Raw genomic sequence first — 115,343 nt, 5'->3', positions numbered from 1 at the left:
ATGCTACTTTATCCGCTTTTGTTTTTAAGTGACGATCAATACAGTTATAAGAGGCATTAAGGTAGCCATCTTCATACCATTTAATATTGATATGGCCTTTGTCAAATGAAGTGTTTTTTACTTTTGAATATGGAGTAAACCAGTCAAGACGCTTACCGTGCTCAGCCCAAAAACCTTTAGGGTCCTCAATAGACTGTTTATACATCGTATTATATTTTTCATTATCGACGAACGCTGCGTTTTTAATGTGCGCAGGAACTGGATAGATACTTTGTGACATATTAGTCTCCAATTTATATTACTTGCCTTAGGCTTTTCATCAAGGATTACTCAGCAGTGCACTATTAAATATTAGACATTAGTTGTATCTGAGTTCAAACAATGATTATCTTATCTACAACCCTTATGGCTACACTCTATTTACATAAAAAACATACTATTAAATAAAAGTATATGAACACTCAATAATTATTAAACCTTAGTCTAATAGACTAATGGTTGATTGAGTAAATTGTGTACATATACAACAGTAGTTTAAATATTTAAAAACTTTGATTGTTTATTAATAATTCGTATTTACTAACAAATTAGATTAAAGATAATTAAATTCAATCTGTTAGTACTATATAAGTAACACACATTAATACATATCATAAGCAAACAACATACAACAAGTAGCCTATAAAAGGACGCAACAATGAAATTTACTCCAATTAAAACACTGGCAGCCAGTGCTGTATTATGTGCTTTAACAAGCACGGCTTATGCCGCAACAGCTGCAAAAATAGGTGATACCGAATTCACCTACGGTGGATACATTAAACTCGACGCAATGTGGAGTGACTACTCAGCAGGTGCGCCTGCAGGCACCAGTGTTGGTCGTGACTTTTATGTACCAAGTACATTAACCGTTGGCAGCGATAATAACTCAGATGCTGTATTTGATATGCACGCGCGTGAATCTCGCTTTAACTTTGGTACGTCTACACTTTTAGATAATGGCAAAACGGTTAAAACTAAAATAGAACTAGACTTTTTAGCTTCTGCCCCAGGCGGTAACGAGCGTGTGTCCAATTCATATTCTCCGCGTATTCGCCATGCATTTATCTCATATGATGGCTGGTTATTTGGTCAAACATGGTCAAACTTTCAAAACGTCGGTGCATTACCAGAAGCGCTTGATTTTGTTGGCCCAGCTGAGGGCACTGTATTTGTGCGCCAAACTCAAGTTAAATACACTACGGGTGCATGGTCATTCTCGTTAGAGAACCCAGAAAGCACAATTACTACAGCTGGCGGTGGCATGGCCGTGACTGATGATGCCTCATTACCTGACTTTACCGCACGCTACACCCATAATGCTGATTGGGGTAACTTTGTAGTAACAGCCCTTGCTCGTCAACTGACCTACAAAGTAGCCGGTGTTGATGCCGATGAAACATCATTTGGTGTTAGTGCATCGGGTATGGTGAAGTTTGGTCAAGATAATCTAAAATTTATGCTTACCCAAGGTAAAGGACTAGGTCGTTATGTGGGTCTAAACGTAGCTCATGGTGCGGTTCTCAATGGTGATGACCTAGATGCGATTGATTCAACCTCTGGCTTTGTAGCGTATCAGCATAAATGGAATAGCCAATGGCGTTCAACTTTCTTATATTCATTTTTCAGTGCTGATAACAACACTGACTTACTCGCCCTTACAGGCGATCCAACTAAATCAAGCCAAAGCTACAGTGCTAACATTTTATACTCACCAGTTAAACGCTTAACTTTTGGTGCTGAGTTTAAGCATGCCGAGCGCGAGCTTGAAAGTGGCGTAGATGGCGATCTAGATCGTTTACAATTTTCTGTAAAGTATGCGTTTTAATTTCCTAACCAATTAAAATACTGATTTACTTCCTGAGCGGCTTCGGCCGCTTTTTTTGTTTTTAACCAGAGCTCAAGTTAACCAAACCCATGCGCTTTACTTAAAAAATATCAAAGACGTGTAAAACATCCAGCAAACGCAATTGCAAATCACTCTCATTTAGATTAAATTACTTCCACATTTAATCTTATGGGAAACATAATGCTGCACAAACAAAAAGGCTTTGTATTTAAACTGAGTCTACTTACTTCACTGGTTTTATCTGGATATGCTGTTGCAAACGACACGCAAGACGACCTACCTTTAGAAAAAATTGCTGTTTATGGGCAACATCATAAAAACTATATTACTGAAGAAGCGCAGTCTGCGACTAAGCTAGGTTTAACAATTAAAGAAACTCCGCAATCAATTTCTGTTGTTTCACGCGCGTTGATGGATGATTTTTCACTTGATGATATTAATGCGGTATTAGAAAGCACCCCAGGCGTAACAGTAGAGCAAATAGAAACCGATCGTACTTACTTTAAAGCCCGTGGGTTTGACATAACCAACTTTTTGATTGATGGCTTAGGTATTCCACAAAGTTCTGGTTCAATTCAGGGAACATTAGATACCGCAATCTACGATCGCGTTGAAATAGTGCGTGGTGCCAACGGCATGATGACCGGTGCAGGTAACCCATCGGCTACTGTAAATATGGTGCTAAAAAAACCAACCTACACAACGCAAGCTCATGCATCCGCTTCTTATGGTTCGTGGAATAACAAGCGTGTAGATATTGATGTTTCCAGACCGATTAACGATGAACACGCTGTTCGTGCTGTATTTACTAAGCAAGATAAAGAGTCATACCTAGACCGCTACGAAACCGATAAAACCATTGCCTACCTTGCCTATGAGGGTAAGCTAACTGACGATACACTACTAAGTATTAACTACGTGAATCAACAAAAAGATGCCGACAGTCCTTTATGGGGTGCGCTACCACTTTATTACACTGATGGCTCAGCAACTAACTATGATGACTCAACTAGCACAGCTGCAGATTGGTCGTATTGGGATAATAGCGCTGAACGTATCTATGTAACACTTGAGCAAAACTTATCAGCGACTTGGGTTGCTAAAGCCCGTTATGCCCATATAAAAAATGAACAAAATTCTGAGTTATTTTATGTATATGGTACCCCAGATAAAGATACTGGTTTAGGTTTAACCGGCTATGCGAGTCGTTATGATTACAAAGACACCCAAGATTTGTTTGATTTATATGCCAGCGGTAAGTTTGAGCTATTTTCTTTAGAGCACGACTTATCATTCGGCATTAGCCAAGCAAACATGGACTTTAATGACCAATCACTTTATGACTACAGCACAGGAAATGGTTTCCCTGCGATGCCTGATTTAGCGACTTGGGATGGGATAGCACCAGAAGCAACACTGGTTGATAAACCTAACGGCAGTGATGTACAAAATACACAAAGATCGGCCTATGTTTCAACTCGTATAAAACTAGCAGAGCCATTAAGCATTTTGGCTGGCGTACGCTATACCGACTGGGAAACTAAAGGTACTGCTTATAGTGTAGTGCAAACCCGCGATGACTCAGAGGTTATTCCTTACATTGGTACTGTGTACGATTTTACCGAGTCATTATCAGCTTACGCTAGCTACACAGAAACGTTTGTGCCGCAAAAAGAATTAGACATTAACGCTGAACAACTGGCTCCTGTTATTGGTAAAAGTGCTGAAGTTGGTTTAAAAGCACAACTTTTAGATGAGCAAGTATTTGTAACACTGGCCTATTTTGATGCTAAGCAAGATGGACTTGCTGTTGCACTTCCGGGCTCCCTTCCAAGCGATACGCGTTATTACGCTGCAGATGGTATTAACAGTGATGGTTTCGAAATTGAATTAAGCGGTCGCTTAACTGATGATTTAAGTGCCAGCATCAGCTTTAGTAATTTAAGTATTGATGGTGATGAACTCGTTAAAGATTACACCCCAGAAAACCAATTAAAAATGGCAGCCACTTATCAAGTGCCATTTATTGATGGTTTAACCTTAGGTGCTAATTACCGCTGGCAAGATTCTATTAGCCGTGTGCAAGTAAAAGATCCAGCAGGCAACGCATTGGCAACTACAAAACAAGATGCTTATGGCTTATTAGATTTAATGGCCACCTACGAAATTACTCAAAACGTCGGTGTTACCTTTAATGTTAATAACAGTACTGATGAAAAGTACATAAACAGCCTTTATTGGGAGCAAGGTTACTACGGGGCACCGCGTAACTACTCATTGTCAGTTAACTGGCAGCTATAAAGCTAACTAGGCTTTAAGTCACTTTATAGCAAACAATAAAAAAGCGCTAACCTAATGGTTAGCGCTTTTTTTAAGCTCGGGTCAAATCAAGCTTTTAAAACAAATGGGCTTAAAGGTCGCCTTCATCACCTAATACGTCTTCGCCATCTTCTGGCTCAACCGTTGCTTTTAGCAATAGCATTTCACGTAATTTACCTTCTATTTCATCTGCAATTTCAGGGTTTTCTTTAAGGAACTTAATTGAATTAGACTTACCTTGGCCAACTTTGTTGCCATTGTAGCTGTACCAAGCACCTGCTTTTTCAACAATTTTATGCTTAACACCTAAATCAATCAGCTCGCCCTGCTTAGAAATACCTTCACCATACATAATGATAAATTCAGCTTGTTTGAACGGCGGTGCTACTTTGTTCTTCACAACTTTAACACGCGTTTCGTTACCAACAACTTCATCACCTTCTTTTACCGAGCCAATACGACGAATATCAATACGTACAGAGGCGTAAAATTTCAGGGCGTTACCACCAGTTGTTGTTTCAGGATTACCAAACATTACACCAATTTTCATACGGATTTGGTTAATGAAAATACATAGCGTGTTTGAGCGCTTAATGTTACCTGTAAGCTTACGTAATGCTTGTGACATTAAACGTGCTTGTAGGCCCATGTGTGAATCACCCATGTCGCCTTCAATCTCCGCTTTTGGTGTTAATGCAGCAACAGAATCGACAATCACTACATCAACCGCGCTTGAACGCACTAACATGTCACAAATTTCCAGTGCTTGTTCACCGGTATCTGGTTGAGATACAAGTAACTCATCAATATTAACGCCTAGCTTTTGTGCGTAAACTGGATCAAGAGCATGCTCAGCATCAACAAAGGCACACGTTTTACCTTCTTTTTGAGCTTGTGCGATAACTTGTAATGTTAGCGTTGTTTTACCTGATGACTCTGGGCCATATACTTCAACAATACGCCCCATTGGCAAGCCGCCTATACCTAAAGCAATATCAATACCTAGCGAGCCTGTTGATACAGCGTCAATGTTTAACGCCTTGTTGTCACCCAATTTCATAATTGAGCCTTTACCAAATTGACGTTCAATTTGTGATAAAGCAGCGTCCAACGCTTTTTGTTTGTTATCGTTCATTTTCTTCTCCAAATCCAGCTAATGCACACAAGTATACTGTATGAAATCACAGTATCAAGCTAATTTTATTATTTTATCTTCTCTATTATAGTTTTTAAAGAAAATACAATAGCTTGCAGCCTAACTTGCGCCCTATCACCATCAAATACTTGCTTAAACGTCCAGTGTTTACCGTTAATTTGTAGCCCAAACCACACAAGCCCTACCGGTTTGCCTTCAGTGGCACCACCTGGACCTGCAATTCCTGAAATAGCAATGCCAATACCAGCATTAGCCGCCTTACATGCACCTGCTGCCATCTCAATGACTGTTTGTTCGCTCACCGCGCCAAATTCCTCGAGGGTATCACGCTTCACATTGAGTAATTCATGCTTTGCGTTATTGCTATAAGTGACAAATGCGCGGTCAATATATGCAGAGCTTCCGGGGGTATCGGTAAGCGAATAACTCACTCCACCACCAGTACATGATTCAGCGGTAGTGATCCATAAGCGTTTATCCGTTAAAATAGCGCCTAATTGCGCAGCAAGTGTCTTAATCTCTTGATGTAATTCCATATTCAGCCTTTGGGTAAATACATGTCGTTTGATCTTTATGCACCGCACACTATAAAACAACAAACCCCTATGATGCAGCAGTATCTAAAAATAAAATCAGAGCATCGCGATATTTTATTGTTTTATCGGATGGGGGATTTTTACGAACTCTTTTTTGACGACGCAAAACGCGCCGCGCAATTGCTTGATATTTCACAAACACATCGTGGCAAAGCCGGTGGCGATCCTATTCCTATGGCGGGCGTGCCTTATCATGCAGTAGAAAACTATTTAGCCCGCTTAGTACAAATGGGCGAGTCGGTGGCTATTTGTGAGCAAGTGGGCGACCCAGCCACCAGCAAAGGTCCTGTTGAGCGCAAGGTAGTACGTATTGTCACCCCGGGTACTATTTCTGACGAAGCCTTACTGCAAGAACGCCAAGACAACCTTTTAACCAGTGTTTGGCAAAATAAAAAAGGCCAATACGGTATTGCGTATCTTGATATCAACTCAGGACGCTTTAATGTTGTTGAAGTAAACACTGATGAAGCATTTAGCTCAACGCTACAACGCTTAGCGCCTGCTGAATTACTGTATAGCGAACACTTTGAAAATATTCACTTAATTGAACACATTATAGGGGCAAGACGTCGCCCTGATTGGGAGTTTGACCTTGATACCGCGCAGCACTTACTGTGCGAGCAGTTTGGGACCAAAGATTTAGTAGGATTTGGCGTCGACAAAGCACATAGCGCCTTGGTGGCAGCAGGCTGTTTAATGCAGTACGTAAAAGATACCCAACGTATTGCATTACCGCACATCCGCGCAATCACTCTTGAGCATAACGAACACGCGGTTATTTTGGATGCGCCAACCCGTAAAAACCTTGAGTTAACGGTTAATTTATCCGGCGGCTTTGAAAACACCTTAGCCCAAGTGCTTGATAAAACAGCAACGGCGATGGGCTCGCGATTACTTAAACGTCGCATTCATACTCCTATTCGTAATAAAGATGAACTCAACTCACGACTTAATGCTATTACTGCCATTTTAGATGCACAATTATGTGGTGAACTGCATGACGCGCTCAAAGAGATTGGTGATATAGAACGTGTAATTGCTCGCTTGGCATTACATACCGCTCGCCCACGCGATTTAACACGGCTTCGTAGTGCGCTTCAAGCATTGGCGCCACTGCATAGCTTATTAAACGATGCAACTGATACACGTATTTCGCATATAATTACGCATTCTAAAGAGCTTCCTGAGCTACAAGCATTACTTGAACGTGCTGTCATTGATAATCCGCCAGTGTTAATTCGTGATGGCGGTGTTATTGCGCCAGGGTATAACAGCGAACTCGATGAGTGGCGTAATTTAAGCCAAGGTGCCACCGATGTGCTTGAACAGCTAGAGCAGCGCGAACGTGAACGCACCGGTATTAGTACACTTAAAATTGGTTATAACCGAGTGCATGGCTTTTTTATTGAAGTGAGCCGCGCCAACTCACACTTAGTGCCTGCAGATTACATTCGTCGTCAAACATTAAAAAATAACGAACGCTATATAATCCCAGAACTAAAAGAACACGAAGACAAAGTTCTCGGCAGTCAATCAAAAGCGCTGGCCCTTGAAAAACAATTATACGAACAGTTATTTGAATTTATAGCTCCGCATATTGAGCAGCTACAAATAATGGCCTCAGTAATTGCCGACCTAGATGTACTGAACAATTTAGCAGAGCGTGCCCAAACACTTAATTATACCAAGCCTGAGCTTTGCGATAACGATAATATCAGCATTAAACAAGGCCGCCACCCTGTGGTAGAGCAGGTAATGAAAGACCCGTTTATTGCCAATCCTGTGGAGCTCAATAACCAGCGTAAAATGTTGATTATTACCGGCCCTAACATGGGCGGTAAATCAACCTACATGCGCCAAACTGCGCTTATTGTGCTTATGGCACATATTGGCTGTTACGTTCCTGCCGATAGCGCTAAAATTGGTAATATAGATAGAATATTTACCCGTATTGGCGCCAGTGACGACTTAGCATCTGGGCGTTCAACCTTCATGGTTGAAATGACCGAAACCGCGGCAATTTTAAATAATGCCACTGCACAATCATTGGTATTAATGGATGAAATAGGCCGAGGAACCAGTACTTACGATGGTTTATCACTGGCGTACGCCACGGCTGATCACCTCGCTTCAAAAATCGCGGCTAAAACTTTGTTCGCAACCCATTACTTTGAACTCACTGAGCTTGCAGAACAAACGCCTGGGCTGGTTAATGTGCACCTAGATGCCATTGAACACAACGATACCATTGCCTTTATGCACACGGTATTAGATGGTGCCGCAAGTAAAAGTTTTGGTTTGCAAGTAGCGGCACTGGCCGGGGTGCCTAAAGCAGTTATTGCCCAAGCTAAACAAAAGCTAAGCTTGCTTGAAAACCATCAAAGTGTCACCACAGTCACTACAGAGCAACAGGTTTTACCGTTTGATAGTGAACCGCAAATAATTCAGCCTAGTGAGCTTGAGCAACAAATGAGCGCAATAGACCCTGATAACCTATCACCGCGTCAGGCGCATGAACTGCTTTATAAATTAAAAGCACTGCTTTATACGTAAACAGCCCGGCTTAAAAAAGCCGGGCTATATTCATTTTTCTGTGTGTTTAGATTAAGCGAACTGTTCAAATAAGCTTTTGGTACTTAAGCCTTCTTGTTGCAAAATATCTTTTAACCGACGTAGCGCCTCAACCTGTATTTGGCGAACTCGCTCACGGGTTAAGCCTATTTCACGGCCAACATCTTCAAGGGTTGAGGGTTCATAGCCTAGTAAACCAAACCGACGTGCCAGTACTTCGCGTTGCTTAGGGTTTAACTCACCTAACCAGTCAATAATATGCGTATTCATATCGTTGTTTTGTACTTCACCTTCAGGGCCTACATTTTTTTCATCGGCTATCACATCTAATAATGCACTGTCATTCTCGCTACCAATGGGCATATCTACAGAGGCTATTTTTTCATTTAGGCGTAGCATTTTAGTAACGTCTTCGACCGGTCTATCTAAGCTTTCTGCAATTTCTTCTGCGGTAGGCTCATGATCAAGCTTTTGCGTTAGCTCACGTGCTGTACGTAAATAAACGTTAAGCTCTTTAACAACATGAATAGGCAAGCGAATAGTACGCGTTTGATTCATTATCGCCCGCTCAATGGTTTGACGTATCCACCATGTAGCATAAGTAGAAAATCGAAAACCACGTTCAGGATCAAACTTTTCAACCGCTCTAATGAGTCCTAAGTTACCTTCTTCAATTAAATCGAGTAGAGCAAGCCCACGATTGTTATACCTGCGCGCAATTTTCACAACCAAGCGTAAGTTACTTTCAATCATGCGTTTACGGGAAGCTTCACAGCCTTTAAGCGATTTTCGTGCAAAAAAGACTTCTTCTTCGGCACTTAATAGAGGGGAAAAACCAATTTCGCCTAGGTATAACTGAGTGGCGTCGAGGTTTTTAGTGACTTCTTCTTTAACAAATACGTCTTCATCTTCCACGTCATCAAGTAGTTGCGTTGGATCTTCAACTTTTGAATCGTCAAACTTATCATCAGTGGGGGTTTTCTCAGCTTTTGCTACATCAGCCATAAGACTTCTCCTGAGCAAGCTATCAATAACTTTATGATTAAGGTCTGTAGTCGTTTTATTAGCTTTTGCTATATTAGCCATGAGCCTTCTCCAGAACAATCAATCAACACCTTTAGTTCAGGGTAGGTATTTAGCAGGGTTAACAGCTTTTCCTCGATAACGAATTTCAAAACGAAGTGCCGTTACTGAAGACTCTGAATTACCAATTTCTGCTATTTTTTGTCCCGCCTTCACTATTTGCTTTTCTTTAACAAGTAACTTTGAGTTATGTGCATAAGCACTTAGGTAATCATCATTATGTTTCAATATAATTAAATTACCGTAACCTCTTAGTGCACTACCCGCATAGACTACCGTTCCTTGAGCAGCGGCGAATACTGCCGACCCCTTTTTATTAGCAATCTGTAGGCCTTTATAACCATTTTCCTTGTTAGAAAAGCGTTGGATTATTTTACCTTTAGCAGGCCAAAACCAACTCAACTTTCTGTTTGCAGAACCTTGAGACTTGCTAATTTTTTGGTTAGCTTGTTTTTGAACATACCTTCGTTTTTTCGGCTTATCAAGCTCTTTCTTTGATTTTTTGTTACTTTTTTGTAAATTAGATGACTTTTTAGCTGGGTGTTTTTGATTCGTTTTTGCTGTACCCCTTGGCTTGCTTGGTTCTAAAAGAGAAACAACCTGACCAGGAACAATAATGTAAGGTGATGCAATTGAATTGTTTTTTGCAAGCTCCCTGAAATCTTTTCCGGCACTAAAAGCAATCGAGTAAAGTGTATCGCCTTTTTGTACTGTGTATTTTCCGCCGTTAATATTAATCCGTGAGGGATAGTCATTAATATTATTATTTAAACTGCTTACCGGTGCGGGAACATGGCGAGACGAGCATGCACAGAGAAAAACACTAATAAATAAAGCAACATAACAGCGTATTTGTTTATTCAATGCGTTTTGCCCTCTGCGTTAATAACATTAATATATAGTACTTAACGTAATAAAATGTACGCAACAACAATTAAAGCAACCACAGCCCAGCCAAGCACTTCAATATATTGACGTAATTTTTGCTCCATTTTAACTCCGCCCCATTTCATTAAAGCAGATACTAAAAAGAAACGCGCCCCTCGTCCAACCGCCGATGCAACAATAAAGGGTAAAAACGCCATTTGTAATACCCCTGCACCAATAGTAAATACCTTATAAGGAATAGGCGAAAACCCGGCTAAAAATACCACCCATACGCCATACTCTTTAAACCATGCAAGTGCCGTATTAAATTTATCTTGCCATTGCATTTGTGCAATAAAAGGCTCTACAACAGGTTCAAATAACCAAAACCCTAGTAGATAACCTAGCACGCCGCCAAGCACAGAAGCTACGGTAGCAAAGCTTGCAAATCGCCATGCTTTACTCGGTTGTGCCAGCGACATAGGCGCTAACATTACATCGGGTGGCACCGGAAAAAAAACCGATTCGGCAAAGCTCATCCCTGCTAAATAACGTTCTGCATGGCGATGCTTAGCCCACACTAAGGCCATATCATATAACTTGGTAAACAACTTCAAAATGAATTCCTATTCAATATCGCCAGGGACCAAAGGTACAAATCTTACTGGCGCAATTACATGCTCTGTAAAGCTATCGCCTTGGCGAATAACCATGGTTAATTTTTGTTCTACCTCACCAATGGGGGCGAGTAATACGCCTCCATCTGCAAGTTGTGCGAGTAGTTCTGGAGGGATAATCGTTGCCGCAGCGGTCACAATAATGCCATTAAATGGCGCTTGCGATTGCCATCCTTGCCAACCGTCACCGTGTTTCATAGTGACATTATATAAATCGAGCTGATGTAATCGACGCTTTGCTTGCCATTGCAAAGCTTTTATACGCTCAACCGAATACACCTTATCAAAGGTTTTAGCCAGTACCGCGGTTTGATAGCCGGATCCGGTACCAATTTCTAACACTTTACTTTTCACGCCGGCTAAACGCATCAATTCGGTCATACGGGCAACAATGTAAGGCTGAGAAATAGTTTGTCCTTGCCCTATCGGTAGCGCCGTATTTTGATACGCTTTGTGCTTTAGTACATCATCAATAAAAATATGCCGAGGAATTTGCGCAATCGCCTTTAAAACCTCCTTATCTTCTACGCCCTCTCGTTGTAATAGGTCTGAAAGCGCTTGTGCACTGCGGGTATAATTAGCCAGCACGGTTGATCTCCAACTCGGCTAACCACTCTCCCACAGCTTTGATACTGTCTTTAGCGGTCATATCAACGCTCAATGGGGTGACTGATGCATAGCCATTATTTACAGCATAAAAATCGGTGCCTTCACCGGCATCGCTTTCTGTACCCAAAGAACCATACCAAAAAATATCGCGTCCCCAAGGATCGCTTTGCTTGGTCATGGTTTCTGCTTTGTGTCGCGCGCCTAAGCGAGTTACCTGAACCCCTTTTAGCTCACTTAAAGGAATATCTGGCACATTAATATTGATGATCTGATCTTTAGGCAGCGGATGCGAAGCAAGCCCTTTAATAATATTGACCGTAACGGCTGCTGCCGTTTCAAAGTGTTCACCATGGTGAGAGCACAAAGACACCGCAATTGCTGGTAAGCCCAGATGACGACCTTCAGTCGCCGCAGCAACCGTACCAGAGTAAAGTGTATCGTCACCTAAATTGCCGCCGTGGTTAATACCGGCTACCACTAAATCGGGCTTTTCATCCATTAATTGATTCACACCTAAATGCACACAATCCGTTGGCGTGCCATTAACCGACATAAAGCCATTGTCGAGTGTCGTTGCACGCAAAGGATTCATTAACGTCAGTGAATTACTTGCGCCACTGCAATTTCTATCTGGCGCAACCAGCGTTACCTCAGCAATTTGTGTTAATGCTTGGTATAAAACAGCAATACCTTTGGCATTAACACCATCATCATTACTTAATAGAATCTTCATCTGCGTTATCCTTTTCTTTTCGCTCGCGAGGACTGGCGTCAGTATAATCAACCAGTTCACGCAGTAAAGCCGTTGCAAAGCAGCCTTTGGGTAAACCAAAGCTGAGTTTTAATGTGCGTTCATCAAGTGTTTCTACACTTAGATCTTGAGGGATTAAACGCAGCATTCTGCGCTCGTTTTTAAGCCCTAAATCCCCTAAGCCATCACACCATGCTTGATACGGTGCCAACCATGTTTTTTCTTGTTCGGTAAGGCCTTTTTCACTTTTGCCCACCATGGGCGCCGACATCATAATGTCGCCTGAGGCAAGCCGTGCAATATTTTCATCACTGATCGCATCTTCAAAAAATGCATTACTGCCACTGAGCATAAATACTTCGCGGTGCATGGTTTTAGCAAGGCCATGCTCTGCCACGCGTAAACTAACAATTTGATTAAACACATGTGAACGCGCAGCAGAAATAATAATGCCTCGCAGCTTTTTATCGCGTATGCGCTCACCGGCAAACATTTTTTCAGCCATGACTAAGTTATGCCCATCACGGCCAAAACGCTGCTCACCAAAGTAGTTAGGCACACCTGCGCGTACTGCGTTTATACGGCATAAAATATCAAGCGGCTCGGTTACATTGCGCAAGGTAATAGTAAATCTATTTCCTTTATGGCAACCAGTGCGCAATTTTCGCTCATGGCGCTGCTGCGATACCACAAACACGCTTTCGCTGTTGAGCTCAGTAAAATCAATATGCTTTTTAATCGGTACTTTTACGCTAAACCACTGCGAACATACTCCATGGCGGTCTTTCATACCGGCATAGCTTACATCACGTGGCGATACACCCGCTTTTTGTGCAATCAGCTTGGCAACATATTGAGTGTTTTCGCCTTTTTTAACCACTTGCAAACACACGTGTTCACCACTGCCGGTAAACTCTATACCGAGATCTTCATCAACCATAAAGTCTTCTGCGGTGGTTTTAAAGTCGGCTTTTGAAAGCGGCGCACCATATAAATAATTTAATTCGCTCATGCGTTTTGTTTGCTCATAATGACCACGGCATGGCTTGAAATGCCTTCTTTTCGCCCCTCAAACCCGAGCTTTTCAGTGGTTGTGGCTTTAACATTTATCTGTGAAAGCTCAGCATTTAAATCACTGGCAAGATTGGTTCGCATTGCTTGAATGTGCGGCAGCATTTTTGGTGCTTGTGCCACAATGGTGATATCCGCATTGCCCAATACATAACCTTGTTGCTTGGCTAGGTTTACTACATGGCGAAGTAAAATACGGCTATCGATATTTTCATACTCACTGGCTGTATCTGGAAAGTGCTTACCAATATCGCCCAGCGCTAATGAGCCTAAAATCGCGTCACACAACGCATGAATAGCTACATCTCCATCTGAGTGTGCTAAAAAGCCTTGCGGGTAATCAATTTTTTCGCCGCAGATGGTTAAAGGCCCTTGGCCTCCAAATTTATGCACGTCAAAACCATGGCCTATTCGTATCATGTTGCACTCTCATTATTTTGTTTTTGCAGTAAAAAGCCTGCTAAATCTAAATCTTCTGGGGTGGTAATTTTAATATTATCACTGCGCCCCGCCACCAGCTTTACCGGCTTATTTGCCCATTCCATGGCACTGGCTTCATCAGTAATAATTGCCCCATTGGCTAACGCATTTTGCAGTGCTGTTTTGAGCTCGTCGTATTTAAACAGTTGCGGAGTAAGCGCTTGCCATAAATCGTCACGAGGCACAGTTTGTTGCGCATGGCTTTGACCTCGTTTTATGGTGTCTTTTACTTTGCTGGCTAAAATGCCGCCTTCATCAGCCTGCATGCACTGTGCGATTAGGCGCTCTATATCAGCAATATCTACTAAAGGTCTTGCAGCGTCGTGCACCAAAACCCAAGTCGGTGGGTTAGCGGCTAAAAACAATAAACTGTTTAACACTGAATCTGCACGCTCTTTGCCACCAGTGGCACGCACAATGCGAGGGTCAGATAGCGTAAGGTCGTTAAAGTAGGGGTCGGTTTCGCTCAATGCCACCACTATAGAGTTTAACTGCGGTAACTGCGATAACTTAGCGAGCGTGTGCTCTAAAATGGTTTTCCCTGCTAAGGAAATATATTGCTTTGGTGTTGTATGTTGCATTCTGCTGCCAACACCTGCGGCAGGAACAATAGCTGCAATAGTAAATTTATTTGTCATGGTGTTGAGCCGGTAAAACACGAATAAAGGTTTCGTCCGGTTTAATCATTCCTAATTCGTTGCGGGCACGCTCTTCAATACCTTCAAGGCCGAGCTTTAAATCTTCTATATCCGCTTTTAATACTTTATTACGCTTTATTAGCTTTTCGTTTGTTTGTTGATGCGATGCTACCGCATTTTTTAGACGGGTGTAGTCTTGCACACCATTATGGCCAAACCAAAGTCTATACTGAATAAAAAGTGCTAAGCACAACAAGCCAAATTGAAAAAATCGCATTAAACACTCCTTATTTTAATTTTTAATTATCTACTTATGCTAGCGGCCGCTTAACATTGCGCCAATTAATATTGGCAGCTAGTAACATTTCCCGTAATGACAAAACCCGTGGCGTGCTACGCTTTGAAAACTGCCACTGGTGGCCACAACACGCCGCTGTAAGGCTCGTTTTACTAGGTTTAAGCAATTGCGCACTTTGTTGCTCAAGTCCTTGGCCTAAAAAATCAAACCAGCCAAGTTCATTACAATGCAGTTGCGTATCAGCTACTTGATCAATGCTATCTATTCTAACCCGAATTTGACCGTGACTTTGTAATAATACCGGAATTATTAGCCCTACTTTGGCATGCGCTTGATAAAAAAGTTCATTCGCTGAAGGATTAGTCTCTGGCGGTGTTGGTTTTTGTTTTTCAAGCCAGCCTCCATTTTGCGCATCAAGCGTAAAAGGCAATGGTGCATTCGCTACCCGTGTTGCGGCACGTTCAATATAATAAGGCAGGCTTTTTAATTGCCTGCGTAAACGGTCACCATTAGGTTCAGCCACTAAGCGCTGAACTTCACGCTGATAAAAAGCATTGCATAATTGTGCGTAAAGCACTTTTTGTGCATCAGTTTGCCATATTTCAACTTGCTGGCTTGTGTTAAACTGCTTATTTTTAGCAACCAATCGCTGTACTCAAAAAAACATTTTAATACTGTTTTATAACACAGTAATGCACAGTTTTTAAGCACTTGTAGTAATTTAAGCGCTTGGCTTTTCACCTAATTTTGCAATACCTGATTCTAAAAATTGCACCATAGTACTGCGCTTTTTACCTATTAATAAGCTGCCATCAGCCAAAAACATAAAGTTTTGCCAGTTGCGTTTAAACACATCAAACGTCGTTTCGATAATATTGTCGCGTGCCATGCAAAAATACACTGTGGTATTAGCCTGCCAATCTAAGTGGTTCAAAATAGCATCTGGAAATTGGGCTTCTTCGCTTTCCCACGCATCTTCCCAATTAATTTCTTGGCTAAAGTTTTGCTCTTGCGCGCACCAATCGGTTTTATCAAAAAAGTCTGGATGGTCATGTTCACGACTCACCATGGTTGTCCACAGTACGGCCGCACGCTCGCTGGTCATCGGTTTAATATTGGCTGCATCAATATCTGAAACCGGAATATCTTTGTGGCGAAATACCCAGGCTTTTTTGTAATCATCAAGAGAAATATAATTCATAGTATTGCTGTATTCTTTGGCATAATAAAAAGCGAAGGCAAATTATACAAGATAACAGGCTATGACTACAGCACTAAAACTGGGTTTATATCAACACTACAAAGGCCCACAATATAAAGTTATGCATGTGGCGACCCACAGCGAAACCAACGAGCAGTTGGTTATTTACCAAGCCTTATACGGTGAATACGGTATATGGGCACGCCCACTAAGTATGTTTACTGAAACCGTAGAAAAAGACGGTAAAACTATCGCCCGTTTTGCCTACCTTGGTGAAGCCGATTAACTATGGCATTATAACGCATAACAATTACTGCTCAGACCAGATAAAGGATAACCCGTGCAATTTAACTCTACTGATAATTACATCGCAAGCTCAGCATTAAAACAGGCAGTAAACGCCGCTATTATGCTACAAAAACCGCTTTTAATTAAGGGTGAGCCAGGCACAGGTAAAACCATGCTGGCCGAAGAGTTAGCGAAAAGTTTAGATACTGAGCTTATTCAGTGGCATATAAAATCAACCACTAAAGCGCAGCAAGGTTTGTACGAGTACGATGCGGTATCGCGTTTGCGCGACAGCCAGCTAGGTGATGAGCGCGTTCACAATATTAGCAACTACATAGTTAAAGGTAAGCTGTGGCAAGCCTTCATGTACGCTGAATTAAACGGCAAACGCCCAGTACTGCTTATTGACGAAATAGACAAAGCCGATATTGAGTTTCCAAACGATTTACTACTCGAACTCGATAAAATGGAATTTCATGTATACGAAACCGGTGAGCGCATTGTGGCTAAAGAGCGCCCTATTGTGATCATCACATCAAACAATGAAAAAGAGCTGCCTGATGCGTTTTTACGTCGCTGTTTTTTCCATTATATTGATTTTCCAAATAGCGACGAAATGCAGCAAATTATTGATGTGCACTACCCGCATGTTAAACAAGATTTAGTTCGCCAAGCACTAGAAGTATTTTTTAACTTACGCGAAGCCAACGGCCTTAAAAAGAAGCCCTCCACCAGCGAGTTACTGGATTGGTTAAAACTATTAATGGCTGAAGATATAGACGCCAAAACCCTGCACGACAAAGCGCAAAAAGGCGGCTTAATGCCGATGTTCGGCGCACTACTTAAAAACGAGCAAGACATAAGCCTAATCGAAAAGCTCGCGTTTATGAGCCGTCGCTAACATGCTAGTACAGTTTTTTTTCAAGCTGCGTGAATACCGCTTACCGGTAAGCCTGCGTGAGTTACTCGATTTAATTAACGCTTTAAAACAAGGCGTTATATTTGCTGATGTAGACGCGTTTTATCATTTAGCACGCACTATTATGGTAAAGGACGAAACGCATTTTGATCGATTCGATAAAGCCTTTAGCGATTACTTTAGCGGTATTGCCGACTTAGACCTGCTCGAAAGCTTAAAACAGCAACACAACTTACCTGAAGATTGGTTGCGTAAAGAGTTTGAAAAGCACCTAAGCGATGAAGAAAAAGCCCAACTAAAAGCCATGGGCGGGCTAGACGAGCTAATGAAAACCCTAAAAGAGCGTTTAGAAGAACAACAAAAACGCCACGCAGGCGGGAATAAATGGGTAGGTACCGGCGGCACCTCGCCTTTTGGGGCGTATGGTTATAACCCTGAGGGCGTTCGCATTGGTCAAGATGGCAACCGCAATCGCCAAGCGGTAAAAGTGTGGGATAAGCGCGAATACCGTAACCTCGATTCTGACCGCGAAATTGGCTCACGCACTATAAAGCTCGCCCTTAAAAAGCTACGCAAATTTGCCCGCACGGGCGCAAGCGACACCCTTGATTTAAATGAGACTATTCGCGCGACTGCCAAGCAAGGCGGCATGCTCGATGTAAAAATGGCACCCGAGCGCCACAATGCAGTAAAAGTATTGATGCTGTTTGATATTGGCGGTTCAATGGATGACTACATTCATACCTGTGAAGAGCTATTTAGCGCCGCCCACAGCGAATTTAAACACCTTGAGTTTTACTACTTTCATAACTGTTTATACGAACACGTGTGGCAAGATAACCAACGCCGCCATTCAAACGTTATCGACACTATGACGCTGATTAATAAGTTCACCAGCGACTACAAAGTTATATTTGTGGGTGATGCCACTATGGGCCCATATGAAATTGCCTACCCTGGTGGATCGGTAGAGCATTGGAATGAAGAGCCCGGCAGTGCGTGGTTGGCACGAATCACTAACCACTTTGATAAAGTCGCGTGGCTCAACCCACAACCGGTTGAACACTGGCCTTACTACCAATCAATTGATTTTATAAAGCAGCTGATGAATAACAGAATGTACCCGTTGAGTTTAGATGGGATAAGTAAAGCGATAAAAGAGTTGAGTTAGAATATTAATTTAAGACGACTCAGCGCTAGCAGCGGAGCTTTAGGTATGAATCTATAACTTTGTTGGGTGGCGCCTTCGGCTTAACCAACCTACCTTTAACGTAGGTCGGATAAGTGGTGAAGCCACGCCATCCGACGAACAGAGATGAATTCAACAGAAACAATCCGATGCACCGCGTTAATGAACAACCGCATGTAGCCACTTAGTTTAAATGAGATAAGTAAAGCGATAAAAAAAATTAGTTAATGCATTTTAAGTAGCTCATACACCATATTTTGATAGTATTCACTGAGCATGAGCTCTAATTGCTTCTCGAAGACTTCAATGGATGGTGTTTTTCCACTTAGCCGCTGTTGCTTTAGCCATTCAAGTAATTCAATCCTTACTAAATAAACGTTTTCAATACAGTAGCTTGGATCTGAAAGCCAAATTTTTGGAGCTCCTAGTGAAGCTCCTGAATACCAGTGACAAATGGAATAGCCTTCACTTTCAAGCTTATCATTAAGTTGCCAGCTATAAATCCATCAGGTAATCAGAAATAGAGGGAAGCATCCTATAACAACAAATAGCCCCCTTCGCATCGATTTCTCTGATATATCACCATGCATTCTTTGATAAATTCCGTAGATGAGTACAAAAAAAGCGAGCATCATAACTATCAAAGGAATTACTGCAGGTTTAATTTTTAACGAAATTACATTTTCAGCAATAAGACTTAATGCGCTAATTTCTAATTTAAAGCTGTAGGCATAGAGAGTAATGATTAAACATAAAACGCCTATAGACCCCCTTTTTTAGGGTTGGTAGGTGAGAGTTGATTAGCCGGACTTGCCATTTTAGTATCGTCTTCCTGAGTAAGGAATACCAAATAAGCGCTGTATAAACTCAATTGGATTATTATCGTACATTCGCTCAGCCCTATCTAATTCATATTTTAACTAATTTGGATAGATATCATAATTTTTAATCGTCGCCCCTTGTTCGTTGCAGCCTATCGCGGTCTGCAACAGTCGGTATTTATGCAAAGGTCGTTTGATTTGCACCTTTAACCTCGAACCTCGAACCTCGAACCTTTCACCTTTCACCTCGAACCTCGAACCTCGAACCTCGAAAATAAAATCACATCAACTTCCAAACCACAAACGCAACTGCAAAACCTACTAAATACACCAAGCCCAACCAGGTTAAACTACGCAGTAATACGCTGTGTTTAATCGCAGACTCTGAGCGTACTAGGCTAAAATTAAGCCATGCAAAAACAGGGGTAGTAACAAAAGCAAGTGTCATGGCAAAGGTAAGCATGGGGCCAAGGGTTGATTTAAAAAATAAAATAACGGCCATACCGGCCATTGCTTGCAGTATAAGCCAGGTATTTAAGCTGTGTTTAGATTGCTTAAAACCCAGTAATTTATGCGATTCGTTAAGTGTGCGGGCGTAGCCGTCAAGCACGGTGAGTGTGGTGCCAAACATACACAAAAACGCGATGGCTGATACCAAAGGCCTTGCCCACTCGCCAATAGTAAGTGCATACATATCAATCAGCTGTTTAGCAAAGGCTACACCGCCAAGCTCTATATTACTGCTTTGCCCATATTGCACTAACGCACCTAAACTAAAAAATACCAGCGCAAGCCCGGCGGTTAACCAATAACCTACATTAAAGTCGAATAAGCCTTGGGTTTTAGTCACACTTTGCTGAGCTTGTTTTTCTTTAAGCCACAACGAGCTCAGTGCCGATATTTCAATAGGCGCTGGCATCCAGCCCATTAAGGCAACCATAAAGCCTAACATGGCAAGTTCATACGGTGAGGGGCCAACATAGTTTACAGGCGCTACAGGGCCGTTATTTATAGCAATAACTAATGCCGTTATGGTTGCTATAGTAAGTAGCCCCATAATAGCTTTTGCAACGTTATCGAGCGCTTTAAAGTGCCCTAGTAATAATATAATTAAACATACAGCCAATATTAACCAGCACAATAAGGTAACGGGAATACTAATAGGTAATGCGTAGTGTAATAAGCTCGCAGTAAGCAACAATACGCCCGCGGTATTTACCACAGCGGCAATAATATTGAGAGCAATAAAACTGTAAAAATAGCCAGGCCCTTGGTTTTTATACCCTTGCACTAAACTATTTTTAGTAGCGAGTGTGTATTCCATGCCAAAACGAAAAAACGGGTACTTTAAAACGTTAACCACTACAATAAGCCAAAATAGCTGCCAGCCAAATAATGCACCTGCTTGAGTAGAGGCCACTAAGTGTGAGCCACCAATGGCAGCGGTGGCCATTAAAATACCTGGGCCGAGCGCCCCTAACCGAGACTTCCATGTGCTTTGTGTGTACTGCATTAACTTCTCAAATTTGGTGTATTAAGTGCTTTTATTATTAATTTTTATCATTAATAAACTGTGTGAATGCATAACTTACCTAATTTACAGGCAATAAAAAAGAGCCCTTAGGCTCTTTTTAAAAATAACACATTGTTAGTTATTAATTTAAATCCATCTCTTGGATGATTTCGTGTGCTATTTCAGGTGTGGTACTTACAGGCTTTTCATGTAAGTTCGCTTTTATTTGCCCTTTACGATGCTTTAGTGCGGCATCGAGTTTTTTAGCTGCGCTAGAAATAGCAGGATACATAACTTCGTTTTCCCCTTTTACCGATATACGCGCACCTTCATAATTTGTGCTAATTTCCGCTTGGAACTTATGATGCTCTTTTGAAAGAATAATATCTAGAGATATCAATGATGGAAAATGGCTCGCGACTTTTGAGAACTTTTCGTTAATGTGTTCTTTAATAGAATCAGTAACGTCAACATGGTGACCAGAAAGATTAATTTTCATAGGGTATCCTTTTATTTGTTACCTCATAGTTAGTATTGGGGGCTAAACGAATTAACACAAGAGAAAAAATGAAAATTACGCAATTATTTATTACCCCACTGATTTAGATCATTCATTTAGCATTAAGTATGCAAAAAGCCGCTTTGTAGCGGCCTTTAGAGGTGTTGACAATTTAATCAACCTACAAATTAATCGATGTATGAACAACAATAATCTGCAAAATCACTTACTTTTACATGAAAGCTAACATTAGCATCAACGTTAAATGACTCGCCCGCGTTAAATGTTTGCCATTCGCTTTCACCAGGTAGTAATACATCCCACTGCCCTGCTAACAATTCCATGCACTCTTTTTGGTTGGTATTAAACTCAAATTCACCGGGTTGCATAAAACCCAAGGTTTTTGCTTCACCGTTACCTAAAAGCACAGTACGACTTGATACTTTGCCATCGAAATACACATTGGCTTTTTTAACCACACTAACGTTATCGAACTTTGGCATGTTAACTCCTGTTGTTAATTTATAATTTTGTTACCTCCACAGTGCCTGATACATATAAACCTTGCAAGTTAAGTGCTGTGAAAATTACTCACTTAGAAGCCAAAAGGTTAAAAATGAACGACTTTATAGAGAGATATGCTTCGAGCAACGGGCTACGAGTTTCGAACAGTACTTTTAGAGATTTATGCACAAGAGAGCTATGAGACGCTGAGCTTTAAAAGAAGTAATCAAACAGCAGAATTAATTTTGTAATTAAGGTTTTGTATTGCCTCATTTTCTTCTCATTTGCTTATCTTTGTCCAAATAAACCTTTTAGTGATTATGCACAAAGAGGGCTAGAAATACTGCGCTTTAGAGGAAGTGATAAAAGTACAACTCATAAAAAGCCCGCCCTGTTACACACAGCGCGGGCTTTTAAACGTTAAAGCAGTTGCTTAAAACAATGCGTTTGCTTTGTTAACTACATTTTCTACCGTAAAGCCGAAGAACTCAAATAGCTCGTTTGCCGGTGCCGACTCACCAAAGGTGGTCATACCAACTACGGCACCATTTAGGCCTACATACTTGTACCAGTAATCAGCAATACCCGCTTCAATCGCTACGCGACGTGAAACGCTTGCTGGTAATACACTTTCTTTGTACTCAGCCGATTGGTCTTCAAACGCATCAGTACATGGCATAGATACAACACGTACCTTTTTACCCTGCGCACGTAGCTCTTTCGCAGAGTCTTGCGCTAGCTGTACTTCAGAACCCGTTGCAATCAAAATAAGCTCTGGATTGCCGTCACAACTTAGGATGTAACCACCCTTTTTAACGTCGCTTAATTGCTGGGCATCACGAGATTGCTGCTCTAAGCCTTGGCGAGTAAAGATTAATGATGTAGGACCGTCTTTACGTTCAATAGCTTGTTGCCATGCAATTGCTGACTCAACTTGGTCACATGGCCGCCAGTTGTAAAGGTTAGGCGTTAAACGCATGCTGGCAATTTGCTCTACTGGTTGGTGAGTTGGACCATCTTCACCTAAACCAATTGAATCGTGCGTGTATACAAAAATGCTTGGTTGCTTCATTAATGCAGCCATACGTACCGCGTTGCGTGCGTATTCCATAAACATTAAGAACGTTGCGCCGTAAGGAATAAAGCCTTTATGCAGTGCAATACCGTTCATAATGGCCGACATACCAAACTCACGTACACCGTAGTATATGTAGTTACCACTTGCATCATCAGCAGTTAAGCCTTTAGAGCCATCCCAAATTGTTAAGTTTGAACCCGCTAAATCGGCAGAGCCACCCATAAATTCAGGTAGTAACGGGCCAAACGCATTTAATGCATTTTGCGACGCTTTACGTGATGCTGGGTTTGCTGGGTTTGCTTGCAGCTCTTCAATGTACGCTTGTGATTTTTCAGCCCAGTCAGCGGGTAATTCTGAATGTGTACGGCGTTTGTATTCAGCAGCGAGCTCTGGGTATGCTTGCTCGTAGGCGGCAAATTTTTCGTCCCAGCTTGCTTCAAGCTGTTGGCCTTTTTCTTTGTTATCCCACTGTGCATAAATATCTTCAGGGATTTCAAATGCATCGCCCGTCCAACCTAAAAACTCGCGAGACGCTTTAATTTCGTCATCACCAAGCGGTGCACCGTGACAATCGTGGCTACCTGACTTATTAGGTGAGCCGTAACCAATAATAGTTTTACAACAAATAAGAGATGGCTTATCAGTCACGCTTTTAGCTTCTGCAATTGCTGCACTTACTGCATCGCTATCATGGCCATCAACGTCACTAATTACATGCCAGCCGTATGCTTTAAAACGTGCTGGGGTGTCATCACTAAACCAACCTTCAACTTCACCGTCGATTGAAATGCCGTTGTCATCCCAAAATGCCACTAACTTGCCTAGGCCTAATGTACCGGCTAGTGAGCATGCTTCATGAGAAATGCCTTCCATTAAACAGCCATCACCCATAAACGCATACGTGTGGTGATCAACAATGTCGTGGCCTTCACGGTTAAACTGCGCTGCTAATGCTTTTTCAGCAATCGCCATACCTACCGCATTTGTGATCCCTTGACCTAATGGGCCCGTAGTGGTTTCAATTCCTGGCGCGTATCCATATTCTGGATGGCCTGGTGTTTTAGAATGCATTTGGCGGAAGTTTTTAATTTCGTCCAGTGACAAGTCATAACCACTTAAATGCAGTAGAGAATAAATTAGCATTGAACCGTGACCATTTGAGAGTATAAATCGATCTCGGTCAGCCCACTCTGGATTTGTTGGGTTATGTTTTAGATAATCGCGCCATAATACTTCTGCGATATCAGCCATGCCCATAGGGGCTCCAGGGTGACCAGATTTGGCCTTTTGTACTGCGTCCATTGACAAGACGCGAATAGCATTTGCAAGTTCTTTGCGAGATGGCATGAATTCTCCTACCTTTATATGTATTTGCGCGGGTATTTATTTATCCCCATTCTTACTTATTGTGGGGGCTGTGTGCAATTAAAAACCCATAAAAATAGGGCATTATGAATATTTTTTAAGAACCATTTACTATTAGATATTTTATTTAGACGTCTAGGCGTAAAAAAACTATGCAAGTTCATTTGTTTTAGATAAAATACGCGCCTTAATTTTTTAGCGCTAATACCGACGTTTGTGAAGCGCAATATTTGTGAGCATAATTACAATGGCAAAACATTTATTTACTTCTGAATCTGTTTCTGAAGGTCATCCGGATAAAATCGCCGATCAAATTTCTGATGCGGTACTTGATGCTATCCTAGAGCAAGACTCTCATGCCCGTGTAGCGTGTGAAACTTACGTTAAAACCGGTATGGTTATGGTTGGTGGTGAAATAACGACTAGCGCATGGGTTGATATCGAAGAAATTACACGTAAAACAGTACGTGAAATTGGTTACACACACTCTGATATGGGCTTTGATGCCGATTCGTGTGCAATTTTAAACACGATTGGTAAACAGTCTCCTGACATTAACCAAGGTGTTGACCGTACAAGTCCAGAAGAGCAAGGCGCTGGCGACCAAGGCCTAATGTTTGGTTACGCATGTAACGAAACTGAAGTATTAATGCCTGCTCCAATTACTTATTCTCACCGTTTAGTACAACGCCAAGCTGAGGTTCGTAAAAGTGGCGAGCTTAACTGGTTACGTCCAGATGCAAAATCACAAGTTACATTTGCATACGAAAATGGCAAGCCAGTAGGTATTGATGCCGTTGTACTTTCTACTCAGCACAGCGAAGATGTATCGCAAAATGACTTAGTAGAAGCAGTAATGGAAACCATCATTAAGCCAGTACTTCCTGCTGAGCTGATTACTAGTGCAACTAAATTTTTCATTAACCCAACAGGTCGCTTTGTTATTGGTGGCCCAATGGGTGACTGTGGTTTAACTGGTCGTAAAATCATTGTAGATACTTACGGTGGCATGGCTCGTCACGGTGGTGGTGCTTTCTCTGGTAAAGATCCATCAAAAGTTGACCGCTCAGCGGCTTATGCTGCACGTTATGTTGCTAAAAACATTGTTGCTGCTGGCCTTGCTGACAAGTGTGAACTTCAGGTGTCTTATGCTATTGGTGTTGCAGAGCCAACATCTATCAGTGTTGAAACATTTGGCACAGGTAAATTAGAAGAAGCGCGTTTAATCGGACTTATTCGTGAACACTTTGACTTACGCCCTTACGGCCTAATTCAAATGCTTGATCTTGAGCGCCCTATTTATCTTCCAACAGCGGCTTACGGCCACTTTGGCCGTGATGAATTCCCATGGGAACGCACAGATAAAGCAGACGCACTTCGCGCAGCAGCAGGCCTGTAAGCCACCTAGCTAATATTAAAACGGCCCTTTTTAGGGCCGTTTTGCTATGTGTATTAAGTTAGTCATAAAACAGTCTCGAACTGTTTAACATTTTAGGTATATACTCTACTTATACAATAAAGCGTGTTAGGGATAAAAAATGGCCGACAATTTTCGTGTTATATTTGTAGGACTTGCAGAAGGCGCAGACAGCCAAGCAGTGACCAATGCACTGACAGAAAAACTAAAAACCTCACCTGAAAAGGTGGCGGCATTTTTTAATGGCAAGCTGCTGTTTGCTCCTAGCAACAAAGAGAAAGCCCTTAAGCAAGCCAAGTTACTTTCAACGCTGGGGATCAAAAGCAAACTTCAGCAAACAGCCCCTACACAAGCTACTTCTCAAAAAGCGCACGACAGCCAGCGAGATCAGCGCTTATTTGATGCCCTAGATTACATTACTAGTAGCTTAATTCGTCTTGAAGAGAAACTTGAGGATCTTGAGCAACGTCTCCCCGAGGTTGAGTTATCTCTGTCTGATGAAAATGACGAACCATGGCAAGATGACGATTTAATGCTAGATGAGCCACTGTCTACAACACCCAAAAAACGCAGTAACCTTGTTTTATATTCACTGATTACCACTGTTGTAATATTACTTATTGTGCTTGCTGTGTATTTAATGTTTCCGAACTTATTCTCTTTTTAATTATGGTTTAGATATTTAATGAGCAATAATCGCGCACAAATAAGACACGATATTCGTAAAGCACGTAATAACCTATCAAAAAACCAGCAAGAAATAGCGGCCTACTCGCTTAAAGTGAATTTTATTCAATATTTAAAAAGCATGAACTCGGCCAAAAAAAGCCATATCGCTCTTTATTTAAGCAATGATGGTGAATTAGATACCTCATTGTTAATTAATGAATTATGGAGCATTGAACAGCATGTTTACTTACCTGTAATTCACCCTTTCAACGGGGCTAATTTACTATTTCAACGATATGAAAAAAACTCACCCATGAGGGCAAATCGCTATGGTATCTTGGAGCCTAAGCTGAACTGCTCTCAAATATGCCCATTGCCAGCGCTTGATTATCTACTTATGCCACTTGTTGCATTTGATAAATTTGGTAATCGCCTTGGAATGGGGGGTGGGTTTTACGATAGAACCTTGGCACGTTTATACGAACAAGATTGGCAACAACCACAACTTATTGGCCTAGCACACGAATGCCAACAAGTGGATAAGCTCCCAATTGAATCGTGGGATGTGCCTCTTAAAACTATTATTACACCCAATAAAACCTACTGTTGGTAACAATTAATCTTGTAAACTAACAGTCTATTTTTGACATAAATGAGCACATAGCAATGACACAAGATGAATTAAAAAAAGCAGCTGCATGGGCTGCACTCGAGTTTGTAAAAGAAAACACCATAGTGGGTGTTGGTACAGGCTCAACCGTTAATCATTTTATTGATGCTTTAGGCACAGTAAAAGACACCATCGTTGGTGCAGTATCTAGTTCAGAAGCGTCTACAGCACGTTTAAAAGAACTTGGTATAGAAGTATTTGAGCTAAATGATGTTGATGCTCTGGATGTGTACGTTGATGGCGCAGATGAAATTAACGCTCTAAACGAAATGATTAAAGGCGGTGGTGCAGCGCTCACCCGTGAAAAAATAGTAGCGGCAGTGGCTAAACAGTTTGTGTGTATTGTTGATGACACCAAACTAGTCGATACCTTAGGGGATTTCCCTCTTCCGGTTGAAGTTATTCCGATGGCGCGCAGCTATGTTGCCCGCGAATTATTAAAACTTGGTGGCGACCCTGTGTATCGCCAAGGTGTTGTAACCGATAACGGCAACGTTATTTTAGATGTACATAATTTAAAAATTACCCATGCTAAACAGCTTGAAACACAAATAAATCAAATTGTTGGCGTAGTCACCAACGGCCTATTTGCAGAGCGCGGTGCTGATAAAGTGATTATCGGCACAAAAAATGGGCCACAAATTAAATAGGATATGGTTATGAGTAAGGTATCGTTAGCAAAAGACAAAATTAAAATTCTCTTGCTTGAAGGTGTTCATCAAAGCGCTGTTGAAACGCTAAAACGTAACGGTTATAGCAATATCGACTACGTTAAAACATCGCTACCTGAGGACGAGCTTATTGAGCGCATTAAAGATGTGCACTTTGTGGGGCTGCGTTCTCGTACTCATATTAATGAATCGGTATTAAATGCAGCTGAAAAACTGGTTGCTATCGGTTGTTTTTGTATTGGCACCAACCAAGTAGATTTAAACGCAGCACGTGAACGCGGTATTGCCGTATTTAACGCTCCATTTTCTAATACTCGTTCAGTTGCTGAACTTGTACTAGGTGAAATACTGCTTTTATTACGTGGTATTCCACAGCGAAATGCCGCTGCGCACCGTGGTGGCTGGTTAAAAACAGCCAATGGCTCGTTTGAAGCGCGCGGTAAAACCTTAGGTATTATTGGCTACGGTCACATTGGTACTCAGTTGGGTATTATGGCTGAAAATATTGGTATGAACGTGGAGTATTACGACATTGAAGACAAACTGTCTTTAGGTAATGCGACACAAGTACATAACTTAACGCAGCTATTGCAACGCGCTGATATTATTAGCTTACACGTACCTGAAACACCGCAAACTAAAAACCTGATTGGCACGGCTGAATTGGCGGTAATGAAGCAAGGCTCTATTTTAATTAACGCTTCACGTGGTACTGTCGTTGATATTGACGCCCTAGCAGAAGCGCTAACAGAGAAAAAAATCAGCGGCGCAGCAATTGACGTATTCCCAGTTGAACCTAAATCTAACGATGAAGAATTTATCTCGCCACTGCGTGAATTCGACAACGTTATTTTAACGCCGCATATAGGTGGCTCTACTCAAGAAGCACAAGAGAACATTGGTATTGAAGTAGCGGGTAAACTCGCTAAGTACTCAGATAACGGCTCAACTATTACTGCGGTTAACTTCCCTGAAGTATCATTGCCTGAGCTTGCTAATCGCAGCCGCTTGTTACACGTGCATCACAACCGCCCTGGCGTGCTAACGCAAATTAACCAAGCGTTTGCTCAGCACGGTATTAACATTGCCGCACAGTACTTACAAACCGATGAAGCAATTGGTTACGTGGTTATTGATGTAGACACAGATCACTCAGAAGTCGCACTTAAAGAGCTCAGTGCAGTTGAAGGTACAATTAGAGCGCGTATTCTTCACTAACTATCAGCTAAAATAATAAAAGCCGTACTTGAATAATCAAGTACGGCTTTTTTGTTTTAAATTAAATCCTGACGGCTTATAACTTACCGCTGTTATTTGCCTTTAACTTCTAAATTTATAAACTTAACCAGCTCTTCGGGTTGCCCTGCTAACATCATTAGTTGCTGATTCACTTCCATCATAGTTTTACCTTCAGGCAGTTTTGCAGACACACTAAACGAATTTAGTCCTTTAGCAAAATCAGTTAACGCCTTGGCTATTTCTTCGGTCACAGGTGCTTGTTGAAGCTGTTGATCAAGCATTGTTTGCATTTGCTCTAACGTCATACCTTGCTTTGCCAACTCGCTTTCTAATAAGCCTTTAAGATCACCTTGGTTATTAACAACTAAGCTAACATTACGTGGCTCTAGCTTACTCATTGCTTGCATAATCATTGTTTGCTGCTGTAACTCTTGCTCATAAGTAAATGGCGTACTGCCTGCAGCTTGTTGAGCCTTACTGATTTCAAGTGAAGCGTCCATAAGCGCTTTAGAATTAGCAAGCCCCATGTCCATATCAATACTAGCAATATCATTAGCTTGCAGCTTAACAATAATATCACTGTTACCTGATTGCTCATCGTAATCTAATGAAGAGTGTAAATCATAACTGGCTGAGGCAAGTTGTGTATTTGTATCTGCAGGCAGTGTATCGACAAAGCTTTTATCAAATTGAAAGTTTTTTAACGTAAAAGCAGTATGTGGCGATATTTTATCGGTTTCGTAGCCTGTCACTTCAACATGCTCAACCGTGGCAATTTTATCGCCCTCAGAGCTAGTCACTTCAATATTACTAATGGCAACACTGTTTGAAATAACACTCGCCGATAGCTCTGCGTAGTTAAAACTAGCACCTGTTTGTTCGCTGACCAAGGCCAACTGTTTATCAACCTCAGCACGTACCTCTTGTGTTGCAACATAGTTTGCATAGCTCACGCCACCCACACCTGCAGCAATAATCGCGGCTGCAATCACTAATTTTTTCATATCATTTCCTTATTAAACTCTTTATATAAGTGGCTTTAAGCAAGACTAACATTGAGAACATGCATCGTTAAGCACTTTTTGTTTGCTAGTTAATTAAACTCAGTAGCTCGTGCACTGTTTTAACTGGCGTTATTTTAGCACCCAGCCCTTCCATCGATTTATGGTAGTTACGAAATGGGATAAATATTTCAGTAAACCCATGTTGCGCCGCTTCTTTAACACGGGGTACACCACTGTCGATTGGACGCACATCACCGTTTAAACTTAGCTCCCCCATAATACAGGTGGTTCGAGGTACAACAAACTCGTTCAAGCTACTTAAAAGTGCAGTAACAAGCGCTAAATCAATACAGGTTTCTGATTCATCAATTTTTAGGCCGCCCACAATATTAAAAAACGTATCGTGGAATATTTTAGTTTTGGTGTGTTTACGTAAAATACCGGTGAGCATTTTAATCCGGTTCATATTTAAACCAACACATACTCGCTGTGGAAATTCTGCTTCTGTTTCAGTGGTTAAACATTGAATTTCGAGTAGTAAATTACGATTACCTTTACGAATACAGGTAATCGTCGACCCCGGTGATTCAGTGGTTGAACCGGATAAGAAAATTTCGCTGGGGTTATCCACACTGAGCATACCGCGTTCACACATTTTAAAAATGCCCACAGTATCTATATCACCAAAGCGATTTTTATTAGCACGTAGCGTACGCACTTGACCATCGTTGGTATCAATATGTAACAGTGCATCAACAATATGCACTAATGTTTGCGGGCCAGCTATTTCATTATTTTTATTTACGTGAGCAATAATGAACATAGTGACATCGTTTTGCTTACAATATTGGGTTAGCGCTTGAGCGGCACTTTTTACTTGCGAGGGTGAGCCAGGGCTACCATTAGCGGTGTCGGTGACCACGGCTTGAATAGAGTCGATAACGGCAAACTTAATTTTGTTTTTATCCAGCTCTTCAATAATGGTTTCAACACTGGTTTCAGAAAGTAAATAGAGCTCATCTTCGTTATAGTTAAGTTTTAAACGGTTTACTCGGTTTTTAAACTGCGACAAAGACTCCTCAGCAGTACAATAAAGCGATGGCATGCGCTGAGACATTCTTGCCACTAAATCCGATAGTAGCGTGGTTTTACCCGCCCCCGGATCGCCAGAAATAATATTAACCGAGCCGGTGGTTACACCGCCGCTTAAAACACGGTCAAGTTCGCCAATTTCAGTAAGCTGTTTTTCTGCCTCTGAGGTTGCTACTTCATTAATTTTTTTAGAGCCACCGCCAATACCACCGGCGTAGCCACCGACACTTGCACGAGCTGCTACTTTTTTGCTTTGCCCTGCAGAAGGTTTAAACTCTGCTAATGTGTTCCACGCACCGCAGCGACACTGACCTTGCCAGCGTTGATAGTTCATGCCACATTCTGTACAAACAAACTCTACTTTTGCCGCTTTAGCCATTTAAAACCTTACCTACTATTCTTTATTTTGAAATATTGACTGTTAAGCGCTTATTTTGCCATTGCTGGCTTTACCTTAGCAACAACGCCTTGTGGAATAGCGCATTTAGTATCACACTATACTGATGTAGTTTCATTTAACCTGCTTTAGGGCATGCTTCTTGCTTTAAAGTACTAATAAAAACGTGCCAACTAATTGGCTCATAACGAATAACAATAAACAGAAAGTATAGTTACGCATAATATCGTGGTCGCATTTAACTACTTTTCGATATTAGATTCATTTAATTCTCTAATAAATGATTGCAACAGTATACCTACTTTTAAATTAGACGGTGATGATTTATAAATGGCTGAAGACGTATTGCTCAAGCATGAAGCGCTTGTAAATGAATTAAAACAGTATTTGGGAAATGCTAAGTTTGATCTCATTTTCAAGTCAAAAACTGCCGAGTTAAGCAAACCCGAGCAGTTTTTAATAAAAATGGAAATGTCGCGTTTATCTCAGCCGATAGACCGCTTTATTGATCTACGTGGTTTAGTTACCGGTCAAGTAAAACCATATGAGCATAACGGTAAACAACACTTTATGGATGACACCGCCATTGAAGTATTCGAAGCGGCAATAAAACAACATAAAGGCTACACCCTTGCCGTGTACGAAGCGGTGATGAACACCGAAAATAATTTTCGTGTTTTACAGCAAAGATCAACGACCACCCCGCCTAAAATAATTGAACCATCACGCGAACTACCCACCGATGTAATTAAGTTTGCGGCTTATGAAAGTCGTAGCGAAGAGCGAATGAATTACTCAATTAAAATTACTATTGAGTACGATGAGCAAACAAAAATTGAAGCAAGTACTTCTGATATTTCACTCAGTGGCTGTAAAATTAAGTTGGCATCCCGCTATAACTTAAAAAAAGGTCAGCTTATTGTTATGCACTTAGTTGGCCTTGAACAAGATTTTGAGCTTGGGTTAAAAAATGGGATTGAATACGAAGTGGTTGCGATAGAAAATACCTCGGATGAATTTAATCATATTCGCTTAAAACGCACATTTAAAGAAAACAACACCGCGTTTGACCATTTTTTAGAAAACTTTATCCATGGCAATAAACGCCGCTACAAAGTGAACTTAGATAACACCCTCGATGCAGTTATTTCTAAAGGCTACGAGCAATATTATATTCCTAGGGTCAATTCGCTATACGTTTTTATAAGTCAAAAAAACGGTGTTTATTATCCAAGCCTAAGTTTAACTACTGAAAACAGCCTGTTTATTCAACGTTACTTTACCGATGAGCGCAAAATATCCTGCCTATACAGTGTGTTAAACCATGAGCGTATTCGTAACTTGGCACTAAAACCTGTGGCTGTAAAAGAGGAATATTTATATACCTTTACCCATGTCTCTGCAGGAAAAATTTACTACTATTCAGCCACTCGTTCAGAGCTTGAGCAACATGCACAATTAAAAGCGTTATTTTTTGGTTTTGGTAGCCGAAGAGACAGTTGGCGCTGCTTTAAATTACAATTGATGCCAAGCCATACTGAAGATGCTTATATTCCTTTATCTTTACCTAACTCTTTGGGTAAAGATATTGAGAAACTTAATAAACCGCCTTCACCACGTGTTGAAGGCGCCATAAAAGACGTAAAATATTTAATGCTACTTACTCAAGTAGGTAATAAGCATGAACAACAGCATTATCAACAGTATGAATTTGATAAAGCCTTGGCCAATAAATTGAAATTGTTTGGCCACAGTAAGCATGCATCACCGCCGGAGCTAAATACCGTGCCGTTAGAGTACGTGAACCTTCGTTCTAATAAGCGTTACCTTTATAAAACCAGCGTCGTTATTAACACCCGCGACTCAGTGCTGCATGGCCACACTCGGGACTTTTCAGTCTTTGGTTTGCAACTAGAGTGTAATCAAGAAGTAAACTTTAAAAAAGGCGATATCGTGTCGCTGTCATTCCCTGATTTACAAAAAATCACCAAAAGTTATTCATTAAGTCTTATTCAATATGAAGTAATGGCGGTGAGTAAATCGTTAACCACGATTAATTTAAAAGCACATGTAGAGAAAAAGTCGCCTCATACTGGGGTCGATTTTTTTACTCTTTTAATTGACAGCAATAAACAAAAATTAAAAATAGCAGAAGAGTCACCTAAAGTACCAGGGCTTTCTACTGCACTTAGAAATATGGTAACCAAAACACTTTGCCAGTTCCCAATATATTTACATAAATCAATGGCTCACTTTGAAATTGGCGCCATGGGACTTGGTTTATATCCAAGCCCTCTGCATGTTATTTTACAAAATTTTTCACTGCTAAATACTAAAACAGACTTATCAAATATTATAACTAAAGCGCACATTGCTGATGTGATCACCCCGAATATTAAAGAGCGCTCTCGCCAAGACTCGCCATTAGAATTTAGTTTGGTGATTAACTTCGATCCTAAAAAAGAAAATATAGCCGATGCAATTATCAGTCAGTGTATTTTAGGCACCGACTGCAGCGAGTTTAAACAGCAAGTAAGTAAAGGGCTGAAGTCTGAGCTGGTTTTTATAATGCGTTTATATATTTCACGTACTGGTCGACTCGATACTGACTACTTAGCAAGTGAGCTAAAATACGTTAGCCAATACGCAATTCACAAGGCTAAAAACTTAGAGGATGCCTTGTGGTCAGTATCGGGAGTTGGCGATATTATTGATGTAAGTGACGAAGCCCTTGTACATTTATCGCTCAACCAACAACAGGTTGAGCAAATGTCTAGGCGAAAACTAATTTGGTTAAACCGTTTACGTTAACCCTGAGATGGATTTAGCGGAACCGCCAACATATACAGCAATTGTAATAACGAGCCTTGGCAAATAGCCGCTTGGGCTTGTTCAACTACTTTAGGTTTGCCATGCACAGCAACGCCTAATCCTGCTTGAGCCATCATTTTTAAATCATTTGCGCCATCACCAATGGCAACTGTTTGCGTTTTTTCAAGGCCTAGTTTTTGTTGAAGCGATTCTAAAATAACCGCTTTTTGCTCAGCATCAACAATACCACCTAACACTTTACCTGTTAGTTTATCGTCTTTAAATTCTAATACATTGGCATGCACTTCATCTAAATTAATTAACTCTTGTACACGCTCTGCAAACGGCACAAACCCGCCTGATGCAATGGCTAAATACCATTGGTGGCGCTTTAAAATTTGACACAACGCTTTAATACCCGGCATTAAAGGCAGTGCACTTTTAAGATCATCAATTAAGCTCTTTTCAATGCCTTCAAGCTTGGCAACGCGTTGGTTTAAACTCTCACTAAAATCAAGCTGGCCTGCCATTGCCTGCGCAGTCACGCTGGCAACCTCGTCATATACATTAGCTAAACGCGCAATTTCATCAATGCACTCAATAGTAATGGCTGTTGAATCCATATCCATTACCAATAATCCTGGTTTTTTTAAATTAGGGGGATTGGTTACTTGCACTAACTGACACGTCAAGGTATTTGCAAAAGCTTGAAGTTCAAGTGGGTTTATTGCCTGCTCTGTATTCTCTATATAAAAACATAATGCCGCAGATAACCCTAAATCTGGCTGATATTGACAAATAGCCGTTACTTTTTGCTGGTGAGCCGCAAAGAACTCAATCATGCTATTGATATGCGCCATACTAAAATCGCCTGCAAAGGCGATACTAAAAAGCCCTCGCTCTCTGCTTGGATTTGTATTTAAAGGTGCAAATACGCCCTTTTGATAGCTGAACCATTTATTTAGGGTAAGTTGTGATAATGGTTGCTCAGCGCTGTGCTGTGCCATGTTCGCGTTCGACATGGGATCTCCGTTTATATTTCCTGACATTTAGCGCATTGATGAAAAGGATATAAGATACAAAATTCGCCATCAGGGTGGATTTAAGGTTATAGTGTAGTTGTAACATCAAATCAAAATGCTGTCAGCAGCATATACGGTGACTATGAAAAATAACCATCTTAAAAATCCACTTACAGCCTCGCAAAAAAAGCGTTTAGTCCGTTTGCTATTGGCCGCTGGCTGCTTTGTATTATTAAGCTGGGTGGGTATAAATAGTAGCTTTCAAAGTCATCAACTGCTTTACGATAATGCCAATAGCGCAGCTAAATCTCTCACTCAGTTTATGGCACTGAATGCTAAAAATCCGCTGATAGAAAAAAACAAGCAGCAACTGACCACCTTATGCAACAATATCAGTAAAGATGAATTTGTACTCTCGGCCACTATTTATGACAAACAAGGTGTGGTACTTGCGAGCAGCGATAATTGGCAATCGCATCATGTGTATGGCTTATTACCTGACTCATCACCGGGTATTAGTAAGTTAAAAACGCCTTTTGTTGAGCAAGTTATTTCAGACGACAACCGCCCGATTGGCTTTGTATCTATTACCTATTTAACCCGTGCTGCGGTATCGGCTAGCCATAATCACTTTCATGATTTAGGTCGCCAAGTGCTACTTATGTTAGTGATTGTCTGTATTTTTACTTGGCAATTAGGCCGAGGATTAAAGCGCTGGCAAGTAAATCGTTATATACAAAAAACGTCTGAGCATGAATCATAAAGCTGCTCAGCTAATTGAAATTTATCGCTATTTTGTTTTAAACCATAAAGCGCATCAAATACGTTAGGAATATGCAGTGGGGTATTTACCTCCCCTTGATAGCCACTTAGCGGCATTGAAGGTGAGTCAGTTTCAAGCACCAAATGCTGCGGCTCAAGCTTTGCTATAACTGCACGTGTTTTAGCTGCACGCTCGTAAGTTATAACCCCACCGACTCCAAGTTTAAAACCCTGCTTTATATAATAGTGCGCTTGTTGAATTGAGCCTGAAAAAGCATGGATCACACCGCCGTTTTTTGGCCTACAACGCTTAAACGACTGCGCAATTAAATCATGGCTTTGCCTGTGATGAACAATTAGCGGTAAATCAAGCTCATTAGCAAGCGCTGTTTGCTGCTCAAACAAAAAGGTTTGTTTTTCAAGATTTTCGATACTGCGATCGAGACCGCACTCACCAATAGCCACCAGCTGTGCTTTATTTGCTTTAGCAAAATTAAATAATGACTCTAAATGTGATTGTTGGTGTTGCTCTAAAAAGTAAGGATGCAGCCCTGCCGCTATGCTGACTTGTGGGTAGGTTGCTTTAAACCCTAGTAGGTTTTGAGATTGCGCCAAGCTAATACCTGGCACAATAAATTGGCTAACGCCCTTTGCTACACAGGCATTAATAAGTGATTCGCGGTTTGCGTCAAACTCACTAAAATCAAGATGGCAATGCGAGTCTATAAACTTCAAAAAACTAGCCCACTACGGATTTAAGCGCGTTATTTGCCAGCTATTATCGGCCTGACGCTGATACATAAAGCGATCATGTAGACGGTGCGCTCCGCCCTGCCAAAACTCGATTTTTTGCGGCACAACACAATATCCGCCCCAAAAATCAGGAAGTGGTATTTCACCTTTGGCAAACTTGTTTTTCATATTGGCAAAGGTTTCCATTAACACTTTGCGCGACGACACCGGGCGGCTTTGTTGCGACGCCCAAGCGGCTAATTGACTTTCTTTTGGACGTGATAAAAAGTACTTAGCCACGGCTGACGTTGGAAGCGGCTGCGCCTCACCATACACAATCACTTGGCGCTCCATGTGGTGCCATGGAAAGTGCAAGGAAATTTTATTATTGCCTTTAAGCTCTTGTGCTTTTCGTGAACCGGTATTAGTAAAAAACACAAAACCGTTATCATCTAAATGCTTTAGCAGCACAATACGCTGTGAGGGCTGACCAGTGTCATCAACCGTAGCGACCACCATTGCTGTAGGGTCGGGTAAATTACTGGCAACAGCATGCTCAAGCCAGGTCTCAAACTGCTTAAACGGATCATCAAGCAAGTTGTCTTCACTGAGCGCATCTTGCAGGTATTCACGACGGATGTCTTCGAGTTTCATAAACAAATCCTTCTAAAGAGCTATCAGCTACAAAATTAATGCACCTATAGGAGAGGTCAAGTATTAACACCTAACATTATCTGCAAGTGTAGAAGTGCTAGCAAGGAGGTAAAACTATTTATGTCAAGGAGCATACGGTTTGTATGTGACTTAGGCTAAATAGTTTTACCAACGCAGCTAAAGCGAACTACACGCAGCAGACGTTCACCTAAGTAGTTTAGCCTAAGACAAGGCATTCACCCCTACTTATCCCTATGAGCATACGTAGTTGTATGTGATTAGGGTCAACTATTTAGTGCCAAGCTTCGCATCTGCAAGTGTAGAAGTGCTGACAAGGCGAAGTGCTTTTTTACGCCAAAGAGCATACGTTTTTGTATGTGACTTAGGCTAAAAAAGCACGACAACGCAGTCAAAGCGAACTACACGCAGCAGATTACATTTGCTCCATGACTTCGATGCCTAACAGATCTAAACCCGTTTTTAGCGTATCTGCCACTAAATTACACAGCACTAAACGGCTATCACGTACGCTTGGCTCTACCCCTTCTTTAAGTACTGGGCAAGCTTCATAGAATGTCATGTATAAACTAGCTAATTCGTATAAGTAACCACATAATACGTGCGGTGTGGCTTCATTGATCATCAGATCAAGGACTTCTTCTAACTGTAATAATTTAAGCGCGAGGGTTTTCTCTTGCGGCTCAATAATACTTACATCGGCTTTTAAGCTTACAGCATCAACGCCAAATTTACGGAAAATACTGCGAACACGCGTATAAGCATATTGTAAGTAAGGGGCTGTTGCGCCTTCAAAGCTTAGCATGCTGTCCCAGTTGAAGATGTAATCGCTGGTACGGTGCTTAGAAAGGTCAGCATATTTAACTGCGCCAATACCTACTTTACGCGCAATTTCACTGCGCTCATGTTCTGATAAGTCAGATTCACGCTCTGCAAGTTTTGTTGCTGCACGGCTAATCGACTCTTCAAGTAAATCAGCAAGTTTTACTGTACCACCTGTACGAGTTTTAAATGGTTTACCATCAGCGCCCATCATGGTGCCAAATGGACAAAACTCATAGCTTGTTTCATCACGTAATAAACCGGCTTTACGCGCAGTTAGCTCTACTTGATTAAAGTGAAGACTCTGGCGTGCATCAACAAATATTAAAATACGATCTGCGCCTAGTTTGTTGGAACGGTAATCACACGCTGCTAAGTCGGTAGTTGCATATAAAAACCCGCCACCTGATTTTTGCACGATAAACGCCGATGGCTCACCATCTTTATTGGCAAGTTCATCTAAAAATACGACTTGTGCGCCTTGCGACTCTACAGCTATGTTTTTATCTTTTAATAAGCTAATAATATCGTTAAGCTCACTGTTGTAAGCACTTTCTGCCATAATATCGTCTTGCGTAAGTGTTACGTTTAGACGCTTGTAAACTTCTTCAGAGTGCTTTACAGACGTGGCGATGAATAACTTCCACAGTTTTTCACAGTGTGCATCGCCACCTTGTAATTTAACAACGTAATCACGGGCTTTATCAGCAAAGCCTTCTTCATCGTCAAAACGTTTTTTCGCATCACGGTAGAAGGTTTCTAAATCAGCAAGCGCTACCGACTCTAAGTCTACGCCTTGGCTAATTTGATCTTCTAAATGCGCAATTAGCATACCAAACTGTGTGCCCCAATCGCCCATGTGGTTTTGGCGAATGACTTTATCGCCTCTAAATTCAAGCGCACGTACAATGGCATCACCGATAATGGTTGAACGCAAATGGCCTACGTGCATTTCTTTTGCAAGGTTAGGCGATGAATAATCTACCACAACAGTTTGCGGTTCAGCGTGCTCGTTTACAGACAGTTTTGCATCGCTATTTGCTGCTTTTACACTGTTGGCCAAAAACTCAGGCTTTAAATGAATATTAATAAAACCTGGGCCGGCAATTTCTGTTTTTTCTGCAATGTCAGTTACATCTAGATTATCAATAATTTTTTGTGCAAGCTCGCGTGGGTTGCTTTTCATTTTTTTAGCGGCGCCCATTGCACCATTAATTTGATAATCACCAAATTGTGGACGTGTGCTTTGTGTAACTGCTGGGTTTGTGTCTTCAGGCAAGCCTGCTGCAATCATAGCGGCAATGGCTTTTTCTACTAAGATAGTACGAATGTTCATTATATTATTTACCTTTGTAAGCCCGCTAAAGCAGGCTTTCAGTTAACTTTAGTCAGTCAATTCTAGTTTTCGCGCGTATGGCTAAATGTTACGTCTGGGTAACGTTCTACCGATAGATTAAGGTTTACACGGCTCGGCGCTATGTAAGTTAAGTTATCGCCACCATCGAGTGCTAGGTTGCTTTCGCACTTGCGTTTAAACTCTTCAAACTTTTTAACATCATCACAGTGTACCCAACGCGCAGTATTTACGTTTACGCCTTCATAAATTGCATCTACGTTGTACTCTGCTTTTAAACGCGCTACAACCACGTCAAACTGAAGCACACCTACCGCGCCCACAATCAAATCGTTATTAATAAGTGGTCTAAATACCTGAACTGCGCCCTCTTCAGATAGCTGTACTAAGCCCTTTAATAACTGCTTTTGTTTAAGCGGATCTTTTAATCGAATACGACGAAATAGCTCAGGGGCAAAGTTAGGAATGCCACTAAATTTTAGCTTTTCGCCTTGCGTAAAGGTATCACCAATTTGGATTGTGCCGTGGTTGTGTAAACCAATAATGTCGCCCGCGTATGCATCAGCTGCGCGCTCACGATCGCCTGCCATAAAGGTTACCGCATCAGAAATGCTTATTTGTTTACCTATACGCACATGGTTCATTTTCATGCCTTGGCTGTATTTACCCGATACAATACGCATGAAGGCAATGCGGTCGCGGTGTTTAGGGTCCATATTGGCCTGAATTTTAAACACAAAGCCGGTAAAATTTTCTTCTGTTGCAACAACTTGGCGATCATCTGTTTCGCGCGGCAATGGTGTTGGTGCCCACTGCGTTAAACCATCAAGTACATGGTCTACACCAAAGTTACCAAGGGCTGTACCAAAGTACACAGGCGATAACTCACCCGCTAAAAACAGCTCAAGATCAAACTCGTTAGAGGCACCTATTACTAGCTCCAGTTCTTCACGTAATTGTTCAGCGAGCTCTTCACCAATGGCAGTATCAAGCTCTGGGTTGTCAAGGCCTTTAACTGTACGTACTTCTTGAATAGTATGACCTTGGCCTGTTTTGTATAAAATCGCCTCGTCATTATGAATGTGGTAAACACCTTTAAACTCTTTACCACAACCAATTGGCCACGTAATAGGCGCACAAGCAATATTTAGCTCTGTTTCTACTTCATCTAGTAGCTCCATTGGGTCACGAATATCACGGTCACACTTATTCATAAAGGTAACAATAGGCGTGGTTCGTAGACGGGTAACTTCCATTAGTTTACGGGTACGGTCTTCTACACCTTTGGCGGCATCAATAACCATTAAACACGAGTCTACCGCGGTCAATGTACGGTAAGTATCTTCTGAGAAGTCCTCGTGCCCAGGGGTATCAAGTAAATTAACTAGCGCATTGTTATATGGAAACTGCATTACAGAAGTAGTAACCGATATACCACGCTCTTTTTCCATTTCCATCCAGTCAGACTTTGCATGTTGATTAGAGCCACGGCCTTTTACAGTACCGGCTTTTTGAATCGCTTGTCCGAACAAAAGTACTTTTTCGGTGATGGTTGTTTTACCAGCATCCGGATGCGAGATGATAGCAAAGGTCCTTCGCTTATTGATTTCATTAAGAAAATCTTGGTTTGCCATGTATAAATTCTTTTAGTTTGTACACGGATTTGTACACACTTTTGGAAGTACTCTCTTTCAGTTCTTCGCTTGTCAAATCCGTTATGTTAATCGTAATTGGACGCTATTTTCGCTGATCTTGACTTTATAAACAATCAATGGTTATCAAATCGGTTACCATTTACTCTCAGCGTGCGCCAATGCTCAGTTGTAGCTGTTTGCAATCGTTGCTTCTTCAGCTCATGAACAACTGTGGCTAAACCACAAATTCCTTCGCTACCAAAAATCGATGATAGCTTGTCGTACTACACCAATGATAGTGCAGTTGCCGTTGATCGGTATTGCAGGGTATTGGGGGTTCAAAGGTTTTAGGTACTTCTGTTCACCGTCAATGACCAACTGCTTAAAGGTTGCTTCTTTCGAATCATCCAAACGCGCAACAACCAATGAACCTGAAGTGCAAGGTAACTCAGGATCAACAACGATCACTGCCCCCTCAGGTATGGATTTTTTCCCGCTTGGACTTTCCATACTGTCGCCTTTTACGCGAAGTGCGAAACAACCCTCATGTGCTTTTCCAGTGACTTCACGCCACTCTTCAGCATCTTCATGGGCAAATCCCTCCGCTATTTCAGTCCAATCACCGGCCTGAACCCAGTTAATGAGAGGAATTCTTCCCTTAATGTCAGGCCCAACTTCTACATTACCGACCCCCAAGCCAATCTCGCCATCACCTGTGGCGAGCCAATGAGCATTCACGCGAAGCGCCTCCGCGATCTGCATGGTGTAACGAGACCTAGCCGATTTACCAGAGCAAATCTGGCTGATCGACTGCTGTTTGATACCAATGCGACGAGCCAACTCAGACTGAGTCACCCCAGTAAGCTGCAAGGCATGGTTTAGTCGTTCGGATAAAGTTTTCATAAGCCCGTATTCTACAAATAAAACTGTAGCCTTTCAACAATTTTAACTGTTGACCAATCTACAGTTTAAACTGTAACACTCGATCTTGTAACAGTTATTATTGTAACAGGTGACGGTATGGAAGTGTTCAACATGTTCTTAGATTGTGAAACCGCTCGATATAAAAAAATATATCGGCACAATGACCGACAGCACTCATGCTCCCCAAAAGCGCCATAAACTGTCAGGTACTGCATCCAAGCTGCTGCGCCTTCAGCAAAGGTTAGCCCTGCTGGTTTGAGTGCTACATATTCACTTGGTACGACAATCTCTTCTGCGTAGCAGCCATTCTGAGAAAGCCCCATCTGAGGGACAATACAAACCTCTTCCCCAAGGCGTAAATGATTTACCTCTTCCCCGACTTCAATGACTACCCCGGATGCTTCATAGCCGATTCGTAAAGGGAAGTCGGCCTTTTCTATAGTGGCCTCGCCTAAACATGGCATCAGCACGATTGAGCCTAACAACTTTGACCGCAATACGTACATCAGTGGCCTGCAAACTTGGACTCGCCAGCGAGTCAATAGTTAATAGTTAATACCTCGGGACCACCTAATTCATGGAAACGAACAGTTCGAATTAGTTTTCTTGGGCTCTTATGCATTCTCAACAATAATCTTTTAAGCGGAGTCAAGCTTTCAGAGAGTTAATTGTTTTTAATATTCTCACTTCGTTCCGATGTATAGGGCGGTATAGAGTATGTACCCACAACATGTGCTACTAAATCACTCACCCCCTCAGAGTACAGAGAAACCTCCCCAACCACGAGAGTACGGCCGACTTTTATCAGAGAACATTCCGCAATGATTCGCTCATTTGCCGATGGCTTACGTAAGAAGTTGATGTTAAGGCTAGTTGTTACTGCCAATGGCACGATGCCAATTTTACCAAGTATCGCCACATAAAGTGCCACATCAGCCACACTCATTAAAACAGGCCCCGAAACCGTTCCGCCAGGACGTAATTCATCCTGACCTACATGATGAGATACAGTCGCTCCACCGTTGCCCACTGCTTCCACAACGCATTTGCTTTGTGGAAACTCCGATTTCATGAAAGCGATAACTTCTTCTTTTGTAGCTGTCATTGAGACTCCTTAAATATTTATTCACGTTTATAGGCACCTGGTGAAGCGTTGCTCCAAGACTTCTATACCCCTTTGTGAGCCTAGCTTCTCTTCCACCAATGCAAAGCCCTGACTTTCGTAAAGATATCGAGCTGCATTAAGCCCTGAAAAAGTCCATAAGTTGATTTGGACGAAACCCTGAGCATCGGCAAAAGCTAATGCAGAATTGAGAAGCTGTTTACCTAGTCCGAAACTTCTTAAAGAGTCGTCCACAATGAACCATCGTAAATGTGCTCGATTATGCCCAAGATCTTCACCATCAATGGCAACAGAAGCTGGAATTTTATCGTCCCGTTTGATCGTCCAAATCTCATTGCTTGGGTTATCAAGCCTTCCAATAAATTCCGCCATGCTACTCGCCACTGAACATGCAAATTCCCGACCAAACTCAGCCACTGTCGCGTAATAATGGGCATGCATCTGCGTAACACATGCAATCAAAATGAATGTCCCTAATCTGATCGTAAGATTCTGATTTAGTTCATTCGATTTCCGCAACAAAGCCCACGCTAATTATTATCAGGCACTGACTGAGTTGAGAGACCAGCGGAAGCTACGAACTGTTAATCAAGTTCGACCACTATTTTACCAATCTGCTGATTGGACTCCAGATAGTGATGCGCTGCTACTATCTCTTCAAATTTAAAGCTTCGATCAATGACAGGCTTGAGTGTTCCTTCGGATAAACCCGAGAGGATAAATTGCTTAGCTCTGCGAAAACGCTCGATGTCTTTTATAACTTCAGTAAACACATACCCCCTAACTGTCAGACTTTTACGAAGTGCTATTTTTAAGGGAAAAGGAGTCATTTCGGGACTTAATGCTCCGTGTACTATTATTGTTCCTTCAGGGCTCATTGCTTCAGCAATTTCAGCTATCTGCGGCCCACCGACAGCATCAAATGCGACTTTTAAATTGTTTGCTCCCAAGATGCTTCTCAAGCTATCCAGTAGCGGTTCTTCTTGGGTTGCAATCACATGGGCCCGCGCCAGCCTTGAGCACAGCAGCCTTTTTAGCTCCTGTTAGAGTTGTAGCGATAGGGATACCCCCCAGAGAATTCACAATTTGAATCGCAGCCAATCCAACACTGCTCGATGCGGCGGTTATCAGTACTGCATCGCCTTTTTGCACGTTAGCAATTTCGACCAAAGCGCCATAAGCTGTCAGGTACTGCATCCAAGCTGCTGCGCCTTCAGCAAAGGTTAGCCCTGCTGGTTTAAGTGCCACATATTCACTTGGTACGACAATCTCTTCTGCGTAGCAGCCATTCTGAGAAAGCCCCATCTGAGGGACAATACAAACCTCGTCCCCAAGGCGTAAATGATTTACCTCTTCCCCGACTTCAATGACTATCCCGGATGCTTCATAGCCAATTCGCGAAGGGAAGTCAGCCTTTTCTATATAGCTGCCTCGCCTAAACATGGCATCAGCACGATTGAGCCCAACAACTTTGACCGCAATACGTACATCAGTGGCCTGCAAACTTGGACTCGCGATCGAGTCAATAGTTAATACCTCGGGGCCACCTAATTCATGGAAACGAACAGTTCGAATTAGTTTTCTTGGGCTCATATGCATCCTCAACAATGACTTTTTAAGTAATTACAACAAAGACTTTTTAAGCAATTACATCAATAACTACTTTACCCATGGATCCCAACTCTACGGCATTATGTGCATCCATTGCCGTGTCTAGGGAAAAGCGTAACGGATCGAGTAGTGGCTTAATTTGTCCAGCTTCAACAAGAGCCGTAATTTGCCGCAGAATGTCACCATGATGTTCGCGCCCCTCTCCGCTGAGCTGTGGATGTAACACAAAAATCGCTGACAATGTTGCAGAGCGTAATGACGACGGTGCCAGGTTATGTGAGCTGAATGCTGCACAGCTTAAAATATGTCCATAATGTGCAATGATACCTAATGAGGCTTCGAGTACAGAGCCACCGACAGTGTCGTAAATGATATCGAATCCTTTACCTTGGGTGTATGCGTCCACGTACTCAGCAGGGCTTGCAGTGTGATAATCAATTGGCGTGGCACCAAGCGCCTTGAGCAGTTCTTGTTTTCCAGTCGATGCAGTGGCATAAACGTCGGCACCTAAGGCCTTAGCAATTTGCACAGCTACATGTCCAACTCCGCCAGCTCCACCTTGGATAAGGACTTTCTGGCCCGCTTTGACATTCGTCTTGTCAACCAAACCTTCCCAAGCGGTAAGTGCAACCAGAGGTAAAGCCGCAGCTTCACGCATGGACAAATTTTTCGGTTTAAGAGCAAGTAACTCAGCATCTACGTTGGCATATTCAGCCAATGATCCTTGCAATCCTCGCACTCCGCCAGTCAGACCATAAACTGCATCGCCTACTGCAAAGTCGGTGACGCCGTCGCCGATAGCAACAATTTCTCCAGCTAAATCGGTGCCAAGTACTGCGGGTAATTCCGGCATGGCATAAGGAGCGATACCTTGGCGGATCTTGTAATCAATAGGATTGACGCCACTTGCAAATATTTTTACTTGCACCTGACCTGCTGATGGAGAGGGTAAGTTAATCAGGGCATCCCGGAATACTGTACCCTCTTCATAGCTATCTAATACCAAAGCACGCATTTGTCTGTTTAACGCTGTCATCAATAACCTCACAAACTGAATATTCAGCGGGTGGTTAAATCACCCGCTGGTTAATAGGTCTTTTATTAAACGAATTAAAACTCTTGAACAGTTGGGCGCAGAACAATCTCGTTTATATCCACATCCGCAGGCTGCTCAATTGCGTATGCGATAGCACGAGCAACAGAGTCAGATGGAATTTCATTTTGCTGATAAAAATCTTTTACAAAGGCTGCACCCTGAGTATCTGAGCTTCCATGTTTTAAATCAGATTCGACTGCACCTGGTGAAATGATTGTTGAACGAATTTTACCCCCAACTTCATGGCGCAAGCCTTCGGCAATAGCGCGAACAGCGAATTTGGTTCCGCTATAAACCGTGCCGCCGGGACTGAATACTTTGATACCCGCTACGGATGAAATATTGATAAAGTGGCCTGTTCCCTGAGCCTGAAAGATCGGAAGCGCTGCGGCTACTCCATACAGCAGACCTTTAACGTTGATGTCAATCATGCGATCCCATTCGTCAACTCGAGTCTCAGCTAACGGTGCAATCGCCATTAACCCTGCATTATTGATAACCACATCAACTTTACCGAAGCGCTCTTGTGCAAGATTTACAAGGGCTTTCACTTCGTCCTGGCGAGTCACATCTGTCGCTTGAACCGCAACTTTTCCGCCCGCTGCGCGTATGTCAGCAGCAATAGCTTCAAGCTTCTCGATACGGCGGGCACCTAACACTACTGACGCACCAAGACTAGCCAGATATCTTGCTGTTGTTTCGCCTAAACCGCTGCTACCACCGGTGATAACAACGACTTTACTGCTGATGTTGTTTGCTAAAACACTGCTCATAGTTAATATCCTCAAATCAGTTGAATGAATGACTCTGTCTAAATAACAAACAAATTATCACTTACCCTCAGAAATTAATAAATGGAAAAGTTTTAATTTCACAATTCCTAAAAATGGAATAGTATTAATGTATTCATATCAAAACTGAATGTGACTGTGATGCTTAACAGATTAGAAATGCTCCGGATATTTTGTACTGCTGCTGAGTCTAGCAGCTTTAAAGAAGCGGCTAACCGTCTGGGAATTTCTCCTCAGGCAGTGACACGAGCAGTGAAGGAGTTAGAGCGATTGCAAGGGGAGCTTTTATTTCATCGAAATACTCGACACATACAAGTGACCCTAGTTGGAGAAAAATTTGCTGTGATAGCAAAAGAACGCCTGCGCGCTGTAGATGAATTGTTTCAAACAAGCGCCCCTAACTCGGGTAATGAATTACAAGGGCGGGTTCGTATCGCAGCGCCTGTTGGTTTTGGTCATAAATGCTTAATGCCAGTATTACTGGAACTCTCAACAATACATCCTCAACTGGATATAGACCTGACACTCAGTGACGAGCGCGTGGATGTAGTTGACGAAAAAATAGATATTGGGATTCGTATCGGCTTCATGAGAGATAGTCGATTTATTGCCCGCCAGCTCACCAAAATTAATATGTATGTCGTGGCTTCGCGTGAGTTAATAAATAAAGTGGGAAAGCCTGCGTCTATTGAAGATCTAAACCACTTGCCGGCTACAGGGTTAGTAGATCGCAATACGGGAAAGCTTTGGCCATGGATTTTTTCCATGGACAGACAGTGGACCCCATCCATAACACGTTTTCGAAGTGCCGACACCGAAGCTGAATTAATGGCTATACAAAATGGACTGGGGTTTGCTCAAATTCCTGACTTTTTGGTCCAAGACTTATTACGCCAAGAGAAACTGGTGAGAGTGTTAGAAGAGGCCGAGCCTGTGCCTTGGGATTTATATATTTATCGCCCTCAACGTGGTCCAGTACCACCACGTATTCGATTGGTTTTTGATCACTTGGTGTCAAGATTGAGTGGCCGCTAATGGCACATAAGTAATATTCATAAAGTGCGAATACTACATTAGCTCACTTTACTGCAAAAACCGTAACCAATGTCTTCATTGAGTCACCAGGAATCATAACAAAGTGCATTTTGCTACCAACATGCTGCCATGTTCTGAATCGTCGGAACAGGATTCACATCAAATGCGCCTGCCAAGCCCTGAACTTACTTGTTTTTCGCGAACGGACAAGAAGAGCTTGCCACAAACGGCTTTGATACCACTATTGAGCCATCACTTTGTAAGATGTTAGAAAAGGGGTTACCTGGTGCGCTACTGCTGTCATCTGCATTCTCCTGAAAATCAATGTAAAGCTATCATCGCCTGATTCATCACTTGTTGATGGTCAGAAAGATGCATGATTTGTTCAGAAGATCAGCCTTATCAAGACACCGGTATCATTGTGCGGTTTACCAAATTTCCAGTTTACGGCGAAAAGCGCCGTAAAATCGCATAAGGTTAAACCATCTTTATCGATATGTATGCTTTAGCTACTAGTAATTCAACGTAGCGGTATGCTTCGTAAGTGCGTTTCGATGGCTTCAATCACTGTCTTAGTGAGGGGTAAATGCGCTTTTTCTTTCGCCCATATCTCATGGAAGCCTGCTACGGTTTGCTTTGCGGTATCTAACACCAACTTTTCTGGTAACATGGCTTTAGCCGCGAAGTGTGATAATTCATCCAACGTGAAATCGCTGAATTTCTTGCTACGGCTCACCTTAAGCGATGCACTATCATCGGGGATATAAGGAATGGTTGAAACAAAGTCATAAGCAGGTGCAATAGACGCGGTGCGCTTATCTTTGTAGATCACAGACCAATTCTTCAAATGCATATCAGCATTACCAATTAGAGTATTGAACACCAATCGGCGAGTAAATTCAGCAATGTCTTCGTCTTGCCCTTCAATACCGATAACATGAGCAATATTGCGCATACTGGCTTTTTTGTATTTATCTTGAGGATAAACACCAAACACTTGCGCAAAGTCTTCAATGTGAACAGCTTGACCATCTGCACGGTCAAAACGCTTAATCACAAACGCACTGTCACCAAATTTGCCAATGCCATTGGGGATATTAGCAATCCGATTAATGGGGAGTAGCTGCGTTTCTGGCACGTCCATTCCCAACATTCGAGCCAGTTCCATCATCGAATATTCATTTTCTGGCACAGCTTCAAACCGAGACGACGGTAATTTTACAATCCAAGAGCCACCTTGACCGGTTGCTGGGATCGTCAAACCGCCATTTGCCTGCTGCACAGCTGAAAACTTCAACTGCACTCCCGCCAATGAAAAACGCATTGGCTCATCTGTTTTCGTTTCATCTTCTATGTCTTGATGCACACTAGGTGGTAAAGCTTCACCATCCGCAGGCACAACCGTGATTGCGCCTGCCAAATCCTGTCCCAGTACCCACAATAGAAAAAACTCCCGCGCTGGATTTACACCGGCACGCTCTGCCAGGTAATTTCGCATGGTTTCTTCTGGCAAAAGGTTAGAGAAAAACGGGGTTAACTTGGTTTGGGTCGGTTTGAAGCTAGTCAGCAAGCCACCTAGCGAATCTTTAAAGCCAAGCCCTAACACAGGCCGTGATTCGTCATTAATGTACGAATCCATAAAGGAAAAAATCGTTCTGTCATTGCCCACGTTGGTGATCGTTGCAATGGGTTCACCGTAAAGCAAAACGTTGAGCGTAGAGACATGGTTAGTCATCGTCGTCTTCCTCTAACTGATAGGCGGGCGACATTGGCTCACCCTCGTCGCTGATGCCGTTAATACCTTGTCCACTTCGAATGATCGACTTGATGGCAGGTACAGATTTTTTAGGCGCAACCAATAGCTCTAGGTCTAGTACACGGGCAAGTGCAATCAAACTGGATATTCTTAAATCAACACTGCCAGACTCGATTTTCGAAATATGGCTTTGAGGCACCCCCGAACGAGCACTTAACTCTCTCTGGCTAAACCCCTTTCGTACCCGAGCTTCTCGAAGACTTTCTAGTATCTGCTCTGTTACATAGCTCATTACGATACGCCTTAATGCATCACTTAAGAATAATTATATACAAAAACATATCAAAGTAACTCAAATAACACAAATTCGATTAGCCATTACATATCAAAAGCCATGAACTGATACATAATTATATATAAGTAGAAGGAGATTTTTGTCATCGACAAAAGAGCGATACTCTCGCTGATAATCGCGAACTGACGCATCAAACTCCCTAAGTACTTTTGTCGCTCAGCTCATATACAGCAAGGTCTAAAGAAGAACTCGCGTCAACCCCAGTAACGACAAGGCCTACAGCCAGGTTTGTGTCATGGAATTTTCGCCAAAGACCTCTAAAACGGAATTTGTACTCAAGTTTGTACACACTTCCCGAGGTTACGCTTGAACATCATTGAAAAGCAAAGAAACGAGAAAAAGACAAAAAGCCTTTAAATTCAGTACGTAGAGATGTGATTGTGGTGTGCAATGAAAGGTGGTTTTAAGCGTTGAAAGGCTGGGCGGCATCAGGATGCGAGATGATCGCAAAGGTACGGCGTTTATTAATTTCGCTAAGGAGATTTTGGTCTGCCATTAAAAAGGCTCTTTTTGTTGATATACGGATGTATTTGTATTTTAGTATGCTGAGCTTTCAAGGCTAAAAACAAGCTAACCTAGAAAGCGCAACATACCCCAACAAGAACCCAAATTAGCTCTTGTGACGCTATCCGTAAAGTTAATCGTAATTGAAGACTACCTTCGCTGATCTTGGCGCTATAAACAATCAATGGTTAGTTATTAACGGATCTTTTTTAAGTTTGGTGTTTTCAGCGATTATTAACAATAACGCTATAAATTGCCCACTAACTTAACACCAAGCTTGAGTAATAGTGCTGTAAATCATACTATTGGTCGATTAAATGGAGGATTTGATGTTGGGTAATGAAAACCAGTAAGCTAAGTATTCGATTATTATGGTATATAACTCCACTGGTTATACTGCCGTTGTTATTTTTAGGTGGGTTTACGCTCACTAATGTAACTAACTCTACGCAAAAACAAGCTGACTTGATCATGAGTCGCTTTGTAGAGCAACAACAGCAAAAAGTATTCAACTATATAGACTCTTTTCATGCAACGGCTAAGTTACTCTCTGCCTCACCGGTACTAAGTGACTTTTTAGCTAAAGGTTTATTTGAAGACGCCAGCTATACCTATCGCCTTGGCGCGTTAATGGATGTATTTGCCAGTTACAGTGAAGCCTACCCTGATATTATTAGTATTAATTTAGTCTCAAAAACCGGTGAAAGTGATGCCTATTACTCCAGTAATTTAACTGTCGCGCCAAAGTCTTATCCGTTTTTTGATCAAGTTAAACAAAGTAATTTAAGCCAGCAGCAGTTTATGGTGCAAAAAGAAGATGGCACCACCAACTTATATTTTGTGCAACGCATATACAGCGTTGACTACTATTTAAAACGCCCACAACAACTTGGTTTTATTGTCCTTAAGGTCGAACCTTCGATTTTAAACACCAGTATTTTAGAAGCCCCTTATAACAATACCTTAAATTTACTACTCGCCAATGATGGTAAAATTTTATTTAGCTCTGATTATAAAATGCGTGGCCACTATGTTAGTGAGTATGAACTTAATAAAATTAATGACCTAGCTGATATTGGCAGCTTATCAACCATTGAGTTTTCGAGCGTTGATAAAGTAGAACGATTGATTTTTGCAGCCCAAATGAGTGGCGGCTACTATTATGTGTCGACCATTCCTAAAGCGGTACTGTATCAATCAGGTAAAGCAATTAGTGTCATCACCGGGCTAATTGTAATTATTTCTGTGATCACCCTACCGATCTTAATTTTTATTGTGGTACGCAATTTACTGCTTAACCCAATTGAATTACTAGGTGAAGCAAGTCATCGCGTTGGTGATGGCGACCTCTCAGTCACACTGCCTGCTTATACTACCGATGAGGTAGGCATACTGTTTAACGACTTTAATCACATGATTAACCAAATTAAGCATTATCAGCAGCAACTAGAAGAATATAAGCATCATTTAGAAGATAAAGTAGAGAGTCGTACTAAGGCACTTGAATCAATGAATAGTAAGCTTGAAACCGCCATCGCCCAAGCAGAACAAGCAAACCAGCTTAAGAGCCGCTTTTTAGCCAATATGAGTCATGAAATTCGCACTCCGCTTACAGCTATTATGGGATTTACAGAGCAACTACTGCATAGCGAAAAAGCAACCAATGACAAACATCATTTAGGCACTATTCTACGTAATTCAAAACATTTGTTAGAGCTTATTAATAACATTCTCGATCTTTCAAAAATTGAAGCCGAAAAACTGGCGGTTGAGCAAACGCCGTTAAATGTTGTACAACTTATTCATGATGTTGAATCAATCATTAAACCTTTAGCGCAAGAGAAACAGCTGTCATTTACGATCAATTATTCGCTACCTTTGCCGCATACCATAAATAGTGACGTTACTCGTTTAAAACAAATACTGATTAATATTGCCAGTAACGCAGTTAAATTTACTGAGCAAGGCCAAGTAACAATTACGGCAAAGTTTCAAGCACCAAAAATTCTTACATTTATAGTTGAAGACACCGGTATAGGCATGTCGGCAAACCAAATAAGTCGATTATTTACGCCATTTGAACAAGCTGATGCCACAACCACACGCCGATTTGGTGGTACAGGATTAGGGCTATGTATTTCAAAAAATTTGGCTCAACTGCTCGGTGGCGATGTCAGCGTAACCAGTGAAGTGGGTGTGGGTAGTTGCTTTACTATCGATATAGATTGCCATTTAGGTAATGGGCTTAGTAGTAACCTTTTTTTGACTGAACACTCTCAGCTATCACCCGAAAAAGACCCGCAACTTTCTTTTGCAACCAATAACTTTGATGCGCATATTTTAGTGGCAGAAGATAACCCCGATAATCAGTTGCTGATAAAATTACTCCTTCAAACATGGGGGTTAGAGCCTGATATAGCCAATAATGGCGCACAAGCAGTAGAAATGGCACTAGTGAACGACTATCAGCTTATAATCATGGATATGCAAATGCCGGTTATGGGCGGCTTAGAAGCAACTAAAATGCTCAGAGATGCCGCCTACGATGGCCCAATTATCGCCCTGACCGCAAATGTCATGAACCATGATATAGATACTTACCTTAAAGCAGGCTGTAACAAAGCGCTGGCTAAACCCATTGATAAAGACGCACTAGAAAATGTATTAGTCAGCTATTTACACCTTGAACGCGATAATCAAAATAAGTGGGATAGCTTATTAAAAAGTGAGAAATTTCAGCAAATAAATGCTAATTATTTGGCAAGTTTACCTGATTACTTAAAGCAGATAAAAACCCTTTATAACAACCAAGATTGCGAAACACTACGCGCACTTGCCCACAGTATTAAGGGCAGTGCTGGTTGCTTTAACTTTGATGATATTTACCATAGCGCATCAGCGCTTGAGCAAAGTTTAAAAGGCAATGATATGACTCAAAGAGAAAAACGCGTTGTAGAACTCATTACAGCAATAGAACAAGCCATCGCTAATAAGTAATCATTAAAAATTTAAACCCAGTGCCATGCCCATTAAAATCGCATCTTCAAAGCCATTTTTATTGGGCGCATCGCTGGGGTAATAATTTTTACGCACAGACATTTCAGTAAAGCCTGCGCGTTCATACAAAGCAATCGCCCGCGTATTAGACTCTCTCACTTCTAAAAATAAGTTTTCGGCACTATGTTGCTCGCCATACGCTATAAACTGCGTTAATAACTGCTTAGCAAACCCTCGTCCCTGAAAGCTCGGGGCGACACAAATGTCCATTAAGGTAAAATCGGGCCCTGCTTTTTCACCAATGTAAAAGCCTATCATTTGCTCATCATCGAACGCAGCTAAATTAAAATAGCGGCCCTGCAAACACGACTGCATTGTTTTTAACGTCCAAGGGTGTGTATGACAGGCATTTTCAATGGCCATCAGCTCATTGATATTATCATCACTAACCGACTTAAAGTGTATCAAGGTGTTCACTCATTAAAGCCCATAACGCACGTTTTTGCGCACAGGTTAGGTTTGAATCAGGCAGGCCTAATTGTTGCTCACTAAACTCAATGATTGGCGATTTAACAATTGAGTTTATTGTTACAGGCGCAAAGGCACGCTCAATATCATTTTTTAATGTATCACAGAGTATTAACGATGAAGTCGCTGACAACTCAGCTTGAGCTGGGCGAAAGTGTTGATTAAGTTCAAGCTTTTCTATACCAAAAACAGATGCGTAACGTGAATGCATAACAACTCGATGGATTAGTAAGAGAATAATATAGGAAGTAATCAAAACAATGTAAAGAAGAGATGGCAGGGGCGGAGAGATTCGAACTCCCAACCGTCGGTTTTGGAGACCGCTGTTCTACCAATTGGAACTACGCCCCTGCAATGACGATGAATTATAAAGACCTTTTGACAAAGGTAAAGTAAAAAATCAACTTTTTGGTTTGTTTGCTTTTTAAATAAACAAAACGGCGAATTAGCATGCTAATTCGCCGTTAGTTATTACGAAATTACAGTAACTGGAGGATTATTCCCATTCGATAGTGGCAGGTGGTTTACCTGAAATATCGTAAACAACACGAGAGATACCGTCGATTTCGTTAATGATACGGTTTGAAACCACACCTAAGAATTCATACGGTAAATGTGACCAACGCGCAGTCATAAAGTCGATGGTTTCTACACAACGAAGTGAAACAACCCAATCATACTTACGTGCATCGCCCATAACCCCTACCGACTTAACCGGTAAGAATACAGTAAACGCTTGGCTTACTTTATGATAAAGCTCTGCTTTGTGAAGCTCTTCAATGAAGATAGCATCAGCGCGGCGGAGTAAGTCACAGTACTCTTTTTTGATTTCGCCAAGTACACGCACACCTAAACCTGGCCCTGGGAATGGGTGACGGTAAAGCATGTCGTACGGTAAACCTAGCTCTAAACCAATTTTACGTACTTCATCTTTAAATAACTCACGTAATGGCTCTACTAAGCCCATTTGCATATCATCTGGTAAGCCGCCCACATTATGGTGCGATTTAATTACGTGTGCTTTACCAGTCGCTGAAGCTGCTGATTCGATTACGTCAGGGTAAATTGTACCTTGACCTAACCATTTTGCGTTTTTAAGCTTTTTGGCTTGCTCATCAAATACATTAATAAACGTGTGGCCAATGGCTTTACGCTTATCTTCTGGGTCTGATTTACCTGCTAAGTCATTTAAAAATTGGTCTTCGGCATCTACTTTAACAATGTTTAAACCAAACTTATTGCCAAACATGTCCATTACTTGCTGGCCTTCGTTTAAACGAAGTAGCCCGTTATCAACAAATACACAGGTTAGTCGCTCACCAATAGCACGGTGAATAAGCATAGCCACAACCGATGAATCTACACCGCCTGATAAGCCTAAAATAACTTCGTCGTCACCTACAGTTTCTTTGATACGTTCAATGGCGTCATCAATTATTTTTGCCGGCGTCCATAATTTTTCACAACCACAAATATCAATAACAAAACGCTCTAGTAAACGTTGACCTTGATGCGTGTGCGTTACTTCTGGGTGAAATTGTACACCGTAAAAGCGCTTTTCTTCGTTAGACATTGCCGCATGCGGGCAGGTAGATGTTTTAGCTGTGGTTTTAAACGTATCTGGAATTTCCATTACTTTATCACCGTGGCTCATCCACACATCTAATACGCCATTGCCGCCATCAGTAATATGATCTTCAATGGCATCAAATAATGCACAGTTACCCACTTTTTCAACTTGTGCGTAACCAAATTCTTTTTTATCTGAACTATGTACACGGCCGCCAAGCTGCGTTGCCATAGTTTGCATGCCGTAACAAATACCAAGTACTGGAACGCCTGCATTGAATACATACTCAGGAGCACGCGGGCTATTTTCAAGCGTGGTTGATTCTGGGCCACCAGAAAGGATAATACCTTGTGGGTTAAACTCGCGAATTTGCTCTTCGGTTACATCCCAAGCCCAAAGCTCACAATAAACACCAATTTCGCGCACGCGACGGGCGATTAACTGCGTGTATTGTGAACCAAAATCTAAAATGAGGATTCGTGAATCGTGAATGTCTTTGCTCATGAAGTATCTCGTAAAGTCAGGTGCTAAACGCCACCAGCTAAAGCTGCGTGACTATATTAGGGCTAACAAAGGTTAGCCCACTTTTTTCAAGTTGTTAAAGGCTGATTAGCCTAAACGGTAGTTCGGTGCTTCTTTAGTGATTTGCACATCATGAACATGCGACTCACCCATACCAGCAGAAGTTACACGTACAAACTGTGGTTTAGTGTTTAGCTCTTCGATTGTGGCACAACCGGTTAAGCCCATTGCACTGCGAAGACCACCCACTTGTTGGTGAATAATGGTTGCAATTGGCCCTTTGTAAGCCACACGACCTTCAATACCTTCTGGTACTAACTTGTCAGCTTGGTTTGATTTTTGGAAGTAGCGATCTGATGACCCTTCTTTTTGATCCATCGCACCTAGGCTACCCATACCACGGTAAGACTTGTAGTAACGACCTTGATAAAGCTCCACTTCACCTGGCGCTTCTTCAGTACCCGCTAGCATAGAGCCAACCATTACACACGATGCACCCGCAACCAATGCTTTTACAATATCACCAGAAAAACGAATACCGCCATCAGCAATCACTGGAATATCACGGCCTTTAAGGCCTTCAACCGCATCAGAAATAGCTGTTATTTGTGGTACACCACAACCGGTAACAATACGTGTAGTACAAATAGAACCTGGGCCGATACCTACTTTAACAGCATCAACACCGGCATCTGCAAGCGCAATAGCACCTTCGGCAGTTGCCACGTTACCCGCAACAATTTGTAAATCAGGGTAAGCTTGACGAGTCGCTGCAACACGGTCAATAACACCTTGTGAGTGACCATGAGAAGTATCGATTAGTAGTACATCAACACCGGCTTCAACTAATGCAGCAATACGCTCATCAGTACCTGCGCCAACACCTACTGCAGCACCTACACGTAAACGACCTTGCTCGTCTTTACACGCGTCTGGTTTGTCTTGTGCTTTTTGGTAATCTTTTACGGTGATCATGCCTTTAAGTTTAAACGCATCATCAACCACAAGAATCTTCTCAATGCGGTGTTCGTGCATTAAGCTTAAGATATCTTCGCGAGCCGCTCCCTCTTTAACCGTTACTAGGTTTTCTTTTTTCGTCATCACTGTTGAAACCGGCTGTTCAAGCTTAGTTTCAAAGCGCATATCACGACTAGTTACAATACCTACAAGGTTATTTTCGCTATCGGTGACCGGAAAACCTGAGAATCCCTTTTCCTGAGACAGCTCAACGGCATCTGCAATAGTCAGATCGGCCGTTACTGTAACAGGGTATGAAACAATACCCGCTTCATAGGTTTTAACTTTACGAACATTTTTCGCTTGTTCTGCAATGGTCATATTTTTATGAATAAAACCAAGACCACCTTCCTGCGCGAGGGCAATAGCTAAACGAGCTTCTGTAACAGTATCCATAGATGCTGAAATGAGCGGCAAGTTAAGTTTGATACCACGCGTTAAGCGAGTTGAAATATTTGCCGTATGTGGCAAAACAGTAGAATGACCAGGTACTAAAAGTACGTCATCAAAGGTAAGAGCTTCTTTAGCGATTCTAAGCATTTTGGCAACTTCTCACATGTGGATCTAAGATAAGGAATTGCGGCCAAATTTTAACAGCGTTGTGGGCACTAGTAAATAATATTTTGTATTTATTTATGATAAGCTAGATTTATAAATGTTTTTTGGTAGTTTTTATGTTTTCTAAGCCCTCGCAAACGGTTTATACCGTATCTCGCCTTAATCGTGAAATACGTGCCTTACTTGAACAAGGTTTTGCGTCTTTAGTACTCACTGGTGAAATTTCTAACTTTATTGCGCCTGCTTCTGGGCATTGGTATTTTTCGTTAAAAGACGATAAAGCGCAAATTAAAGCCGCCATGTGGCGAGGCAATAATCGCAACCAAAGTTACCGACCAATTAACGGCGCACAAGTAACCGTTAAAGCACGTGTATCTTTGTACGAACCCCGTGGTGACTACCAGCTTATTGTTGAACAGATGGAGCCTGCCGGCGAAGGGCAACTTAAGCAAGAGTTTGACGCGCTAAAAATGCGTTTGGCTGCAGAGGGCTTATTTAGCTCCGCCTATAAAAAACCCCTACCCCAAAACATAAATCGCATAGGGGTGATCACCTCACCTACAGGCGCCGCAATTAAAGATATTTTAACCGTACTAAAACGTCGTGCTCCGCAATTAGAAATCGTTATTTACCCTGCGATGGTGCAAGGCAAAGAAGCGCATGGCCATTTGATAAATCAAATAGAGTTGGCAAATTTACGTAATGAAGTCGACGTTATCATTCTCGGACGCGGTGGTGGTTCATTAGAAGATTTATGGTGCTTTAACCATGAACAACTTGCTCGTGCTATTTATCAAAGCTCGCTGCCCATTGTGAGCGCTGTTGGCCATGAAATAGATACCACAATTAGCGATTATGTCGCTGATGTACGCGCCGCAACCCCTTCTGCAGCCGCAGAGCTCGTAAGCCCCAATACACAAGAGCTACATAATAGGGTTAATCAGTTAATTAATCGTTTAGCGAATGCATTTAAACACGACATTGCCGATAAACGCGCACAAGCCATACAGTTGCAGCATCGCTTAAATTTATGTCACCCGCGCAATCAGCTAAACCAAAAATCACAACGCTTAGATGAGTTGAGTATTGCACTGCAACAGGCAATTCGTCAGCGTTTATATCAACAAGAACGCGTGTTAGCTAATTTAACACCCAGACTAATGCGCCAATCACCAGATAAAAAGCTAGCAAATGCAAACCATCAGTTAGCACAGCTCCATACAAGGTTACACCAAGCGATGCAGCAGCAACTGCAACAAGCAAATAACACCCTTGCCTTACAGGCGAGTCGGCTTGATTCGGTTAGCCCGCTTAATGTATTAGCACGTGGTTATAGCATTACTAAAACAGCGCAAAATAAAGTGGTTAAATCAGTGGAAGATGTAAAAGTGGGTGATGTGTTGACCACTGAGTTAGTAGATGGCCAGGTTATTTCAAAGGTAGAAGCTTAGCCATATTGCTAAGCGCTAGCCTTGTGTACTAACAGTAAACTCAATACGGGCATCGTTAGATTGAGATGCACTGAGTTTAAATTGCTGCCACCAAGGTTCAAGGTGAAGCTTATCGTTTAGCTCGCGCCATAATTTAGCTCCATAATTAACGGCATGTTGGTTTATGGTAAGCTCAAACTTACAAATTGTTTGCTTACACTTTAGCGCTGTAAGCTCAGCGCTATCTGCAAACTCATTAATAATTAAAAAGTCAGTTAACGCGACTTCAAGCTCGTAACTCCATTCGAGATTATCAGCCTCATGCTCAAACTGTATTGCGAGCTCATCATCAAGCTCTACACTTTCTAATTGATTTAGCTTTAGCTGTTGTTGAGATTGCTTAAGCTGGATTGATTTTTTTTCAAGCTGCTGATTAAGCTCAACCACATGTTGTGCTAGCTGAGTTTGTTGATCAGCCGCATGGGCTTTATTAACCTGCACTAAACCTTGCAAAGTAGTTGCTTGATTATTGACTTGAGTGCTAGCCGAAGAGATTACAGCTTGTTTGGGCGCTGAGGAAACACGAGTGGAATCTTTAAAAAACAAAAAGTAACCACTTGCTAACGCCACGCCTGAAGAAAAACAGAGCAGCATAGCCACAAGGTTACTTTTATATATCATTTCTAGGTACTCAAAAATTAAAGCATTGCACTGGTGTGCGATTCGTTTTCTGGCTCGGGGTATTCTAAAAAGTTTTGGTTCATACTCTCTGCCGGGCACTCACAATCTGGGCGACCAATAATTTTTGCAGGTACACCAACAGCGGTAGTATGAGGTGGCACAGGGCTTAGTACCACAGAGCCTGCACCAATACGTGCGCCCTCGCCCACTTCAATGTTACCCAGTACTTTAGCGCCCGCGCCAATAAGTACGCCCGCTCTAATTTTAGGGTGGCGATCGCCTTGCTCGTTACCCGTACCACCCAATGTAACCGATTGTAATATAGATACATTATCTTCAATCACGGCAGTTTCGCCAATTACAATACCGGTAGCATGGTCAAACATAATGCCTTGGCCAACTTTACAGGCAGGGTGAATATCAACCCCAAACACCTCTGAGGTACGGCTTTGAATAAAGCGCGCAAGCTCTTTACGATTTTGTTGCCATAAGCAGTTTGCTAAACGGTGTGCTTGTATCGCGTGAAACCCTTTTAAATTTAAAATCACGGTAAGATAGGTTTCGGCCGCAGGGTCACGATCTTTTACCGCTTTAATATCATGAGCAACATGTGTCAGCATCCGGTCACACTTTACAAAAGCTTGGTCAAACAGCTCACGGATTGTAAAAGCAGAAACCACAGCATCAGCTAGTTTATTAGCAACAATAAAACTCAATGCCGACCCTAAGCACTCATGATTTAAAATACACGAATACACATGGCTCGCTAAAAGGGGTTCACGAGTTACTACTTCATTTGCTTCGCTACGAAGCTGTTGCCAAATTTCATGACGCATAATAATGCCTTAAGTTATTACAAAGAGCCTAAGGCCAATTCTAACGGATTTAGCCGCCTAGGTGTTAATCCCTTTGTTATTTGTTCTAGTTATTAGATATAACCAGTTAAATTTCAGGCTTATATTACTTTTTTCAAGTCATGTCATATAACAGCTATGCAGATTTAACCATTTATAAAATGCCCCAATGCTTACGACACAGGGGCATTTTTTTATATTTAAGAACTTAAATTATTGAAATACTTTATCCACCTTTACTACTTCAATATTTTTTGCTGGTATTGCTAATTTATAATCAGCAATTACCTTATCTTCAGCCACTAACTCGGCAGGCTTATCGGTGTTATACACCATAGGCGAGGTTTTCATTGTTGCTAAACGTTTTTGCATATCTTCACCATCACCGGTAACAAACACATAGTGAATATTCTCAGTTTGTAGGTTGTCTTTAATCACTCGATTTACATCGCCAACAGTCAATGTTTTCAGTTTGCTTGTGACGTAGTTTACAAAACTATCGGTGTTATAAAACTCGCTATCTAGCGCATAACCTAACTGGCGATTTTGACTAGCAACCATTTGTGGCACAAAGTTAATTAAAAAGTTACGTGTGGCTTCAAAATCTGCCTCGGTCATACCATTTTTAATTAGCTTATCTAGCTCAAATAATGCGGTACGGGTAGCAAAATGCGCATCGTTGTTTGAGCGCAGTGGACGCAACCACACCTGGAATATTTGCTCAGAGCGCCCTAAGTTTGCATCCGGTTTAGTTTGAAACATACCTCTAGGGAAGTATTCAATATAGGCGTAATCACCGTAATTCATACCACGTGTTTGACGAATACGTTCGTACAAGTAACTGTTAGAACTGCGATGCTCACCAAAGTACGAACGCACTAGCCACAATGCGGTCCAGTCTTCGCTGCTACGAATGGTATCAATAGGGAACCCGAACGACACAGCCGTTGATTGCGCTGACTTTTCAACAATCGTTGCATGATGACCTTTAAGCTCTGGCGCATCAGGGATTGTTAAGCGGCTTTGTTCGCCTTTAGGGAGCGTCGCTAGGTCAGCTAACATTTGTGCTTTAAGTTTTTCAGGTACGGCACCAATTAAACCCACAGTAAGTTTAGCTTGTGTAAGCTCAGCATTATAAAACGCTTTAACATCATCAAGAGTCAGCGCTTCTAAATCTGATAAGTCACCGTAGTTATAGCTTTCATAAGGGTGACCTTTATAAAGTACGCTGTAGAGCACTTCTTTACCCAACTCTTCATCATTAGAAGCTTTTAAACCCGATTTAATGCCATCGATCATTTCTTTTTTCAGACGTTTAAAGTCATCTTCTCTAAAGCCTGGGTTTAGCAGTTGTTCACTCACTAAGGCATACCACTGAGCTGCATTATCTTTATGAATACGCCCTTGGAACGACAGCATTTCTTTATCTATTTGATAACCAAAACTACCCGCCAGCGGGTACATTGCCTTTTTAATATCTTTGTAACTCATTGAGGTTGAGCCACCTTGCGCCAGCATTGCGGCAGTGAGTGCCGCCACGCCTTTTTTACCCTGCGGATCGGCAGCGGCACCGGTATTAAATAATAAGTTAATATCGATTAACGGCGAGCTATTAGTTTTATCAAGCACGTTAAAGATAGGCTTACTCGGTGCTTGCTGATATTTTGCTACCAAGGCATCTAAATCGCTTTCTTGTTCAAAACCAGGGGCTTTATCAAGTGCCGACATAGTAATTGTGGTGCGAGCATTATCAACAAAGTACTTATTGGCAACGGCTCTAATATCTTCGCTAGTGATATTGTCTGCCGATTTATACAGTTGGTTAATTACCTCAGGATCGCGCTCAAAATGCATATAGCTGGCAAGGGTAGAGGCAATTGCTTGCGACGAATCTAAACCATTTATAAAGCTGTATTTAAGATTAGACTTTAAATCGCTGAGTTTTTGGCTATCAACCAACTCGGTACGCGCTTTGGCATACGTACGGTTAATGGCATCACGCACTGTGGCTAAATCATCGGCATTTTCAACTTTTACAAATACATGCAGTAACCCTGGATCTTTAGTTTCAGGGTTATAGGTAAACATTTGACTCGCGATTTGTTTTTCTACTACCAGCTCTTGATAAATATCTGAATTGCTCGAAAAATAAAGCTGCGACAGTAAGTCTAATGCGGCTCTGTCTTTTTTCTGAGGCTCCCATGCAGCCCCTTTATACGACACAAGTAACCAATGACCTGGTAACCCTTCGTTTTGCTCATGCACATATTTTGGCGCTTGCTGAGTTGGCTCTTTTGGAATATCAACAACATAGTCGCCTTTTTGCCAGTTACCCCAGTGTTTTTTAACCATCGCCATGGTCTCTTTTGGCTCAACATCACCAACAATCACAAGCGATACATATTCAGGCTTATAAAACTTATCAAAAAACTCTTTACCGTAGGCCATTTGATCTGGCATGGCTTCAATATCCTCAAAAAAGCCCATAGTAGTGTGTTTATAGGTATGTTTATCGAACGCTTCTTGGCGTACCGCACTTAATAATTTACGAATTGGACTGGCATTATTTTTTAAGTACTCGCCTTTAACCGTTAGCGCTTCGGTTCTAAATTGTTCTTCGGTGTAGCTTAAGTTTTGAAAAATATCCGCTTCAATCTCAAGTACTTTATCAAGGTGCTGTTTTGAAAAATTTAAGTGGTAGTTAGTGTAATCGTTAGTTGTGTAGGCGCGGTTATCAACTCCAGAATTTTTTAAAATATCTGAATACACATCTTGCGGAAACTTTTCAGAGCCTTTAAACATCATGTGTTCAAAAAAGTGAGCAAAACCAGTTTTACCCGCTTCCACTTCATTACGCGAGCCAACAGATACAGGTATTTGTAGCGATACTACATCTGGGTAATCGGTTTTAACTACCATAACGCGCAAGCCGTTATCTAGCTCTTCTATTAGGTAATCTTGTGAAAAAACACGCTCATCTGCTTTATTAACTTGTTCTTGTTGAGCTGCTGTTTGCGTGTTTTGGTTTTGCTGCATAGCACAACCTGTTAAGGCCAGCGATACCGCTAGGCTAGTTGCCAATAATTTAAATTTCATTGTTATCCCTTTTTAAATTGAGCAATTTTTAAAACATTTACCAAACTAAGTATGCCGTAAAGTAATTAAATATAAGAGCCCTAAGCCTATTAATTATGTAAACAACTGTGTCAGTTATTTAATTTAACGATGAAAATAATTCACGTTAGTTGAGAAACCTTCAATAAATAAATCTATCTAGACGTCTAAATGGCTGCTATATTAAATCCATCATCACAAATTAAGCTGGAATGGGGATTATGGCTTTATCACTTCAAGAAAAAATACAGGACACCAACCAAGGTGTTTACCTAATTGGCACAACACCGCCAAAAATTGGGACCGATAAAGCGCAATTAAAAGTCATTGCCGAAAAGTTATTAGGCCGTTTACACGAAATTGAATATGACGGTGTGATTATTTATGACATTCAAGATGAAAGCAGCCGTACAGAGCAAGCGCGTCCATTTGCATTTAAGCAAACAGTTGATCCGCGCGAGTACAGTCAACTCTTACGAGGCTTATCTGATCTTGATGTAATTACTTATAAAAGTGTAGCTCAGCGCGGTGTGAGTGAGTTTAAAGCGTGGTTAGATGAAACTAAAAATGACTACGATTTAAAAAACGTGGTGTTAGTGGGCAGCCCATCATCAGCAGGTGATATAAAGCTGAGCTTACCGAATGCCTACAAAACACTGGCAGAGCAGTCTGAAGACTTCTTTTTAGGTGGTGTAACCATTGCTGAGCGCCATGCCAATAAGCGCAACGAGCACCAACGTTTAATAGAAAAAACAGCTCAAGGATGCCAGTTTTTTATCTCTCAAGCCGTTTACAATGCACAAGCAACCATAGATTTAATAACTAGTTATGCGCGCACATGCAAAGCACAAGGCCTAACACCTAATCGGATTATATTGACCTTTACGCCTTGTGGTGGAGAAAAAACCTTAGAGTTTATGCAGTGGCTAGGTATCTCAGTGCCAGAGGCAACTAAATGGCGCATGCTTGATTCGGAAAATACGCTAAGCGAATCAGTGCGTATTTGTCGCGAAAACCTCGACTCGATTTTAAAAAGCTGTGCCCACTTAGGTGTGCCGCTGGGTTTAAATATTGAAAGCTTAACCAACCGTAAAGAAGAAATTGACGCGTCCATTAATTTATACCGTTTATTAAAAGCGATTATGGAACTCAACCTTGCGGAAAAACTAATAGCTTAATTGCGGGGTTCGGGGTTCGGGGTTCGGGGTTCGGGGTTCGGGGTTCGGGGTTCGGGGTTCGGGGTTCGGGGTTCGGGGTTCGGGCAACAATAATAAGCGACATAGAATAAGCCAGTTCAAGTAGTTAGCTTCGTTTATTTTAATAAGTACTAACTTGAACTGTGAGGTTTAAACTGTAGGACTTTATCAAAGCTTCATTTTGGCAAAGTGCCAATAGCGGAGGCTGGCCCGCCCGCCACAAACGCGAGCAACTTGTTGCGAGTCGAGCGCCCAAAGGCGCGTTTTTAATGGCGATTGTTAGGTATTTGGCTCCCTGTGCATCGTGCAGTCGCCAACAAAACCAAACAGTCGATACCAATTGACTAGTTCTTGGCCAATTAAAGTCTGTCTATCACTAAACTGCACTTCAGCTTGAAGATAAATTTTAACCTTGTAAGTGTCGGCAAGATTGCAGATATAGATCATCATTTCTTTGCCGTGCCCATTACCAGGCTTAAAAGCGCTGACATGAAATAACTGTACTTCTGAAGTGTCAGCTTCATTTGTAGCAGCTACAGCAATTAAACCAAGTGGCACTCCGTTATCATTTTCATAAACAACGGGATACACCTTGCTAGCAAAGCCACGACCATACCCAGCCGCGAAAGGTGCTCGCCCTTCAAAGTTCGAATATATCGCGTCGACAAATTTTTCTGCTGTTGTCATCAAAACTGCCTAACGCTTCATTAAGAAGCGAGTTTAGGCTTGCTAAACTTTGGTTACGAAGGAACTCGAGCAAGCCGTGACGAGTCTTTCTTCAATAACTTGTTAGCATTACTTAGCTTGTAATAACTCATTTCTCATCATGTTTTTTTAACAAGATATCAAGCTTTTCCTTTCTCTCTGCTTCATCTTTTCCTAACGAGGTGAAATGTGGAACATATGATAATGCACGAAATAGGAAGTAAACGGCTGTTATATAACCAATGATTGAAGTTATATGGTTAATTGGCGAAATTAACAAAGATAGTACTATAAATATGAGTGATTTTAAAAAGTAATGCGATGCACCATAAAGGCAAATAAAGTAACTTTCAGTTCGTAGGCTCTCATATTCAGTTGTGGTTGCCATCAGTGCAAACGTGTTAGCCACTACCTTGTCTTTGCCAATTTTTCCTGACAAAACAGTGATTGTTTTTTGGCCGACATATAGAGTAAAGGTAAGAAAAGCAGCACCTAAAATCCCTTGAATGAATGGTGATAGGCTTTCTATATAGCTAAAAACTTCCATGAATACTCCGTAATGCTAACAGCTTATTGAACACCATTTTGGTGGTTTATAACACACCAAAACGGCGTATATTACATACCATAATAATTTCACCAATAATTACCTTTGTAAACAAATAATTAAAAGGGCCAGGAATTAAGTATGTTATTTTGCCCCAAAACGGCGTTTAATAATGTTATTGGACAAAATTAGATTTCTATTCAAAACTCAGGAATAAATTTAACTTTTTCAGTGTCCGATTATTGCTCTTAGTTACCTATTAGGTTAGGTGAAGTCCTAAGCTTTTATTTACGTCTTCTACTCGGGGCTCTTTGGCCTGTAATACGTTTTTTATCGCGATCTTTACGCGCTTTGTTGGTGTTTTTGCGGTTATCTTTAGGTGGCTTATTTAAGTCGGGCTCATAGCCTTCAAGCCATTGTGGTGTTAAGCGGGTATCAAGCAATACTTCAATTTCTTCAAGTAGCCATTGCTCATCTAAGCTCACTAATGACATTGCAAGGCCTTGCTCGCCAGCTCGTCCTGTACGGCCAATACGATGCACATAATCTTCAGCTATGTATGGCAATTCAAAGTTAATTACGTATTTAAGTGCCGGTATGTCTAAACCGCGCGCCGCTACATCGGTGGCCACTAAAACACGCGTACTGCCTTCTTTGAAGTTTTGTAATGCGCGGTCGCGAGCACCTTGTGATTTATCACCATGAATAGATTCGGTTTTTAAACCATCTTTACACATTTCTTTGGCAAGCTTATCGGCCATTTGTTTTGTGCGGGTGAATATAAGTACTTGGCGCCAGTTTTTCATGCCAATCATGTGCGATACCAGTTCGCGCTTTCTGTCTTCATCTACTGCGTAAATAACTTGTTCAACCTCTACAGCAGCAGAGTTGCGCTTATCGACTTCAATAAGCTCAGGGTCTTTGAGCAATTTTTTACTCAGCTCAAATACACTGTCATCAAAGGTGGCGGAAAACAGTAAGGTTTGACGATCGCCTGGGATGTGACGCAGTATTCGTTTAATTTCGTCAATAAAACCCATATCAAGCATACGGTCGGCTTCATCAAATACTAACGAATCAACACTTGAAAGCAGCACACTGCCCTTCACTATATGATCAAGTAAGCGCCCTGGCGTTGCCACTATTACTTGCGCTGTTTTAAGTGCTTTGATTTGTGGGCCAATGCTTGCGCCACCATAGGCAAGTGCACCTTTTATATCTGTACCTTGTGCGTATTTTTCAAAGCTTGCAAATACTTGCTGAGCAAGCTCCCTAGTGGGCGTTAAAATAACCACACGGGCAATGCCTGGTTCGTCTTTTTTAGCGGTATTTAAAAGCTTATGTAATAGCGGCAAAACAAAAGCGGCTGTTTTACCAGTACCAGTTTGAGCGCTGCCCATAACGTCTTTGCCCGCTAAAATTGGCGGTATCGTTTTGTGCTGAATGGCGGTAGGCGTAGTGTAATTATTTTGCTCTATTGCCGTTAATAGTAACGGGTCTAGGGCTAGTGATGAGAACGATGTGGCAGACATAAGCTTGGCTTTAAAATAACAAAGAACGCTATTATACCTGAGCTTAAGTAATAAAAAAGGCGCTAAATAGCGCCTAAGTAAAATGAAGTATTTAAGCTGGTTTTAATGTGGCTTTACGCTCATTATAAAATGCAATTAAATCATCTACGGTGCTTTGACAGTACTCACGAATACCCGATACCACCATGTGTTTTTCACCAAAACCCACCTTTTCGCCGTTTTCGAGTAAATTAAAGCGCAAGGTTATTTTGCCGCGTTTACCAGCGTATTCAAAACTTGGCTCAGCAAACTCAAGGGTCGGTGATTTAATATCAATGTTATTAAGGTTAATTATCATTGATTCATAAATAATCATAGGCCGCGCAGGATTTATCATTACCGCTTGCTTGCCCATTAAAGGAATAATTACATGCGGGAACGCAGCACCTGAGAACTCAACATAATTTTTTATTACACTGTTTGTAAGTGTTGGGCATTTACTGGTTTTACCGTCGCGTTTAACCTTTAAAATTACTTTTTCGCCATGGTTTACATCAAACTCTTCTCCAGGTTGTTCTGGAAAATTTAGCTTGGTATTTTCATCAACCATACCGGCAAAGGTAAACTCCATTCGCTCACTAATGCCATAGCGGTCTAACACTAGAGAAAAAAGTAAGTCTCCTGGTGCGCAAAACTTTTTAGCGTCTTTATCATGAAGCGGGTTGTAGTCGTCGGCTACACATTTAGCAAAGCGACAACCTTGCTCACGAGAAATTGAAACATAATCAGCATGCTGCTGATAGTAAGGACTTAACATAGTGTGTTCACTGCTTAAACTGCTTATAACCTAGCCATACTACCAGAAAAAAAATCTTGAGAGGTCGAATCTGTTTAATAAAGGCTAAAAATGATAATTTGCAACTCGCTAATTAACTAAGTAAATTAGGCAAATACGAGTTTAAGGGATTAACTAATGAAGTATTTTTCTTTATTAATATGCGCGGTTTCATTTTTAACTGGCTGTAATAACGTTACTTACACAACCAATATCGACGACGACGTTTTATCAGAACACGTTTCAAGCCACATTAAAAAACGTGGCCTAGAGCAGTTTTACAGTGTTCAAGACGCTCTCGATAGAGGTGCAAGCCCCCTTGGTGGAATAAAAGGCGAAAGCTGCGATGTATCAGATGATACGCGAACATCCTCAATTAGCTATAACCGTTTGAAATCACAAGCTATAGAATCCCTTAAAAACGATGTGCTTTATTTAGGTGGCAATGCATTTACACTGGAGCAGTGCCAATCAGTATCCCGCTACGATTGTGATTTAGCCATTATTTGTACCGGACAAGCCTATAATTATTAATAGCTCAAAATTATCTAATTGAGACTATAACGCTATGTGATTCATTTTCACTCATTTCCTCTATCAAACAACAAGCTGTATTTGCCAATGACTTTTTACTTTTTAGCTGCCGCTATTTTATGTGTTTTCCCGCAGTGTAAACTCACTGTATTTCGCCAACCATTATGGCAATACTTATTACTGCTAAGTGTTACTACTGCCTATTATCAACAACATATAAATTTAAACGCAGTTGCTGTTATAGCTGTTTATGTGGGGTTGTTTCACTTTACGCTATTGGCAACCTCAGCGTTAAAACGTAATGTTCTAACGTCTTTATTTTTAACGACCTCACTCGGGTTGGCCTTACATTGGTTTGCGGGGTTTAAAAATCTACCTATTGTTGTTAATGAACAAATCACCAGTAACGCAATTGCATTTACCCTATATGCTAATTTTGATAAAGCGTTAGCGGGTTTAATGCTGGCCGCTTATTTTTTTGCAAAAAATAAAACGGCAAAGCCTGTAACTTTCGGCTACCCTGCTTTAATCATAATTATCACTATTTTAGCGGCGCTCATAACTGCTTTAACGTTAAACCTTGTTGAATTTGCGCCAAAAGTACCTGAATTTTGGTTGTTATTTATAGCCATCAACCTACTTTTTACCTGCGTTGCAGAAGAGGCATTATTTAGGGGAGTGATACAAACTAAGCTTTCAAAACTAATAACCCCGAGCAGGTTTGCACTGCTCGCACCGGCTATCAGTACTTGTGTATTTTCACTGGCACACTTTTCAGCGGGTACTCATTATATGCTTGTGGCGGCCGTTGCAGGTTTTGGATATGGCTATATTTACTATAAAACAAGCCGGTTAGAATGGGCCATTTTATGTCATTGGCTCGTTAATGTGTTTCACTTTTTCTTATTTACTTACCCTATGCTGGCAACTCCATCTTAGAATTACAGGCACAAAAAAGCCGCTTAAATTAAGCGGCTTTTGAATCTGTATACGCGATTACGCACTTGGATAATCACGGTATGCGCGTTCTATCTTTTTAGCCTGCTTTTTAGAAATACCTAAATGGGCAAGCGCAACACGTAAACGTGCACGCGATAGGTCAGACCCTAAAATTTCCATTGCATCTAATACCGAAGTTGATGATGTTTTACCGGTAATAGCCACAAATATAGGCTCTAAGAAGTCTTTAATTTTAAGCTCGTGGAAGGTAGCGACTTCTTTTGCAATTGCAAAAATAGCTGGCTTTTCAAAGCTACGTAAGCCTTCTAGCTGCCATACAAAAAATTGTAATGCTTGGCGAATAACATCTTCGTCAGCTTTACCGGCTGTTAATAGCGCTGGATCGTAAGTCGGGATACCGCCTACAAAGTGCCCTGCTAAATCAACCATGTCAGAGAGCGTATTTATACGCGTTTTAGCTTCCGGTAATACTTTAGCAAGCATGTCGCCATTAAATTTCCAGTCAACAAAACGCTGCATTAGCTCTGCATCAGTTAAGTTTTCGCGGATCCACATACCGTTTAACCAGCTTAACTTGTCTACGTCGAATACTGGGCCCCCCAGCGATACACGCTTCATGTCAAAATGTTCAATCATTTCATTAAGGGTGAACTTTTCACGCTCATCAGGCATTGACCAACCCATACGGCCTAAGTAGTTTAGTACCGCTTCTGGTAGGTAACCCATTTCTTTGTAGTAATTAATAGACGTTGGGTTTTTACGCTTAGACAGTTTTGATTTATCTGGGTTACGCAGTAATGGTAAGTGACCTAATACGGGTGCTTCCCAACCAAAATCTTCATACAGTTTTAATAGCTTAGGCGCTGAGTTTATCCACTCTTCACCACGGAAAATATGGCTAATTTGCATGTGGTGATCATCCACCACATTAGCTAAAAAGTAAGTTGGAAAGCCATCCGCTTTTAATAGCACTTGCATGTCTACGTTTTCCCACGGGATCTCAATTTCGTCGCGTAGGTAATCGTTAAACTTAAACGTACCTTCGCTTGGGATTTTCATACGAATAACGTACGGTTTACCAGCAGCTAGGTTTGCTTTAATTTCGTCTTCGGTATGGTTTAAGCCACGGCCATCGTATTTAGGACGCAGACCTTCAGCCATTTGCTCTTCACGCATTTGGTCCAGTTCTTCGCTGGTTGCAAAACAGTAGAATGCTTTGCCGTCTTCAACTAACTGATGAGCGTATTTTTTATATAAATCACTGCGCTCAGATTGACGGTATGGACCAAAATCACCACCTACATCAGGACCATGATCCCACTCAAGGCCTAACCAGCGTAAGCTATCCATGATGGCTTGTTCAGATTCTGGTGTGCTGCGAACTTGGTCAGTATCTTCAATACGAAGTACAAATTCACCGCCTTGCTGTTTAGCAAAACAGTAGTTAAATAAGGCAATGTAAGCGGTGCCAAGATGCGGGTCACCAGTTGGCGACGGAGCAACACGGGTACGAATTGTCATGGTAATGTCTCTTTTAATAAGTGAGATGGTATGAAATACCAATAAATATTTTAAGCGGCTACTTTGTTTAAGTAAGCAATAATATCGTTTGATTCATAAAGCCATTTAACTTGGCCATCTTGCTCAATACGTAAACAAGGTACTTTAACTTTTCCGCCTTGCTCTAATAGCTCTTGGCGGTATTGCTCATCATTTTTTGCATCGCGTGTTTCAATTTTTAAGCCTTCACGCTTAATTGAACGGCGCACTTTTACACAAAAAGGGCATGCTTTGAATTGATAGAGCTTAAATTGTGCGGTTTGCTGATCAAGCTTAGCTTGCTCTTGCGGATCACGTTTTTTGCTACGCGGCGTAAAAACAAAATTAAAAAATAAGATGATACAACCTAAAACCCAGCGAACTAATTTCATCTTCAATACTCTTTACAACAAATTTAAGGTGCAAGATTTTAACACAAAAAAGCGCAACACTATAAGCGGATTATACGTTGCGCTATATCGTTAAAAAAGTGCTTAATTACAACACCACCATATCATCTCTGTGTAGTACTTCCACGCCGCTATCGTAATCAAGTAATTGGCTGATTTGATTAGAGTGTGCGCCTTTTATTTTATCAATTTCAAGATGGCTAAAGCGAGTTAGCCCCCGTGCAATAATTTGCTGGTTTACATCAATTAAGTTAATTAAATCTCCACGTTCAAATTCACCAATTGCACGCGTAATGCCTTTAGCAAGTAAACTAGCCCCCTTAGATTGCAATGCATGCACCGCACCGGCATCAATTAAAATTTGGCCACTACTTTTAGGCCCTGCCAATAACCATTTTTTTCGGCCATCTTTAGGCGCGGTAAGTTTTAAAAAGCGAGTGCCTGGCAGTTGCTCGCTCATGCATTTTAAAATCACATTTTCATCAGCGCCTTTGGCAATAATCACCTCAACCCCAGCTCTTCTGGCAATATCTGCGGCCTGTAGCTTGGTTGCCATGCCCCCTGTGCCTAGGTTTGTACCGCTGCCACCCGCAAGTTGGCGTAACTCATCATTAATATGGGTAACTTCGTCAATCAAGGTGGCGTTAATGTCGGTGCGCGGATCGCTGGTAAATAACCCTTGCTGGTCGGTCAGTAGCAGTAATTTGTCGGCATTGGCTAAAATAGCCACCAATGCCGATAGGTTATCGTTGTCACCTACTTTTATTTCACTGGTCGCAACCGCGTCGTTTTCATTGATGATCGGCACTACATCGTAATTTAATAAGGCATTGAGGGTATCGCGGGCATTTAAATAGCGCTCTCTGTCGTCAACATCTGCGCGCGTTAGTAGCATTTGCCCCACGTTAACGCCATACAACGCAAATAAACTTTGCCAAATATGAATGAGTTGCCCCTGTCCAATGGCGGCCAACATTTGTTTATCTATCAATGTACGCCCACAGGGTTTTAATAGCTGTTCGCGACCTGCAGCAACCGCACCGCTTGATACTAAAATAACGTGATGACCTTGCTTTTTTAGCTCACAGCATTGGCGAACAAGTTCCACCATATGTGCCTTGTCTAACTTATCGGTACCGCCAGTGAGTACACTTGTACCTAGCTTTACAACTACGACCTGATCCCTTTGCATGTTTTTTACTTTGCGCAATAAATGATGCATTTATTTATACCAGTTCGGTATTTTTGAACAAGTAAAAAATATTCAATCCCCCCTCTGCGTGCTAGGATCGCACTATATTCAACCTTTTAAATTACGCCTTATGCCTGCCAGTTTATGCTTAATTATTGCCACCTTTTTGTGGGGTAGCTCCTTTATTGCACTTAAATACGCGATTGCGATTTATGACCCAGCCTTGGTGATATTTTTACGTATGCTCACCACTTTACTGATTTCGTTATGTTTATGGCGCTACGTAATTCGCTTTGAATATTTAAAAGGCGATTGGAAGTACTTATTAGGCATGTCGCTGGCAGAGCCTTGCTTATACTTTTTATTTGAAGGCCACGCAATGGAATATACCTCAGCCTCTCAAGCGGGGGTGATTGTTTCTTGTTTACCCATTATTGTGGCACTTTTAGCATTTTTCATGCTCAAAGAGCATATTAGTAAAGCTATTGTGGTGGGTTTTACGCTGTGTATTGGCGGCAGTATTTTACTGACCTTGCTCTCACCGAGTTCAAGCCAAGCCCCAAACCCATTACTGGGAAATTTTTTAGAATTAATGGCCATGGTGTGCGCGGCATTTTATACCGTGTGTATAAAACATTTAGCTAACCGCTACTCCCCGCTCACATTGATTGCTCTGCAAGGCGTGAGTGGTAGTTTGTTTTTTGCTCCGTTTTTATTATTTATTGACCTACCCAGTGAAAATCAACACGATTTAACCGCACTAATGAGCATATTGTACTTAGGCTCTTGTGTTACTTTGGGTGGGTACGGCATGTACAACTATGCAATTAGTAAAGTGTCGGTATTAACCGCCGCGGCTTACTCTAATTTAATCCCTATTTTCACTTTAATTTTGTCAGCCATTATCCTCAACGAGGTACTAACTCTTGGCCAGTGGATCAGCATATTTGTGGTATTTATAGGCGTAATGATTAGTCAACGCCATCAAGAGCTGGTGGTCGATATTCCTAACTCAACTTCGGGTGAGGATATTTCAGCCGACACTAACCATCTTAAATCGGTCCCCGAGGCCAGTGAATCAAAAGGGTAACAGGTTAATAAATACAACCCTGATTGCTGCAAAAAATCGGTGTTGTACTGATTAATTACCTCAACGTGTGTTACTGAATAATGCTGCACTTGGCCATTTTTAAGTTGTAGAGAAAATTGCTCCCCCACTTTAGCGTTTTTTAAAAACGCAAAGTGGGTATCGTTGTGGCCAGCAATAAGTGCTCCTTGCGAGTTACCAAAATCAGCCCCACCTAACTCCCCAGCAGGTAAAAAGTGGCTCGGCGCAAACGCTAAGTTTCTACCACTTGCGCCATCGAGCACGGTTAGTCGTTTATTATGCTTTGGCCATATAATTTGTGCCACTGGGTAACTATCAGCATAAAACCACGGCTTAATTTTTTTATTGGGCGATTTAAGGGTCGTTTGCCATGCTTGCTCTATTAACACTTGTGCAAGCCACGCCTTTGCCTGCATGTATACACCATGGCCAAACAAGCTCAAACCTAAGGCAAGTAAACCTATGCTTAGCCACTTTTTCATTTGCAGCGCCTTACTAACAACAGACCACCTAGTAGCATTAAAGCTCCAAACACAATATGCATTTTGCTTTGCCCATCAGTTTGCGGCAAGCGCATACTCATTCCTTGCGGCATTGAATTAGCCACTTGTGTAGTTTGTTTAGCAACTTCTTTTATGGTCGTCTCTTCTATGGCAATAAACGCAGTAAATGGGCTAAGTAACTGATGCTCAAGCGCAAGTTGCTGCACTTGCTGTTTTACTTCACTTTGTTGGTTGTATAGCAATAATGACTTTATTTTTTGACGTGCCCAAAGCTTATCAATTCCTGTGGCTTTTGAGCTTGCTTGCGGATTAAGCTTAACCTTAAACTCCCCATGCACCGTTTGCCCCGTAAAAGTAATTGCATCGGTAGTGTCTAATTTAATAGCCACCATAATAGGCTCAGCAAAATATAGGTCAGGCAAAGGTGAGGGCCAAAAATCTAAACTCTCTCCATTTGTATTTGTTAACGCTAAATTAGTCATCGCCGGGTGAGCAAGTTTATCAAACAACTGCTGCATTTTCGGCTGCACATCATGAGCACTGCTTATAAAGGTGTAAGTTCCCTTGCCTATATCAGCGGCACGACGCATAAAATAACGGTTAGGCGCACTACCAATGCCCACAGTAAATAAACGGCTATCACCTAAAGCATGCGCAATATGTTTAAATAATTGATCTTCGTTACTTACGCTACCATCGGTTAAAAATACAACTTGGCGTACAAACCCTTCAAACTGTGTACCATCGAGTACTGCATCAAGTGCGCCTTTTATTTCAGTTCCGCCATCGGCTTGTAAATTATAAATAAAACGCTCTGCGCGACGTAAATTAAAGTCACTGGCAATTAATGGGGTCTCACTCATGGCTGCAACCTCATTATTAAAACTGACAATATTGAAGCTATCATCACTATCTAATAATGATAATGCGTAAAACAGCGCTTTTTTAGCTTGTTCAATAGACTGCCCATGCATAGATCCCGAAGTATCAACTACAAACACCATTTCACGCGGTAAACGCTGAGATTGAGTAAAACTATCGCTTGGCGGCATTAACATTGCTAACGCATACTGCTCACCATTTTGTGCTTGCTGAGTAAAAAGTGCAGCTTGCGCTTGCGCTATTTGAAGTGGCTTAAACTCAAGTACAAAGTCTCTATTTATGGCTTGCTGTGGTTTTAGCGCAATGCTGTATTGCCCAAATGCAGGGTTTTCAACATTAATTTGATGGTACTTAGCATTTATATCAACCAATTCTAAGCCTATATCCATGTTAATTGTTAAGCTTAAATCGCTGGCATTTTCCGCCTCATTGGTTTGTTTTGTATAAACAGGGCTTAACCACCCCTGTGGAGTGAACAAAGGTGCATTAGCGCTTTTTATCGCATGTTTATCTTGATCATCGTTAACTTCCCCTGTTATTGCATGATACCGTGGCGTAATTGTGGTTGGAAAATGAATCGCAAAGGTTCCGTGTTGGTAATTAATAATCTCTTGATACTCAAGCGTTATAACTATTTCTTCTCCTGGCCCTACATTTGCCACATTTGTTATAAACATATTTGCGCGCTGCTGACGAACCAAAGAGGCCTGTTTCCCTGTTTGCTTGGCAGCTTGATACTGTTTTTCTGCTTGGTGTTTTTTTGCTATTTTACCGTGAATCACTCGCTCACCAATACGCATGGTCATTGCTTGCACGGCACTTTCACCGGGTAAAGGAAATATATAACGTGCATTTACTGCAAAAGGGTTTTCATTTATGTAGTGCTGCGTTACTACAACATGATTAATTAGTCCTGTTAGGGTCATTTTTGCATCACTTTTTAAAATAACCCCAGGATTAACCGCCACTCCTTGGCTATCAAACAAGGATAGTTTTGGCGACTGTGCATGGCTTTTAAAGCTGGCCAAAAGCACGATAATAATAAAAATAAAAAGGCTTACCTTGGTAAGCACTTTGGTGGGTTTACTCAACATAAATCACTCCCTCGAACGCACGCTGTTAATTGCTTGCTGTTTGATTACTTGACTGATTTAGCGCACGGGTAGTGAGAGTAACGCGTCTGTCAAAAAAGTTATCTTCAAGGGTGTTACTGCTTGCTATGCTTTGCTGCTCGCCAAATGCTTGTGCGCTTAAACGTGTATGGCTTACACCTTGTTTAATTAAGTAACTTTTTACGGCGTTTACTCTGGCTTTTGAAAGTAATAAGTTTGCTTGCTCTTCACCACGCTGATCGGCAAAGCCACTTAAATCAAGTGCGAGTTGTGGCTGGCTTTTTAATAACGCAACTAATTGATCAAGCTGCTTAGCAAAATGAGGAGCAATATCGCTAGAGCCTGTTTTAAATTGCACCGTCATTGCTAATAAATTATTAAGTTGTGATTGCGTTAATTGCTCATTCTGCTGAGCCAATAGCTCAAGTTGCGCTTCTAAGTGACTGTTATGATTAAGAACATGTTGGTAGTCGTTGGTTTTTTCTGCCATAACTGTTAAAGCTTGTTGCTGCTCGGCAATAGTTTGCTCAGCCACCTTGGCATCGCCAATTAAGCCACCAGCAAATGCACCTACAAACGCGCCAATAGGCCCACCAACAACGCCACCAATAATGGCACCTGTGCTTAGGCCGACTATGGTTTCCTTTTTTGCTTCTTTCGATGGAGTATCCGCGGCAAAAGCAGGAGTGCAAAAAGTACTAACGAGTGTGAGTGCGATTAATGTTTTCTTCATGATTTATTCCTTACTATTAATAATGGTTGGCAAGCTATTGGTTGGCACTTGCGTTGTATCTGTAATTTCAATAGTTGTATTAAAACACCATGAAGTGGCAACAAAGGGGATCAAAAATGGCAAACTGCTGAGCAATTGTGGCAAAAAAATGGCAATTGTGTTTTTAACCGTACTTAGCGCAAAAACTTCGCTATAGTGCGCCTAAGTCAATATGAGTAATTAATAAAAATGAAGAAAATAGCCATCATTGAAGATGAAACCGCAATCCGCGAAAACTACATAGAAATGCTGAGCGCTCAAGGCTATCAGGTGAGTGGTTATGAAAACCGCCCTCAAGCAGAAGCGGCCTTTAAAGAAGCGCTTCCCGATTTAGCCATTGTTGATATTGGTTTAGGCCATGAAATAGATGGTGGCTTTTTACTGTGCCAAACACTGCGTTCACTGTCTAAAACCTTACCGATTATTTTTTTAACCGCTCGCGACAGCGAAATAGACACCGTATGCGGCCTGCGCATGGGCGCCGACGACTACTTAACCAAAGACATTAGCTTAGCCCATTTAGCTGCGCGTATTGGCGCACTATTTCGCCGTATGGAAGCATTAGAGCAACCCGCCGATGCTAACGCATTAATAACTCGCGGCCAACTAACGCTCGATATGCAACGTATGCAGGTGCTTTGGCAACACCAGTTAGTTGATTTAACCGTAACTGAATTTTGGATGCTGCATTCACTCGCTCAGCGACCAGGGCACGTTAAAAGCCGTAACGATTTAATGAGTGATGCTAAAATTTATGTAGACGACAGCACCATTACCTCGCATGTAAAACGTATTCGTAAAAAGTTTATAGCACTCGATAGCCAGTTTGACTGTATAGATACCGTGTATGGCATGGGCTATAGGTGGGAGCAACCCACATGCTGAGATTTGGCCTACGCAGTAAATTTATCCTACTTTCGTGCTTTTTGTTTTTGTTGCCATGGCTTGGCTACGAATATGTATGGGAAATGGAAAAGTTTTTACGCCAAGGCCAAGAAAAAACGCTGGTAGGCACCACTCGCGCACTGGCCACGGCCCTGCACGAACGCCCCGCTTTATTTGACGAACAAACCAACTTTTTAGATCAAGTGGTAAAAGGTCGCGATCTCTATGCTTATAACTTAAAAAGCCCGATTCAGCTCGATGGCAAACTCAACGACTGGGACGCTTATCAATCGCTGTTTTGGCTTTATGATAAACGCTACTTACAAACAGCCAATGATAACCATCAACTGAGCAACTTATCATTTAGCCATATGGTAGGTAAGTTTGATAATTACTTATATGCTGTATTTAAAGTCACAGATGACACTGTAATTTACCGTGCTAAAAACAGCCTCAGCATTACCAATAATGACTATGTAAAAATTGGTCTAAAAAATCCTGATGGACTATTTAATACTTATATTATTGCTCCGCGCCAAGATGGCTGGGTCAACGCATTTGATGCCAACAGTAAAATGCCTTTTACTAAAATTCAGGGCTTTTTTAAACAAACTGAAACTGGCTACAACCTTGAGCTGCGCTTTCCTTTGAGTATGCTTGGCAATAAACTGGGGTTTGCCATTGCCGATGTTGATAGTAAACAGCCAAGCCAAACACTTAATATTATGTCTACATCCAACTTAAATAACCCAAATGATTTGGGCTCAGTACTGGTGCCCTCCCCTGAAATAAACCGTATATTAAAAGGCATGGGCCACAGCGGCAGTCGCATTTGGGTGGTCGATAATCATCACCGTGTTTTAGCGCAATCGGGCAGTATTCAAAATGCCGATGGCGTATGGGCTGATGGACTAAAAAATCAAGCGCCAAAAACCGCATGGCAACGCTTTGAACAAACCTATTTGCATCCTTTGTACTATAAAATTTTAACCCGTCCCGAAGATGAGTTTATAGACACCCTACACGATGTCGCCTCAATGCAAGGCACTCATTTAGCCAAAGCACTCAAAGGCCAACCCGCATCGTCGTGGCGACTCACCCCCGACAATAAAGCGGTGATATTATCGGCTGCTTATCCTATTTGGATTGAGGATAAGGTGATTGGCGCAGTTATAGCTGAAGAAACCACCAATGGCGTGCGTACACTGCGTAATAAATCACTGGAAAAACTGTTTAATGTGATTTTAGCGGTTATGCTGATTGGTACTGTGACTTTGTTCTTTTTTGCTTCGCGTATATCGAGCCGCATTAGGCAACTACGCGATACCGCAGAGCAAGCCATTGATGCGCAAGGACGAGTAACAGGTCATATAAATTACAGCGATGCCAATGACGAAATTGGCGATCTGTCGCGTAGCTTTTCAAATATAGTGAGCCGCCTTGGTGGCTATACCGATTATTTAGAAAATATGTCGTCGCGATTATCTCATGAGCTGCGCACGCCGGTTGCGGTTGTACGTTCATCTCTTGAAAACTTACAAAGCTTGCAGCAAAGTGAACTGAGTCAAAAATACCTTGAGCGTGCCAGTGAAGGGGTTGAGCGCTTAGGGAAGATAATTACCACTATGAGTGAAGCCACCCGCCTTGAGCAAAGCATTCAAAGTAATGAGCCAGAGCCGTTTGATTTGCAAAAGGTGATCAATGGCTGCATGCAAGGCTACCAGCTAACTTACCCTAACCAGTTATTTACACTCAACATTTGCCAAAGCACACTGCCAATGCAAGGTGCCCCTGAATTTATAGCCCAACTGCTCGATAAGCTAATAAATAATGCCTTGGAATTTAGTGAAGCCAACACCGCGATTGAAGTTAGTCTTAAGCAAAGCGAAAACAAAGCAACATTAACGGTAAGTAATACAGGTACTTTATTGCCTGAGGGGCTTACTGAACATATTTTTGATTCTATGGTATCGGTGCGCAGCCAACAAATGCAGCAACAACCGCATTTAGGTTTAGGACTTTATATTGTCAGGCTGGTGTGTGATTACCACAAAGGCACAGTAACGGCGCACAATAATGAGCAAAACAGTGGTGTGGTGTTTACCGTGAACTTGCCTTTAAGTAATTAAACAAAAAGCGGTTTAATTATAAACCGCTTTATTTTAAAGCTTTGCAGTTACAATTTAACTCACACTCAAGTGTAACGATTCACTTTTAATTCATTCGCTCAGTCTTAGTCTACTCACCTAGGAGGAGTCAAAATGAAAGAGTTACTAGAACCCGAAGAAATAGAGTTTATTCTCGATTTATATCGCCCAAATGCAGCCAATAACCATGCTCAACAGGGCGCAACTAAAAAGCCCAAGGTAAGTAGTGAAACAAGCCATGCAAGCTGAGGCTTTAGCACGTAGTGCTTAACGACACAAACCTTACAAGTTAGCCATTAAGCTGTAAAAACGCTTTAATACAGTCTATTTCTGCCCGTTTGACCGTTTCACCTATTTCGGGGCCTTTTTTACCGCTTTTAAGCGCATCTTGCACTATTTGTTTTTTATCCATTTTTTGTAGTTCATTGTGAATAGCACGTAATTTAGCGGCTTGTGGATAAGGCTTATCTACCAGCGTTTCGCCTCGTCCTTGTGCATCACACTGGCAGGCTTGAGTAAAGGCAATAAAACGCTCTGGGTGCACTAGTGCATTTAAATTAGTGACAATTAATTTATGAATGGTTTGCGGCCTTAATTGTTCAAGCGTGTGGCAAAGGGTATGGTTATCGCTGGTGAGCACACCGATATCACGAAAGCGATTAGGTACTTTTAGCCGTTCACAAAAGGCCTCAACCACAGCAACCCCTTCACGTTCATGGCCGCGTAAATTACCACGTTTTTTATAACTGAGCGCTTTACCAAAATCATGAGTTAAAGCAGCAAACCGGGTTTCTAGGTTAAAGCCTAAATCGGCTGCTCGTCTAAGCACTAGCATAGTATGGACGAACACATCGCCCTCGGGATGATGATTTGCAGGCTGCGGAGTGTTTTTCATCTGTTCTATTTCAGGAAAAATACCTAACCCATCTAATGCTTGAAAATAAAGCTCGGGGTGTTTTTCGCCAAGCGCTTTTTCTGTTTCAAGCCAAACTCGCTCAGGCACTAAATGTTCCAGCTCGCCTTTATTTTTAAGCTCATGCATTAATGCAGTAGTACTTGGATGAATAGACCATTCACTACCATAACGAGCTAAAAAACGGGCAATACGTAATACCCGAACCGGGTCTTCTACAAATGCGTGTGTGGTGTGGCGCAGTATTTTATTTTTTAAATCAGCTTGACCATTAAACGGGTCAATAACAGTGCCGTTTTCATCTAGTGCCATAGAATTTATGGTTAAATCTCGGCGTGCTAAGTCTTCTTCAAGCGTAACATTGGGGCTCGCATCCACTACAAAGCCGGTATAACCTTTACCACTTTTACGCTCAGTGCGCCCTAGTGCATATTCTTCTTTAGTGTGTGGGTGTAAGTAAACGGGAAAATCGCTGCCAATGGGTAAAAAGCCGAGCGCTTCCATAACCTCTGGCGTTTCACCAATAACAACGTAATCGTTATCTTTTGATTGTATGTTAAGCAGTTTATCTCGTACTGCTCCGCCCACTAGGTAAACTTGCTTTAAGCTTTGTTGCACTTTATTCCCAACCACTACTTTTAAGGTTTTCTTTGATGTTAATCATACCTAATCGCAATATAAAAATCAGTGTTGTTTGCCAAGCTTTAGTAAGCTCATTACAATAGCGCATTATTTTTTTATACCTCAACTCACCTTAACTAATGAAAAAACACTCAGCAAAAAAAGAACTTAGGTTACTGCCCATCCTTTTGGTGGTTATTATTATGTGTGTTGCGGGGCATTTCTTGCTGCAAGCTAATTTTCAAGACAGTCATCTGGTCGAATACCTATTAGCCGCGATTCCATTTGCTATGTTTGGCTTAGTGATAGTGGCCTTTAAAATGGCAGCTAAAAGTGAACAACAAGAAAATGATGAGTAAATAAGTTACTGATAGTTTCTGCTTTAGTGACTTTATATAAATAGCGTCTTGATTCCGCACGTGAGTGCTTAGTGATGAGAATGTTATAAAACTGGCTTGAAGTAAGCTGATTTATTTGTGAAAACGCCACACTTCTATTTTTATTAAATATACGCTATCGGTTTTATCGGGGTCGCTGGAGGTCAGTAGGGTCATAACAATGGCCTGCTGTAACAAGCTTATTGTATTTTTTAACGCGATGGTTTCTACTTTTACAGTGCCTTGCTCAAAATCAATAATGGCACACGCTTGATAATCATTGCTGTATTTAACGTATTTTTTGCACTAGGCTGTTGCGTATTTTGCTTACCCCACTTGCGCTTTAATAGAACGGTGTGTTTTTTGAGCTTGCTTGTGAATTGCAACCACATTGGTCGGGTCGTTTTTTACTTGCTTTACCAGTTTATTTAAATCAACAACGGGCGATAAACCCGACAGTGATTTACAGCCACTTAAGCCAACTAGCAAAAGTATAAACGCATACTTTTTCACACAACATCCTAATAAACTTAATAAATCCTCATTTATTATAATACATGATAACCAAACCAGTCAGGTTTAATTGTTTGTGCTTGACCACTTGGGGTTAGTTTAATATTAAGCTGACTATCGAGTAAATCAATCGCAAAGCAGTCATCAACGTCATGTAAATCATCTTTATGTAGATGGCTCAGCCCTGCTAATAAGTCATTTTTAGCGCGTTGTTTTGCTTCTTCACTACTACTGGCAACATACAAAGCAAAGTCGTGTTGCTCTGCTAATGAGTCGCTTCTGTAAGCACCTAAGTTAACAAAATAAAGTTGCTTATTTTGCTCTACATAACTATCAACTACCTCGATTTTATAACCATCAATGTGATTAACCGCCATGTAGCTATCCATGTGTACACTGTTTTTATCACCCACCCATTGGCTTTTTAATTTGGTATAGGTTTGCTCAATATTTTGGCCTACCACAAAACGTACGTCGTGCATTTCTATGTGGCAACCTTGAATACGCCCACCTAAATACACCATGAATAACTGCATGCTCACTTCCTTTTAAAAACCAAATTAAATTAAACTATCTACGTCAATCTCATGCTTTTTAATCAACTTATAAAAATCAGAACGATTACGCTTGGCAAGTTTGGCGCCTTCTGCCACATTGCCCCCTGCCATTTTCAGGGTATTAATTACATAGTCTCGTTCAAATTCTTTTTTAGCTTCATTAAGTGATAATGGCTCAACGTTGCTTTCATTACTGTTTAGGGCACTAAGCACTAAATGTTCAGATATAACCTCACTAGGAGTCAACGCAACCACCTGCTCCACTACATTTTGTAATTGACGTATATTTCCTGGCCAATCATACCTTACTAGGGCATGCATGGCATCGCTTGCAAAGCGCTTTTCTTTTTGCTCCATACGCTTTGCGATGTTGGCACTAAAAAAGTTGGCTAATAAGCTAATATCTTCACGGCGTTCACACAGCGGGGGCAACTTTAAGTTTACGACGTTTAACCGGTAGTATAAATCTTCTCTAAACTGTTGATTACTAATCGCTTCAGGCAGGTTTTTGTGGGTTGCAGAAACAATTCGCACATTAATAGGAATTTCTTCTTGAAAGCCCACGGGGCGAATGATTTTTTCTTGTAGCACACGCAATAACTTAACTTGCAAATTTAGAGGCATATCACCAATTTCGTCTAAAAATAAGGTACCGCCTTGCGCTTGCTGAAATAGGCCTTGGTGATCTTTTACAGCTCCTGTAAATGCCCCTTTTTTATGACCAAATAGCTCTGATTCTAATAGCTCACCAGGCACGGCCCCACAGTTTATTGCCACAAATGGACCATTACTAACATGGCTATGCTGATGAATCGCCTGCGCAAGCAACTCTTTACCGGTACCGCTGGCACCAGAAATAAGCACGTTAACTTGTGTAGGCCCTAATAGTTTAACTTGCTCCAGCAAATGCAGCATAGCGCCACTGCGGGTGACAATATTACTTTGCGGAGTAATATCATCATTATTAACCCCATGTATCTCAATGGCTTTGGCTAGGCTGTCAAACAGCTCATCTTTATCAACGGGTTTTGTGATAAAGGCAAAAATACCTTGCTTGGTGGCCTCTACCGCATCAGGGATAGATCCATGAGCCGTCATCATAATAACAGGCAACGCAGGGTAACGGTTTTGCAATTGTCGGTGCAGCGCCATGCCGTCCATTTCATCCATTCTTAAATCGGTAATCACCGCATCAAACACTTGGTTTTTAAGTAGCTGTAATGCGTTCATACCACTATCACAGGTCGTTACTTCATAACCCTTTGATTGAATTCGAATCGCCAGTAATTGCAGCAAGCTGGCATCATCATCAACGAGTAAAACTTTAGCACTTGATGGAAGTGTGACTGACATAGTTACTGCTCCTTGGTTTCTTCACGTAGTAAAAGTTGCTGTTCAATTGCGGCTAATGACGACAAGGTTTTTTGCATTTTGGCGTTCAATGCTTGCTGTTGTTTTTTTGCATCTATTTGCATTAATACGTGCTGTTTTTGCAGCCATAAATAGTGCTTTATATCATCGGGCCAATAGTACGCCTGATCCAGCTTAAGTAATTGACTCATCACAGTATTGGGGTCACTACTAAGCTTTAAACATGCTGTACTAAAAAACGCTTTCAGTGCTTGCTCCCCTAAGTAAGTTTCATTGTCAGGCGTTAATTTAAAGCCACCACACTGATTGGCATGCCAAGCAATAACTTGCGCTGCAGAGGGATATATTGGCTCTGATTTTGGCCGAGGTTTGGGGTTTGGCTGATTCGTTTTTTTATCTGGCTGAGAGGGTACATTTAATGCTGATTCACCCTGTGTTTGAGTGTTTGTTATTTCACACCCAGATAAAAAAACAAGACTGCTGGTTAGCCATACAATAGCCATTAAACGCGCAGACATATTATTTAACTCCTTTATTTTTATAGGGGATGACAATGTTAAATCGACAGCCTTGCGGCTCATTATGCTCAATTTTTAGTTGTCCATGTAACTGTTCAACTGACTCTTTGACTATAGTAAGGCCTAAACCACTGCCTTGTAAGCTAATCTCTTTGGTATGTTTACCTTGATAAAACGCCCCAAAAACATGTTCTCTTTCATGCTCTTTAATGCCACAGCCCTCATCTGCCACCTGCATATTTAGGCCGTTATTTTCTAGACTCAAGCTAATAGTAACGATTTGGTTTGGCTGAGAAAACTTTAAGCTATTGGAGATTAACTGAATTAAAATCATTTCAATTAACTCCCGTGGCAAACTAAGAGAAATATTAGGTAAACTATTGTGCCAAATAAGCGATTGTTCTCGCGCATTTAAGCGGTGCTCAAAGTGGTTATTTACCTTTTTTATTAGCTGATTAAATTCCACTTCACTGACGTTGTCTTTACTGGTGCGAATGGCGTTATAACTCAATAAACTGTCTATCATGGTACGTAGCCTCACCATCGATTGACTGATCAGCCCAAGTACCGCTTTTTGCTCGTTATTGATGGGGCCAACGATTTCATCGGCTAGTAATTCAGTGCCCTCAACCATAGAAGCCAAAGGGGTTTTTAATTCGTGAGTAACGTGGCGTAAAAATGTATCTTTTTGTTGTTCTAACATATGCAGCTGCGCTTGCACCCACTGCAACTTGTTACCTAACTCTATGAGTTCAGCTGATCCCTGCACCGATATTTTTTGCTGCCAATCTCCTTGGCCTAATTTATCAATCACTGAGGTTAAGCTTTTTAAGCGCCCGCTTATGCGCCACAAAAACCCGCCACCAACAAGTAGCGTTAAAGGCGTAAGTGCAACCAACCAGTTTATAAATGAAGCTTGTAAATTTGTGAGCTTAATTTGGTTTTGAGTGATTTTGGCTTCATTTTCCTCACGTAACCACAATGTTAGCTCCGCTAGTATTTCGCTGATTGGCACAAATAATTCAGCTTGTTGACGCGCTTCAACCACAAGTTGAGTATGCGCCGTTTGCAATGTATCCGTTAGCCGTTGCCATTGGTGTGTATTTGCTTGGTTATTTGAAAGCTGTTTTAGCTCATTGATGTTTTGCAATGATGATTGCCATTTATCTACGATTAGCTTATCGAGTGAGTCGCTCTTTAATACCCAGTTTTGTCTTGTTGCCCTTTCTAAACTATTAAGCTCTTGCTTAAGCACATTAAACGACTTAGTTACTTGGTAATTATTACTCACAATTTGCTGAGTGACCGCTAATTGCTTATTTAATACATTTAAAAACACAATAACTACTATAGATAAGGGCAGCAGCGACAACAGCATGCTCATTACAAATTGGCCAATTAAATTGGGGCGCCAATTTATCAATGCTTTATATTTTTCAGCCATGACTGCGGGCATACAAAAGTCCTTTGCTATTTTTTAACGTTCTATTATTAAGTGCTCAACTTATACACTCGCTGAACCATCAAGGATAAAAACCCCTACTGTCTCAAAATAGCGACAAGTTAAGCAATTGATTTAAAAAATTTTAAACGCTTATAACTGCAAAATTGTTGCATAAAACACACAGTTACTTGTAAAAATTACGCACCAACCACCACAAAAAAAACATAACCCGCTGATTATTAATAAAAATTAATATTGGCATCATTTTTGTAATGGAAACATTAATATTAATTTTAAAAGAGCCAAGGAATGTTCAGAAATAATTTACAGAACGCTGCACTTATCGGTCTGTGCCTAACCAGTACTCATTTATTCGCTCTTGATGTAGATGCTGAATTTAATCGTTTAGACAAAGACAGTAATGGCACATTAAGTGAAGCTGAAGCAGGTGAAGATGCTTTATTACATGAGAACTTTGCACAGATAGACACCGATGAAAACGGACTCATATCTCTAAATGAATTTAAGCTGTTTATAAAATAAAGGAGTACATTCATGAAACAACTAATTGGTGCTTTTTCGCTCCTATTTTTAGCTATTAGTGCCACCGCACTGGCATCGCCATTAAATGTACGTTTTATGCATTTAGATAAAAATATGGATGACCAAATATCGCTTGTTGAGGCAAAGCAAGATAAACAATTACTTAAGCAGTTTGCCGATTTAGACAAAGATAACAACGAGATGATTTCTAAAAAAGAATTCCAAAACTTTAAACCTTAAGTTTAGATTCAAGTTTAATCTATTAGTATAGAGTTAAAAGCACTTGCCATAATCCCTGAGGGAGTGTGTAAACGGATTTAATGTTGGGAGTTAAATTATGGCAAGTGCTTTCTTTCAATACTGTCAGCAATTAAAATACACCTTGGAACGCCAACTATGAGAATACTGCTTCCCTTTATTGGTGCTTTACTTTTTATCAGCCAAAGTGCATTCGCACTTGATGTAAAGCAACGCTTTGACCACTTGGACAAAAATAATGATGGATATTTAACCCATAGCGAGCTTGCTGCTCAGCCTCAGCTATTAAACTCATTTTCAAATTGGGATGAAAATCAAGATAACAGAATTTCTTTAACTGAGTTTAAAAACTACTTAACCACTAACCTGTACTGAGCATTTATATGAAGCCTTTTCATAATATTATTTTACTAACACTGACTGTTTTTAGCTGTATGAGTTTTGCAACAAGCAGTTATATTGCCGAAAAGTTTGAAAAACTTGACCGCAACCAAGATGGCTTTTTAACTTACCCTGAAGCTGCCAGTGATCCTGCTTTATGGTCACGTTTTGGCAGTTATGACCGTGATAAAGACGCACAATTATCATTAAGCGAATACAGCTTGTACGCCAGTAAATAAATAGCCCCACTCAATTAAAGCTTGGTTAACAATATCAAGCTTGAAAAAGTTTAACTCCTATTGTTAACACATCCTATTTCACCCTTAACTTGTTGCTTGCTTTAGCTAAAAGCTGACTTATACGACGCTTAATAAATTATGCTATTGGTATTCTAAATTTGAGTTTGCTACTGTGATAGTACAAATAATAACAACATACCTCTTATGCAACTCAATAAATTAATTAAACCGGTATTACTAGCAAGCCTCTGCGCCTTATCTAGTGTGGCAATTGCACAAACGAAAGTAATATATAATGCCAATGGCTACACCCCTTTATACAAAGGAAAAATGCGCCATGGCGAAGTAAATACATTTACAACCTTAGTCATAAAAGATGGCAAAGTAGTTAAAACAGGTCCAGACAGCTTGAAAAATAGCTTTCCGGGCGCAACCCTAATTGACGCGAAAGGCAAAACACTACTCCCAGGGCTCATTGATGCCCATGGACATGTCATCGGACTTGGTAATAATTTGTCACAGCTTGATGTGCGCGGTGCAAAATCAGTCGATGAAATAACTGCTAAGCTCAAGGAATTTGTCAAAGGTAAAAAAGGTTGGATCATTGGTCGAGGCTGGAACCAAGAGCTATGGTCAAATACTCGCTTTCCTACGGCCGCTGACTTAGACAAAGTCGTTAACGATCGCCCTGTTATTTTATCGCGAGTAGATGGTCACGCCATTTGGGTTAATTCAAAAGCACTAGAACTTGCCAATATTAATGCTGACACACCAGCCCCAGCAGGTGGAGAAATTATAAAAGACGAGTTTGGCAAACCAACCGGTATTTTTATAGATAAAGCAGAAACCTTGGTTACCCAGCATATGCCTGCAACGTCTGCGCAATCGGTTAGCAATGCATTAGATGCCGCAGGTAAACATTTGTTAAGCTTAGGCATTACCTCAACACACGATGCAGGTATTGATAAAACCACGTGGCAAGTTTATAAACAGCGCGCTGAGCTAGGTACATTACCACTTAGAATTGTAGCGATGTTAAGTGCAGCAAGCCCAGATTTAAACATGATGCTTAAAGCGGGTCGGTATCAAGATGCTCAAGATTTTTTATCTATTCGCAGTGTAAAAATTTACGCTGACGGTGCCTTAGGGTCACGCGGTGCCGCGCTTATTGAAGAATACGCAGACAGAGCAAACCACTTTGGCCTAATGCTTGAAACCCAACAAAAGCTAGAACAATTATTTACACTCACTTTTAAAAGCGGGTTTAGTGCAAATACCCACGCCATTGGTGATAGAGCAAATAAAATTGTGCTCGATGCCTATCAAAATGTATTTAAGCAAACCGGTGGTATACTACTGCGTAATCGCATGGAGCATGCACAAATAGTCTCGCCGGAGGATATACCGCGCTTTAAAACCCTGAAAATAATTCCATCAATGCAACCTGTGCATGCTACATCTGACATGCATATGGCAGAGCAGCGTTTAACCGATAAACAACTCAAAGGCGCATACGCTTGGCAAACATTCTTAGAGCAGGGGTCGACTATTGCAGCGGGTTCTGATTACCCTGTCGAGCTGGCGAATCCGTTTGATGGCTTATATTCTGCCATTACACGTATGGATCATAATCAATTGCCTGAAAATGGTTGGCGCGCCAGTGAAGTGTTAAGCAGAGAAGATGCATTACATGCGTTTACCCTTGGCGGCGCGTATGCAGCGCATCAAGAGTTTAAGCTAGGGAGTTTAGAGCAAGGTAAATGGGCTGACTTTATACTGGTTGATCAAGACTACTTTAAAGTCCCCATTGAGCAGCTATACAAAACTCAGGTGCTGCAAACGTGGATTGCGGGTACGTTACGCTACGAAAAAGACGCTACAAAAGCTGAGTAATTAAAAACAAAAAAGGGTTAACTTGCGTTAACCCTTTTTTGTATCAACTTTTGACTGACGATATAGCTTAATAATGTGATAAATATTAACCAAAGCCAACAAGCCGTTGGTAAAAGCCACCGGCATTGAGCCTATAGCCGCACCGTAAAAAGTAAACGCAATACAGCCCAATAAATTAAACCAACGGAGTTTGGTTACATCAGTCATAGTTAATGATATGACTAATAAGACGGATGCTAAATAACCTAAATATTCCCAACTCAATTGTTCTCTCCTAGGCTTTAGGTTAGTATTACGCGTTAAATTTTAGTACATTATTAAGCTACGCTACGCAGTAGTTAAAATAAAAAAGCTAACTTACCAATAAAACCTTAAAATATACTGGTTAATACCACAATTTTTAATCATTACACGGAAGAATGAAGGTCATTTAACGCTGTTAATTATATTAACGGCGTGGGCAAGTTAGCATAAATTCTTAATCTTAATGCTATCGTCATTAAGGTGTAATAAATAGGACAATTGTCCGAAGAGCATGATTGATGTTTCAATACCATTTTTCCAGTTACCTTGTTGATCAACTGCTGACGTTTGCCGGCAGTAGTTTTCAGCAATCAAAAAAAGAAATATTAATACAGCAAGACCAACCGTTAACTAAGTTGGTGTTAGTGCGAAGTGGAACTGTATCGTTTAGTTACGATGTAGGTAATGGCAGGCGCCTGCTTCTTGGCCAACTCGACTGTAACAATACCCTAATTGGCGAAATTGAAGCACTTAATAATAACCCCTGCATTTACACGGTAACCTGCTTTAGTGATGTCACGTACAACTTGATTGAATTAAAACATTGGCGCGCATTATTGCTCGATAAACCCGAGCTAAGCTTATATACGGCGCAAACGATTGCGGCTAAGTTTCAAGAAAATCAAAAAATTAATTTAGATAAGCTGTTACTGCCGTTGAGCTACAATATTGCCAAAGACTGCTTATTACGTGCAGAGAATAACAATCCCACTTTATTACGTGCTTACCCTACGGTAAATGCAGAAGCTGAGCGCTTTGCAACCACTGAGCGTGCATACAGGCGTGTAGTGAGTGAGTTAGTAGAGAAAAACTTAGTGCAAAGAAGCACACAAGGACTACAAGCTGTCGATATTCCTAAATTAAGTGACTATGTAGATAGCTTTGCACAGCTTTAAAGACAATAAAAAAGGCCATTAAGGCCTTTTTTATTGAGCAAAATCACGTTTACTTTTCAAGTAAAATATCGTGGATTTTAGCTAAATCAGATTTACCTTCAATAATTTCATCCGGCGTTAAACCTGATAATTCATGCGGGAATACTAACCATTCTTCAGATTCATGAATGTAGTAATCAGGCACTGTATCAACTTTTGAATTTTTTGGCTTGTAGTATGGACAAGCAATACGAATATCACGTGGTAAGTTTAAACGCATTAGCTCAGAAAGTTTCTCTTTTAACGCTACAATACTACGACCTGAGTCAAAAACATCGTCAACAATCAGTAAAGAGTCACCAGCATTTGCGTTTTCAACTATGTAGTGTAAACCATGTACTTTGATTTCTTTTGATTGCTTACCAATACCGTAATAAGACGAGGTACGAACCGCAATGTGATCCGTTTCTATGCCTTTGTAATCATAATATTCCTGAACAGCAATCCCAATTGGAGCACCACCGCGCCATATACCAATAATAAAATCTGGACGAAAGCCATCTTTATACACTTGTGCCGCTACGCGGAATGAATCTTCAAGTAATTGTTGAGCCGTGATATAGCACTTTTCTGACATAATAAGGATCCCAGTGGTATGTATAATATTTGAGCGAGGTTTAAATAAAAATAGATGCCCAAACACGTAATGGCGAAAGATTTTACCGTAAATAAAACAAAATTGCTTGTTTGACGGATAAAAAAATAGGCACCCTAAGGTACCTATTTTTTAACTAATGCGTAATCTCAGTAGATTATGCCTTTTCAAGTAGGGTGCGTGCTACGGTGCGCATACCTTGTGTAGTTGCACCTGAAGCCCATTGACTTGTGCTACCACCCATATTAAATGCAGCAGCTAAATCGATGTGTACCCAGCCTTTGCCATCGTTTGGCACAAAGCGAGATAAGAAACCAGCGGCGTTAGATGCACCACCGAAACCACCGCCTTTTTGGGCGCGGCTATTTGCTGTATCCGCATACGGCGATGGGCAGTTTTGTTGATGCCACTTTTCAAGTGGTAATGGCCATGCGGCTTCCATTTCTTGTGACGCAAAGTCTTCCACTTCACGCACTAGCTCTTTATCAAGGGCAAACAATGCGTTGTACTCTTGACCAACAGCAACAAGGGCGGCACCTGTAAGGGTTGCCGCATCAATAATAAGTGGAGCGCCTGTCTCACCTGCCGCCATTAGGCCATCAGCTAATACTAAACGCCCTTCAGCATCGGTATTTACAATTTCAACGGTTGTGCCATTTTTGTAAGTAAGAATGTCACCTAGTTTGTATGCATGACCGGAAATTAAGTTCTCAGCACAACATAAAAACAGTTTAATACGCTTTTCTACGCCACGGCTAATTGCCAGTGCCAAACCTGCGGTTACCGTTGCTGCACCACCCATGTCGCACTTCATACCCAACATACCTTCGCTTGGTTTAATTGAGTAACCACCTGAGTCAAACGTAATACCTTTACCAACAAGTGCTGCGCTTACCGGTGCGTTCTCATCGCCAGTTGGGTTGTAATCAAGCTCAAGTAATACTGGCGGACGCTCACTACCACGACCAACGGCATGAATACCAATCCACTGCTGTTCTAATAGTGCATCGCCTTTTATTATTTGATAGCTAACATGCTCTGGTGCCAGTGATTGAATAAATTCAGCGGCTTTTTCAGCCAAGCTTTCTGGGTAAATGTCATCGGCGGTGCCATTGATCATTTCGCGCGCCCACGTTGCCGATGCTTTTAAATCAGCGAGTTCTTTAAGATCAGATTGTGCGTTATCAACAAACTCAACACCGTTTAGTACTTTTGGTGATACAAAGCCTTGGTAAAAAGCCCATTGGCTCTCTGTACTCCAAACATTGCCTTCAAGCACAACACTTTTAATGCCTTGGCTGGCAATAGTACGACCTGCTTTTTGCACATTTTTTAATGTTTCTTGCTCAGATAAATGAACCGTTGCGCCGTGTTCGTTAAAAGATAATGACGCACTTTCGCCCCAATGCCCTGGTGCCGATTGCTCGCTTAATTGAACAACAAATTTTTCACTCATGTTAGAATATCCTTGCACTTAAATGTGTGGTTGAGTTTACTATAGCGCGCTTAAGTTCCCAACTGCTTGCGGTAAATAACCTCAAATAGTCCGTAAAGTCTTATTTTACTTAACCTGAATTCTGGTTATAAAAGGAAGTCATTAATGAAGTACACCTCGCCATTACAATCTGCTACGTTATTAAAACGTTACAAACGCTTTTTAGCTGATTTAGAGCTCAGTGATGGCAGCACTTTTACCGCTCACTGTGCTAATACGGGTAAGATGACGGGCTGTGCCGATGCCGGTTTTACTGCCTTTTATTCCACCAGCAGTAATACTAAGCGAAAGTACCCGCAGTCATTAGAGCTGACGCAAAATAACTTATCACAACTTATTTGTGTAAATACCGCCGTTGCCAATAAAGTGGTCGAAGAAGCACTTAATAATGGGGTTATTGATGAGCTTACAGGCTATCAACACATACAAAGTGAAGTGAAGTATGGCAGTGAAAACAGCCGCATCGACTTTTTACTTACCCACAGCAGCAAAGCCAATTGTTATGTTGAAGTTAAATCAGTCACGCTGCTGAGCGAAGATCGTCCACAAAGCGGTCAAGGCTACTTCCCTGACGCCCAAACTGTTCGTGGGCAAAAGCATATTCGTGAATTAATCGACATGGTCAAACAAGGGCATCGAGCGGTATTACTATTTGCAGTGCTGCACCAAGGCATCACACAAGTCAGTGCTGCGGTGCATATTGACCCAACCTATGCACAATTGCTTAACGAGGCCATTGAGCAAGGCGTAGAAGTATTAGCTTATAAAGCCCATATTTCAGCGAGTGAAGTTACTTTAATTGAGAAAGTAGCATTTGTTGAGTAAAAAGAGCGCATTTAAGCGTTGGTATTTCGCCACGCCCAAAAAATACTTATCCGAAAAGTAAAAGATAAGTTGTTTTTATTATTTTTGCCCACATAACAACGCCAGTTTATAAACCGATACTGTAATAAAAAATATAAACACTGCTTTTGCTACTTTTATATGGGTAAACAGGGTTGAAGCTAATTCGATTATTTAAAAATAAATTTGCCTAGGGTATGAGTTTCTGCTATTTATACCGCCGGCTAATGCTGAGGCATTAAATTAAGGATTTAGGAGAGAGTTATGCCAGACCAAAAAAGACATGGTTTATTGGCTCAAGCCGGTTTAGAACCATACCAAGAAAAACCGGGTGAAGAGTACATGAATGAAGCACAACGTGCTCATTTTAAAACAATTTTAGAAACTTGGCGTAATGATTTACGAAACGAAGTTGATCGTACTAAGTCACACATGCAAGACGAAGCAGCTAACTTTCCTGATCCCGTTGACCGCGCAGCACAAGAAGAAGAGTTCTCATTAGAGCTTCGTACTCGTGACCGCGAACGCAAATTAATTAAGAAAATTGAAAAAACAATCAACTTAATTAAAGAAGACGAGTTTGGTTTTTGTGAGTCTTGTGGTATTGAAATTGGTATTCGTCGTTTAGAAGCACGTCCTACTGCTGATTTATGCGTAGACTGTAAAACACTTGCCGAAATTAAAGAAAAACAAGCTGGACGCGGCTAATTAAGTTATAGCCATGTCTTCTACAGCCGTTACCGCGCAAGTATCTGACTATCGCGGCCGATTTGCACCGTCTCCTTCGGGGCCGTTACATTTTGGCTCACTTGTGGCGGCTGTAGGTAGCTACCTAGATGCAAAAGTTAACCAAGGGAAATGGTTAGTACGCATTGAAGATATAGACACCACTCGCGTTGTAAAAGGCGCCGCCACCGATATCCTAAATACCTTAGAAGCCTACAACCTCAATTGGGATGAAAACGTTGTGTATCAAACACAGCGTCTTACTATTTATCAAGATGCAGTAAACTCACTGTCAAAACAACACCTTATTTATGCCTGCCAATGCTCTCGTAAGCAAATAAAAGCCCTCGGCGGTATTTATCAAGGGCAATGTAAACACAGCCAACTCAGTGAACAGGGTCATGCCCTTCGCTTAACTCAATGCCATGCAACCGTGACTTATAACGACCTTATTCAGGGGCGTATTGACGTTGACCCTGCTCTGGCCCATGAAGATTACATTATAAAACGTAGCGACGGTTTATTTGCCTATCAACTGGTGGTGGTTATTGATGACATTGAGCAAGGGATCAATCGAATTGTACGAGGCGCTGATCTACTTGAACCTACCGCCCGTCAAATCAGTCTGTTTAAGCAACTTAATAACCCTATTCCAGAATTTGCTCATTTACCTTTAGCGGTAGCAAAACCAGGGTTTAAACTGTCTAAGCAAAATTATGCCCCTGCAATTTGCAAACAAAATCCAAAACCCACTTTAATAGCTGTATTTAAATTTTTAGGCTTGCCAATACATGAGCAACTAATGGATTTAACCTGCGAACAATTACTCGCTTGGGCCGTGGCACATTTTAACTTAAGCCTTGTTCCTGCTAAGCGTGAAATACAGATTTAACCTCCCTTTACGTATTACGTGGAATTAATTCAAATAAAATCGTTAAAAATGGCTTAATTTCAGTGCTGCAACTTAATTTTTTTACCTTGCTGGTATATGATAGCCGCCTAAATATATGCTAATTACATTAAACAGTAAAAATAACGCTTTAAGCGAATACTTGCTGTGATTTTGATTGCAATGGCGAGTAAATCAACCGCTTCTCTAGGAGACAGACTATTATTTCCAAGCTTTTTCAATTTTGTCGACAAATTATCGGCCCAAGTGCCAATAACGAAAATGTCGCAATCAGCAGTGAGCCGTTAGTGATCCCTAGAGGTGAGCATGGTATTTCTCGCAAACAATTTAGCCCAAATGCAATCAAAGTACTCTATCGCCTAAAAGATGGTGGCTATGATGCCTACTTAGTTGGTGGTTGCATTCGCGATGTATTGTTAGGCCAACAACCTAAAGATTTTGATGTTGTAACCAATGCAACCCCTGAGCAAGTTAAAAAACTGTTTCGTAACTGCCGTTTAATTGGCCGCCGCTTTCGTTTAGCGCACATTGTTTTTGGTCGTGAGATTATTGAAGTGGCCACCATGCGCGGCCATCACGAAGCACAAGAAGATAAAAATCAAATTAGCCAATCAAGCGAACATGGGCAACTACTTCGCGACAACGTATTTGGCAGCATTGAAGAAGATGCCGAGCGTCGTGATTTTTCAATCAATGCCTTATATTACTCAATCAATGATTTTTGTATTTATGATTACGCCAATGGTTTAGCGGCCATAAAGGCAAAACAAATAGAGTTAATTGGCGATCCTGAAACACGCTACCGTGAAGACCCCGTGCGTATGCTTCGCGCAGTGCGCTTTGCCACCAAGTTAGATATGCAAATAGCGCCAGCAAGCGAAAAGCCGATTACCGAATTAGCGAGCTTGCTTGATAATATTCCGCCAGCGCGTTTATTTGAAGAAATACTCAAGCTATTTTTAAACGGCAAAGCACAGCAAAACTTTGTAATGCTGCGTCAGTACGGTTTATTTAAATCGTTGTTCCCAGAACTTGACCGGATTTTAGATAAAAACCCAGACGGGCTTGAAGAAACCTTCATCAAGCAAATGTTTGCAAACACTGACATCCGTATTAATTCAGATAAAAAAGTCACTCCTGCATTCGTATTTGCAGCATTACTGTGGTTCCCGCTGATTGAGCGTACTGAAAAAATTAGACGCCAAGAGCAACTATCAGAATACGATGCATTTGCTCAAGCAATTAATAAAGTACTGAGTGAGAATGCCCAACATATTGCCGTACCAAAACGCTTTACGTTAGGTGCTCGTGATATTTGGCATATTCAACAACGCTTAGATAAACGTGCAGGCCAACGTGCCTATCGTTTAACACAGCAGCCGCGCTTTAAAGCCGCTTATGATTTTTTACTATTGCGTGTTGATGCTGGTGAAACTGAGCATACAGAGCTGGCACAGTGGTGGACACAGTACTTAGGTCAAGATATTAATGGCCAAAAAGAAATGGTGCGAGAGCTTGGTCATCAAGGTGGCCCAAAGCCACGCAAGCGACCTCGTCGTCGTACTACTAAAAAGCCAGCTGAGTAAATAATGCAACGTGTCTATTTGGGTTTAGGTGCAAACCTTAACAGCCCTAAAAAACAACTTGATAACGCTGTTATTGCACTTAAAAGCTTGCCAAACAGCGAACTTATAGCCTGCTCGCATTATTATGCGAGCAAGCCTATGGGACCACAAGATCAACCTGATTATGTGAATGCAGTCGCCTGTATCAACACTTCACTTGAGCCAGAGCAACTACTCGATTTAACCCAAGCCATAGAGCTGGAACATGGTCGAGTCAGAAAAGCTGAGCGCTGGGGCGCACGCACACTGGATATTGATATTTTATTATTTGGTGAGCAGGTTATAAATACTAAACGTTTAACGGTGCCTCATTACGGGTTAAACGAGAGAGAATTTGTTGTTTACCCGCTGCAAGAAATTGCACCCGAACTTATTTTACCAAGCGGCGTATCTATCAAACAGATAGCAAATAACCTACCGCTTAACGACTTACAACAATTACCGCTGTAATTAACTAAGGCCACTGTCTGCGAGAATATTATGTCTAAAATAACCGTTTCAACTTTGAATAAAATGAAGGCTGAAAGTAATAAAATCACTGCGTTAACAGCTTATGATGCCAGTTTTGCTAAGTTATTTCATGAGAATGGCGTTGAAGTTGTTTTAGTCGGTGATTCTTTGGGAATGGTATTACAAGGTGGCGATGACACACTCGCTGTAACAAACCAAGAAATTGCGTACCATACTCGCTGTGTTCGTGCTGGAAGCCGTGACCTATTTGTTATTGCCGACTTACCGTTTATGACCTATGCAAATCCAAATGATGCCTGTAAAAATGCCGCAGAGTTGATGCGCGCAGGTGCTAACATGATCAAGCTTGAAGGCGGTGAATGGCTACATGACAGCATTAAATCACTCACTCAACAAGGTATTCCGGTGTGTGGGCATTTAGGGCTTACGCCACAATCTGTGCACGTATTTGGTGGTTTTAAAATTCAAGGCCGTGAAGAAGTACAAGCACAAAAAATTATTGCCGATGCAAAAGCATTAGAGGCCGCGGGTGCTCAACTACTCGTGCTTGAGTGTATTCCAAGTGCCTTAGCAAAACGTATTACTGACTCATTAAGCATTCCGACTATAGGGATTGGTGCGGGCAATGTAACCGATGGTCAAATTTTGGTTATGCACGATTTAGTCGGCATTTCTGCAGGCTACATTCCTAAATTTTCAAAAAACTTTTTACTCGAAACAGGCAACATGCCTGCCGCTGTTAAAAAGTATTGTAACGATGTTAAAAGCGGCGTTTTTCCAAGCGCTGAACACGAGTTTAAATAATGCAGTCAATCACTGAAATTAAATCATTACGCAGTCAAATAAGAGCTTGGCGCCAAGCGGGTTTAAGTGTTGCACTAGTACCTACTATGGGTAACCTGCACCGCGGCCACTTTTCGTTGGTAGAAAAAGCAAAAACACTGGCCGACAAAGTCGTTGTTAGTATTTTTGTTAACCCGATGCAATTTGGTGCTAACGAAGATTTAGACAATTATCCGCGTACCTTAGATGCCGATAAACAAGGTTTAGCCGATCTTGAAACGGATATTTTGTTTATCCCCAGTGTAGAGGCTATTTACCCAAATGGCTTAGGGGTGCAAAGTTTTGTTGATGTACCAGGTATTTCGATGGGCTATTGCGGCGGCTCACGTCCTGGTCATTTTAAAGGTGTAGCAACAGTTGTCACTAAACTATTTAACTTAGTCCAACCTGATTACGCCTGCTTTGGTGAAAAAGACTTTCAACAGCTGCAAGTTGTTAAAACAATGGCCCGTGATTTGTCGATACCAGTAGAAATTATTGGTGTGCCAACGATACGTGAAGTTAGCGGCCTTGCCATGAGCTCACGCAATGGGTATTTATCAAGTGATGAAAAGCAAACCGCTACGATTTTATTCAATACTTTAAATCACTGTGCGCAGCAACTAAAAAGCGGAAATAAAGCGTTTGCTACTCTTGAAGCTGATGCTAAAGCGACTTTAGAAAGCGCAGGGCTAAAACCAGATTATTTTTCGATTGCTCAACGAGATACATTAAAAGCTGCTACACTCGAAGATACACGATTTGTTATTTTAGCTGCCGCCTTTTTAGGAAGTGTTAGATTAATCGACAATATACAGGTTGAAGTTTAATACTGGTGTAGCCTCACTTTAAGGATAAGTATGAAAACTTTTATTAAAACTAGCCTCGTGGCTTTTTCGTTTGCAGTTCTTGCTGGCTGCCAGAGCCAGGCGGGTAATCCAGCACTTAATCAATGTGCTCAGCAAAGTTATCAATGCGAAACCAGCTGTGAACAACAAACAACCACCGACAGCCTTAAGTCACAGGTTTGCTCATCTAAGTGCATCGAAGCGTATAATCAATGCAAAGTACAAGCTGAAAACTTAAGTAAAGCTGACTAATATCAATCGGCATAAATTGTAAACCAAAAAAAACCGCTCATTTGAGCGGTTTTTAATTATTAGCGGTTTATTTTAAGCCTAACTTTTTCAACTCAACTTCAACTAGCTTTGCAGAAAGTGGCACATAACCATCTTTTTCTACAATTTTTTGACCTTCTTGCGAAAGTACCATCTTTAAAAACTCAGCTTCAACTGGGCCAAGTGGCTTATTTGGGTGTTTATTTACATAAACATATAAGAAACGTGAAAGTGGGTATTTACCTTGAGCTACGTTTTCAAGCGTGGCATCTACAAAGTTAGTACCTTTTTTAGATAACGGAACAGTGCGCACACCCGATGTTTTATAACCAATGCCAGAATAACCAATGGCATTTAGTGATGCTGAAATTGACTGTACAACAGAAGCTGAACCCGGTTGCTCGTTCACGTTATTACGAAAATCGCCTTTACATAAGGCTTTCTTTTTAAAGTAACCGTAAGTCCCTGATACTGAGTTACGTCCATATAATTGCACGTCTTTTGCAGCCCAATCACCTTCTAGACCAACATCACTCCAGCGGTTTACTTGCTCTGGTGCGCCACATTTACGTGTTGATGAGAAAATAGCATCGATTTGGTCAATACGTAGCCCTTCAATTGGGTTATCTTTATGAACAAATACCGCTAATGCATCAATTGCTACACGTACTTGTGTTGGCTTATAACCATAGCGCTTTTCAAATGCTTCAATTTCTTTCGACTTCATAGCACGGCTCATTGGACCTAAATTTGCCGTACCTTCTGTTAGTGCTGGTGGCGCAGTAGACGAACCTGCCGCTTGAATTTGAATATTTACATTTGGGTAAATACGCTTATATTCTTCAGCCCAAAAGGTCATCATGTTGGCTAACGTATCAGACCCTACCGATGAAAAGTTACCTGATACACCGCTAATTTTTTGATACTCAGGCATACCGTCTTCTAATGCTACTGCTTGCGCAGATACAAATGTTGTAACAGCCACACCCATTGCGGCAACTAAGTTTTTAAATTTCATTTTGGGGTTCTCCAGTTTGTTCGTCCCATTTCCTAACTGCGGTTCACTCTAAAGTGAGTACATGACAATGGTGTGACTCTTAAATGACACTTTTATGACTAGCAGTATTACTCGTCACTAATGGCGGAATAGAGATCAACCTATCGCTTGAAAACGCAAAAGAAAAACAGGAGCCTTTACCCAGTTCACTGCTAATTTTTAATTGGCTACCATGGCGAGTAAGTACATGTTTAGTGATTGCTAAGCCTAATCCTGAGCCACCTGTGGTGCGGCTTCTGGCTTTATCGACCCGATAAAAACGCTCAGTTAAGCGATTTATATGCTCTGGTGCAATACCATCACCATTATCGATAACACTAAAACATGCCTGTGCATTGTTGCGCTGCCAACACACCTCAATTTTACCACCTGGCTTAGTATAATGAATGGCATTAAATACTAAGTTTGAAAAAGCACTTCTGAGCTCATCCTCAGCACCGGTAATATCAAGTGACGCATCAATATTAAAAATAAGTTGATGGCCTTTATCTTGATTTATAGACTGTGCTTCAATTTCAATCAGTTTTAGCAATTGCGGTACATTTACTGCCTTATCATTACTGTGGCGTTTTGCGCCTTCAATACGTGATAACGAAAGTAACTGATTCACTAAACTATCCATGCGTTTACATTGTTCTAGCATGGTAGTTTGTGCCTTATTCCACATTGCAGGCGGAGGGAGCGAATCACTGTCGAGCATTTCAAGGTAGCCGGTAACAACCGTTAAAGGGGTTCTGAGCTCATGAGAGACATTAGCAACAAAGTCTTTACGCATCTGCTCAAGCTGCTTTAAACGGGTGACATCACGTACTACCACCAATAGCTGAGTGTTAGCATAAGGCATCACCCTAAACTCAAGTACTTGTTCTACACTGTGGCCACTTTCAAGCTCCAGTGCATCACTAAACTCTTTACGGCGCATATATTTAGCAAATTTAGGATCGCGAATGAGGTTATCTAAACGCTGACCATGATCAACCGGCCATTGTAACCCTAACACTTTGAGTGCAAGTTGATTACACCACACAATTGATAAATCGTTTTGCAATACAACAACGGCATCAGGCACCGCCTCAGCACCGTCACGAAAACGGCGTATCAGCTCTGCCAGTTCGTTACGCTTTTTACGATTACGATGTTGCAGCTGATAGATGCCTTCAAATACTTGCTCCCACGACCCTTCACCTTCTGGTGGGTTAAAACTGCGCTGGTTATGCAGCCAATCACTTAACCGATAAAGTTGATGGTAATGCCACATAAGTAGCGAAAAAGCGCCCAAAAACAACATCAAAAATGGGGCATCAATAAGCACCCCAATTAAAAGTAAAGGTATAAAATAGACAAACAGCCGCTTTGTTAGCGCCTGCTTGTTAATAACTCGATACATACACGCTCTTTACCTTATAAACGCTAGCAGACAAGTTGACTGAACTAGGTTAATAGATTGCTACTTAACTAAGTAAGCTTAATTGTAAGCACACTATAGTTTACTCGAAAAGCGATAACCAGCTCCGCGTACCGTTTGTACTAAGCGGTCATGTCCAAGCGTAGCAATCGCTTTACGCAAGCGACGAATATGAACATCTACGGTTCTGTCTTCAACATACACATTCGTGCCCCATACATGATCAAGCAGTTGCTCACGGCTGTAAACACGCTCTGGATGGGTCATAAAAAAGTGTAACAGTCTAAATTCGGTTGGCCCCATATCAAGCTCACTGCCCCCTGAGGTAACACGATGCGAAATAGGGTCTAAGCGCAGGCCATGCACTTCAATTGCTTCTTCTAAAGAGGTAGGTGCTACTCGGCGAATAACTGCTTTAATACGCGCCATTAACTCTTTAGGTGAAAACGGCTTAGTAACGTAATCATCAGCGCCCACTTCTAAACCGCGTATTTTGTCTTCTTCTTCGCCGCGAGCAGTTAGCATAATGATAGGGATTTGGCGTGTGTGTTCATTTTGTTTGAATTTTTTAGCGATTTGAATTCCACTACCACCAGGTAGCATCCAATCGAGTAACACCATATCTGGATAAGGTTCAACCATTGCGGCTATTGCAGAATCATAATCTTCTGCCTCAATGGCTTGAAAGCCATTTTGTTCTAAAACAAAAACCAACATTTCCCTGATAGGTGCTTCGTCATCAACGACTAATACTTTACGTGACATTCCAATTTATCTCTTAGGCTATTGAGTAGGTTTCATTATTATGACTAAGTATGACATTTTTATTAAAGTGTAACGTCTAAATTAAAATGAAACTAAAAAAACACAAAATAGTAACAAAAAATTGAATATGTCATATTTTTATCATCTTGAGCAGTAAATAAAAAAGTGGTTTGCAGTAAAGTGAGTCGTTATTAAAGGCCTATTTATGATATTAACTTGGGATCATCAAATTACTAACTAGCAGCTATTTTTAGGCTTAATAATAAAAGTCGGCACCTATTTAGATCAGGTTTATTATGATCTTAAATACAAGGATCAGAGTTTTATTAAGCAGATCCCTTTTCGGATCACTATTTTACCCACCAACAAAGCTAAACCAATGATTTGCTGTGTAATTTTCATCCATTTATTATGATATTCGACACTTAAAAGTACAAAATGCGTCACTTTAAGCCCTTCACTTAGTAAAGTAATGATCCCAGATATGACAAGTTAGTAATCGAGTGATCCCAGATTTATCAGTAAGTAAAATACTGATCCCCTCAGATCAAAAAAGCCAGAGCGTAAGCAACTGGCTTTTTATAATGAGTGCGAGAGTATCGCCGTTATTGGCTCATTATTTTATTTTTGGATTTAACTCACCGCTTAAGTATTTAAGGTGCATTTCATCCAATGAAATTGGCTTAATTTTACTTGCTTGACCCGCAGTACCAAACGCTTCGTAACGGGCAATACAAATGTCAGTCATTGCTTGTGTTGCAGCGGCTAAGAACTTACGTGGGTCGAAGTTCGATGGGTTCATTGCCAAATGACGACGAATCGCACCGGTAGACGCTAAACGTAAGTCAGTATCAATGTTTACCTTACGCACACCGTATTTAATACCTTCAACAATTTGCTCAACTGGCACACCGTATGTTTCAGGAATTTCGCCACCGTATTGGTTAATCACTTCTAACCACTCTTGTGGTACAGAAGACGAGCCATGCATTACTAAGTGCGTGTTTGGAATACGCGCATGAATTTCTTTAATACGATCAATCGCTAAAATATCGTCGGTTGGTGGACGCGTAAATTTGTAGGCACCGTGTGATGTACCACAGGCAATAGCCAGCGCATCAACATGGGTTTTATTTACAAAATCTGCCGCTTCTTCTGGATTCGTTAACATTTGCTCTGTGGTAAGTTTACCCTCAGCGCCAACGCCGTCTTCTTCACCCGCTTCACCGGTTTCAAGTGAACCTAATACACCTAGCTCACCCTCAACTGAAACACCACATGCGTGTGCCATTTCAACTGTTTTACGTGTTACATCAACGTTGTAATCGTAGCTTGACGGAGTTTTGCCATCGCTCATTAACGAGCCATCCATCATTACTGATGAAAAACCTAACTGAATTGAACGTTGACATACACCCGGTGATGTACCGTGATCCTGATGCATAACCACGGGGATATGTGGCCATTCTTCAACTGCCGCTAAAATCATATGACGAATAAAAGGTGCACCGGCATACGCACGTGCGCCCGCAGAACCTTGCACAATAACAGGGCTGTTTGTTTTATCAGCCGCTTCCATAATTGCGCGCATTTGCTCTTGGTTATTTACATTAAACGCGGGTACACCGTAACCATGCTCAGCGGCATGATCCAGAAGTTGTCGCATACTGATTAAAGCCATTGGGTATTCTCCAATTTATCGATAGTCATTAAACTATCTAGTTTGAACGGATTTGTTAGTTTGGTGCAATAACTACACCTCGAACCTTAAAGCTTAATGCCTAAAATTCGAATTAAATAACTAATAAATAAAAGTGAGAGGTATTTATCAGTTAAGTGTAGCAGATGCGGACACTCCACATCTGCCTAACGGCTAGCTAATACTTTACGTATTACTTAGCACGTGATTCTAGCATCACTACTGCAGGCAGTTTTTTACCTTCTAAAAACTCTAAGAAAGCACCACCACCGGTAGAAATATACGAAACTTTGTCACTAATGCCGTACTTGTCAATTGCTGCTAAAGTGTCACCACCGCCTGCAATTGAAAACGCTTTTGAATCAGCAATCGCTTGGGCAATGGCACGTGTACCATTACCGAACTGATCAAATTCAAAAACACCCACTGGGCCATTCCATACAACGGTGCCCGCATTAGCAATAATTTTTGCAAGTTTGTTTGCTGTATCAGGACCAATATCAAAAATCATATCGTCGCTGGTAACTTCGCTTACATCTTTAAGTGTTGCTACAGCTGATTCTGAGAATTCATTACCCACAACAACATCTGTCGGTACCGGAATTTCACCCTTGTTAGCTTTTGCTGCTGCACATAAGCGATTAGCTTCGTCCACTAAGTCAGCCTCAAAAAGGGACTTACCTACAGGGTAACCTGCAGCTGCAATAAAGGTATTAGCAATACCGCCACCCGTAACAAGCTGGTCAACAATTTTAGACAATGAATCAAGTACGGTTAACTTAGTTGACACTTTAGAGCCACCCACAATCGCCACTAATGGGCGTGCTGGGTTATCAAGCGCTTTGCCTAGCGCTTCAAGTTCAGCCGATAATAATGGACCGGCACACGCTACATCAGCAAATAAACCTACACCATGCGTTGATGCTTGTGCCCGATGCGCAGTACCAAAGGCATCCATTACGTACACGTCACATAATGCAGCGAGTTGCTTTGATAAGGTTTCGTCGTCTTTTTTCTCGCCTTTATTAAAACGCACGTTTTCAAAAACAACGACTTCGTTATCTGCAACATCAACGCCGTTTAAATAATCTTTTTCTAGGCGAACTGTTTGCTCAAGTGCATCATTTAAGTAATCGACAACCGGAGCCAATGAAAACTCTTCTTCGTATTGCCCTTCCGTAGGACGGCCAAGGTGTGACATAACCATCACTTTCGCGCCTTTCTCTAACGCTAGTTTGATAGTAGGTAACGCAGCACGAATACGTGCATCTGACGTCACTTTTCCTGCTTTAACGGGTACATTTAAATCTTCACGAATTAATACGCGTTTGCCGTTTAAATCTAAATCTGCCATTTTAATGACCGACATGAACATCTCCTTAGTTAACGATACTAAACCTAGGGTCTGTTGACCTTTCAAGGTTGAATTTGCAGCTGCCTGTTTGGTATTTAGGCAAGGCAGAGCCTATGTGGTGTGGTTATTCCCCATAAATAGGCGATAACGCAGCATCAATGCCAAACAGGCGCTGCCCAAAGGGTTCTACCTAGGGGCAATTAACTCTTTGTTGCTCGGTTTTTACTTAGCCCACTAGGTTACAAACCTCGCGCCGCGATTAAATTGCCCTTAGTTTGAACAAATATTAATCCGCAAAGGTCAACAGACCCTTACAAATACGTTTAAAATATTACTTAAATGCCATCATAGCACGCGCGGTATCGAGCATGCGATTCGCAAATCCCCACTCGTTATCACACCAAACTAATAACTTTATCAGTCGTTTATGGCTAACACGTGTCTGTGTGCCATCTATGATACAAGAATGTGGGTCATGATTAAAATCAACCGATACCAATGGCTCTTCGGTGTAACTTAAAATACCTTCAAGGCGGTCTTTAGCTTGTGCTTTAAGGGCATTATTAACCGCACTTAAATCTACATCTGCATTAACCGTGACACTTAAATCCATCGCCGTCACATTAATGGTCGGTACACGGACCGCAATGGCCTCAAAGCGACCTTTAAATTTGGGTAAAATACGATCTATACCACGAGCTAATTTTGTATCTACAGGAATAATAGACTGGCTGGCGGCACGCGTACGGCGTAAATCATGATGATACGCATCAATTACTTGCTGATCGTTCATTGACGCATGAATAGTCGTAATAGCACCTGATTCAATGCCAAAGGCATCATCGAGTACTTTAATAACAGGAACGACGCAGTTAGTTGTACACGAGCCATTAGAGACAATAGTATGCTCGCTTTTAAGCTCATCGTCATTAATACCGTAAACAATAGTGGCATCAACATCATTATCCGCAGGATGTGAAAACAACACTTTTTTAGCGCCTGCGGCAATATGTAACTGTGCGTGCTCACGTGAGTGGTAAACCCCCGTACATTCAAGCACCACGTCAACATCTAACGTTTGCCACGGTAATTCAACTGGATTTTGTTCACAAAATAACGCAATAGTGTCATCAGCTACGCTAATGGTGTCTTCACCTAGTTTAACTGGAAAAGCAAAACGACCATGAGAGGTGTCGTATTTTAATAAATGGGCAATAGCTTCAGGGTCGGCTAATTCGTTAATTGCAACAATTTTGATCTCGTCGCTTAAGCCTGATTCGTATAGTGCACGGACAATATTTCGACCAATACGACCAAAACCATTAATTGCAAGTTTGATTGCCATGAAATATAAAATCCACTCTAGTTACGTACAGAGAAAGGCAGCGTCGCCTTTTAGATGGCGGTATTGTAATCGACCTTGCTTGTGATTATAAGAGCCAAGCATTAGAAACTTTAAATTAACGTCATAATCAACACACACTGCACTTTTACTTTTAGTCCTGCTAGTGGGTATTTGCACTGTTTGCTATTTTAGTTTTAAATCAAACACCACCTTTATTGATGCTTTAACGCTTATTGTTGCGCCTAAATATTGCTGCTGCATAAATGGATTCTCGTTATTACTAGCAACCACGCTATTTCTATGGCTAGATAAAATAATGTGCTTAACACCGCCCGCGTCATAATCGTAATCTGAGCTGCCGGAATTTGCACTGATACTGTAAACGTTGCCAAGTTCAGCGCCAAAAGCTTGAGCGAGCTTATTTCCCTTCGCTTTTGCGTTATCGATTGCTAATTGTGTTGCTTCTGCCTCTAACTGATTAACTTTAGAGGATAAACCATTAATTTTTTCGATATTGTCTATTTTTAAGCTTTGAGCAAAATTAATAAATTCATCGACTTTTTTAATATCTTTTAATGTGACTTTAACTGTTTTCAGGGCTAAATACTTATCGCCTGAAACAGTCCCAGATTCTGTACCAATCATAGTGTATACCTTGCTTTTTAAACCCGATATATAAACATCGTTTTGGTCAAAACCGTATTTGTCTGATTGTTCAAGTAGCAAGCTAATCCGGTCATCAAGCTCACGTTTAGCCTCAAGGAATGTAGCTTCAGTGCTTTTTACTTCAAATATAATTTGAGCCATATCAGGCTCAACAAATACCTCAGCTGACCCCTGCACTGCAATGTGACGATTAGCTGGCACGCTTGAATGAGCAAAAGTAATAAGAGGGAATAAGGTAATAAAAATAGCGATGATAAGTTTCATATTCGTTCCTTGAATTCATAATAAATCACACGTTCCCATAGTTATACAAATAAAAACAAAAGTAAACTGCCTCAGTAATCTAGTATTTATGTATTCTTTATAGGTTGGGTTTCGCTTCGCTCTGCCCAACTTACGTTAACTCGCCTACTTTGAGCTCCTTACCGGCGCTTATCTGATGGCATTGGGCTAATAACAACTCAGCAGTGGCTTGTGCATCGGTAAGGGCGTGATGACAATGATAGCTTGGTAAGTCGTAGCGTTTACGGCATTCATTAAGAGTTAAATCGTCTAATTTTATATCTGAGCTATGTTTTAGCAGACGCTTTTTTTCTATTTGTAAGGTATCGATAATCAACTTGGGGCGCTGGGTGATCCCTGCATTTTTTAGTGCTAACTTTAAAAAACCCCAATCGAGCATGGCATTATGAAATACTAAAATACAGTCACTAAAGTGAGCGCTTAAAGACGTTAAAATGCTTTGTAGACTTTGCCCTTGTGCCACCGAGTCAGTACTAATGCCATGAAAAACGGGGCTCTGCTCTAAACTTTTCACCTCTTTATTAACCAAATGCTGCGACTGACTGTTTTTGATACATTCGTTATCAATCAGTACCCAAGCAACCGAGACAATTTCATGTTGTTTAGGAGCAAGCCCTGTTAATTCCAAATCAATTACTAAATAACGTTGCTTTAAAGCACTTTGCACGAGCAAATGACGGCGCTTTAAATAACGAGTAATAAGCTGCTTAACCATTGTTGTTACAAACTCCCACGCGAAAATTTAAACGCCGCGCCTTGCTGCGCTTGTTTTACTAGGTAAAAAGCTTCTTTAAGCTGATGACGCTCTAACGAATTGAGCTTATCTGGGTTTATACAATTGCTGGGTAACCCCTCTTCGTTTATTTGTGTGCGCAGCCGAAGCTGAGTTAAAAATCGCCAACAATCTTTTAAATTATAAATATCTTCTTTGCTTAACAATGAATACTTTAATAAGGCGTCTAATCGCTCTTGGGTGTTAGCACGACGGATGCCTACTTTTAATGCATACAACCTTGCCAGATCGTTAATGATCACCACCCCGCGCTTTTTAAGATCGATATACTTGTGGTGTTGCTCTGTTTTTTCGGTTTTAAAGTTATTGAATAAACCAATCGGCGCGCTGTTGGTATTCACATCGCTGGCCATTGCCGCATAAAAAAGATCGTTGCGAGAAATATGAGTTAACTCTTCACAAAACTGGCTATAAAGCGTGGTTGATCCTTCAATAAAACGCAGATCAAAAAATATTTTACAGTTGAGCATTGCCTGAGGTGTGGGGCTGGTGATCCACTTTAAAAACTTCGCCCGCCAATCACTGACACTCATTCGACACGCATCACTGCTGGCCATAATGTTACCAGGGCAACGACGAATACCGCATTCAACTAAGTTTTCACATACAAATTCACCCATTTGTTTAAAGTACGCGTGCTGCTCATCGTTTAGACCATCGGGTAATAACAAGCCATTATCTTGATCAGAATGCAGTGTTTGCTCTTCGCGCGCTTGAGAGCCAAAACAAATAAAGCTAAAGCTCGTAGGTGCAACACCATATTGTTGTTGAAATAAAAATATTAGCCGCGAGGTTAGCGCATCAGTTAAACCGCTGAGTAGTTTTCCAATCAGTGAAATATCATCAATATTATTAGAAAACCCCTTTAATAACTCAGGAATTTCTTTAGCGTAACGCTTTAAATCAGCGACATTATGCGCTTTATAAATACGGCCAATGAGCTGGACAGGGTCGCTTTTTTGTTGGCGTAGTAAGTCTGTACTAGTGATCATACCTAGCGGTTTATGATTTTCATCAAGCACAGGTAAATGATGAATATTATGCTTAAGCATTAAGTGTAGCGCTGAAAACACACGATTATTTTCAAATATAAACTTAGGCTTATTGGTCATAATACTATTGATAGCTTGCGCGGGGTCCACCTCATCAGCAAGCACTCGATTACGTAAATCACGGTCAGTAACCACCCCAACAAGGTGCGAGTTTTCGGTGATCATTATTGAAGAAACCCCATGCTCTTGCATTTTTTTAGCACTATGACGGATGCTGGCATCGGGGGGCAGCGTTATCGCTTTGCGAGTCATGATCTCTGATATTTTACGCTCAGACCAGCTGTCGTTGTTGCTCTTATAATGCGATGACAGTAATCGATTTGCATGTGCACGGACAAAATATTGCTCAAAGGCTTTATATTCTCGGCGTAAATAATCAAAATGCGTTTGGTCGAGCATATACACTATGCCCTCTTTTTGTACTTCTAAGCTATTTTGTATTGCATCTCCCGTTAATAAAGAGGGGTAACCAAAGTAATCACCTTGAGTTAAACGCGTTACCGTATCGCCTTTGGCATCGACTAAATCGTATAACCCAGAGCGGATTAAAAATAACTTAGGCTGTTCACTGTTAAGCCATTGCGTTTGGTTTTCTCGGGTCAAATAAATACTATCCAGATGGTTTACAAAATAACTGCAGGCGCTGTCTTGTAACATTGAAAATGGTGCTTGCTTGTTAATAAACTGCGCGACTTCCTGTTGCTCATTACTCATAAATCATCCTCAATAAAAAAGCGACTTAACCTGAAATATGGTTATTTAATATAGCGATTATTTAATGTAGTCATTATTTAAACAAATAAAAAGCCCGACTTAAGTCGGGCTTTGATGCGTTATATCATTAGCTATATGGATTAGTGAGCATGCGCTTCACTAGACCCTTTAGGATTACGAATGCCTTCCACCATTTCTTGGATTTCAATTGGTGTTGGTTGAGTCATTTTCATTACAACTGCCGCTACTGCAAAGTTAATGATCATACCTACTAAACCAATCCCTTCAGGTGAAATACCTAAGAACCAATTTTCTGGGCTATTAAGCTCAGGGCTCACAAACTTGAAGTAGATGATGTATGCAGCAGTAAAGGTGATACCCGTTACCATGCCTGCAATTGCACCATGTTTATTCATTGATTTAGAGAAAATACCCATAATAATTGCAGGGAAGAAGCTCGCCGCCGCTAAGCCGAAGGCAAAGGCAACAACCGAGGCCACAAATCCTGGCGGATTAATCCCAAAGTAGGCGGATATTACAATAGCAATCATCGCTGCTAACCTCGCTGCAAGTAATTCTTGCTTGTCGGTTATATCCGGTTTGAGTGTCCGTTTTAGCAAATCGTGCGATACTGAGGTTGAAATAACCAATAGTAAGCCCGCTGTAGTCGATAGTGCCGCGGCAATACCACCAGCAGCAACGAGTGCAATAACCCATGCTGGTAAGTCGGCAATTTCAGGGTTCGCTAGTACCATAATATCGCGGTCAACGTTTACTTCGTTCGCGCTATTAGGGTCAGTGATTTTACCTGATGTGTAAAACATTTTGCCGTCACCATTTTTATCATTAAAGGTAATTAGGCCTGTACGTTCCCAGTTTTTAATCCAAGCTGGTGCATCTGCATACGCTGTGCCGCTACCGTCTTTACCATTAATGGTGTCAATCATGTTTACACGGGCAAACGAAGCTACTGCGGGTGCTGTTGTGTAAACAATAGAAATAAATACCAGTGTCCACGCCGCTGAAATACGTGTGTCCTTTACGCGAGGTACAGTGAAAAAGCGAACAATTACATGTGGTAAACCAGCAGTACCGACCATAAGAGCACCTGTGATTGCAAATACATCAATTATGCTCTTCGAGCCTTCAGTGTATTGACCAAAGCCCAACTCAGCACTTAAACCATCTAATTTATCCAATACATACATGCCTGAACCATCACTTAGCGTGGCACCAAACCCTGTTTGTGGGAAAAAGTGACCGGTTGCCATCATCGAGATGAAAATAGCCGGTACCAAATAAGCAAATACCAGTACACAGTACTGCGCAACTTGCGTGTAAGTAATGCCTTTCATGCCACCAAGTACAGCATAAAAGAAAACAATAATCATGCCGATGTAAACGCCGGTTTCAATTTCAACTTCTAAGAAACGAGAGAACACCACACCCACACCACGCATTTGGCCCGCAATGTAGGTAAAACAAATAAAGATGGCACATAAAATAGCCACTAAACGCGCAGTACGTGAGTAGTAACGATCCCCGATAAAGTCTGGTACAGTAAACTTGCCGAATTTACGTAAGTAAGGCGCTAAACACATGGCCAGTAGTACATAACCACCCGTCCACCCCATTAAGTAAACACTACCGTCATAGCCAGCAAACGAAATAATACCTGCCATTGAAATAAATGACGCAGCACTCATCCAATCCGCAGCAGTTGCCATACCATTGGCTAGTGGAGGTACACCACCACCGGCAACATAGAATTCATTTGTTGACCCTGCACGAGCCCAGATTGCAATGCCGATATAAAGCGCAAAGCTTAAACCGACGATTATAAAAGTGAGTATTTGAACATCCATTGCTTAGCTCCTATTCGTCTACGCCATATTTTTTATCTAACGTATTCATTTTGAAAACGTACACAAAAATCAAAGCTACAAAGGTATAAATCGCGCCTTGCTGGGCGAACCAGAAGCCAAGTTTAAACCCAAAAAAACGTACTTCATTTAGTACATCTACAAGTAATATGCCAAAGCCAAAAGAGACCACAAACCATACCGCTAATAACTTAAACAGTAATGAAATGTTTTCTGCCCAATAAGCTTTTGCTTGTTCTTCATTTTTAAAAGCCATTTTTATTTTCCCCTTTAAACATCGCAAGATTACGATGGGTGGTTTTTTATATTCGTTAATCAATTTAGCAACGCTACTCAAATATTGAATTGCGACAATGGTCGTAACAATGTGTTAACGTTTTTGTAAACTGTAGGCGTTTAATTAGTAAACAATAAGTGAACTACTTTAATTTCAGTAAGTTAATTAATTTTTTTGCGAGATGTTTACGCCAATTTTTGAGTAAAGCGTGGGAATAAGACATTAGTCTAACCAAACAACCAATTTAAAATAAAACCTTAAAAATCAAATGGTTATTTTATTTATAGATAATATAAATAAAATGTATACCCCTAACTTAATCCACTGCCAGGTATTGTAAATAACCAAACGGCCTCAAATGCCAACTGACGCTCGCATCTTGAAATAGTTTGGGTATAGTTATGGCAAATTATAAAAATATTCTACAAGGTTAAATAAACATGACGGCTGTACTACTCATTGTTGCCTTTGGCTACATAGGCGTGCTGTTTTGGCTGGCTAATTGGGGGGATAAAACCACGCCACTTGCCAAGCGTATTAGTCATCACCCGTTTGTGTATTCATTTGCACTAGGTATTTATTGCACTTCATGGACTTACTACGGCTCAGTAGGCACAGCAGCGACCAGTAGCTGGAGTTTTTTACCTATATTGTTAGGCCCCGCTTTATTGTTTTTTTTCGGTCAAGGCTTTTTACGTAAACTGGTACTGGTGAGTAAAAAACAAAATATCACCACTATTGCCGACTTTATTTCAGCCCGCTATGGTAAGCGTCAAACCACCGCCATTATGGTGACAATAATCGCCTTATTGGCCACCATTCCGTACATTGCATTGCAATTAAAAGCACTCAGCTCTAGCTTTTTACTCCTACAAAACAGCAATCAGATATCAGGGGATATTTTGGCGCTATCGGCCACGTTAATGATGGCGTTATTTGCTATATTTTTTGGTACGCGCAAAGTTGATGTAACCGAATACCGTTCAGGTTTAATGCTCGCTGTAGCGTTTGAATCTTTAGTTAAACTGTTTGCCTTAGCCGCCGTTGCTGGGCTTGCGATATACAGCTTATTTAATTTACCTACAGAGAGCTCTAGCCAAGTCGCCGAGTCTATTTGGATGTATTGGACACACTTTGACTTTTTTAGTTTTAATTTTATCGGCCAGTCACTTATGGCAGCAGCGGCTATTATTTGTTTGCCACGCCAATTTCATGTAACCGTGGTCGATAACCAAGATAAGCGCCATTTATTCACTGCGCGTTGGGCCTTTCCGCTGTATTTGCTATTAACAGCAGCAATGATTTTACCTATTGCCACCGCTGCGATTCACCCCGAAATAGGCCGCAGCTTATCACCAGACAGCTTTGTACTGGCACTGCCTATGTTGCACGATAATGCTTTTTTAACTACGTTTGTGTTTATTGGAGGGCTTTCAGCAGCTACAGCCATGATTGTTGTAGCCACATTAACGTTAAGTACCATGATCTCAAATGATGTGGTACTGCCGTTAATGTTACGTCGTAAATTTAAACGTAACTTAATTACCAGCAGCTATAAGTCTCGTATTTTACTGGTGCGTCGATTTACCATTGCTGGGGTGCTTATTTTAGCTTACTTCTATCAGCAATGGTTTGGTAATGGCAGTGCACTGGCTAGTATGGGATTGGTTGCTTTTTCATTGGTATCGCAACTATTGCCTGCCATTGTAGGTGGCTTATATTGGCGAAAAGGCCATGCCTATGGTGTCTATGCCGGGCTACTCGCTGGGGTTATTTGTTGGGTATTGTTTTTAATGTTGCCTATTTTAGATGCCCCCAACCCACTAGACAGTGAGTTACAACAAACCCTAATTACACGCGGTACACTTATCGCGTTGTTCGCCAATATTGGCTGTTACATTAGTTT

General features: G+C 41.3%; 109 protein-coding genes, 1 tRNA gene and 2 pseudogenes (2 of these 112 only partly in view). 39 read left to right on the top strand and 73 right to left on the bottom strand.

Annotation, left to right across the window (positions count from 1 at the left end; all coding sequences use genetic code 11):
• Nucleotides 1-280, bottom strand: partial view of an acetate--CoA ligase gene (gene acs, locus LOC50_RS02665; protein WP_250653575.1) — the start only. 1,661 nt of this gene lie to the left of the window's left edge; 280 of the gene's 1,941 nt are visible here — the first part of the coding sequence; it begins with the start codon at nt 278-280; its stop codon lies off the left edge, out of view.
• Between the two features lie 417 nt (nt 281-697).
• Between acs and LOC50_RS02660 the strand changes: the two genes are divergently transcribed.
• Nucleotides 698-1,867 (top strand): DcaP family trimeric outer membrane transporter, encoded by a 1,170-nt coding sequence (locus tag LOC50_RS02660; protein WP_250653574.1) that lies wholly within the window; start codon nt 698-700, stop codon nt 1,865-1,867.
• A gap of 189 nt (nt 1,868-2,056) precedes the next feature.
• Nucleotides 2,057-4,189, top strand: a complete 2,133-nt coding sequence (locus tag LOC50_RS02655) for a TonB-dependent siderophore receptor (RefSeq protein ID WP_138626665.1) — start codon at nt 2,057-2,059, stop codon at nt 4,187-4,189.
• 109 nt (nt 4,190-4,298) lie between these two features.
• Here LOC50_RS02655 and recA read toward each other — a convergent pair whose 3' ends face one another.
• Together recA and LOC50_RS02645 are read right to left on the bottom strand one after the other, a co-directional pair.
• Nucleotides 4,299-5,342, bottom strand: a complete 1,044-nt coding sequence (recA, locus tag LOC50_RS02650) for a recombinase RecA (RefSeq protein WP_058155138.1) — start codon at nt 5,340-5,342, stop codon at nt 4,299-4,301.
• A 68-nt stretch (nt 5,343-5,410) separates the two neighbouring features.
• Nucleotides 5,411-5,899, bottom strand: coding sequence for a CinA family protein (locus LOC50_RS02645; protein WP_250653573.1), 489 nt, complete (start codon nt 5,897-5,899; stop codon nt 5,411-5,413).
• A gap of 21 nt (nt 5,900-5,920) precedes the next feature.
• Here LOC50_RS02645 and mutS point away from each other — a divergent pair, with 21 nt between their 5' ends.
• Entirely contained in the window at nt 5,921-8,512 is a 2,592-nt protein-coding gene (mutS, locus tag LOC50_RS02640) for a DNA mismatch repair protein MutS (RefSeq protein WP_250653572.1), read from the top strand.
• 51 nt (nt 8,513-8,563) lie between these two features.
• On the opposite strand, the gene rpoS is transcribed toward mutS, so the two are convergent.
• From rpoS to LOC50_RS02585, 11 genes are all read right to left on the bottom strand, one after another.
• On the bottom strand, nt 8,564-9,535 hold the full coding sequence (gene rpoS / locus LOC50_RS02635) for an RNA polymerase sigma factor RpoS (RefSeq protein WP_008110338.1): 972 nt from the start codon (nt 9,533-9,535) through the stop codon (nt 8,564-8,566).
• 117 nt (nt 9,536-9,652) lie between these two features.
• Nucleotides 9,653-10,477, bottom strand: a complete 825-nt coding sequence (locus tag LOC50_RS02630) for a peptidoglycan DD-metalloendopeptidase family protein (protein WP_250653571.1) — start codon at nt 10,475-10,477, stop codon at nt 9,653-9,655.
• A gap of 41 nt (nt 10,478-10,518) precedes the next feature.
• A complete protein-coding gene (locus LOC50_RS02625) occupies nt 10,519-11,097 on the bottom strand; it encodes a YqaA family protein (RefSeq protein WP_250653570.1) in 579 nt (192 codons plus the stop codon).
• A 9-nt stretch (nt 11,098-11,106) separates the two neighbouring features.
• A complete protein-coding gene (locus LOC50_RS02620; RefSeq protein WP_138626661.1) occupies nt 11,107-11,745 on the bottom strand; it encodes a protein-L-isoaspartate(D-aspartate) O-methyltransferase in 639 nt (212 codons plus the stop codon).
• On the bottom strand, nt 11,735-12,499 hold the full coding sequence (gene surE / locus LOC50_RS02615) for a 5'/3'-nucleotidase SurE (protein ID WP_028833935.1): 765 nt from the start codon (nt 12,497-12,499) through the stop codon (nt 11,735-11,737). The genes LOC50_RS02620 and surE overlap by 11 nt, the downstream gene beginning before the upstream one ends.
• On the bottom strand, nt 12,480-13,529 hold the full coding sequence (gene truD / locus LOC50_RS02610; RefSeq protein WP_250653569.1) for a tRNA pseudouridine(13) synthase TruD: 1,050 nt from the start codon (nt 13,527-13,529) through the stop codon (nt 12,480-12,482). The genes surE and truD overlap by 20 nt, the downstream gene beginning before the upstream one ends.
• Nucleotides 13,526-14,008 (bottom strand): 2-C-methyl-D-erythritol 2,4-cyclodiphosphate synthase, encoded by a 483-nt coding sequence (gene ispF, locus LOC50_RS02605; RefSeq protein ID WP_058155147.1) that lies wholly within the window; start codon nt 14,006-14,008, stop codon nt 13,526-13,528. Before ispF ends, truD begins: the two co-directional genes overlap by 4 nt.
• The gene (ispD, locus tag LOC50_RS02600) at nt 14,005-14,706 is read right to left on the bottom strand and encodes a 2-C-methyl-D-erythritol 4-phosphate cytidylyltransferase (protein WP_250653568.1); all 702 of its coding nucleotides are present in this window, start codon (nt 14,704-14,706) and stop codon (nt 14,005-14,007) included. The genes ispF and ispD overlap by 4 nt, the downstream gene beginning before the upstream one ends.
• On the bottom strand, nt 14,696-14,983 hold the full coding sequence (gene ftsB / locus LOC50_RS02595; RefSeq protein WP_013465673.1) for a cell division protein FtsB: 288 nt from the start codon (nt 14,981-14,983) through the stop codon (nt 14,696-14,698). Before ftsB ends, ispD begins: the two co-directional genes overlap by 11 nt.
• Before the next feature lie 34 nt (nt 14,984-15,017).
• Nucleotides 15,018-15,650, bottom strand: coding sequence for a hypothetical protein (locus tag LOC50_RS02590; RefSeq protein ID WP_069440033.1), 633 nt, complete (start codon nt 15,648-15,650; stop codon nt 15,018-15,020).
• A 75-nt stretch (nt 15,651-15,725) separates the two neighbouring features.
• On the bottom strand, nt 15,726-16,205 hold the full coding sequence (locus LOC50_RS02585) for a DUF2947 domain-containing protein (RefSeq protein ID WP_069440034.1): 480 nt from the start codon (nt 16,203-16,205) through the stop codon (nt 15,726-15,728).
• Nucleotides 16,206-16,266: 61 nt separating this feature from the next.
• Between LOC50_RS02585 and LOC50_RS02580 the strand changes: the two genes are divergently transcribed.
• From LOC50_RS02580 to LOC50_RS02570, 3 genes are read left to right on the top strand one after another with little or no spacing between them, the layout of a single operon-like run.
• Nucleotides 16,267-16,491, top strand: a complete 225-nt coding sequence (locus LOC50_RS02580) for a DUF1653 domain-containing protein (protein WP_008110327.1) — start codon at nt 16,267-16,269, stop codon at nt 16,489-16,491.
• Between the two features lie 54 nt (nt 16,492-16,545).
• Nucleotides 16,546-17,394, top strand: coding sequence for an AAA family ATPase (locus LOC50_RS02575; RefSeq protein ID WP_008464234.1), 849 nt, complete (start codon nt 16,546-16,548; stop codon nt 17,392-17,394).
• A gap of 1 nt (nt 17,395) precedes the next feature.
• Entirely contained in the window at nt 17,396-18,583 is a 1,188-nt protein-coding gene (locus LOC50_RS02570; protein ID WP_250653567.1) for a vWA domain-containing protein, read from the top strand.
• A gap of 1,119 nt (nt 18,584-19,702) precedes the next feature.
• Here the strand turns inward: LOC50_RS02570 and LOC50_RS02565 are convergent.
• The 4 genes from LOC50_RS02565 to tkt all read right to left on the bottom strand — a co-directional run bounded on the left by LOC50_RS02565 (nt 19,703) and on the right by tkt (nt 24,363).
• Nucleotides 19,703-20,935: an NRAMP family divalent metal transporter gene (locus LOC50_RS02565; RefSeq protein WP_250653566.1), complete on the bottom strand. Its 1,233-nt coding sequence runs from the start codon at nt 20,933-20,935 to the stop codon at nt 19,703-19,705.
• 142 nt (nt 20,936-21,077) lie between these two features.
• Entirely contained in the window at nt 21,078-21,434 is a 357-nt protein-coding gene (hpf, locus tag LOC50_RS02560) for a ribosome hibernation-promoting factor, HPF/YfiA family (protein ID WP_013465684.1), read from the bottom strand.
• Nucleotides 21,435-21,622: 188 nt separating this feature from the next.
• Nucleotides 21,623-21,937, bottom strand: coding sequence for a pyrimidine/purine nucleoside phosphorylase (ppnP, locus tag LOC50_RS02555; RefSeq protein WP_138627191.1), 315 nt, complete (start codon nt 21,935-21,937; stop codon nt 21,623-21,625).
• Nucleotides 21,938-22,371: 434 nt separating this feature from the next.
• Nucleotides 22,372-24,363, bottom strand: a complete 1,992-nt coding sequence (gene tkt, locus LOC50_RS02550; protein WP_138627190.1) for a transketolase — start codon at nt 24,361-24,363, stop codon at nt 22,372-22,374.
• Nucleotides 24,364-24,628: 265 nt separating this feature from the next.
• Here tkt and metK point away from each other — a divergent pair, with 265 nt between their 5' ends.
• The 5 genes from metK to serA all read left to right on the top strand — a co-directional run bounded on the left by metK (nt 24,629) and on the right by serA (nt 29,026).
• The gene (gene metK, locus LOC50_RS02545) at nt 24,629-25,780 is read left to right on the top strand and encodes a methionine adenosyltransferase (protein WP_036981564.1); all 1,152 of its coding nucleotides are present in this window, start codon (nt 24,629-24,631) and stop codon (nt 25,778-25,780) included.
• A gap of 139 nt (nt 25,781-25,919) precedes the next feature.
• A complete protein-coding gene (locus LOC50_RS02540; protein WP_069440040.1) occupies nt 25,920-26,465 on the top strand; it encodes a hypothetical protein in 546 nt (181 codons plus the stop codon).
• Nucleotides 26,466-26,483: 18 nt separating this feature from the next.
• Nucleotides 26,484-27,080: a 5-formyltetrahydrofolate cyclo-ligase gene (locus LOC50_RS02535; RefSeq protein ID WP_250653565.1), complete on the top strand. Its 597-nt coding sequence runs from the start codon at nt 26,484-26,486 to the stop codon at nt 27,078-27,080.
• Between the two features lie 53 nt (nt 27,081-27,133).
• Entirely contained in the window at nt 27,134-27,787 is a 654-nt protein-coding gene (gene rpiA / locus LOC50_RS02530) for a ribose-5-phosphate isomerase RpiA (RefSeq protein WP_013465690.1), read from the top strand.
• Between the two features lie 9 nt (nt 27,788-27,796).
• Nucleotides 27,797-29,026 (top strand): phosphoglycerate dehydrogenase, encoded by a 1,230-nt coding sequence (serA, locus tag LOC50_RS02525; protein ID WP_250653564.1) that lies wholly within the window; start codon nt 27,797-27,799, stop codon nt 29,024-29,026.
• A gap of 92 nt (nt 29,027-29,118) precedes the next feature.
• Here serA and LOC50_RS02520 read toward each other — a convergent pair whose 3' ends face one another.
• Complete coding sequence (locus LOC50_RS02520) at nt 29,119-30,051, bottom strand: aq_1923 C-terminal domain (protein WP_214552507.1); 933 nt, start codon at nt 30,049-30,051, stop codon at nt 29,119-29,121.
• An 85-nt stretch (nt 30,052-30,136) separates the two neighbouring features.
• Complete coding sequence (gene radA, locus LOC50_RS02515; RefSeq protein ID WP_013465693.1) at nt 30,137-31,522, bottom strand: DNA repair protein RadA; 1,386 nt, start codon at nt 31,520-31,522, stop codon at nt 30,137-30,139.
• A 348-nt stretch (nt 31,523-31,870) separates the two neighbouring features.
• On the opposite strand from radA, the gene LOC50_RS02510 reads away from it, so the two are divergent.
• Nucleotides 31,871-34,351, top strand: a complete 2,481-nt coding sequence (locus LOC50_RS02510; RefSeq protein WP_250653563.1) for a PilZ domain-containing protein — start codon at nt 31,871-31,873, stop codon at nt 34,349-34,351.
• Here the strand turns inward: LOC50_RS02510 and serB are convergent.
• Nucleotides 34,348-35,373, bottom strand: coding sequence for a phosphoserine phosphatase SerB (gene serB, locus LOC50_RS02505; RefSeq protein ID WP_250653562.1), 1,026 nt, complete (start codon nt 35,371-35,373; stop codon nt 34,348-34,350). The genes LOC50_RS02510 and serB overlap by 4 nt on opposite strands.
• 142 nt (nt 35,374-35,515) lie before the next feature.
• Here serB and LOC50_RS02500 point away from each other — a divergent pair, with 142 nt between their 5' ends.
• Nucleotides 35,516-36,136, top strand: coding sequence for an AhpA/YtjB family protein (locus LOC50_RS02500; protein ID WP_214552510.1), 621 nt, complete (start codon nt 35,516-35,518; stop codon nt 36,134-36,136).
• Here LOC50_RS02500 and LOC50_RS02495 read toward each other — a convergent pair.
• From LOC50_RS02495 to LOC50_RS02440, 11 genes and pseudogenes are all read right to left on the bottom strand, one after another.
• Entirely contained in the window at nt 36,103-36,870 is a 768-nt protein-coding gene (locus LOC50_RS02495; RefSeq protein ID WP_250653561.1) for a TatD family hydrolase, read from the bottom strand. The two genes, LOC50_RS02500 and LOC50_RS02495, sit on opposite strands and share 34 nt — an antisense overlap.
• A 12-nt stretch (nt 36,871-36,882) precedes the next feature.
• Complete coding sequence (pdxH, locus tag LOC50_RS02490) at nt 36,883-37,521, bottom strand: pyridoxamine 5'-phosphate oxidase (protein WP_024602100.1); 639 nt, start codon at nt 37,519-37,521, stop codon at nt 36,883-36,885.
• Nucleotides 37,522-37,954: 433 nt separating this feature from the next.
• The gene (argS, locus tag LOC50_RS02485) at nt 37,955-39,697 is read right to left on the bottom strand and encodes an arginine--tRNA ligase (RefSeq protein WP_250653560.1); all 1,743 of its coding nucleotides are present in this window, start codon (nt 39,695-39,697) and stop codon (nt 37,955-37,957) included.
• A gap of 62 nt (nt 39,698-39,759) precedes the next feature.
• Entirely contained in the window at nt 39,760-41,349 is a 1,590-nt protein-coding gene (gene prfC / locus LOC50_RS02480) for a peptide chain release factor 3 (RefSeq protein WP_248474070.1), read from the bottom strand.
• Nucleotides 41,350-41,604: 255 nt separating this feature from the next.
• Nucleotides 41,605-42,252 (bottom strand): LexA family protein, encoded by a 648-nt coding sequence (locus LOC50_RS02475; protein WP_069440049.1) that lies wholly within the window; start codon nt 42,250-42,252, stop codon nt 41,605-41,607.
• Nucleotides 42,253-42,452: 200 nt separating this feature from the next.
• Nucleotides 42,453-42,895: pseudogene (locus tag LOC50_RS17410) on the bottom strand (alcohol dehydrogenase catalytic domain-containing protein); the annotation flags it as partial.
• Between the two features lie 42 nt (nt 42,896-42,937).
• Nucleotides 42,938-43,378, bottom strand: a complete 441-nt coding sequence (locus tag LOC50_RS02465; protein ID WP_036984080.1) for a PaaI family thioesterase — start codon at nt 43,376-43,378, stop codon at nt 42,938-42,940.
• A gap of 27 nt (nt 43,379-43,405) precedes the next feature.
• Complete coding sequence (locus LOC50_RS02460) at nt 43,406-43,768, bottom strand: GNAT family N-acetyltransferase (protein ID WP_250653559.1); 363 nt, start codon at nt 43,766-43,768, stop codon at nt 43,406-43,408.
• 212 nt (nt 43,769-43,980) lie between these two features.
• Nucleotides 43,981-44,989 (bottom strand): annotated as a pseudogene (locus tag LOC50_RS17405) (zinc-dependent alcohol dehydrogenase family protein).
• 46 nt (nt 44,990-45,035) lie between these two features.
• On the bottom strand, nt 45,036-46,043 hold the full coding sequence (locus LOC50_RS02445; protein WP_250653556.1) for a zinc-dependent alcohol dehydrogenase family protein: 1,008 nt from the start codon (nt 46,041-46,043) through the stop codon (nt 45,036-45,038).
• 74 nt (nt 46,044-46,117) lie between these two features.
• Nucleotides 46,118-46,876 carry an SDR family oxidoreductase gene (locus tag LOC50_RS02440; protein ID WP_250653555.1) on the bottom strand — a complete coding sequence of 253 codons (759 nt, stop codon included), beginning with the start codon at nt 46,874-46,876 and terminating at the stop codon, nt 46,118-46,120.
• A 159-nt stretch (nt 46,877-47,035) separates the two neighbouring features.
• Here LOC50_RS02440 and LOC50_RS02435 point away from each other — a divergent pair, with 159 nt between their 5' ends.
• The gene (locus LOC50_RS02435; protein WP_036983391.1) at nt 47,036-47,929 is read left to right on the top strand and encodes a LysR family transcriptional regulator; all 894 of its coding nucleotides are present in this window, start codon (nt 47,036-47,038) and stop codon (nt 47,927-47,929) included.
• A gap of 520 nt (nt 47,930-48,449) precedes the next feature.
• Here the strand turns inward: LOC50_RS02435 and LOC50_RS02430 are convergent.
• On the bottom strand, nt 48,450-49,664 hold the full coding sequence (locus tag LOC50_RS02430) for a type II toxin-antitoxin system HipA family toxin (RefSeq protein WP_138627176.1): 1,215 nt from the start codon (nt 49,662-49,664) through the stop codon (nt 48,450-48,452).
• On the bottom strand, nt 49,657-49,884 hold the full coding sequence (locus tag LOC50_RS02425) for a helix-turn-helix domain-containing protein (RefSeq protein WP_001969648.1): 228 nt from the start codon (nt 49,882-49,884) through the stop codon (nt 49,657-49,659). The genes LOC50_RS02430 and LOC50_RS02425 overlap by 8 nt, the downstream gene beginning before the upstream one ends.
• Nucleotides 49,885-50,883: 999 nt before the next feature.
• Here LOC50_RS02425 and LOC50_RS02420 point away from each other — a divergent pair.
• Nucleotides 50,884-53,541 carry an ATP-binding protein gene (locus tag LOC50_RS02420; RefSeq protein ID WP_248474078.1) on the top strand — a complete coding sequence of 886 codons (2,658 nt, stop codon included), beginning with the start codon at nt 50,884-50,886 and terminating at the stop codon, nt 53,539-53,541.
• A gap of 3 nt (nt 53,542-53,544) precedes the next feature.
• Here the strand turns inward: LOC50_RS02420 and rimI are convergent, their stop codons facing one another.
• The 5 genes from rimI to guaB form a co-directional block, all read right to left on the bottom strand.
• The gene (rimI, locus tag LOC50_RS02415; protein ID WP_248474081.1) at nt 53,545-54,009 is read right to left on the bottom strand and encodes a ribosomal protein S18-alanine N-acetyltransferase; all 465 of its coding nucleotides are present in this window, start codon (nt 54,007-54,009) and stop codon (nt 53,545-53,547) included.
• Nucleotides 53,996-54,280 (bottom strand): hypothetical protein, encoded by a 285-nt coding sequence (locus LOC50_RS02410; protein ID WP_138627174.1) that lies wholly within the window; start codon nt 54,278-54,280, stop codon nt 53,996-53,998. The genes rimI and LOC50_RS02410 overlap by 14 nt, the downstream gene beginning before the upstream one ends.
• Before the next feature lie 63 nt (nt 54,281-54,343).
• Nucleotides 54,344-54,420 (bottom strand) — tRNA-Trp (locus tag LOC50_RS02405).
• Between the two features lie 145 nt (nt 54,421-54,565).
• Nucleotides 54,566-56,143, bottom strand: coding sequence for a glutamine-hydrolyzing GMP synthase (gene guaA / locus LOC50_RS02400; RefSeq protein WP_250653554.1), 1,578 nt, complete (start codon nt 56,141-56,143; stop codon nt 54,566-54,568).
• A gap of 105 nt (nt 56,144-56,248) precedes the next feature.
• Nucleotides 56,249-57,718, bottom strand: coding sequence for an IMP dehydrogenase (gene guaB / locus LOC50_RS02395; protein WP_036981532.1), 1,470 nt, complete (start codon nt 57,716-57,718; stop codon nt 56,249-56,251).
• A gap of 134 nt (nt 57,719-57,852) precedes the next feature.
• On the opposite strand from guaB, the gene xseA reads away from it, so the two are divergent.
• Nucleotides 57,853-59,187 carry an exodeoxyribonuclease VII large subunit gene (xseA, locus tag LOC50_RS02390; RefSeq protein WP_250653553.1) on the top strand — a complete coding sequence of 445 codons (1,335 nt, stop codon included), beginning with the start codon at nt 57,853-57,855 and terminating at the stop codon, nt 59,185-59,187.
• Between the two features lie 15 nt (nt 59,188-59,202).
• Here the strand turns inward: xseA and LOC50_RS02385 are convergent, their stop codons facing one another.
• From LOC50_RS02385 to LOC50_RS02375, 3 genes are all read right to left on the bottom strand, one after another.
• Complete coding sequence (locus LOC50_RS02385) at nt 59,203-59,847, bottom strand: hypothetical protein (protein WP_250653552.1); 645 nt, start codon at nt 59,845-59,847, stop codon at nt 59,203-59,205.
• Between the two features lie 17 nt (nt 59,848-59,864).
• Nucleotides 59,865-60,683 carry a serine O-acetyltransferase gene (cysE, locus tag LOC50_RS02380; protein ID WP_010387694.1) on the bottom strand — a complete coding sequence of 273 codons (819 nt, stop codon included), beginning with the start codon at nt 60,681-60,683 and terminating at the stop codon, nt 59,865-59,867.
• A 231-nt stretch (nt 60,684-60,914) separates the two neighbouring features.
• Complete coding sequence (locus LOC50_RS02375) at nt 60,915-63,797, bottom strand: M16 family metallopeptidase (RefSeq protein WP_250653551.1); 2,883 nt, start codon at nt 63,795-63,797, stop codon at nt 60,915-60,917.
• 239 nt (nt 63,798-64,036) lie between these two features.
• Here LOC50_RS02375 and LOC50_RS02370 point away from each other — a divergent pair, with 239 nt between their 5' ends.
• On the top strand, nt 64,037-64,993 hold the full coding sequence (locus tag LOC50_RS02370) for a methylenetetrahydrofolate reductase (RefSeq protein ID WP_138765509.1): 957 nt from the start codon (nt 64,037-64,039) through the stop codon (nt 64,991-64,993).
• 297 nt (nt 64,994-65,290) lie between these two features.
• On the opposite strand, the gene LOC50_RS02365 is transcribed toward LOC50_RS02370, so the two are convergent.
• From LOC50_RS02365 to LOC50_RS02350, 4 genes are all read right to left on the bottom strand, one after another.
• Nucleotides 65,291-65,698: a hypothetical protein gene (locus tag LOC50_RS02365; RefSeq protein WP_250653550.1), complete on the bottom strand. Its 408-nt coding sequence runs from the start codon at nt 65,696-65,698 to the stop codon at nt 65,291-65,293.
• Nucleotides 65,699-65,825: 127 nt separating this feature from the next.
• Nucleotides 65,826-66,263 carry a hypothetical protein gene (locus tag LOC50_RS02360; RefSeq protein ID WP_250653549.1) on the bottom strand — a complete coding sequence of 146 codons (438 nt, stop codon included), beginning with the start codon at nt 66,261-66,263 and terminating at the stop codon, nt 65,826-65,828.
• 284 nt (nt 66,264-66,547) lie between these two features.
• Nucleotides 66,548-67,795, bottom strand: coding sequence for a DEAD/DEAH box helicase (locus tag LOC50_RS02355; protein WP_250653548.1), 1,248 nt, complete (start codon nt 67,793-67,795; stop codon nt 66,548-66,550).
• Between the two features lie 91 nt (nt 67,796-67,886).
• Entirely contained in the window at nt 67,887-68,591 is a 705-nt protein-coding gene (locus LOC50_RS02350; RefSeq protein ID WP_069440165.1) for a DUF3581 domain-containing protein, read from the bottom strand.
• Between the two features lie 156 nt (nt 68,592-68,747).
• On the opposite strand from LOC50_RS02350, the gene LOC50_RS02345 reads away from it, so the two are divergent.
• Both LOC50_RS02345 and LOC50_RS02340 read left to right on the top strand, forming a co-directional pair.
• The gene (locus tag LOC50_RS02345) at nt 68,748-69,143 is read left to right on the top strand and encodes a hypothetical protein (RefSeq protein WP_250653547.1); all 396 of its coding nucleotides are present in this window, start codon (nt 68,748-68,750) and stop codon (nt 69,141-69,143) included.
• 87 nt (nt 69,144-69,230) lie between these two features.
• On the top strand, nt 69,231-70,082 hold the full coding sequence (locus LOC50_RS02340; protein ID WP_250653546.1) for a CPBP family intramembrane glutamic endopeptidase: 852 nt from the start codon (nt 69,231-69,233) through the stop codon (nt 70,080-70,082).
• A gap of 57 nt (nt 70,083-70,139) precedes the next feature.
• Here the strand turns inward: LOC50_RS02340 and gltX are convergent, their stop codons facing one another.
• From gltX to proB, 3 genes are all read right to left on the bottom strand, one after another.
• Nucleotides 70,140-71,624, bottom strand: a complete 1,485-nt coding sequence (gene gltX / locus LOC50_RS02335; protein WP_250653545.1) for a glutamate--tRNA ligase — start codon at nt 71,622-71,624, stop codon at nt 70,140-70,142.
• Between the two features lie 50 nt (nt 71,625-71,674).
• Entirely contained in the window at nt 71,675-72,034 is a 360-nt protein-coding gene (locus tag LOC50_RS02330) for a glutaredoxin family protein (RefSeq protein WP_036981509.1), read from the bottom strand.
• Between the two features lie 106 nt (nt 72,035-72,140).
• Nucleotides 72,141-73,244: a glutamate 5-kinase gene (gene proB / locus LOC50_RS02325; RefSeq protein ID WP_128583350.1), complete on the bottom strand. Its 1,104-nt coding sequence runs from the start codon at nt 73,242-73,244 to the stop codon at nt 72,141-72,143.
• A gap of 130 nt (nt 73,245-73,374) precedes the next feature.
• On the opposite strand from proB, the gene LOC50_RS02320 reads away from it, so the two are divergent.
• Nucleotides 73,375-74,334, top strand: coding sequence for a DMT family transporter (locus LOC50_RS02320; protein ID WP_036981507.1), 960 nt, complete (start codon nt 73,375-73,377; stop codon nt 74,332-74,334).
• On the opposite strand, the gene LOC50_RS02315 is transcribed toward LOC50_RS02320, so the two are convergent.
• From LOC50_RS02315 to pdsO, 3 genes are read right to left on the bottom strand one after another with little or no spacing between them, the layout of a single operon-like run.
• On the bottom strand, nt 74,229-74,834 hold the full coding sequence (locus tag LOC50_RS02315) for a class GN sortase (protein WP_036981504.1): 606 nt from the start codon (nt 74,832-74,834) through the stop codon (nt 74,229-74,231). The genes LOC50_RS02320 and LOC50_RS02315 overlap by 106 nt on opposite strands.
• A complete protein-coding gene (locus tag LOC50_RS02310) occupies nt 74,831-76,831 on the bottom strand; it encodes a marine proteobacterial sortase target protein (RefSeq protein WP_250653544.1) in 2,001 nt (666 codons plus the stop codon). Before LOC50_RS02310 ends, LOC50_RS02315 begins: the two co-directional genes overlap by 4 nt.
• A gap of 25 nt (nt 76,832-76,856) precedes the next feature.
• Entirely contained in the window at nt 76,857-77,582 is a 726-nt protein-coding gene (pdsO, locus tag LOC50_RS02305) for a sortase-associated OmpA-like protein PdsO (protein WP_036981499.1), read from the bottom strand.
• Between the two features lie 228 nt (nt 77,583-77,810).
• Here pdsO and pdsR point away from each other — a divergent pair, with 228 nt between their 5' ends.
• The 3 genes from pdsR (at nt 77,811) to LOC50_RS17340 (ending at nt 80,902) form a co-directional block, all read left to right on the top strand.
• Nucleotides 77,811-78,506, top strand: coding sequence for a proteobacterial dedicated sortase system response regulator (gene pdsR, locus LOC50_RS02300; protein ID WP_036981496.1), 696 nt, complete (start codon nt 77,811-77,813; stop codon nt 78,504-78,506).
• Nucleotides 78,500-80,635, top strand: coding sequence for a proteobacterial dedicated sortase system histidine kinase (pdsS, locus tag LOC50_RS02295; protein WP_250653543.1), 2,136 nt, complete (start codon nt 78,500-78,502; stop codon nt 80,633-80,635). The genes pdsR and pdsS overlap by 7 nt, the downstream gene beginning before the upstream one ends.
• 132 nt (nt 80,636-80,767) lie before the next feature.
• Nucleotides 80,768-80,902: a hypothetical protein gene (locus LOC50_RS17340; protein ID WP_284692563.1), complete on the top strand. Its 135-nt coding sequence runs from the start codon at nt 80,768-80,770 to the stop codon at nt 80,900-80,902.
• A 40-nt stretch (nt 80,903-80,942) separates the two neighbouring features.
• Here LOC50_RS17340 and LOC50_RS02290 read toward each other — a convergent pair whose 3' ends face one another.
• Nucleotides 80,943-82,184, bottom strand: a complete 1,242-nt coding sequence (locus LOC50_RS02290) for a multifunctional CCA addition/repair protein (RefSeq protein ID WP_250653542.1) — start codon at nt 82,182-82,184, stop codon at nt 80,943-80,945.
• A 143-nt stretch (nt 82,185-82,327) separates the two neighbouring features.
• On the opposite strand from LOC50_RS02290, the gene LOC50_RS02285 reads away from it, so the two are divergent.
• Entirely contained in the window at nt 82,328-82,546 is a 219-nt protein-coding gene (locus tag LOC50_RS02285) for a hypothetical protein (RefSeq protein ID WP_138626333.1), read from the top strand.
• Nucleotides 82,547-82,657: 111 nt separating this feature from the next.
• Here LOC50_RS02285 and LOC50_RS02280 read toward each other — a convergent pair whose 3' ends face one another.
• The 6 genes from LOC50_RS02280 to LOC50_RS02255 form a co-directional block, all read right to left on the bottom strand.
• Complete coding sequence (locus LOC50_RS02280) at nt 82,658-82,822, bottom strand: murein transglycosylase domain-containing protein (protein ID WP_248532493.1); 165 nt, start codon at nt 82,820-82,822, stop codon at nt 82,658-82,660.
• Between the two features lie 69 nt (nt 82,823-82,891).
• Nucleotides 82,892-83,077 (bottom strand): hypothetical protein, encoded by a 186-nt coding sequence (locus tag LOC50_RS02275; protein WP_250653541.1) that lies wholly within the window; start codon nt 83,075-83,077, stop codon nt 82,892-82,894.
• Between the two features lie 35 nt (nt 83,078-83,112).
• The gene (locus tag LOC50_RS02270; RefSeq protein ID WP_250653540.1) at nt 83,113-83,613 is read right to left on the bottom strand and encodes a DUF1543 domain-containing protein; all 501 of its coding nucleotides are present in this window, start codon (nt 83,611-83,613) and stop codon (nt 83,113-83,115) included.
• A gap of 24 nt (nt 83,614-83,637) precedes the next feature.
• Nucleotides 83,638-84,987, bottom strand: coding sequence for a sigma 54-interacting transcriptional regulator (locus tag LOC50_RS02265; RefSeq protein ID WP_250653539.1), 1,350 nt, complete (start codon nt 84,985-84,987; stop codon nt 83,638-83,640).
• A 2-nt stretch (nt 84,988-84,989) separates the two neighbouring features.
• Nucleotides 84,990-85,523 (bottom strand): hypothetical protein, encoded by a 534-nt coding sequence (locus LOC50_RS02260; RefSeq protein ID WP_250653538.1) that lies wholly within the window; start codon nt 85,521-85,523, stop codon nt 84,990-84,992.
• A 1-nt stretch (nt 85,524) separates the two neighbouring features.
• On the bottom strand, nt 85,525-86,979 hold the full coding sequence (locus LOC50_RS02255) for a HAMP domain-containing sensor histidine kinase (protein WP_248532485.1): 1,455 nt from the start codon (nt 86,977-86,979) through the stop codon (nt 85,525-85,527).
• Between the two features lie 297 nt (nt 86,980-87,276).
• On the opposite strand from LOC50_RS02255, the gene LOC50_RS02250 reads away from it, so the two are divergent.
• The 5 genes from LOC50_RS02250 (at nt 87,277) to LOC50_RS02230 (ending at nt 90,281) form a co-directional block, all read left to right on the top strand.
• The gene (locus LOC50_RS02250) at nt 87,277-87,510 is read left to right on the top strand and encodes an EF-hand domain-containing protein (RefSeq protein WP_036981479.1); all 234 of its coding nucleotides are present in this window, start codon (nt 87,277-87,279) and stop codon (nt 87,508-87,510) included.
• Between the two features lie 12 nt (nt 87,511-87,522).
• Nucleotides 87,523-87,750 carry a hypothetical protein gene (locus tag LOC50_RS02245; RefSeq protein ID WP_024602367.1) on the top strand — a complete coding sequence of 76 codons (228 nt, stop codon included), beginning with the start codon at nt 87,523-87,525 and terminating at the stop codon, nt 87,748-87,750.
• A gap of 156 nt (nt 87,751-87,906) precedes the next feature.
• Nucleotides 87,907-88,143 carry an EF-hand domain-containing protein gene (locus tag LOC50_RS02240; RefSeq protein WP_010387655.1) on the top strand — a complete coding sequence of 79 codons (237 nt, stop codon included), beginning with the start codon at nt 87,907-87,909 and terminating at the stop codon, nt 88,141-88,143.
• A gap of 8 nt (nt 88,144-88,151) precedes the next feature.
• Complete coding sequence (locus LOC50_RS02235; RefSeq protein ID WP_036981474.1) at nt 88,152-88,388, top strand: calcium-binding protein; 237 nt, start codon at nt 88,152-88,154, stop codon at nt 88,386-88,388.
• A 204-nt stretch (nt 88,389-88,592) separates the two neighbouring features.
• Nucleotides 88,593-90,281, top strand: coding sequence for an amidohydrolase (locus LOC50_RS02230; RefSeq protein ID WP_036981471.1), 1,689 nt, complete (start codon nt 88,593-88,595; stop codon nt 90,279-90,281).
• Between the two features lie 27 nt (nt 90,282-90,308).
• On the opposite strand, the gene LOC50_RS02225 is transcribed toward LOC50_RS02230, so the two are convergent.
• On the bottom strand, nt 90,309-90,545 hold the full coding sequence (locus LOC50_RS02225; protein ID WP_036981470.1) for a YgjV family protein: 237 nt from the start codon (nt 90,543-90,545) through the stop codon (nt 90,309-90,311).
• A gap of 278 nt (nt 90,546-90,823) precedes the next feature.
• On the opposite strand from LOC50_RS02225, the gene LOC50_RS02220 reads away from it, so the two are divergent.
• Entirely contained in the window at nt 90,824-91,480 is a 657-nt protein-coding gene (locus LOC50_RS02220; protein WP_013465733.1) for a Crp/Fnr family transcriptional regulator, read from the top strand.
• Nucleotides 91,481-91,529: 49 nt separating this feature from the next.
• On the opposite strand, the gene LOC50_RS02215 is transcribed toward LOC50_RS02220, so the two are convergent.
• Together LOC50_RS02215 and pepB are read right to left on the bottom strand one after the other, a co-directional pair.
• A complete protein-coding gene (locus tag LOC50_RS02215) occupies nt 91,530-92,096 on the bottom strand; it encodes a phosphoribosyltransferase (protein WP_008111161.1) in 567 nt (188 codons plus the stop codon).
• 175 nt (nt 92,097-92,271) lie between these two features.
• Nucleotides 92,272-93,570, bottom strand: coding sequence for an aminopeptidase PepB (pepB, locus tag LOC50_RS02210; RefSeq protein ID WP_250653537.1), 1,299 nt, complete (start codon nt 93,568-93,570; stop codon nt 92,272-92,274).
• A gap of 144 nt (nt 93,571-93,714) precedes the next feature.
• On the opposite strand from pepB, the gene sfsA reads away from it, so the two are divergent.
• The 8 genes from sfsA to LOC50_RS02170 all read left to right on the top strand — a co-directional run bounded on the left by sfsA (nt 93,715) and on the right by LOC50_RS02170 (nt 100,106).
• Nucleotides 93,715-94,434, top strand: a complete 720-nt coding sequence (gene sfsA / locus LOC50_RS02205) for a DNA/RNA nuclease SfsA (RefSeq protein WP_214552691.1) — start codon at nt 93,715-93,717, stop codon at nt 94,432-94,434.
• A 282-nt stretch (nt 94,435-94,716) separates the two neighbouring features.
• Entirely contained in the window at nt 94,717-95,160 is a 444-nt protein-coding gene (gene dksA, locus LOC50_RS02200; protein WP_013465738.1) for an RNA polymerase-binding protein DksA, read from the top strand.
• A gap of 13 nt (nt 95,161-95,173) precedes the next feature.
• Nucleotides 95,174-96,070, top strand: coding sequence for a tRNA glutamyl-Q(34) synthetase GluQRS (gene gluQRS, locus LOC50_RS02195; RefSeq protein WP_036981464.1), 897 nt, complete (start codon nt 95,174-95,176; stop codon nt 96,068-96,070).
• Nucleotides 96,071-96,375: 305 nt separating this feature from the next.
• Nucleotides 96,376-97,674 (top strand): polynucleotide adenylyltransferase PcnB, encoded by a 1,299-nt coding sequence (gene pcnB / locus LOC50_RS02190; protein WP_175610030.1) that lies wholly within the window; start codon nt 96,376-96,378, stop codon nt 97,672-97,674.
• A gap of 3 nt (nt 97,675-97,677) precedes the next feature.
• Nucleotides 97,678-98,163, top strand: a complete 486-nt coding sequence (gene folK / locus LOC50_RS02185; protein ID WP_076920726.1) for a 2-amino-4-hydroxy-6-hydroxymethyldihydropteridine diphosphokinase — start codon at nt 97,678-97,680, stop codon at nt 98,161-98,163.
• A gap of 30 nt (nt 98,164-98,193) precedes the next feature.
• Nucleotides 98,194-98,988, top strand: coding sequence for a 3-methyl-2-oxobutanoate hydroxymethyltransferase (gene panB / locus LOC50_RS02180; RefSeq protein WP_036981459.1), 795 nt, complete (start codon nt 98,194-98,196; stop codon nt 98,986-98,988).
• Nucleotides 98,988-99,836, top strand: coding sequence for a pantoate--beta-alanine ligase (panC, locus tag LOC50_RS02175; protein WP_138626321.1), 849 nt, complete (start codon nt 98,988-98,990; stop codon nt 99,834-99,836). The genes panB and panC overlap by 1 nt, the downstream gene beginning before the upstream one ends.
• A 30-nt stretch (nt 99,837-99,866) precedes the next feature.
• Complete coding sequence (locus tag LOC50_RS02170) at nt 99,867-100,106, top strand: hypothetical protein (RefSeq protein WP_036981457.1); 240 nt, start codon at nt 99,867-99,869, stop codon at nt 100,104-100,106.
• Nucleotides 100,107-100,173: 67 nt separating this feature from the next.
• On the opposite strand, the gene LOC50_RS02165 is transcribed toward LOC50_RS02170, so the two are convergent.
• The 11 genes from LOC50_RS02165 to LOC50_RS02115 form a co-directional block, all read right to left on the bottom strand.
• A complete protein-coding gene (locus LOC50_RS02165) occupies nt 100,174-101,142 on the bottom strand; it encodes a PstS family phosphate ABC transporter substrate-binding protein (RefSeq protein ID WP_013465745.1) in 969 nt (322 codons plus the stop codon).
• A gap of 79 nt (nt 101,143-101,221) precedes the next feature.
• Nucleotides 101,222-102,568: a phosphate regulon sensor histidine kinase PhoR gene (gene phoR, locus LOC50_RS02160; protein ID WP_250653536.1), complete on the bottom strand. Its 1,347-nt coding sequence runs from the start codon at nt 102,566-102,568 to the stop codon at nt 101,222-101,224.
• 93 nt (nt 102,569-102,661) lie between these two features.
• Nucleotides 102,662-103,351, bottom strand: coding sequence for a phosphate regulon transcriptional regulator PhoB (gene phoB / locus LOC50_RS02155; protein WP_013465747.1), 690 nt, complete (start codon nt 103,349-103,351; stop codon nt 102,662-102,664).
• Nucleotides 103,352-103,967: 616 nt separating this feature from the next.
• Nucleotides 103,968-105,032 (bottom strand): class II fructose-bisphosphate aldolase, encoded by a 1,065-nt coding sequence (fba, locus tag LOC50_RS02150; RefSeq protein ID WP_008111197.1) that lies wholly within the window; start codon nt 105,030-105,032, stop codon nt 103,968-103,970.
• 211 nt (nt 105,033-105,243) lie between these two features.
• Complete coding sequence (locus LOC50_RS02145; RefSeq protein ID WP_250653535.1) at nt 105,244-106,419, bottom strand: phosphoglycerate kinase; 1,176 nt, start codon at nt 106,417-106,419, stop codon at nt 105,244-105,246.
• Between the two features lie 316 nt (nt 106,420-106,735).
• Nucleotides 106,736-107,749 (bottom strand): erythrose-4-phosphate dehydrogenase, encoded by a 1,014-nt coding sequence (epd, locus tag LOC50_RS02140; protein ID WP_036981451.1) that lies wholly within the window; start codon nt 107,747-107,749, stop codon nt 106,736-106,738.
• 183 nt (nt 107,750-107,932) lie between these two features.
• On the bottom strand, nt 107,933-108,679 hold the full coding sequence (locus LOC50_RS02135) for an SIMPL domain-containing protein (RefSeq protein WP_250653534.1): 747 nt from the start codon (nt 108,677-108,679) through the stop codon (nt 107,933-107,935).
• A gap of 130 nt (nt 108,680-108,809) precedes the next feature.
• Nucleotides 108,810-109,433 carry a 3'-5' exonuclease gene (locus LOC50_RS02130; RefSeq protein ID WP_069440146.1) on the bottom strand — a complete coding sequence of 208 codons (624 nt, stop codon included), beginning with the start codon at nt 109,431-109,433 and terminating at the stop codon, nt 108,810-108,812.
• A 5-nt stretch (nt 109,434-109,438) separates the two neighbouring features.
• Entirely contained in the window at nt 109,439-111,277 is a 1,839-nt protein-coding gene (locus LOC50_RS02125; protein ID WP_036981446.1) for a DUF294 nucleotidyltransferase-like domain-containing protein, read from the bottom strand.
• 140 nt (nt 111,278-111,417) lie between these two features.
• A complete protein-coding gene (locus LOC50_RS02120; RefSeq protein ID WP_250653533.1) occupies nt 111,418-113,142 on the bottom strand; it encodes a sodium:solute symporter family protein in 1,725 nt (574 codons plus the stop codon).
• A gap of 10 nt (nt 113,143-113,152) precedes the next feature.
• Entirely contained in the window at nt 113,153-113,416 is a 264-nt protein-coding gene (locus LOC50_RS02115) for a DUF4212 domain-containing protein (protein ID WP_008464847.1), read from the bottom strand.
• A gap of 461 nt (nt 113,417-113,877) precedes the next feature.
• Between LOC50_RS02115 and LOC50_RS02110 the strand changes: the two genes are divergently transcribed.
• Nucleotides 113,878-115,343: the beginning of a hybrid sensor histidine kinase/response regulator gene (locus LOC50_RS02110; RefSeq protein WP_214552698.1), read on the top strand. Its footprint extends 1,975 nt past the window's final position; 1,466 of the gene's 3,441 nt are visible here — the first part of the coding sequence; it begins with the start codon at nt 113,878-113,880; its stop codon lies off the right edge, out of view.

The sequence above is a fragment of the Pseudoalteromonas sp. SCSIO 43095 genome (genome assembly GCF_023650455.1).
Taxonomy (GTDB): Bacteria; Pseudomonadota; Gammaproteobacteria; order Enterobacterales; family Alteromonadaceae; genus Pseudoalteromonas; species Pseudoalteromonas tetraodonis.
Note: the sequence above shows the minus strand (reverse complement) of the source record. Positions and strands in the feature narration are given on the sequence as shown.

What these genes read in the sequence shown, in the direction of transcription:
- LOC50_RS02660 (WP_250653574.1), top strand. Translation starts at nt 698, where the DNA reads ATGAAATTTACTCCAATTAAAACACTGGCAGCCAGTGCTGTATTATGT.
- LOC50_RS02655 (WP_138626665.1), top strand. Translation starts at nt 2,057, where the DNA reads ATGGGAAACATAATGCTGCACAAACAAAAAGGCTTTGTATTTAAACTG.
- recA (WP_058155138.1), bottom strand. Translation starts at nt 5,342, where the DNA reads ATGAACGATAACAAACAAAAAGCGTTGGACGCTGCTTTATCACAAATT.
- LOC50_RS02645 (WP_250653573.1), bottom strand. Translation starts at nt 5,899, where the DNA reads ATGGAATTACATCAAGAGATTAAGACACTTGCTGCGCAATTAGGCGCT.
- mutS (WP_250653572.1), top strand. Translation starts at nt 5,921, where the DNA reads ATGTCGTTTGATCTTTATGCACCGCACACTATAAAACAACAAACCCCT.
- rpoS (WP_008110338.1), bottom strand. Translation starts at nt 9,535, where the DNA reads ATGGCTGATGTAGCAAAAGCTGAGAAAACCCCCACTGATGATAAGTTT.
- surE (WP_028833935.1), bottom strand. Translation starts at nt 12,499, where the DNA reads ATGAAGATTCTATTAAGTAATGATGATGGTGTTAATGCCAAAGGTATT.
- truD (WP_250653569.1), bottom strand. Translation starts at nt 13,529, where the DNA reads ATGAGCGAATTAAATTATTTATATGGTGCGCCGCTTTCAAAAGCCGAC.
- ispF (WP_058155147.1), bottom strand. Translation starts at nt 14,008, where the DNA reads ATGATACGAATAGGCCATGGTTTTGACGTGCATAAATTTGGAGGCCAA.
- ispD (WP_250653568.1), bottom strand. Translation starts at nt 14,706, where the DNA reads ATGACAAATAAATTTACTATTGCAGCTATTGTTCCTGCCGCAGGTGTT.
- ftsB (WP_013465673.1), bottom strand. Translation starts at nt 14,983, where the DNA reads ATGCGATTTTTTCAATTTGGCTTGTTGTGCTTAGCACTTTTTATTCAG.
- LOC50_RS02585 (WP_069440034.1), bottom strand. Translation starts at nt 16,205, where the DNA reads ATGAATTATATTTCTCTTGATGATTACAAAAAAGCCTGGGTATTTCGC.
- LOC50_RS02580 (WP_008110327.1), top strand. Translation starts at nt 16,267, where the DNA reads ATGACTACAGCACTAAAACTGGGTTTATATCAACACTACAAAGGCCCA.
- LOC50_RS02570 (WP_250653567.1), top strand. Translation starts at nt 17,396, where the DNA reads ATGCTAGTACAGTTTTTTTTCAAGCTGCGTGAATACCGCTTACCGGTA.
- LOC50_RS02565 (WP_250653566.1), bottom strand. Translation starts at nt 20,935, where the DNA reads ATGCAGTACACACAAAGCACATGGAAGTCTCGGTTAGGGGCGCTCGGC.
- hpf (WP_013465684.1), bottom strand. Translation starts at nt 21,434, where the DNA reads ATGAAAATTAATCTTTCTGGTCACCATGTTGACGTTACTGATTCTATT.
- ppnP (WP_138627191.1), bottom strand. Translation starts at nt 21,937, where the DNA reads ATGCCAAAGTTCGATAACGTTAGTGTGGTTAAAAAAGCCAATGTGTAT.
- tkt (WP_138627190.1), bottom strand. Translation starts at nt 24,363, where the DNA reads ATGCCATCTCGCAAAGAACTTGCAAATGCTATTCGCGTCTTGTCAATG.
- metK (WP_036981564.1), top strand. Translation starts at nt 24,629, where the DNA reads ATGGCAAAACATTTATTTACTTCTGAATCTGTTTCTGAAGGTCATCCG.
- LOC50_RS02540 (WP_069440040.1), top strand. Translation starts at nt 25,920, where the DNA reads ATGGCCGACAATTTTCGTGTTATATTTGTAGGACTTGCAGAAGGCGCA.
- LOC50_RS02535 (WP_250653565.1), top strand. Translation starts at nt 26,484, where the DNA reads ATGAGCAATAATCGCGCACAAATAAGACACGATATTCGTAAAGCACGT.
- rpiA (WP_013465690.1), top strand. Translation starts at nt 27,134, where the DNA reads ATGACACAAGATGAATTAAAAAAAGCAGCTGCATGGGCTGCACTCGAG.
- serA (WP_250653564.1), top strand. Translation starts at nt 27,797, where the DNA reads ATGAGTAAGGTATCGTTAGCAAAAGACAAAATTAAAATTCTCTTGCTT.
- LOC50_RS02520 (WP_214552507.1), bottom strand. Translation starts at nt 30,051, where the DNA reads ATGAAAAAATTAGTGATTGCAGCCGCGATTATTGCTGCAGGTGTGGGT.
- radA (WP_013465693.1), bottom strand. Translation starts at nt 31,522, where the DNA reads ATGGCTAAAGCGGCAAAAGTAGAGTTTGTTTGTACAGAATGTGGCATG.
- LOC50_RS02510 (WP_250653563.1), top strand. Translation starts at nt 31,871, where the DNA reads ATGGCTGAAGACGTATTGCTCAAGCATGAAGCGCTTGTAAATGAATTA.
- serB (WP_250653562.1), bottom strand. Translation starts at nt 35,373, where the DNA reads ATGTCGAACGCGAACATGGCACAGCACAGCGCTGAGCAACCATTATCA.
- LOC50_RS02500 (WP_214552510.1), top strand. Translation starts at nt 35,516, where the DNA reads ATGAAAAATAACCATCTTAAAAATCCACTTACAGCCTCGCAAAAAAAG.
- pdxH (WP_024602100.1), bottom strand. Translation starts at nt 37,521, where the DNA reads ATGAAACTCGAAGACATCCGTCGTGAATACCTGCAAGATGCGCTCAGT.
- argS (WP_250653560.1), bottom strand. Translation starts at nt 39,697, where the DNA reads ATGAACATTCGTACTATCTTAGTAGAAAAAGCCATTGCCGCTATGATT.
- prfC (WP_248474070.1), bottom strand. Translation starts at nt 41,349, where the DNA reads ATGGCAAACCAAGATTTTCTTAATGAAATCAATAAGCGAAGGACCTTT.
- LOC50_RS02475 (WP_069440049.1), bottom strand. Translation starts at nt 42,252, where the DNA reads ATGAAAACTTTATCCGAACGACTAAACCATGCCTTGCAGCTTACTGGG.
- LOC50_RS02465 (WP_036984080.1), bottom strand. Translation starts at nt 43,378, where the DNA reads ATGACAGCTACAAAAGAAGAAGTTATCGCTTTCATGAAATCGGAGTTT.
- LOC50_RS02460 (WP_250653559.1), bottom strand. Translation starts at nt 43,768, where the DNA reads ATGGCGGAATTTATTGGAAGGCTTGATAACCCAAGCAATGAGATTTGG.
- LOC50_RS02445 (WP_250653556.1), bottom strand. Translation starts at nt 46,043, where the DNA reads ATGACAGCGTTAAACAGACAAATGCGTGCTTTGGTATTAGATAGCTAT.
- LOC50_RS02440 (WP_250653555.1), bottom strand. Translation starts at nt 46,876, where the DNA reads ATGAGCAGTGTTTTAGCAAACAACATCAGCAGTAAAGTCGTTGTTATC.
- LOC50_RS02435 (WP_036983391.1), top strand. Translation starts at nt 47,036, where the DNA reads ATGCTTAACAGATTAGAAATGCTCCGGATATTTTGTACTGCTGCTGAG.
- LOC50_RS02430 (WP_138627176.1), bottom strand. Translation starts at nt 49,664, where the DNA reads ATGACTAACCATGTCTCTACGCTCAACGTTTTGCTTTACGGTGAACCC.
- LOC50_RS02420 (WP_248474078.1), top strand. Translation starts at nt 50,884, where the DNA reads ATGAAAACCAGTAAGCTAAGTATTCGATTATTATGGTATATAACTCCA.
- LOC50_RS02410 (WP_138627174.1), bottom strand. Translation starts at nt 54,280, where the DNA reads ATGCATTCACGTTACGCATCTGTTTTTGGTATAGAAAAGCTTGAACTT.
- guaA (WP_250653554.1), bottom strand. Translation starts at nt 56,143, where the DNA reads ATGAGCAAAGACATTCACGATTCACGAATCCTCATTTTAGATTTTGGT.
- guaB (WP_036981532.1), bottom strand. Translation starts at nt 57,718, where the DNA reads ATGCTTAGAATCGCTAAAGAAGCTCTTACCTTTGATGACGTACTTTTA.
- xseA (WP_250653553.1), top strand. Translation starts at nt 57,853, where the DNA reads ATGTTTTCTAAGCCCTCGCAAACGGTTTATACCGTATCTCGCCTTAAT.
- LOC50_RS02385 (WP_250653552.1), bottom strand. Translation starts at nt 59,847, where the DNA reads ATGATATATAAAAGTAACCTTGTGGCTATGCTGCTCTGTTTTTCTTCA.
- cysE (WP_010387694.1), bottom strand. Translation starts at nt 60,683, where the DNA reads ATGCGTCATGAAATTTGGCAACAGCTTCGTAGCGAAGCAAATGAAGTA.
- LOC50_RS02375 (WP_250653551.1), bottom strand. Translation starts at nt 63,797, where the DNA reads ATGAAATTTAAATTATTGGCAACTAGCCTAGCGGTATCGCTGGCCTTA.
- LOC50_RS02370 (WP_138765509.1), top strand. Translation starts at nt 64,037, where the DNA reads ATGGCTTTATCACTTCAAGAAAAAATACAGGACACCAACCAAGGTGTT.
- LOC50_RS02365 (WP_250653550.1), bottom strand. Translation starts at nt 65,698, where the DNA reads ATGACAACAGCAGAAAAATTTGTCGACGCGATATATTCGAACTTTGAA.
- LOC50_RS02360 (WP_250653549.1), bottom strand. Translation starts at nt 66,263, where the DNA reads ATGGAAGTTTTTAGCTATATAGAAAGCCTATCACCATTCATTCAAGGG.
- LOC50_RS02355 (WP_250653548.1), bottom strand. Translation starts at nt 67,795, where the DNA reads ATGTCTGCCACATCGTTCTCATCACTAGCCCTAGACCCGTTACTATTA.
- LOC50_RS02350 (WP_069440165.1), bottom strand. Translation starts at nt 68,591, where the DNA reads ATGTTAAGTCCTTACTATCAGCAGCATGCTGATTATGTTTCAATTTCT.
- LOC50_RS02345 (WP_250653547.1), top strand. Translation starts at nt 68,748, where the DNA reads ATGAAGTATTTTTCTTTATTAATATGCGCGGTTTCATTTTTAACTGGC.
- LOC50_RS02340 (WP_250653546.1), top strand. Translation starts at nt 69,231, where the DNA reads ATGACTTTTTACTTTTTAGCTGCCGCTATTTTATGTGTTTTCCCGCAG.
- gltX (WP_250653545.1), bottom strand. Translation starts at nt 71,624, where the DNA reads ATGACAATTCGTACCCGTGTTGCTCCGTCGCCAACTGGTGACCCGCAT.
- LOC50_RS02330 (WP_036981509.1), bottom strand. Translation starts at nt 72,034, where the DNA reads ATGAAATTAGTTCGCTGGGTTTTAGGTTGTATCATCTTATTTTTTAAT.
- proB (WP_128583350.1), bottom strand. Translation starts at nt 73,244, where the DNA reads ATGCAAAGGGATCAGGTCGTAGTTGTAAAGCTAGGTACAAGTGTACTC.
- LOC50_RS02320 (WP_036981507.1), top strand. Translation starts at nt 73,375, where the DNA reads ATGCCTGCCAGTTTATGCTTAATTATTGCCACCTTTTTGTGGGGTAGC.
- LOC50_RS02315 (WP_036981504.1), bottom strand. Translation starts at nt 74,834, where the DNA reads ATGAAAAAGTGGCTAAGCATAGGTTTACTTGCCTTAGGTTTGAGCTTG.
- LOC50_RS02310 (WP_250653544.1), bottom strand. Translation starts at nt 76,831, where the DNA reads ATGTTGAGTAAACCCACCAAAGTGCTTACCAAGGTAAGCCTTTTTATT.
- pdsO (WP_036981499.1), bottom strand. Translation starts at nt 77,582, where the DNA reads ATGAAGAAAACATTAATCGCACTCACACTCGTTAGTACTTTTTGCACT.
- pdsR (WP_036981496.1), top strand. Translation starts at nt 77,811, where the DNA reads ATGAAGAAAATAGCCATCATTGAAGATGAAACCGCAATCCGCGAAAAC.
- pdsS (WP_250653543.1), top strand. Translation starts at nt 78,500, where the DNA reads ATGCTGAGATTTGGCCTACGCAGTAAATTTATCCTACTTTCGTGCTTT.
- LOC50_RS17340 (WP_284692563.1), top strand. Translation starts at nt 80,768, where the DNA reads ATGAAAGAGTTACTAGAACCCGAAGAAATAGAGTTTATTCTCGATTTA.
- LOC50_RS02285 (WP_138626333.1), top strand. Translation starts at nt 82,328, where the DNA reads ATGAAAAAACACTCAGCAAAAAAAGAACTTAGGTTACTGCCCATCCTT.
- LOC50_RS02270 (WP_250653540.1), bottom strand. Translation starts at nt 83,613, where the DNA reads ATGCAGTTATTCATGGTGTATTTAGGTGGGCGTATTCAAGGTTGCCAC.
- LOC50_RS02265 (WP_250653539.1), bottom strand. Translation starts at nt 84,987, where the DNA reads ATGTCAGTCACACTTCCATCAAGTGCTAAAGTTTTACTCGTTGATGAT.
- LOC50_RS02260 (WP_250653538.1), bottom strand. Translation starts at nt 85,523, where the DNA reads ATGTCTGCGCGTTTAATGGCTATTGTATGGCTAACCAGCAGTCTTGTT.
- LOC50_RS02255 (WP_248532485.1), bottom strand. Translation starts at nt 86,979, where the DNA reads ATGCCCGCAGTCATGGCTGAAAAATATAAAGCATTGATAAATTGGCGC.
- LOC50_RS02250 (WP_036981479.1), top strand. Translation starts at nt 87,277, where the DNA reads ATGTTCAGAAATAATTTACAGAACGCTGCACTTATCGGTCTGTGCCTA.
- LOC50_RS02245 (WP_024602367.1), top strand. Translation starts at nt 87,523, where the DNA reads ATGAAACAACTAATTGGTGCTTTTTCGCTCCTATTTTTAGCTATTAGT.
- LOC50_RS02240 (WP_010387655.1), top strand. Translation starts at nt 87,907, where the DNA reads ATGAGAATACTGCTTCCCTTTATTGGTGCTTTACTTTTTATCAGCCAA.
- LOC50_RS02235 (WP_036981474.1), top strand. Translation starts at nt 88,152, where the DNA reads ATGAAGCCTTTTCATAATATTATTTTACTAACACTGACTGTTTTTAGC.
- LOC50_RS02230 (WP_036981471.1), top strand. Translation starts at nt 88,593, where the DNA reads ATGCAACTCAATAAATTAATTAAACCGGTATTACTAGCAAGCCTCTGC.
- LOC50_RS02220 (WP_013465733.1), top strand. Translation starts at nt 90,824, where the DNA reads ATGTTTCAATACCATTTTTCCAGTTACCTTGTTGATCAACTGCTGACG.
- LOC50_RS02215 (WP_008111161.1), bottom strand. Translation starts at nt 92,096, where the DNA reads ATGTCAGAAAAGTGCTATATCACGGCTCAACAATTACTTGAAGATTCA.
- pepB (WP_250653537.1), bottom strand. Translation starts at nt 93,570, where the DNA reads ATGAGTGAAAAATTTGTTGTTCAATTAAGCGAGCAATCGGCACCAGGG.
- sfsA (WP_214552691.1), top strand. Translation starts at nt 93,715, where the DNA reads ATGAAGTACACCTCGCCATTACAATCTGCTACGTTATTAAAACGTTAC.
- dksA (WP_013465738.1), top strand. Translation starts at nt 94,717, where the DNA reads ATGCCAGACCAAAAAAGACATGGTTTATTGGCTCAAGCCGGTTTAGAA.
- gluQRS (WP_036981464.1), top strand. Translation starts at nt 95,174, where the DNA reads ATGTCTTCTACAGCCGTTACCGCGCAAGTATCTGACTATCGCGGCCGA.
- folK (WP_076920726.1), top strand. Translation starts at nt 97,678, where the DNA reads ATGCAACGTGTCTATTTGGGTTTAGGTGCAAACCTTAACAGCCCTAAA.
- panB (WP_036981459.1), top strand. Translation starts at nt 98,194, where the DNA reads ATGTCTAAAATAACCGTTTCAACTTTGAATAAAATGAAGGCTGAAAGT.
- panC (WP_138626321.1), top strand. Translation starts at nt 98,988, where the DNA reads ATGCAGTCAATCACTGAAATTAAATCATTACGCAGTCAAATAAGAGCT.
- LOC50_RS02170 (WP_036981457.1), top strand. Translation starts at nt 99,867, where the DNA reads ATGAAAACTTTTATTAAAACTAGCCTCGTGGCTTTTTCGTTTGCAGTT.
- LOC50_RS02165 (WP_013465745.1), bottom strand. Translation starts at nt 101,142, where the DNA reads ATGAAATTTAAAAACTTAGTTGCCGCAATGGGTGTGGCTGTTACAACA.
- phoR (WP_250653536.1), bottom strand. Translation starts at nt 102,568, where the DNA reads ATGTATCGAGTTATTAACAAGCAGGCGCTAACAAAGCGGCTGTTTGTC.
- phoB (WP_013465747.1), bottom strand. Translation starts at nt 103,351, where the DNA reads ATGTCACGTAAAGTATTAGTCGTTGATGACGAAGCACCTATCAGGGAA.
- fba (WP_008111197.1), bottom strand. Translation starts at nt 105,032, where the DNA reads ATGGCTTTAATCAGTATGCGACAACTTCTGGATCATGCCGCTGAGCAT.
- LOC50_RS02145 (WP_250653535.1), bottom strand. Translation starts at nt 106,419, where the DNA reads ATGTCGGTCATTAAAATGGCAGATTTAGATTTAAACGGCAAACGCGTA.
- epd (WP_036981451.1), bottom strand. Translation starts at nt 107,749, where the DNA reads ATGGCAATCAAACTTGCAATTAATGGTTTTGGTCGTATTGGTCGAAAT.
- LOC50_RS02135 (WP_250653534.1), bottom strand. Translation starts at nt 108,679, where the DNA reads ATGAAACTTATCATCGCTATTTTTATTACCTTATTCCCTCTTATTACT.
- LOC50_RS02130 (WP_069440146.1), bottom strand. Translation starts at nt 109,433, where the DNA reads ATGGTTAAGCAGCTTATTACTCGTTATTTAAAGCGCCGTCATTTGCTC.
- LOC50_RS02125 (WP_036981446.1), bottom strand. Translation starts at nt 111,277, where the DNA reads ATGAGTAATGAGCAACAGGAAGTCGCGCAGTTTATTAACAAGCAAGCA.
- LOC50_RS02120 (WP_250653533.1), bottom strand. Translation starts at nt 113,142, where the DNA reads ATGGATGTTCAAATACTCACTTTTATAATCGTCGGTTTAAGCTTTGCG.
- LOC50_RS02115 (WP_008464847.1), bottom strand. Translation starts at nt 113,416, where the DNA reads ATGGCTTTTAAAAATGAAGAACAAGCAAAAGCTTATTGGGCAGAAAAC.